Below are 115,063 nucleotides of genomic sequence, written 5' to 3' on the forward strand. Positions count from 1 at the left end.
CCGCTGGCGGGCATTTCGTATTCGGTGTGATGGGCGTTAACGCTCTGTTGGTCGCTGGCTTCGCTGGACACGACGCTGCCATAGTCCGCAGAGTCTGGATCAGCATTGATTACGACGATGAAGTCATTTCCCTCGTCGGCTGGATCGCCGGCCCAAACAAAGAGATATTTCCCGGTGTGATCGCTGGCTTGCGAATGCACTGGTATTGCCAGAGCCGGAAGGGCCAGCAAAAGAACAAGAATGCGGCGCAGCATCGCAATAACCCCCCAAAGAATTCCGACCCGTGCGGCGCAACCTATCAACTTAACGGCGTATTGACCAAGTCGGATTGATTGGTCGGCAGCATTGGTGATCAGAATGGTCGCGAATAGCCGATCACAATCCGTGTGTCGGGGGCTCGAGTCGCTCCTCCGCTACCATTCCCGGGATCTGATCGTTGAACCAGCCGCGAGTTCTGCTCCGTGGTGGCTAGGACCTGCGTCTGGTTTTGGGTGGAAAGCGGTTCGACTGTAGTTGGTTAGCAGACACGCAGCATCCCCGCCTTAACTCTCAAACGTCGCCGTGAAGCAGGCCAATCTGGAATCAACTTGGGACCTTCAACTTGTGATGCTAACTTCTCCGCTCTCAAAGGGGGAATTAATATGATGAAGAAGTTACTTGTGATCTCCAGCATTGTCGCACTCGCAGCTTGCGGTGAACAGGCAACCGAAGAGGACAGTGTAGTGGCTGCCGAGCCAGAAGCAGAAGCTCCTGCCGAAGTGATGTCGTTGACCGAGACGACTTGGACTTTCGTAATGGACGACATGGAAATTCTGGAGTCGATCGACGCGGACGGCAACTACATTGCAAATGCCGGGGATGAACATTTCGATCACGGCACCTACGAACTGGTTGATGGGATGCAGTGCTTCACGAGTGCCATGAACGATGAAGGACAGGAGTGCTGGACGGCGCCTGCCACGATGGAGATTGGCGAGAGCGCCGACATCACAAGCGATCAAGGCGCAGAGCTCACGGTCACGCGCGTCGAATATGAGCCTTTGACCATGTAGCAGGGCATGTTGGAGGAGTGGGCTTGGCTCCGCGTGACGGGGCTTCGAGTCCCTCCTCCGCTACCATACCCTGGCTATGTGACTATCAGTGCCGCTCGGTCTTTGAGGAGTTCTTGGCGCCCTTGAACGGCTTGCCGGGCTTGCCGTTCTTCTTGCCCTTGGCCTTGTCGAACTTCTTGAAGCGCGGCTTTGCCTTTACCGGAGGGCCACCAGCCTGGCCGTGTGGCGAGCGCTCCCGGCGATTGCCGCGAGCGACTTCGCGGGGGCCGGTCTCCGACATTTCGATGGTCACCGGATCTTCGTCGCCATCGCTCTGCGCCGAACGCGCGGCGGCTTCGGCGAACTTGTCGGCGATCGGGCGGGGGATCTGGAAGAATGTCTCGTCGGGGCCGATGCGGATCGCGCCAACTTCGTTGCGGGTGATGTGGCCGCGGCGGCACAGCAGCGGCAAGATCCAGCGCGGATCGGCGTTCTGGCGGCGGCCGAGTGCCATGCGGAACCAGACCGTGTCCTCGAAGCCCGGACGATGCCGATCCTTCTGCGCCTCGCGCCGTGCCTCCGGCGTGTTGGCGATCAGGTCTTCGGGTTCAGGCATGGACGCGCGGTGCGCCTGCACCAGCATGGCGGCGATTTCCGTCGGCGTCCGCTCGGCAAGCAGGCGTTCGGCCAGAACCTTGTCGCCTTCGTCGACCTCGACGGGGGCGAGCAGCTTCTCCAGCAGGCGTTCGCGGTCCTTGGCCTTGATCGCATCGCGGTCCGGCGCGTCGGTCCATTCCGCGCTCACCTTGGCATTGCGCAGCATCGATTCGACCCGCTTGCGGCGCGAGAAGGGCACGATCAGCACAGCGGTGCCCTTCTTGCCGGCACGTCCGGTGCGGCCCGAACGGTGCTGCAGGGTTTCCGCATCGCGCGGGATCTCGACATGGATCACGAGGCTGAGCGAAGGCAGGTCGATGCCGCGCGCGGCGACGTCGGTGGCCACGCAGACGCGTGCGCGGCGGTCGCGCAGGGCCTGCAAGGCCTGGTTGCGCTCCGACTGGGAATGCTCGCCCGACAGCGCGACAACGGTAAATCCGCGCTCCTGCAAGGTCGAGTGCAGGTGGCGCACTTTCTCTCGCGTCGCGCAGAAGAGCATCGCCGTTTCCGCCTCGTGATAGCGCAGCAGGTTGACGACGGCGTTCTCGATTTCCGGGGGTGACACGGTCACGGCCTGGTAGGAAATGTCGCCGTGGCCGCGTCCCTCGCTGATCGTGGCAATGCGCAAGGCATTGCGCTGGTAACGGCGCGCGAGGGCTTCGATCGGCCGGGGCATGGTGGCGGAGAACAGCAAGGTGCGACGCGTTTCCGGCGTTGCATCGAGGATTTCCTCCAGCTCCTCGCGAAAGCCCATGTCGAGCATCTCGTCCGCCTCGTCGAGCACGACGGCCTTCAGTGCGGACAGGTCCAGCGCGCCGCGCTCCAGGTGGTCGCGCAAGCGGCCCGGAGTGCCCACGACAATCGTTGCGCCAGAGCGCAGTGCCTTGCGTTCCTGCTGCGGGTTCATCCCGCCGACGCAGGTGGCAACGCGCGCTCCGGCCTTGCTGTAGAGCCAGGCCAGCTCTCGGCTGACCTGCAGGGCCAGTTCGCGGGTCGGGGCGATGATCAGGGCAAGCGGCTGCACCGAGAAGGGGATGGTGTCGCTCTCGTCAAGCAGTTCACCCGCCATGGCGATGCCGAACGCAATGGTCTTGCCCGAACCGGTCTGGGCGGACACGACAAGGTCGCGGCCCAGGGCTTCGGGCTGCATCACCTCGGCCTGAACGGGAGTGGCCGAGGCATAGCCTCGTTCGGCAAGGGCAGCTTCAAGGCTGGCGGGAAGGGGCGGGAAGTTCATGGTATTGGCCTAGGTTACAGAGGAGGCGCGTCTGATCGCGCACCGCGAAAGGTGCAGCAAATGGGGGCGCGGGCGCAAAGCAAATTGCGGGATTGCGGCCCCCATAGAGATGGATTGCCCGTTTGGCTTGCGAAAAAGGACGAATCAGCGATTGTGCGGAACCGGCCTGCGAATGCAGCGGCCACCCTCGACCATTCCCTTGTAATGTGCCGACTGGCCGTTAGAGCGGCGATCAATGTCGTCTCTGCCCTTACCGCCCGACCTCGATGCCCTGGATCGCGAAGGACCGCTGGCGCTGTTTCTCGACTTCGACGGAACCTTGGTGGATATCGCGCCGACGCCTGATGGCATTGCAGTTCCTGCGGAGCTTGCGCAAGCGCTGTGCCACTTGCGCGACCGTTTGGGCGGTCGACTGGCCCTGGTAAGCGGACGGGCGCTCGATGATCTGGAGCGACACCTCGGCCCGCTGGCCATTGCCCGGGCGGGTTCGCACGGCAGTGATTGTCGCGCGGCAGACGGCACTGTGCTGGGCGCTGCGCCTGCCGGACTTCCCGAAACCCTGCTCGCGGCGATCCATGATTTCGCGGCCAGTGAAGGCTTCGATACCGAAGACAAGCCGCATGGGGCTGCGCTTCACTTTCGCTCCAACCCTTCGCTGGAAGGCAAGGGGCTCGCCTTTGCCGAGCACTTTGCGAGCGAACACGGGTTGCAGGTCAAGCGCGGCAAGTGCGTGATCGAACTGGTCGCCAGCGGGGCGGACAAGGCCGCCGCGGTGCGCAACATCATGCAGGCAGCTCCCTTCCACGGTGCCCTGCCGGTGTTTGTCGGGGACGACGTAACGGACGAAGACGGCATGCGCGCCGCAGCCGAGTTGGGCGGCTTTGGCATTGCCGTGGGCGAGAGGCCTAGTGATAACGCTAGATATTCGCTTGAAAGTCCTGCTGCAGTGCAGCATTGGTTGGGGCTGTGAACGAGAACAACAGCGATCTAGAGCTTTGGCCGATCGGCAACTGCCAGGTTTCCGGCCTTATCGACCGCCGCGGTGGCATCGTCTGGGGCTGCGTCCCGCGCGTCGATGGTGACCCCGTCTTCTGTGCCCTCCTGAACGGTACTTCGCAGGATGTCGGTGCCTGGCGGTTCGAGCTCGCGGGGCAGGTCAGCGCCCACCAGGAATATATCCGCAATACTCCGATCCTGCTGACACGCCTGGAAGCCAAAGACGGCAGCGCGGTGGAAGTGCTCGACTTCTGCCCGCGCTACGAAGGCAATGGCCGCATGTACCGTCCGGTGGCCTATGCCCGGATCGTCCGGCCGATTGCCGGGAACCCGCGTCTCAAGGTCGTGTTGCGACCGATGAAGAATTACGGCGCCGAACTGGCTGATACGACCAGCGGCACCAACCACATCCGTTATCTGGCGCATGACCATGCACTGCGACTCTCGACTGATGCGCCGGTCGGCTACATCCTTGAGCAGCGCACCTTCCGCATCGAGAGAGATACCCATTTCTTCCTCGGACCGGACGAGCCGTTTACCGGCAACCTGCGCGAGGAAGTGCGGCGGATGGAGCAGGCCACCCGCAAGTATTGGCAGCTGTGGGTTCGCAGCCTGGCGACGCCGTTCGAGTGGCAGCAGGAAGTCATTCGCGCGGCGATCACGCTGAAGCTGTGCCAGCACGAGGAAACCGGCGCCATCGTGGCGGCACTGACCACCTCGATCCCCGAAGCCCCGCATTCGGAACGCAACTGGGACTATCGTTACTGCTGGATCCGCGATTCCTACTACACGGTGCAGGCGCTCAACCGGCTCGGCGCGCTCGACGTACTGGAGAAGTACCTGGGTTACCTGCGCAACATCGTCGACGATGCGGCGGGCGGGCAGATCCAGCCGCTTTATTCGGTGATGGGCGTGGCCGAACTCAACGAGACTACTGCCAGCTGGCTGCAGGGTTATCGCGGCATGGGGCCGGTACGCGTGGGCAATGCTGCCTACAAACAGGTGCAGCACGACTGTTATGGACAGATTGTCCTGCCGACCGTGCAAGGGTTCCTCGATCGCCGCCTGCTGCGCATGGCGGATGATCGCGATTTCGAAAGCCTCGAGCAGGTCGGCGAGATGGCGTGGAAGATGCACGACCAGCCCGACGCAGGCCTGTGGGAATTCCGCACGCGGCAGGAGGTGCACACCTATTCCGCCGTCATGAGCTGGGCCGCCTGTGACAGGCTGGCCAATGCCGCTGCCCACCTGGGCAAGGATGACCGCGCCGCCTTCTGGCGCGAGCGTGCGGATACCGTCGCCAAGACCATTGACGACAAGGCGTGGAAGGAAAACGGCGGGGAGGGCGGTCACTACGGCGCCAGCTTCGAAAGCGATTACCTCGATGCCAGCTTGCTGCAGCTGCTGGAATTGCGTTTCATCGAACCTGATGACGAGCGTTTCCTGAAGACATTTGCCATGGTCGAGCGGGACTTGCGGCGTGGGCAGCACATGTTGCGCTATGCTGCCGAAGACGATTTCGGCGCGCCCGAAACCGCCTTCAACATCTGCACCTTCTGGCTGATCGAGGCGCTGGCGCTGATGGGCCGCAACGACGAGGCGCGCGAGCTGTTCTGCACCATGCTTGGCCATCGCACCGGATCGGGCCTATTGTCCGAGGACATGGATTTCGAAACCGGCGAGCTGTGGGGCAACTTCCCGCAGACCTATTCGCTCGTCGGTATCATCAACTGCGCGGGACTGCTTTCCCGTAGCTGGAATACCGTCCGTTAGGAGGCTCACGTGGCCAGACTTGTCGTAATCTCCAATCGCGTTGCCGTACCCAAGGCGCGCGGGGTGGCTGGTGCGCAAGGCGGGCTGGCAGGCGCGCTCAACTCCGCGCTCAAGGCCAATGGCGGCATCTGGTTCGGCTGGTCCGGCGAGGAAACCGACGAATTCACGGGCTCGATTAACTACGTGAAGTCAGCCGACGGGGTGACGACGGCAACGATCGACCTCGAACACCAGGATCTGGAAGAATACTACAACGGCTACGCCAATTCGACGCTCTGGCCGCTGTTCCACTACCGCATCGACCTCGCCAAGTACGAACGCGAGTTCGGCAAGGGCTACGAACGGGTCAACGACCTGTTCGCCGACAGCGTGCTGCCGCTGATCGAGAACGGCGACAACGTCTGGGTGCACGATTACCACCTGATGCCGCTGGGGGATTGCTTGCGCAAACGCGGGGTGACGAACCGCATGGGCTTCTTCCTGCACACGCCCTGGCCGCCGACCAACCTGTTCGTCTCGCTGCCTTATCACGAGCGGCTTGTCAGATCGCTGCTGCAGTTCGACCTGCTCGGTTTCCAGTGCGACGCCTGGCTCGACAGTTTCCTGCACTATTGCTGGAAGGAACTGGGGGCAGTTGTCGATCACGATACCGGCAAGATTTCGCTCGACGGCGGAACCACCATTGCGCGCGCCTATCCGATCGGCATCGATTTTGAGCATTTCTCCAGCAAGGGAGACACCGGCGAAGCGCGGCAGGCACAGCAGCGTCTGCTGTCTTCCACGCGCCATCGCACCGCAATGATCGGTGTCGACCGACTCGACTATTCGAAGGGGCTGCCCGAACGGCTTGACGGCATTGCCAGGTTCTTCGACCGCTATCCGGAACGGGTGCGCGACCTCGTTTTCATCCAGATCGCGCCTCCCAGCCGGGAAGATATCGGCAGTTACCAGCATATCCGAGCCACGCTCGAGCAGAAGGCCGGCCAGATCAACGGTGCGCGCTCCGAAGTCGACCTCGTCCCGATCCGTTATGTCAACAAGGGGCACAGCCAGGAAGAGCTCTACGGCTTCTACCGCGCTGCCAAGATCGGGCTGGTGACGCCGCTGCGCGACGGCATGAACCTCGTGGCAAAGGAATACGTCGCCGCGCAAGACCCGGAAGACCCGGGCGTGCTGATCCTCTCGCGGTTTGCCGGTGCTGCGCCGCAGCTCGACTGCGACGGGGAGGGCGCGCTGCTGATCAACCCGCACAGCGCGGACGACATTGCGCACCATATCCGGCTGGCGCTCGACATGCCGCTCGAAGAGCGCAAGGCGCGCTACCAGAAGATGATCGTCACCGTGCGCGATGATAATGTGCAGCGGTGGACCGAGAACTTCATTGCTGACCTTGCCGAGGTGGCTGGCTGATCAAAACGCGGCAAGTGCTGCCATCACGATCAAGGCGACCAACACCGCCTGCGACAGGTTGAACACCAGGAAGCGTAGCACGATCTTGTTGATCGTAGCCTGCAACAGCGAATGCGCCACGCGGATGGCGACATAGGTCCAGGCCAGCCACAGCGCGAGGCCTTCCCCTGCCTCGAGCAGCGCCAGCACCAGCGCTACGGCGTAGAACACCGTCGGCGCTTCGTGCAGGTGATTGTAGTTCTTCGCCTTCCACTGCACCCGCACCGGCAGCAGCGTGTCGAGCGAGGCTCCCGGGGTATTGGCGAGGCTCTGTGGGTCGATCTTGGCTTGCTGCATGGCAGGAATGCGGGTGGCGTACATCCATACCCACATCACCATGGTCCACGCCAGGAGCGCGACGACCGGTTGCAGGATGGTCATGCGCCGAGGGCGGCCATCAAGGCGCGGACGGCCAAGACTGTCAGCACGATGCTGGAAACCGTGAACAGCGTGATGCGCACTGGGATCGTGTTGACCATGGCTTGCCACAGCGAGTGGACCACACGGATGCCGACATAGGTCCAGGCAAGGTAGACGTCGATCTGGCTTCCACCGATCAACGCAAGCATGATCACAACCGGATAGAACACGGTAGGTTGTTCCATCAGGTGGTTGTAATTGTGCGCTTTCCACTGGATCATGTCGGGAAGGACGCCGTCAAGGTCGGACCCGCGACCGCCGCGCGTTTTCTCGGCTGGCATCTTCAGCTTGGCGAGGGCAGGAAGGCGCGTGCTTGCCATCCAAACCAGCATGATCATCGACCACACCGCGAGTGCGGCTGCGGGTGCAAGCAGTTGCAGGTTTACCATCGTCTCGTCTCCCCAACGTTTGGCGGGAGACTGCGGGAGGCATTTTAGATTGTCAAATGAAACCTATTTCCGGCTCAGGCCTGCCAGATGGTCTGGGCGAACTGGCGCGGATCGACGTTGCCGCCGGACAGGATGATCGCCGTCGTGCCATCCAGCTTGGCCTTGCCTGAGAGCGCCGCCGCCAGCGCCACCGCGCCGCCGGGTTCCAGCACCAGCCGCATCTGCGCAAAGGCGTAACGCTGGGCATCGCGCACTTCGGCCTCGGTGACGCGCAGGCCGTATTCGCACCGGTCCTTGAGTACACTGAAATTGATAGGACTGGTCTGGAAAGTCTGCAGGGCGTCGCAGGCCGTTGTCGGCGGGCTTTCTCCGACCGACTCGATCTCGCCGGTTTCGATCGAACGGCACACGTCGTCCCAGCCTTCGGGCTCTACCGGCACCACAAGAGCATCGGGGCAGGCGAGGGCGAGGCCGGCCGAGAGGCCGCCACCGCCGCAACAGGCGAGGATGCGCGTCGGGGCTGGTTTGCCCATGGCTTCGAGCTGCGCGGCGATCTCGATCCCGGTGCTGCCTTGGCCTTCGATCACCCACGGGTCGGCGAAAGCGTGGACATAGGTCGCGCCCTTTTCCGCCGCGAGGCCCTGCGCGATCTCCTCGCGATTTTCGGTCATGCGGTCGTAGGTGACGATTTCCGCGCCAAGTTTCTTCGTCCGGTCCAGCTTTATCGGAGGTGCGTCCTGCGGCATGACGATCGTCGCCGCCATGCCCAGTCGCTTGGCCGCCCAGGCCACGCCCTGCGCATGGTTGCCGCTGGATACGGCGACTACACCGTGGGCGCGCTCTTCCTCGTTCAAGTCGCTGAGGCGGTGCCAGCCGCCGCGAATCTTGAAAGCACCGATGGGCTGCAGGCACTCTGCCTTGGCATAAACGGTGGCGCCGCCAATCTCGACCGGCAGCAGCGGCGTGGCGGGCAGGATCTCCGCAACCTTGCGTGCAGCTTCAAGCACGCCTTCGTGCGTCGGTTCGCGTGTCTGGACTGAATTCCCCATCGGCGCGATATACGACTTTACGAGAGGCTGACTAGCACCTAATGGCGCGCGCCTTTACATACGGAACGACAGGCCATGTCTGCCGTTATACCGGCCATACGGACAGGAGTATTCGATGACCGAATCCAAGATCAATGACACGCGCAAGGCAGAACTGCTGAGCACCCAGGTCGAGCATATCGACATCACCAGTTTCGACGCGCGCCCGATCATCGATTCGATGAAGAAGATGAGCTTCACCAGCCGGGATCTGGCCAATGCCACGGGCATCTACAACCAGATGCTGGCCGACAAGGACTGCACGATCTTCCTCGTCATCGCCGGTTCCACCAGCGCGGGCGGCTGCATGGACCTCTATGCCGAGCTGATCCGTTCCAACATGGTCGACTGCGTCGTGGCCACGGGTGCCACCATCGTCGACATGGATTTCTTCGAAGGGCTTGGCCACAAGCACTACCAGGCGCTGGAAGTGCCGGACGACGATACCCTGCGCTCGCTCTACATCGACCGTATCTACGATACCTACATCGACGAAGAGCAGCTGCAGGACTGCGACTTCACGATCAACAAGATCGCCAACGAACTGCCGCCCGGGCCCTATTCCAGTCGCGCGTTCATCCGCGAGATGGGCAAGTACCTGGCCGAACACGGCAAGAAGGAAAACAGCCTGGTCAAGCTCGCCTACGAGCATGACGTGCCGATCTTCTGCCCGGCCTTTGTCGACAGCTCGGCCGGTTTCGGGCTGGTGAAGCACCAGGTTGACCAGATGGCCAAGGGCGAGCCCTACCTGATGATCGACGCCGTGGCCGATTTCCGCGAGCTGACCGACATCAAGATCAAGGCTGGCGAGAGTGGCCTGCTGATGGTGGGCGGCGGCGTGCCCAAGAACTTCATCCAGGACACCGTCGTATGCGCCGAAATCCTCGGCCACGAAGACGTCGCGGTGCACAAGTACGCCGTGCAGATCACCGTGGCCGATGTGCGCGACGGCGCCTGCTCGTCCTCGACGCTGCAGGAAGCTGCCAGCTGGGGCAAGGTGTCGACCGCCATCGAACAGATGGTCTTCGCCGAGGCCGGTTCGGTCATGCCGCTGCTGGCCTCCGACGCCTACCACCGCGAACACTGGAAGACCCGCGACAAGCGTCGCTGGGCCAAGCTGTTCGACTAATAGGCTGTCCGAGACGGGTGTGCGGGGACTTCAGGCCGCGCGCTGGCCCGGGAAAATCGTCGCTCGCTCACCGTTTGTGCTCTCGAAGCACAGGCGGTCGCGGCCTGCCGCCTTGGCTTTGTAGAGCGCACTGTCGGCAGCGCGATAAGCCTGCCTCAGGTCGCCGCCCATCGGTGCCAGCCCGGCGCTGGCGGTGACGCGGCCGATTGCGGGCAGGGCGGCGGCAATGCCTGTGGAAATATTCTGCCGCACGGCGTTCAACGCGTGCGCCGCATGCTCGATGCTCGGTGCGTCGATGGCCAGCGCAAATTCCTCGCCGCCCAGTCGCCAGGCTTGCATCATCTGCCCGCCATGCACCGCGCGGCGCAATACGGAGCCGCTTTCCGCGAGCACCCGGTCGCCGACCGCATGCCCGTGCCGGTCGTTGACGCCCTTGAACTCGTCGAGGTCGAGGATTGCGATGAAATCTGACTGGCCCCAGGTGCGCCGATCGAAATCCCGGCGATTGGCCAGCCCGGTCAGGGGATCTGTGAGGGCTTCGTCGCGGGCGCGGGCTTCCGCCTGCTGCGCGGCTTCCAGGTCGCGTTGCGCACGCATCGATTGCAGGCCAATGGCGATCGTCATGGCCACCGCCTGGAATGCCAGGCCAAAAAAGAACAGGTAGTCGGTGAATAGCGGCAGGTAATAGAGATCGCTCCCGCGCAAGACGCGTTCGACGCCGAGCAGTGCGGGGGCGGCCCATGCGAGCATGAACCCGCGTATCTCGGGACTGCGCTTGCGCAACAGCATCGCCATCGTGCCCAGCACGACCACTGCGCAGGGCAGGAACAGCAGGTGAAATACCGGCCGGGCCGGGAAATCGAATATCGCACTGAGCGGCATCACGAAGGTATTGACCAGTGTCACGGCCACGGCGATCCGGATGGCGATGCGATAGGGGCGGGTAAGCTCCCGGTGGTCGAAATAGCGCAGCATGATCGGGCCGATCATGGATACACCCACCGCGAGCGAAGCGTAGTTGATTGCCGACCGGGTCCACAGACCCATCTCGGGGAAGATGAGGAAGATCAGCGAGCTTGACGACAGGATGTATAGGCCCCCCAGCACGCAGAAGAACGCGTGCCATCGTGCGACCCGGTTGCGCAGCACGACCGCCATCACGGCACTGAGGATGGCCACGATGAACAGCATCCCGAGGCAGATGGCGAACAGCACGCTGATCCAGACGCGGCGATTGACCGCGTCCGTCTGCGATATCAGCGCCAGTTCGGTGGTCAGCAGGTGCGATTGCTGGTTCTCTAGTCCGACATAGAGCTGCGCGGGACGCTCGCCATTGAGGTCCAGTGGCAGCGCATAGGTGTTGCCCGGCATCCAGTGATCGACCAGGTCGCGCTCGGAATAGCGATGCGCCTCGACCGTCCCATCCTTGCCAACTGTCGCGATGGTCAGTGCGCCGACGGGCGCTGCCATGCCCTGCAATGCCAATACGAATTCGGGCAGTTGCTCGCCCTCCAGCCGCAGCCATGCGTTGCGTGTGCCGGCCTCTCGAAATCCGGCGTCACAATCCCAGCGGTTGCTAGTCCGGGCTTCCTCCAGAGACAGCGGTGCATCGCTTGCCAGCAGGCAACCTGCCGCGAACAGGTTCATGCCTCCTTCGTGTTCCCGCGCCAATGCGCGTTCGGACGGGCCTGCCAGAAGGGCGAGGCAGAGCAGGAAGAACGTGGCTAGGCGCGACCAGGACATGCGTGGGCTATAATTGGGGGCGGTAAAAACGCGGTAAGCAAGCAGGCTATGATTTGCCGGCCGGCGGGCCGCTAGCGAGCCGTCTCGTTCAGCTCCGCGCAGAGGTCGGCCATGGCCATGAACTGGCTGACGCACATCTGTACCATGGCGCGGTCCATGTTGTGGTCGAGCGAGCCGCTCTCGAACATGTTCTCGGTCTTCAGCACGATGGTGAGCTCGCGGTCCTTGAACAGGGTGCGGATGCCTTGCCCACGGAAGGCCTGTTCCAGCGCGATCAGCTTTTCGATGTAGGTTGGGTGGACGAGATAGCGCGCTTCGGTCTGGTCGGTGGTGTAGATGGTGAAGGAATCCTCGAAGTCCGGATGGACCATGTCCGCCTTTTCCAGCACTGCGTCGCCCACCTTGAGTTCGTCCTTCTCGCCAAAGAACCCGAACCGTCGATGACGACCGGATCGCTCCAGCAGGGTTGTGGCATGGAAGCTGCGGGTAAAGCCGATGGTGATCACCGGTCCGCGGAACACGGTCACCCAGCGGCTGTTCTTGCCGCTGCCACGTCGCTCTTCCAGATGCGATTCGTGCAGGCTGAATGGCAGCCCCGCCATGTCGCCGGACCACAGGTCTTCGTGTTTGGCGCGGGTGTAGCTGGGAAACATCTTGTGCGCCTTGGCGCGCAGGAAGCCGTGGCCTTCGCCGCAATCGTGCAGGTAGGAGAGACCGAGCGCCTTCGCGATGGCTTCGTTGATGCCGGACTTGGTCTGCTTCTTGGCGGCCATGATGGGCTGGCGGCTCCACCACAAGGCTCCCATGCCGACAGCAACGCTGGCCCAGATCTTGAACTCTCCGATGGGCAGCAAGAACAGCACCAGTACCAGCGGGATCAGGCCGGCAGCACTGATCAGGTAACGCTGGTTGGTCTTGGCCTTGGCGTCCTGCCGCACCTGTACCTGCGCTTGCAGGAACTGGCCCAGCTCGCCTGCCATCAGCGCGTCAATGTCAGGACGCTCGATCATGATTCCCCCCGGATCAGTACCTTTCTCGCCCAATTCCCTTTGCGAGCGAAAGCTTTAATGGCACATAACTCGTCAACAGGAACAGGGGTAGGACGTTCGTTATGGGTTGGATAATTCCGCTTGTCGTAGTGGTAGTGGTCGGCATGGTGCTGGTGGGCATCTACAACCGGCTCGTCGGCCTGCGCCAGAACGTGAACCAGGGCGTCGCCGATATTGATGCGCAGCTGCGCCAGCGTCACGATCTCATCCCCAACCTCGTGAACACCGTGAAGGGCTATGCCACGCACGAGAAGGAAACGCTCGACCAGGTGGTCCAGGCGCGCAATTCGGCTGCGCAGGGATCGATCAATTCTAGTGACGAGGCGCAATTGCGCGTTGCACTGGACCGGATGCTCGCGCTTGCCGAGTCGTATCCTGACCTGAAAGCCAATACCAATTTCCAGGAACTGCAACGCGAATTGGCTGACGTGGAAGACAAGCTGGCGGCTGCACGGCGCGCCCTGAACGCCGCCGTTTCGCGCTACAACACCGGCCGCGAGACCTTCCCGGCCGTGCTGTTCGCCGGGATGCTGGGCTTCCAGCCTGCCGACTTCCACCGCCTCGATGACAGCGAGCAGGGCGTGGTCGACCAGGTGCCGCAGATCCAATTCTGACGGGCACCTGCCAAAAAAATGGGCGGGTTGGAACGACCCGTCCGTTTTCATTTGCGATTCAGCGAATCCCGCTTATATGCGCGCTTCCGCTGCCCCAAGGGGTCCCAACCGCAAGGCAGCCGTGTTGTGGTATGTTACCTTAGGGGGTCCCTTGAATTGCACGAATATCCTGACGCCAAGGCTGTAGTCCGCGCTCTCGAGCCGGACGATCCGGTAATCCTGACGCGCCCCCTCGCGGCGGCGCGCGCGGCCCGATTCTTCGTCGAGAAGTTCCCGGGCAAGGCGATGTACGCGGTGAAGGCCAACCCGACGCCAGACTTGATCCAGATCCTGTGGGACAACGGGGTAACGCATTACGACGTCGCCTCGATCGCCGAGGTTCGACTTGTGCGTGGCCTGCTGCCCGACGCCACGCTGTGCTTCATGCACCCGGTGAAAACCGCACGCGCCGTGCGCGAGGCCTATTTCGAGCATGGGGTGAAGACCTACAGCCTCGATACCCTCGAAGAGCTGAACAAGATCGTCGCGGCGACCACCGCAGAGGACGGCACGCCTGCCGCAGACCTGCAATTGCTGGTGCGCCTGCGCGTATCATCGGAGCATTCCGAGCTGTCGCTGGCAGCCAAGTTCGGCGTCGACCTGTTCGACGCCGCGCCGTTGCTGCAGGCGACCCGCCAGCATTGCGATGCGCTGGGTATCTGCTTCCACGTGGGTAGCCAGGCAATGACGCCGTTCGCCTATGTGCAGGCGCTTGACCGTGTTCGTGCCGCGATTGCCGAAGCGGCCGTCACCGTCGATATCATCGATGTGGGCGGGGGCTTCCCCAGCGCCTACCCGGGTCTCGAGCCGCCGCCGTTGGAAGATTATTTCGAACAGATCCACCGGCACTTCGAAGCCCTGCCGATTTCCTATTCGGCAGAGCTCTGGGGCGAGCCGGGTCGTGCCCTGTGTGCCGAGTATTCCTCGATCATCGTGAAGGTGGAAAAGCGCCGTGGGGACGAACTCTACATTAACGACGGTTCCTATGGTGCGCTGTTCGATGCCGCCCATGTTGACTGGCGTTTCCCGGTACGGGCACTGGAAGACGACCTGCGCGAGCCGGAAGCCGAATTCGCTTTCTACGGCCCCACCTGCGACGATGCGGATTACATGAAGGGGCCCTTCATGCTGCCGGCTGACATCCAGGCGGGCGACTATTTCGAGATCGGCATGCTGGGTGCCTATGGCGCGGCGATGAAGACCGCCTTCAACGGCTTCGGCGCCACCGAGGGCGCGATTGTCACGGACGAACCGATGTCGAGCCTCTATCGCGGCGACCGCAAGGATCCGCGTGAGAGCGACAACGTGGTGAACCTGCGTTAGGCGTAGGCTTGCTTTACCCTCTTGCTGTATTACATCACCAATACGGCAAGAGGGAGATCTTATGAGATTCGCATCGCTCGGCGCACTGGCGCTGGCTGTTACGCCGGTTGCGGTACTGGCAGACCATCACGCCGAAGCCCCCGCAGACGCACCTGTCGAAGTGATGGTGCTGGGGGTCTACCATTTCGACAACCCGGGTCTCGACATGGTCAATGTCGAGGTCGACGATGTGCTGACCCCGCAGCGGCAGTCGGACCTGCAGGCCATCACCGACTCCTTGGCGGGATGGGCACCTACGCGTGTCCTGCTCGAGGCACAGCCCGACACCGAAGACCTGCACCTTGAGAGTTATCGTACCGGCGCTGCGCAGCGCGTTGCCGAGGATCGTAACGAGCATTTCCAGTTGGGCTACCGGCTTGCCCTGCAAATGGGCCACGAAGACGTCTACGGCTTCGACGAACGCGGCGGGGAAGGGGAGCCGGACTATTTTCCCGTGCAGGCCGTGCAGGCGTGGGCGGAGGCCAACGGTGCCATGCCGAAGTTCGGCGCGCTGGTGGGCCGAGTGGAGTCCATCGTCGCGGAGATTTCAGCTGACGACGCGGAATGCTCGATCGCGCGCAATCTCGTCCAGCACAACGATCCCGGTCTCGCGCGCGAAACCCACGGTGCTTTCTACTACGGCATGATGCAGTTCGGCGACGCCGATGAGCAGCCGGGCGCTGAGCTCAATGCCTACTGGTACATGCGCAATGCCAAGATGTTCGCCAAGGTCGGCCTGATCGCCGAGCCGGGCGACCGGGTGCTGATCATCGTCGGTTCGGGCCACAAATACTGGCTCGATCACTTCGCCAGCGAAGCCGAAGGTTACACCAGTGTCGATCCGCGTCCGTGGCTGGAAGCGGCCGACGACGGGCGCTGCAATAGCTGACGCTCGCCGCCGACCGCGGATGCCTAGTCGAAAATGCTCACGTCGCGCGACTCGCGCTCGGTGGAGCGGTGGAGGATGCCACCGGAGGGGATCTCCGGCTTGAACGCCTGATGGCATCCTTCGCAGTTTTCGACCAGGCGATCGCCAATGGCGCGCCAGGCTTCGACATCGGTTGACTGGCTCTCCGCCAGCGGCAGGGCGTCCTGTCCGATCGCGGTGAGGTTATCGGACATTTCCTGCCAGCCGGCGTCTCCAGTCCAAATGGCGTCCATTTCACCGGTGCCCGGTACCTGAATGATCTGGCCGCCCAGGATCATGTCGTAGGTGGCGCTGCGGACGAGGTCCCAGTCCGCCTCGTCGCGGGGCATGTCGCCATTGCCCACGGCCCAGAGGTAGTCCGCCGAATTGTCGATCAGGCCGACCATGGCGGCGTTGATGCTGACGGGCAGTTCGGTCAGCCCGGCGTGAGCCGTGGCCTCAGCCGTTTCCTCACTGTCCTGCGCGGTGTCGCAGGCGCTCAGGGCGAGGCAGAATGTCCCGATGATAAGCGCAGTCTTGGGCCGCATGATGTTGTCTCCCAACTGCGGCGGACCTTTCGCCGCATTGGGAGTAGAGGCCTTCCCGGGTCAAAGCTCATTGATCCCGATCAATATGCACGGGATCAGCTGCGTTGGACCTGCACCTGCATGAATTGCGGCTGGCTCCTGGGCCCATCGCCCATCATGGCCGCCGGATAGTTGCCCGGCGGGAGCGATGTGAGCGGCATGCCCGCCGCAGCGAGGGCATAGGGCGAGACACGATGGCGGGTGCACAAGCCGCCCGCGCCGTCGCTGATCAGCGGGGTCTCGAACTCGACGCCGATCGTGGCATCCTCGCTGCGTACGACGGAGCAGACGACAAGCTGGCCGCCGCCCATGTCGAGTACCATCCCGGTCCCCACGGGAACGCCGACAAGGCCTTCGATCCGCGAGCCAGTTTTGGAAAGGTCGCGCATCACGGCGTCGTAGCGGTGATCTTCGTGGATGATGCCGATGCGGCGGAACACGCTGCGGCGTTCGGGGCGATACTGGTCCGGCCCGTTGGGCTTGATCCGGTATCCGCCGGTGGCGATTTCCGCGAGGATTTCGTCCTGCGGGCGGGCCTTGGAATAGATCCAGCCCTGGATGTACTTGGCACCCTTTTCGCAGACGAGGTTGAACTGGTCGAAGGCTTCCACGCCTTCGACCGTCACATCCATTCCCAGCGCGTTCGACAGGCCGATGATCGCAGAGATTATCTTGGCGCTGTTCTGGTCTTTCTGGGTACAGCTGTCGACGAAGCTCTTGTCGACCTTGAGCTTGTCGAACGGGGCGGAGCGCAGGTAGCTGAGCGAAGAATATCCGGTGCCGAAGTCATCGAGCGCCAGTCGCACGCCGAGATGTTTCAGGGCGTTGAAGGTCTTCTCGGTGGCTTCGCTGTCACCCATGAACACCGTTTCGGTGAGTTCCAGCTCCAGCCGGTCCGGGTTGAGTTGGGTGTCCGCCAGCACGTTGGTGACGATCGAGACGAAGCCCTTGTTGGAAAACTGCTTGGCCGACACGTTGACGGAAACGCGCACAGTTTCAGGCCACTGCAAGGCATCCTGGCAGGCGCGGCGAATAGCCCATTCGCCCAGGACATTGATCATGTCGCTGTCCTCGGCGATGGGAATGAAGTGCATCGGCGGGATATTACCCTTTTCCGGGTGCTCCCAGCGCATCAGCGCTTCGAAGCCGACAATCATGTGATCCTTGGTGCGCACCACCGGCTGGTAGTGCAGCTTCAACTGGTCGTTCGCGAGGGCTTCACGCAGGTCATCCAGCATGAGCTGGCGTTCCTGTTCGACGTCCTTCAGTTCGGCCGAATAGAAGCGGTACATGCCGCGACCGCCATTCTTGGCGGCGTAAAGCGCCAAGTCAGCGCTGCGCACCAGTTCGTCGCGTTCCAGCCCGTCATAGGGCGCGATGGAGACGCCGATCGAAGCGCCAATGATCGCCCGCTTGCCTTCCACCTGGTAGGGGCTGGAGAGCATCTGGATCACCTTGTCGGCCAGTTCGCCCAGCTCTCCGCGATCGTCCATATCCGGCAAGATGATCTGGAATTCATCACCGCCTATTCGCCCGATCTCGCCTTTTCCCCCACAGACCGCGCGGAGGCGTTCGGACACCTGCTTCAGCAGGTCGTCACCGGCGGGGTGGCCCATGGTGTCGTTGACGTATTTGAACTTGTCGAGGTCCAACAGCATCAGCGCGCAGGCGCGCTTGGCGGACTTGTAGGCGGCCAAGGTGGAATCGAGCTTGCGATCCATCCGGTGGCGGTTGGCGAGGCCGGTCAGGGAATCGAACTCCGCCATCCGCGAATCTTCCAGCTTGCGCTGGAATTCGACGGTGACGTTCTTCACGCTGCCACGATAGCCGAGGTTGTTGCCTTCCTCGTCGATCTTTGGGTGCCCGGTGATTGACCACCAGACCGGCTGTCCGCGCGCGTCGGTCAGCTTGACGACAAGGTCACTCAGTTTGGTGCGTGACGACAGCAGGAAATTGAGCGAGCGGTCGGACTTTTCGTCGGGGTTGTCACGGTCGATATCGACCAGTTCCACGAGCGGCTTGCCGATCAACTGGCTGCTTTCCGCGCCAAGGCTCTGGATGGCGCGATCGGACAGGTATGCGAGGCGGCCCTCGGCGTCTGTCGCCCATACCCAGCCGATCCCTGCCTGCTCGAAATCGTCGAGGATTCGCAGACGCAGGTCGTCGATCTGGCGCTCTGGGGCACCAGACATACCCTTGAAAAGGCTTTTGACCGCCATTCGCTCCAACATAATGCCAGCGCCGGGAAATTCCCGGCCACCTGACTGCCTTGGCGAAAAATGGTTTATTTGCTGCTAATGAAGCACGCGGAATGACGTGGTGTCCGGGCGTCCGGGCGGGTCAGGCAGCCTGGCGCAGCTCCAGCTCCAGCCGGTCCCAGATCTCCACCAGCGCGTCGCCCAACTCGTCCATCATGGCTTCGGTGTGGGCGGGGCCGGGGGTGAAACGCAGGCGTTCGGTACCGCGCGGCACGGTGGGGAAGTTGATCGGCTGCACGTAGACGCCGTATTCGGCGAGCAGGATGTCGCTGATCTTCTTGGCGCGCACCGGGTCGCCCACCATCAGCGGGACGATGTGCGTGGTGCTGTCCATCACCGGCAGGCCGCGGTCGCGCAGCTTTTCCTTCAGCATGGCCGCTGCCGCCTGCTGGCCGTCGCGTTCTACAGAGCTCTGCTTCAGGTGGCGGACCGCCGCCAGCACGCCTGCTGCCAGCACCGGGCTTAGCGAAGTGGTGAAGATGAAGCCGGGGGCATAGGAACGGATGCAGTCGATCACCTTGCGGCTGGAGGCGACATAGCCGCCCATCACGCCGAAAGCCTTGCCCAGTGTGCCTTCGATCAGGTCGATGCGGTGCGCGGCTTCGTCGCGCTCGGAAATGCCGCCACCATGGTCACCATACATGCCCACGGCGTGGACTTCGTCGATGTAGGTGAGGGCGTTGTACTTCTCGGCAAGGTCGCAGATCGCGTGGATCGGGGCGACGTCGCCGTCCATCGAATAGACGCTTTCGAAAGCGATCACCTTCGGCGTATCGGGATCTTCGGCGGCCAGCAGCTCTTCAAGGTGCTCGACATCATTATGCCGGAACACGCGCTTGTCGCAGCCGGAATTCCGGATGCCGGCGATCATGCTGGCGTGATTCAGCTCGTCGGAGAAGATCACGCAGCCCGGCAGCAGCTTGGCCAGGGTCGACAGCGTGGCGTCGTTGGAAACATAGCCCGAAGTGAACAACAGCGCGGCTTCCTTGCCGTGCAGGCTGGCCAGCTCACTCTCCAGCTCGATGTGGTAGTGCGTGTTGCCGCCGATATTGCGCGTACCGCCCGAACCGGCGCCGACGTCGTGCAGCGCCTCTTCCATGGCGGCGATCACCTTGGGGTGCTGGCCCATGGCGAGGTAGTCGTTGGAACACCAGACGGTGATCGGCTTGGGGCCGTTGTGCCCGGCAAAGCAGCGGGCATTGGGGAAGGCCCCCTTGTTCCGGAGGATGTCGATGAAGACGCGATAGCGCCCTTCCGAATGCAGACGGTCAATCGCCTGGTCGAAAATCTGGTCGTAGTTCACGCGCTCTTCCACACTACGCCGCAGACCCCTCGGCGGCTCCGATTCCGCTAGGGGACTTAGTCAATCGGGGCCGCGGTTTGAAGCACGAAGTTTGCGAGCGATTCGCAGCAAATCAAAAGCGAACGAGACTTTCTAGGCCATAATTGGCAAGGGCAGGGGCAAGCTTCTCGAAGTCTTCCAGCGGCCCGGTCGTCACGGCGAAGTCAGGCTGCTGCCGCTCCAGCCGCTGGCTTTCGAGCAATGATGCGATCCGCCGCGCAATGCCCTGTGCACCGTCGATCAGGGCTACCCCTTCACCGAATTCAGTTGCCAGTTCCTCGTGCAAGAGCGGGAAATGGGTGCAGGCGAGCACCACCGTGTCGATTTCGTCGCCGCGCGGCATGTTGCGCAGCGCCCGGACCGCAGCGCGGATGGTCGCAAGATCGATGGGTTGCCCGCGCAGCTTGGCCTCTGCCGGCCCCACGAGTTCGGGTGCGCCGTGTCGCAGCAGCGTCTTGCCGTCCGCAAACTTCGCTTCCAGCCGGTCGACATAGGGTTGGCGGATCGTGCCCTTGGTTCCCAGCAGGCCGATGACACCGCTCTTCGTCATGGCCGCAGCGGGTTTGATCGCCGGGACCGTGCCGACCACGGGGATTTCCAGCACGTCGCGCACCATGTCGAGCGCGATGGTGCTGGCCGTGTTGCAGGCGATGCAGGCAAGGCGCGGACGATAACGTTCGCTCATCCGCCCCAGCAACCCGGCGACGCGTGCAGCGACTTCGGCCTCCGTCTTCTCGCCGTATGGCAAACCGGCCTGGTCCGCCGCGAAGATTACCGGGGCATCGGGCAACAGCTTGCGCAGTTCCCCCAGCACCGTCAGCCCGCCGACGCCGGAATCGAAGATCAGGATGGGAGAGGAATCTGCGGGCTGGGCCATCGCCGCAGGGGATGGCCAAAGCTGCCTGTCCGGTCAACTGGCATCCTGTGCGGCGGTGCTGGATGACCATCGGCCATATTCCTGCGGGTTGATACGACCGTCGCCGTCGCGATCTGCCATGCGGTAGAAATTGCCGCGTTCTTCCTCCGACGAGAGGCGGATCGAATCGGCGGAGTAGCTGACCGTGCCGTCTCGGCTTCTCCGCAATTCCACATCGCCGCCCATGAATGCCACCATGGGCGCTTCTTCGCCGTCGATGAAGCCCGACCCGTCCGCGTCCACATCGGCAAAGGCACCCGGAACGTAGACCAGCACCTCTGCAGGACGCGCCTCGACCCGCACGGTTGCGGGTGCTTCACCAGCAGGCGGTTGCTGAGGTGCTTCGGGGTTGAGGATTACGGATGCAACCAGGGCGATGGCAATGATGGTCATGAGGGCAACTCCTGCGGCGATCTTGCGGAAGCTGCGGGACTGGAGCGGATCGGCATTGGCAGGAAGGTCTGCCGCTTGGGGTACAGCGCGATCGTACCCCTCGCTTTCGGACAGGATGCGCGCTGCCTCGATGGAGGACGACACATCCAGTTTGATGCGTGCCATCTTCAGCCGCTTCTCGACCGCGTAGTGCGACACGCCCAGGTCGAGCGCAATCTCCTTAGCCGTCTTGTGTTCCAGCCAGGCGCGCAGGCACTCTTTCTCGCGCTCGGTGAGTTTCGTGACGGACGCAGCGTTTGCCATGCGAAGGGACATAAGCGCGTGACTGGCCAATCCAAAGTACGGTCGATTGGTACCGCGTCCAATTCGGACACTTCCGGTTGTTTTCCCCTGCCAATCCGGGATTGAGTGGCTATGACGTAGCCGCAATGGACCAGATTCTCGGATTCCTGATCGGCTATGCATCGGGCTCGATTCCTTTCGGGCTGCTGCTGGCCATGGCGGCAGGCAAGGGCGACATTCGCCAGATCGGCAGCGGCAATATCGGCGCGACCAACGTGCTGCGCACGGGCAGCAAGTGGCTGGCGGCGGGCACCTTGTTGCTCGACCTGGCCAAGGGGCTGGTGCCGGTAATCCTCGCCAAGGCCCTGTTCGACCAGCCGGAAGCCATGCCTGAGGCCGCCTACGGGCCGGTTCCGCTGGCCGCACTGGGCGCCGTGCTGGGCCATTGCTTCCCGGTCTGGCTGAAGTTCAGGGGCGGCAAGGGCGTGGCCACCAATGCCGGCGTATCCTTCGGCCTCGCCTGGCAGGTGGGACTGGCCTACGCGCTGGTGTGGATCGTGGTGCTGGCCCTTGGCCGCATCAGCTCGGTCGCCGGTATGAGCGCGGTCGTGGCGGCAGCGCTGGCTGCGGTCGCCTTGGGCTATGCTGCCTATATCCCGGTGCTGGCCGTAATCGCCGTGCTGATCATCTGGCTGCACCGCGCCAATATCGGCCGCCTGTTGCACGGTGAGGAACCGAAAGTCGGCAGCAAGAAGTGAGCGAGGCAAGGCTCACGCAGGACGAGGCTTTTGCCCGCATCCGCCTGTTGCGCTCCGCCAATATCGGCCCGGTCAGCTACTTCCAGTTGCTGCGGCGGTTCGGGACTGCGCAGGCGGCGATCGAGGCCTTGCCCGATCTCGCCGCGCGCGGGGCCAAGCGCAATTACCAGCCGACAGCGCGCGAGCGGATCGAGCGCGAAGTCGAGGCCACGCGGGCAGCCAAGGCGCGTTACCTCTTCCACGACCAGCCAGATTACCCCGCGCTGCTCGCCGCCATGGAGGGCGCACCGCCTTTCGTCACCACGCGCGGCGACGTGTCACTGGCGAGCAAGCCCTGCGTCGCCATGGTCGGTGCGCGCAACGCCTCCGCCGCCGCGACCAAGCTGGCGCGCGACTTGGCACGGGACATTGCCGACGAAGGGTTCGTGGTGGTTTCGGGCCTCGCCAAGGGGATCGACGGGGCCTGTCACGAGGGCGCGCTTCCGGCGACCATCGGGGTGATCGCCAGCGGGATCGACATTGCCTACCCGCCGCAGCACGCCAAGCTGCAGGAGCAGATCGCAAGCGAGGGACTGCTGATCGCCGAGGAAGCCCCCGGCACCGAACCGCGCGGCCAGCAATTTCCCAAGCGCAACCGCATCATCGCCGGGCTCGCCATGGGCACGGTGGTGGTCGAGGCTGCGCCCAAGTCTGGCTCGCTGATCACCGCAAGGCTGGCGGGCGAGGCGGGGCGCGAGGTCATGGCCGTGCCCGGCCACCCGGCAGATGCCCGCTCGCAAGGCTGCAATCAATTGATCCGCGAAGGTGCCGTGCTGGTGCAGACGGCCGCCGACGTGATCGAACTGCTATCGGGCTTTGACGGGCAGCCGCGCTCCAGCGTACGCGAACCCGGCGAGGATTGGCAGGTGGGCGAAGTGCCGGACGACCTGCCCGCCGACGATATAGCCAGCCTGCTGTCCACCGCGCCGGTTGCCGTGGACGAACTCGTCCGGCAGACAGGTAACAGCACCGGCGCGGTCGCCATGGCCTTGCTGGAACTAGAGATTGCCGGACGGCTGGAACGTCACGCCGGGGGAAGGGTGAGCCTTGTCGGATAATGCAGCAACAATCACCTTCGCCCGCCGGGTCTATATCGGTGCTGCGCTGTATGGTTTTATCGGAGCCTCGACGCTTTACTTCACCGACGCGCCTGATCCGCACCGGTTGCTCTACTTCGCCTTCGCCGGGATTGCACTGGTGTTCCAGGGCGTGTTCCTGGTGATTGCCCGCGATCCGAAGAAGTATGCCGCCTTCATCCCGCTGACGATCTTCGAGAAACTCAGCTTCGGCGTTCCCGCGCTGGCCTTCTGGTCGCAGGGACAGGCGGCGGACGACATGGCGCTGGGCGGGGCGGTGGACCTGCTGCTGGGGGTGCTGTTCACGATCACCTGGCTGAAAATGCGCAAGGCCGCCTGACCCAGCCGATCATCCGGCGTTCATCTGCCGCCCCTTACCGATGATGTGATAAAGTATCATCGAGGGGGAATCCTGATGCGTTTGAAGAAGTTCGTGGCCCTGGCCTGTTCGGTTGCCGTGCTGGCACCGATCCCGACGGTGGCGGCTGGCCCGCAAGAGCAGGCGCATGATCGCCGACACGCCCCGCTGCCGGTGCGCGAGTATTGCCGCTTGCCCGAGCCACTGCCCCAGTTGGGCCCCGAACGCGCATGGCAGGGCCAGCAGCAGCAGCCCCGCGTCGCCAGTTCGCGCGCCATGGCCGAGCCGGAAATGGCTGCGCCCCCGCCGCCGGCTCCCCCTCCACCGCCACCACCGCCACCTTCGGCGCCGGTGCCCGGCAGTGCGTCGTCCGATGCCGTGGTGGTGACCGGCACCCGCGTTGCGCGGTCGGACTACGAATCGGCTTCGCCAGTCGCGACCGTGGGTTCCGAGAGCGCCCCGGTCCGCACCTCGCCTGCGATCATGCCGCCGCCGGGCCGCCGTCCACAGCCGCGCCCGCAGAGCGGCTTGCTGACGGCAGGCGAGCACGACGACCTGCTCAACCCCGAACTCTATGCCCGCTACGTCCACCGCTCGAACGTCGGGCAGGCGGCGCAAGGAGTGCCGGTGCTCGATACCTCGCGCCTGCTGACCGTGGAACTGCGCGACAACCGCGGACGGGCCATGCCGTTCGAGACGGTCGAACTGCGCTGCGCTGACGGCAACACCATCGAACTGCGCACCGTGGCAGACGGCACCGTGGTGTTCTTCCCCGAGCTCGACCGCCTGAGCGACCGCGTCTGGGTTCGCGCTGGCGGTGGCGACTGGCGCGAGGTCGTGCTGTCGCAGGAAGCGGGCGGACAGGACGTGCGGATCACCTCGCGTCGCTCGGCCCAGGCCGTGACCAAGCTCGACCTCAACCTGGTGATCGACGTGACCGGATCGATGAGTGACGAGCTGCGCTTCCTGCAGGCCGAACTGACCTCGATCATCGACCAGCTTTCCGCGCGCCACCGGGGGCTGGACATCCGGATCGGCTTCACCTTCTACCGCGACCAGACCGATGCCTTCGTCACCAATACCCACGGTTTTGACCGCGCACGGGGGCGGATGCTGGACGTGCTCAACCAGTACAGCGCGGGCGGTGGCGGAGACTACGAGGAAGCCATGCAGGAAGCGCTCATTCGCGCTGCCGGGCAGGACTGGCGCCCCGATGCAGTGAAAACGCTGCTGCTGGTGGCTGACGCGCCGCCACACGACCAGGACATTGCGCTCACCTGGCGCGCTGCCGAGCATTTGCGCGCCGAGCGGGTCCATATCGTACCCGTCGGGGCATCCGGCGTGGCGGACAAGGCGGAATACATCATGCGCGCCATGGCTGCGGCCACGCAATCCCGCTACACCTTCCTCACCGACGACAGCGGAATCGGCAATGCCCACGCCGAGCCTGACGTGGACTGCTACCTCGTCACGCGGCTGGACCAGTTGCTGCGGCGCGTGATCGACAGCCAGCTGTCGGGCCGCCGGATCGAGCCGGAGGATCGCGAGGTTATCCGCTCGGTCGGCAGTTACGACGCAGGACGCTGTGTCCTGCCCGCGAACTGGGACTGGCGGCAGCAGAAATAGGTCCGATCTGGCGGCTATCGCCTTGACAGCGCCTTGCAATTCTCTTCCCTAGGCATGGTCAATCCAGATGGGGGAATTGAAATGCAAGTGACGCCGCCGAAGGAACTGCAGGTCGGCCGGATCCTCGAAGTGACCTTCGACGTGGTCGAGCGCAACGCCGTTGCTGCGGTGATCTTCATCGTGGGGCTGGTGGTGGTGAACAGTGCCATCGGCTATTTCGGCGTGGACTACAGTTCCTTCGTCCAGATGATAGGAAAGCAGTTCATCGCCGCGCTGATCGGCATCGTGGCGGCCTTCCTCCTGCTCGTATCCATGCTGCGCGACGCCGGTTTCCTGCGCGGCGCAGCGGACGAGATGTTCCTGCCATACGTAGGTCTGTCCATCCTTGCCGGACTGGGCGTGATTGTGGGTTTCTTCCTGATCATCTTCCCCGGCCTCTACCTGATGGCGCGCTGGGCACCCGCACCTTCCATCCTGCTGTCGCAGCGCAAGGGCGTGATCGATTCGATGAAGGAAAGCTGGGAACGCACGGGCGGCAACGAGTTCTCGATCATCCTCGTCGTGCTGATCCTGGTGGTGCTGCAGTTCGGCGTGGGCTTTGCCGTCACCAGCACGTTCGATCCCTCGTCGATTGTCGGGATTGTCATCGCCCAGCTCGTGGCGACCGGTACCAGCGTGGTGTCCACCGCCATGGGCGTTGCCCTGTACAAGCTGCTGGTGGTTGATCGGGACGGCGGGGTTGGCAAAACCTTCGACTAGGCGCATTGGCGCTTGACGGCAGTCCCCAATCGTCACCACCTTCGCGCGTACGTACACGTGTAAGGAAATCCCGGAATACCCATGCAACTGGTAATCGTTGAGTCGCCCGCGAAGGCGAAGACCATCGAGAAGTATCTTGGCGCGGACTACAAGGTCCTCGCTTCCTACGGCCATGTCCGCGACTTGCCGGCCAAGGACGGCTCGGTGCGTCCGGACGAGGACTTCGCCATGGACTGGGAGGTCTACAACGACCAGCGCAACCGCAGCCAGGTGAAGGCCATTGCCGACGCAGCGAAAAAGGCCGACCGCCTGATCCTGGCCACTGACCCTGACCGAGAAGGCGAGGCGATCAGCTGGCACGTCATGGACCTGCTGAAGAAGCGCAAGGCTTTGCCCGAACAGGTGCAGCGTGTCACCTTCAACGCCATTACCAAGGCCGCCGTCACCGAGGCTATGAAGGCTCCGCGCGAGCTCGACCACGACCTGATCGACGCCTACCTCGGCCGCCGCGCGCTGGATTACCTGTTCGGCTTCACCCTGTCGCCGGTGCTGTGGCGCAAGCTGCCGGGTGCCAAGTCGGCTGGCCGGGTGCAGTCGGTCGCCCTGCGTTTGATCTGCGAGCGCGAGCGCGAGATCGAGGTCTTCCGGCCGGACGAATACTGGTCTGTCGTCGCCAAGATGGCGCATGACGGCACCGATTTCGATGCCCGCCTCGTTCGCTTTGACGGCGAGAAGCTCGACAAGCTGACGCTCGGTAACGAGGGTTCTGCCATGGCCGCCAAGGCAGCGGTCGAGAATGGCAAGTTCACGGTCGAGGACGTCGAGACCAAGCCGCTCAAGCGCAGCCCGGCCCCCCCGTTCACCACTTCGACGCTGCAGCAGGAAGCCGCGCGCAAGCTGGGCTTCTCCGCCAGCCACACCATGCGCTGCGCCCAGTCGCTCTACGAAGCAGGCGCGATCACCTACATGCGTACCGACGGTGTGCAGATGGACATGAGCGCGATCATGGCCTGCCGCGATGCCATCGAGGAGCGTTTCGCGACCGAATACCGGCCCGAAAAGCCCCGTTTCTACCAGACCAAGGCCAAGAACGCGCAGGAAGCGCACGAGGCAATCCGCCCGACCAATTTCGGGCGCGACCGCGCCGGTTCCGGCGACGAAGCCAAGCTCTACGACCTGATTTTCAAGCGTGCCATGGCCAGCCAGATGGCCACCGCGCAGCTGGAACGCACCACGGTCACCATGCGCGATCCCACCGCCAAGCACGAACTGCGCGCCACCGGCCAGGTGGTGAAGTTCCCCGGCTTCCTTGCCGTCTATTCGGAAAGCTTCGACGAGAAGTCGGACGATGACGATGACAACCTCCTGCCGGTCATGCGCAAGGGCGATGCCCCGGCCAAGAAAGCGGTCGAGGCAACCCAGCACTTTACCCAGCCGCCGCCGCGCTTTTCCGAAGCGAGCCTGGTCAAGCGGCTCGAGGAACTGGGGATCGGCCGTCCGTCCACCTATGCCTCCACCATCCAGACCCTGCGCGATCGCGACTATGTGCGGATGGAGAAGAACCGTTTCTTTGCAGAGGATTCGGGACGCCTGCTGACTGCCTTCCTCGAACGCTTTTTCCCCCGCTACGTCGCTTATGATTTTACTGCGAGCCTCGAAGACGAGCTGGACGAAGTCTCCGGCGGCCGGGCCGAGTACAAGACGCTGCTCGGTGACTTCTGGCGCGACTTCAAGCCCAAGAGCGACGAGGTCATGGAACGCCAGCCTTCGGAAGTGACGGAGGACCTCGACAAGTTCCTGGAGGACTTCCTCTTCCCTGAACGCGAGGACGGCAACCCGCCGCGCTTCTGCCCGCTGTGCGCAGAGCAGGGCCGCGAAGGCGGAGAATTGCACCTGCGTGGTGGCCGCTACGGTGCCTTCATCGGCTGCGTGAACTATCCCGAGTGCACCTTCCGCCGGAAGTTCGGCCAGCCGGGCAGTGACGATGGCAGCGACGACGGCGTGATGGGCGAAGACCCCGAAACCGGCCTGCCGGTCGAGCGCAAGTCCGGCCGTTTCGGGCCTTACGTCCAGTTGGGCGAGGGCAAGGAAGCCAAGCGCGCTTCCATCCCCAAGGATATCGACGACTTCGACCTGGAATGGGCCTTGAAGCTGCTCGCCCTGCCGCGCGTGATCGGCCAGCACCCCGATACCGGCAAGGATATCGAGGCAGGCCTGTGGCGCTATGGTCCGGCAGTGCGTCACGACGGCACCTACGGCAAGCTGCAGCATACCCGCGAGATTTTCGAGATCGGCATGAACCGCGCGGTCGATTTGCTGGCCCAATCCGCCAATCGCAAGAGCGGCGGACGCGGCAGCCGAGAGCCGCTGAAGGTGCTCGGCAAGACCGAGGCGGGTGACGATATCAAGCTGATGGACGGCCGCTATGGTGCCTACATCACCGACGGCAACGTCAACGCCACGATCCCCAAGGACAAGGACAAGGAGTCCCTGACGCTCGAAGAAGCGCTCGTCCTGATCGCCGAGAAGGCGGCCAAGGCGCCGGCGAAGAAGAAGCGCAAGGCACCTGCCAAGAAGAAGACTGCAGCGAAGAAGAAGGCCCCGGCCAAGAAGAAGGCGGCAAAAGCGGACTGATGGCGAAAGAGCACTTCGAGCGGCACAAACAGCCATGGAACGGTGAGGAGGCAGGCAAGCTGAAGCTGCTTGCCTCCAAGGGGCAGGGCTTGAAGCAGATCGCCAAGGCGCTGAACCGGAGCGAGGAATCCACCCGGGATTTCGCCAAGAAGAACAAGATCGCTGTCGCCAAGAAGCGATAACGGCGCAGAATTCACGCTGTCCGATCGTGCGGGATCGGCGGATATCCTTTCCGCGTTGGTAAATAATCAACCCTTGGCGGCTAATCAGGTGGTCTGATCAAAGGTTTGCCCAAAGGTCCGCAAGTGATTGAAGTCGAAATCCAGAACGAGACCCACCAGACGCAGCAGCGGCTGCGCTTTGCTTCCGTCCCGCGCATTGGCGAGGGCGTGAGGTTGCGCGAAGACGACGGCATCTGGGAAAACTACGATGTCCTCGACGTTTGGTACCAGAAGGCCGAGTTCGGCGATGTCTGGGTCCCCTATCTCCATGTCCGCGCAGCATCGGCAGCCATGCCGAAAGCCGTGTCGGCTGGCCGCTTCTAGCTAGGGGCAGGGAGACACACGATGCAGCATCTCATCAAGCGTTCCACCGGCCGGCATGCTCGCAACGACAATCGTTCGGCGGAATCCATGTCGCTGGCCCAGCGTCTCGCCGCCAATCGACAGGCGTCTGACGCCGCGATCAAGCGGGCCGATGATACGGAGGAAGTCGATCAGGTCGAGGCCGCACCTCCGCCGGTGCAGGCGCAGCCCGCACCGGCTCCGGCAGCCGAACCGGCCCCACCGCCCGCTGCGGCATCGGCTCCGGTGGCTGACACCGATGCCATCGTCCGCGCTGCCAAGGCCGCCCGTGACGGAGCCAAGCCGGTCAGCGCCAATGGCAAGACCTGCCTGATCGTCGATGACAGCCGCGTGATCCGCAAGGTGGCGCGGCAGATCATGGAAGGCTTCGGCTATGCCGTGATTGAAGCCGAGAACGGCGAGGAAGCCCTGACCCGGTGCAAGAAGGACATGCCGCACCTGATCCTGACCGACTGGAACATGCCGGTGATGAGCGGCCTCGATTTCGTCGCCCGCATGCGCGAGTTGCCGGAATCGAAGAAGGCCACCGTGGTCTTCTGCACCTCCAAGGGCGAAGTGGCAGACATCCATGCCGGCATTGCCGCCGGAGCCGACGACTACATCGTCAAGCCGTTCGAAGAGACCGCGCTGAAGGCCAAGCTGGAGTCGCTGGGCGCGCTGTGAGCGCCGGACCTTCCTACTTCACCCAGTCCAGCCCGATTTCCTCGTAGATCTCGCGGTTTTCCGCCCACTTCTCGTCCACCTTCACGTGGAGGAAGAGGTGCACCTTCTGGCCGAGGATCTCTGACAGCTCCTTGCGCGCGGCCTCGCCGATTTCCTTGATGCGGGCGCCGCGCTTGCCCAGCACGATCGGCTTCTGGCTGTCGCGCGAGATCACGATCTGCTGGCGGATTTCCACCGAGCCATCAGGGCGCTGGGTGTAGCTCTCGGGCCGCACGGCGGCATCGTAGGGCAATTCGTCGTGCAGCTGCGCGTAGAGCTGCTCGCGCGTCACTTCGGTCGCCAGCAGGCGCTCGGAGGCGTCGGAAACCTGGTCTTCCGGGTAATGCCACGGACCTTCGGGCATCATGGAAGCGAGCCGTTCCTTCAGCTCGGGCACACCGTCGCCGGTGAGGGCGGAAATGAAGAACACCTCGCCGAACTCGACCTCGCCGGTCAATTCCTGCGCCAGTTCCAGCAGCGGCTCTTTCTTCGACACGTCGACCTTGTTGAGGACCAGGATCTTGCGTTCCTTGCGGTCCTTCAACTGCTCCAGCAGCGGCATCAGTTCATGGCGACGCTGCTTTACCGGGTCGACCACCAGCAACACGGCATCGGCGGCAACGGCGCCTTCCCAGGCGGCGCTCACCATGGCGCGGTCCAGCCGGCGCTTGGGCGTGAAGATGCCGGGCGTATCGACCAGGATCATCTGCACCTCGTCATGCAGCGCAATGCCCATCAGGCGCGCACGCGTGGTCTGCGCCTTGGCGCTGGTGATGGCGACCTTCTGGCCGACCAGCTGGTTCACCAGCGTGGACTTGCCCGCGTTGGGCGCCCCGATAACGGCGACGACGCCGCAATGCTGCTGGCTCATCCGAACTTCTCCATGAACAGCCTTGCGGCTTCTGTTTCTGCGTCGCGCTTGCCGCTGGCCGTGGCCTCGACTTCGCCGACCTTGTGCACGCTCACCTTGACGGTGAAGCGGCGAGCGTGGTCCGGGCCGCTGATGCCGGTGACTTCGTAGTGGGGAGGGCGGCGCTGGTTGCCCGCCGCCCATTCCTGCAAGGCGCTCTTGGGATGCTTGTTGCGGCCGGTCGAGCCGGTGAAGGCGGGCTGCCAGATTGCGCGGATCAGGTCGCGCGAGGCATCGAAGCCGGCCTCGAGGAACTCCGCCCCCAGCAAGGCCTCCATGATGTCGCCCAGCACGTTGTCGCTGTCATGCGCGCCGTCTTCGCGCGCCTGCTTGCCGAGACGTACGTGCTCCGCAACATCGAGCGAGCGTGCGCACTGGGAGCAGACGCTCTTGCTGACGAGGGCATTCAGCCGCTGCGCCAGCTTGCCTTCCGCACCGTCGGAATGGTCGTAGAGCCAGTCCGCGATAGTCAGGCCCAGCACGCGGTCGCCGAGGAACTCCAGCCGGTCATAGTCGCGCGCTTCGCCGGTGCTGCCGTGGGTCAGCGCCTCGTACCACAGCGCCTCGTTGCGCACCGTGAAGCCCTTTGCCTCCAGCCACCGACGCGTTTCGGGTTCGAGCGCGGTCATATGCCTTGGAACATCCGGCTCCAGCGCGCGGCGGAGAACCAGGTCCACGGCTTGACCCATTCGGCGTGGCCGTCAGTCGACCAGTACATGAAGCTCGCCTCGGCCACGAGGTTATCCGTCGGCACCAGACCGACCCAGCCACCCGAGACGGAGGCACGGCGGCTGTCCTGCGAGTTGTCGCGGTTGTCGCCCATCATGAAGACATGGCCATCGGGCACGATCACCGGCGCGGTGTTGTCGACACCCACCACGCCCAGTTCCAGCACGTTGTACTCGACCCCGTTGGGCAGGGTCTCGTGGTACTGCGGATAGCGGCAGGCGGGCGTGCCATCGTCCAGCTGCATGGCGAAGCGGCCATCGTAGCAGCGGCCTTCGGGGCGCACGGGGATGATGAAATCTTCCACCTGCACGCGGTCCACGGCCTCGCCGTTCAGGTGCAGCACGCCGTCGATCATCTGCACGGTATCGCCCGGCAGACCGATCACGCGCTTGATGTAGTCGGTCTCGTCGATCGGGTGCTTGAAGATCACCACGTCGCCGGGATCGGGGAGGCTGGAGAACAGCCGGCCTTCGCCGATGTCGGGCGACAGCGGTAGCGAATAGCGCGAATAGCCGTAGGACCACTTCTGCGCGAACAGGTAGTCGCCCACCAGCAGACGCGGCATCATCGACTCGCTGGGGATGTTGAAACTGGTGAAGAAGAAGGTGCGGAAGATCAGCACCACGATCACCAGCTTGACCAGGAACCAGCCGAAGCTCTTCCAGTCTTCCTTTTCCTCCGGCTTGCCAGCCTTGGCGGGCTTGGAGGCTTGGGGTTCGTCGATCTCGCGGATGTCTGCTTCGCTCATGGTCCGGCGTCATGTTGCGGTGTGTTGCTGGCGTCAAGCGCCTAGGTGGGGTGGACCGTGAAATCCGGCAAGGTGTTACAGGTGTGACAGTGTCCTGGGGCAAATAGCCAAACCGCGCGAAATGGGTCGATTTGTGCGGCGCAGCAGGGCATGATCGTGTCCGATTCATCGTCGTGGCGGCTAGTCGCGAACGACATGTGTAGGAAAGGACATACCCTTGCCCCTCAGCCGTGACGAAGCCTGGAAAGCGCTGGCGCTGCATCCCGATCCGACGCTGGCCGAGCTGTTCGATGCCGACGAGAACCGCGTGGACAAGCTTTCGACGCGGCTGGAGCTGGGCGAGACGGGCGTGCGCTTCGACTGGTCGAAAACGCACCTGACCGACGGCCTGCTCAAGGATTTCGAGGCATTGGCAGAGGCATCGGGCTTCGCCGAGATGCGCGCCAAGATGTTCGCGGGCGCGGTGGTGAACCCGACCGAGGGGCGCGCTGCCGAGCACACCGCCCTGCGCGGCGTGGGCAAGGAAAGCTCGGTCGAGGAAGCCGAGGCCCTGCGCCACCGCATGAAACTGCTGGTGGAGGCGATCCACCAAGGCGTCCTCGGCGAAGTGAAGCACCTGATCCACGTCGGCATCGGCGGCTCTGCGCTCGGTCCGGCGCTGGCGGTGGACGCCCTGGCGCGCGACTTGCCGATGGTGGACGTGCACGTGGTCTCCAACATCGACGGCGTGGCGCTGGAAGAGGCCTTCGAGGCCTGTGACCCGGCGACGACCATGATCGCGGTGGCCTCCAAGACCTTCACCACCACCGAAACCATGACCAATGCCCAGTCGGCGCTCAAGTGGCTGGCAGACAACGGCGTGGATGACCCGACGGGCCGCGTGGTCGCGCTTACCGCCGCGCCCGAGAAGGCGGTCGAATGGGGGGTGGACGAAACGCGCATCCTGCCCTTCGCCGAAAGCGTGGGCGGGCGCTACTCGTTGTGGTCCTCCATCGGCTTTCCCGTGGCCATGGCGGTGGGCTGGGACGAGTTCGAGGACATGCTGGCCGGTGCTGCCGCCGTGGACGCGCACTTCCGCGATACCGACGGCCGGGCAAACCTGCCGCTGCGCGCGGCCTTTGCCGACCTGTTCTACTCGCGGCTGAAGGGCGCGCAGACCCGCGCCGTCTTCGCCTATGACGAGCGGCTGCGCCTGCTGCCCGACTACCTCCAGCAGCTGGAGATGGAATCGAACGGCAAGAGCGTGACCGTGGACGGCGAGCCCGCCGGTCCGACCGCGCCGATCACCTGGGGCGGGGTGGGCACCGACGCGCAGCATGCGGTGTTCCAGCTGCTGCACCAGGGCACGCACCTCGTGCCGATAGACTTCATCGCCAGCGTGGAGGCAGGCGACACGCTCGACGCGGCGCACCACCACATCCTGCTGATGAACTGCTTCGCCCAAGGTGCCGCGCTGATGGCGGGCAAGGCGAGCGACGACCCGCACCGCTCCTACGCCGGCAACCGCCCCAGTGCGACGATCCTGTGCGACGATATCGACGCGGCGACCTTCGGCGCGCTGGTGGCCTTCCACGAACACCGCACCTTTGCGGCAGCGGTGATGATGGACATCAACCCCTTCGACCAGTTCGGCGTCGAACTGGGCAAGGAAATCGCCAAGAAGATCGAGAAGGGCGGGGAGAAGTTTGACGCGAGCACCGAGGCGCTGCTGAAGGCGGCGGGGGTTGGGTGAGCGAGTACGAGAGGTACGGTTGTGATGCCGTTTTCTGAACGCGTAAAAGCGATGGAAACTATCGATCTGGTCCGCATTGCGCGCGCGCCGGAGTCCGAAGGTTTCGAACCAGCGATGGTTGAGGCGGCAACGGCGGAGCTAACCAGTCGCGACGTCTCAGAAAGTGAGTTGGTGGAAATCGACTATGAACTCGACGATCTCAATACTTTCGAAGAATACCAAGCCGAGAAGCAACTTGGGCCTGTTGGTTGGGTGCTATTTGTTGTGCTCGCACCGGTAATTCTACTTCCCCTGTTGGCTATCGCGGCGGTGAGAGGCGCCGTCGGTTATGAAACGTGGAGTAGGCAGGCTACCAAGGCGACTGGGATCGGGATCGGCGCTTATTTCCTGCTGATTGGAATCCTGATTGTCGCCGATCTCGCGACTAGCCGGTAATGACATCCCCCCTCTTCACCCCCTTCCACCTCAAGTCGCTCCACCTCGCGAACCGGTTCGTGATGCCTGCCATGCAGCGCGGCATGTGCGAGCAGGGCAGGCCCAAGCCCGAACTCGCGGCCTATTACGCGCGGCGGGCGGAGGGTGGCACTTCGCTCATCATCGGCGAGAGCGCGGCGGTGGATCATTCCTCGGCGACGGTGCAGCCGACCTCGGCGCATATCAACGCCAGCACCGCCGACGCGTGGAAGGCCTGCGTCGACGCGGTCGGCGAGGCGGGTGGTACCATGTTTCTGCAACTGTGGCACGAAGGGGCCATGCGCACCGACGGGCAGGCGCTCAGCGCGTCCGGATTAGCTTACCCGGGTAAGCAAAGCGGCCGCGCGGCGACTCTGGACGAGCTTTCCGAAATCCGCGACGCCTTCGTACGCTCGGCGCGGATCGCACAGCAGGTCGGCGCGGCAGGTGTGGAGGTCCACGCGGCACACGGTTATTTCCTCGACCAGTTCCTCTGGGCCGGCAGCAACCGCCGCGACGACGGCTACGGCGGCGACGACATTGCCCACCGCGCGCGTTTCCCCGCCGAGATCATCGGGGCCATTCGCGAGGCTTGCGGGGAAGACTTCGTCATCTCCATCCGCTTTTCGCAGTGGAAGGAGGCCGATTACGGTGCCCGCGTGGCCCAGTCACCTGCCGAACTCGAAACAATGACCCGCATGTTTGCCGATGCCGGTGCGGACCTTCTCCATGCCTCCAACCGCCGTTTCTGGGAGCCGGAGTGGGACGGCGACCCGCGCAACCTGGCGGGCTGGGTGCGCGAAGTCAGCGGCTTGCCGTCGATCACGGTCGGTTCGGTCGGGCTCGATACCGACGTGATGGACACCTTCACGCAGGACGCCGAACCCGGCGCGCGCGTGGCCGAGGCGATTGTCGACCTCGAACAGCGCCTGTCAGCGGGCGAGTTCGACCTCGTCGCCGTGGGCCGCGCGCTGATCGGCGACCCCGACTTCGTCCGCAAGATCGAGGCAGGCGACTACGACAAGGTCCGCACCTTCCAGCGCGCCGATCTCGGCCAGCTGGAATGGGACATGTCGATCGTCGAAGAGGCGCACGCAGTCGCTGGTTAGTTCCGTGCGGGGGCCTCGTGCGCGGGCATGGTCAGGAACAGCCCGAGCAGCGGCAGAACGACCATGACCCCGCCGGAAGCCAGCAGCGCCTCGGCCACGCCGAAATTCTCGGCATAGTGCCCCCATAGCCACGCGCCCGCTGCCAGCCCGCCGAATGTGACTGCGCTCGCCAGCGCGACTGTGCGTCCGACCACTTCTTGCGGTGCCCAAAGCTGGGCAGAGACGGAAAAGCCAGACAGAGCCTGCACCCATCCCGCGCCGCCTATCACAAGCAATGCCAAGGTCGGCACGAGGCCCGGTTGTCGTGACACGGCGATCACCGCGAGCCCGTAGACCAGGCCTGCTGCGCGGGTGATGGCCTCGGCGCTGAAACGCTGGCGGAACGCAGTGGCACTCGCGGCGCCGATCACCGCGCCGAGCCCGAGTGCGCCAAGCAACAGCCCGTAGGTCGTCGGGCCCTGCGCCAGCATCCGGTCTGCCACCAGCGGCATAAGCGCCCAGGCCGCCGCGCCAGACATGGTGAAGGCCAGGGCGCGCAGGAGGATGGTGCGAATTTCACGCGTGGCCACCGCATGGCGCAGCCCTTCGGCGACCATGACATGCAGCGGCCGTCGTTCGGGCAGCGGTGCGGCTTGCGGCCGCCAGCGCAGGAACAGCGCAATGGCCAGCACATAGCACCCTGCATTGACGAGGAAGGCTGCGCTCGCCCCGCCCATGGCGACGATGCCCCCGCCAATCGCCGGCCCGGCCGCCCGCGCGGTGTTGAAGACGAGGATGTTGAGCGCCACCGCTGCCGCCAGCTGCGCCGGGGCAACGGTCCCGCGGATGCTCGCGCCCGTCGCCGGGCTCATCGTGGCGATCCCGCAGGCGAGCAGGGCAGTCAGTGCGATAATTGCCCAGGCCGGGGCATTCCCTCCCCATGCCAAAGCGGCCAGCAGCAGTGACAGCAGCAGCATCACTACCTGTGCCGCCAGCACGATCCGCCGCCGGTCGTGCATGTCGGCCCATGCACCCGCCGGCAGGGCTAGCAGGAGGATCGGCAGGTTGAGTGCAGTCTGCACCAGTGCCACCACATCTGCGGGCTGGCCATCGGCAGTAAGTTGCCACGAAGCGCCGACCGCCTGCACGGCGTTGCCGAGGTTGGCCAGCAGTACGCCTGCCATGAGCAGGGCAAACATGCCGTTGGCCAGGGGTGCGAATGTCCGCGAGCCTTGCATGGGCCGGGTCCCTAGCTGACGGTCATGCCGAAATACATCACCGCCAGCGCGCCCATCACGGCGATGGCCGTCAGGCAGATCGCCTTCATCGCCATGCTCGGGCGGGCCTCGTCGGGCAGGTCGCAGCGGGTCACGACGAGGTAGTTGAGCAGGGCGATCAGCGGGGCGACCACGAAGGTGGCCGAGGTGACGAAGTCGAGGAAGACGGTGAACTCGCTCATCAGTGTGAACAGCGCCACCACGGACAGACCCACCAGCACAATGCACGACCACAGGTAGGCGCGCTTGCTGACCTCCTCGCCCTCGCGGCCCTGCCACACGGCAATGGCGACGGGCAGGGTGCGGCAATAACCGTCGACCGCGGCGATCACCGTGGTCAGCATCACCGACAGCGCGGCAATCGCGGCGAGCACGGCAGCGCCTTCGCCCAGCGCCTCGCGGTAGAGGTTCACCAGCTGCGCGGCGAAGCCCGGCGCGTCGCTGACCGGGGCAATATCCTGAGCGTGCATGACGCCTGCGCCCATGATGCAGAAGCACACGGCCATGAAAGCGGTCATGATGTAGGGCCAGCGGAAGCTGCTGCGCGCCTCGTTCATGGTCGGATGGGCCTCGGGCGGCAGGGTATGGTCCGCCTCCACCTTCCACACCGAGACGATCACCGAGACGTCCATCGGGTTGGGCATGAAGCCCGCCAGCGCGACGATGAACAGCAGCGCCATGCTTTCCTGCGTCCAGGTGAAGTCCACGACGGTGCCCCATTCGACGCGCGGGAGCACCATGGCGGTGGTGATCAGCGTGGAGACGACGAGGAAGGCCAGCATCACCGCGTTGACCCTGTCGAGCAGGCGGTAGCCGCCGAACAACAGCAAAACCGATGCCGCAAGCAACACTAGGCTGGCCAGCATGGGGACGGAGAGGAAGGGACCGAAAATCGCGCCGATGATCCCCGCCGTGGCTGCTGCCAGCGCCGCCCAGACGATCGGCACCAGCGGGATCACGGCGATGAGGAACAGCGCCAGCGCCCACAGGCCCAGTTCGCGATAGCCGGTCAGCAGCGATTGCCGCCGCGCGTGGCTGAAGTCGATCCCGAAGCGGAAGGCGGGGTACTTGAGCAGGTTGGCCAGCAAGATCACGGCGATCAGTGCCGCCCCGAACATGGCCCCCGCGCGGGTCGACTGCACCAGGTGCGAAGTGCCGATGGCCGCACCCGTAAACAACAGGCCCGGACCTGCCATGCGCCGAAATATGCTAGCTTTCACCGGCAATCCCCCAATCCCAGTTGGCGGAAGTGGTGCGCGCTCGCAGTCACACAGGCAAGTGAAATGATATTACGCCTGCGTGTAACGATTGACTTTTCCGCCGCTCTGCACCATATGCCCGCCATCGAAGCGCGCGCCAGCGTGAAGCGGTGGTGGCGAGACAGCCACCAACCCCGGCAGCCCTTCGGTCCTTTTTCCCAGACTTCCCTTTTCACGCGGGCGGTTTTCAAACCCCGCGATGGCGCGCGCCTGTCTGGCTGCGTGCTCACCGCATATATTGCGAGTTAGATACACATAATGACGACTACTTTTGACCAGCTCGGACTGTCGCAGCCCGTACTCCAGGCCCTCGACATGAAGGGCTATGCCGAGCCGACCCCGATCCAGGCGCAGGCCATTCCGGCCGTGCTCGAAGGCCGCGACCTGCTCGGTATCGCGCAGACCGGCACCGGCAAGACCGCTGCCTTCATGCTTCCCAGCATCGACAACCTGCGCAAGGCCGACAACCAGATCCCGTTCAAGTCGTGCCGCATGCTGGTGCTGGCCCCCACGCGCGAGCTGGCCGGCCAGATCGCCGAGAGCGCCAGGGATTACGGCGCGCTGGCTGGCCTGAAGGTCCACTCCATCGTCGGCGGCACCTCGGTGAACAAGGATCGCAACAAGCTGCACCGCGGCTGCGATATCCTGGTCGCCACGCCGGGCCGCCTGCTCGACCTGGTCGACCAGAAGGCCTTCAACCTCTCGGGCGTGGAAATCCTCGTCCTCGACGAGGCGGACCAGATGCTCGACCTCGGCTTCATCCATGCCCTGCGCCGCATCAGCGAGCTGGTGCCGCAGGACCGGCAGACGCTGTTCTTCAGCGCCACCATGCCGAAGCAGATCAAGGAACTGGTGGGCAAGTACTGCCACAACCCGGTCACCGTCAGCGTCACCCCGCAGGCCAGCACGGCAGAGCGGATCGACCAGTACCTGTTCATGGTGCAGGCCGACGAGAAGCAGACGCTGCTGGAACTGATCCTGCAGGAAAAGCACCCCGTTCCGGGCAAGTTCGAACGCGTACTGATTTTCACCCGTACCAAGCACGGTGCGGACCGCGTCGTGAAGCGGCTGTCGCAGTGCGGCATCCCGTCGAACGCCATCCACGGCAACAAGAGCCAGCCGCAGCGCGAACGCGCGCTGAGCGAGTTCAAGAGCGCCAAGACCCCGATCCTGGTCGCCACCGACGTCGCTGCGCGCGGGATTGACATTCCGGGCGTGTCGCACGTCATCAACTATGAACTGCCCAACGTGCCCGAACAGTACGTCCACCGTATCGGCCGTACCGCGCGTGCGGGTGCCGACGGGGTGGCGATTGCCTTCTGTGCCGAGGACGAACGCGCCTACCTGAAGGACATCAACCGCAACACCGACGCCGAGTTCGAGCGTCTGCCGCTGCCGGATAACTTCCGTGCCGTGGTCGAAGGTGTCGGTCCGACCAAGCCTGCCCCCAAGCAGCAGCGCCAGCGCGTGCAGCCCAAGCCGCGCGGTGCCTCTGCCGAGCGGGCCAAGCAGGGCAATCGCGGTGGCGGTCAGCGTGGCGGTGCAAACCGTGGCGGTCCCCAGCGCGAAGGCGAAGCCGCCCAACGCCACGGCGGCGGTCGCGGCAAGCCGGGCGGACAGCGCCAGGGCGGTGGCCAGCGTCGCGGAGGCGGCGCGCGTCGCGGTCGCGGCGGCAATGCCGGTAATGGCTAGGGTTCAAGGCTAGGGTTCAAGGCTAGTCGAATCTTAACTATGGCCCCCTTAGACCAAGCGCGAGTTTAGCACGCGCGAGGGCAGTTTTCGGGATGATCAGGAGCAAGACCACACTGGTTGTGGGTGCAGGCGCGGCGTCGGAGCTGGAATTGCCCGACGGCGCGGACCTGCTCGTGCGGATTACCCAGAATTTCGACTTCCAGCGCCTTGGCACGGACCTGCAAACCCCGGACATGGTGGCACTGGCCACCGTGTTCGAGAAGGTCGCGCCCAAGTTCGATACCAAGCCCGGCAAGCTGCAACAGGCCGCGCAGACCATTCGCATGGCTGCGCGCATCAGCAACGACATCGAAGCGATCCTGGAGCAGCACGGGCACGATCCGCTGGTGCAGGCCGTCGGTCGGCTGGCGATCGTCTATTTCACCCTGCAGGCAGAGGCCGTGTCTCCGCTGGAGGCAGAGCCGCGCGATCCGGGCGACATGCCGCTGCGCGGGACCGAGAACTGGCTGTACCACTTCGCTCGCGCGGTGGTGAACGGGGTGCCGCGCGCCAAGGTGGAAAGCTGCTTCGACAATCTCTCGGTCATCAACTTCGGTTACGACCGGTCGATCGAGCACTACTTGCCGTGGGTGCTGCAGATGTCCTTCGGCATGTCGCTAGGCGAGGCGCAGGCGCTGGTGGCCGAGAAGCTGAACGTGCTGCATCCCTTCGGTCAGGCGGGCCGCCTGCCGTGGCAGAAGGGCGTGGGTGCCGTAGCCGAATGGGGCGCGGAAAAGCCCGCGAAGTTCGACCAGCTGGCCGCCTGCCTGCACAATGCCTCGGAGCGGATGGAAGATCGCACCTTCAAGCAGACGCTGCGCGGAGAAATGGCCAAGGGACGGCGTCTGGCCTTCCTCGGTTACGACTTCCAGCCGCTGAACACCGCCATGATGTTCGAACAGGCCATGGGTCACAATCCGGACGTGCTGGTTGCCCTGCCGCAACAAGGCATGGCGACCCCTGAGGCCGTGGCTCCCGTTCTGAAACGGACCATGGGCATTTCCGAGGATTCGTTGCTCTGCCTGAACCAGGGGCACTCGTGGCGCATGCTGCGTGATTTCTCCCTCTTCCTCGAAAGCTGAAGTAGGCCAGGCCCAAAAAACGCTCTTGCTGAAACCCTTGCCGCGGTGCGGTCGAATGGGCATGTGCCATCCCCACGACCCCACAGCAGGAGCTTCCGCCCCCGATGTCCGAATACGAATACGACCTTTTCACCATTGGTGCCGGATCGGGCGGAGTCCGCGCCAGCCGCATTGCCGCGGCGCACGGGGCCAAGGTGGCCATAGCCGAGGAATACCGGCTGGGCGGCACCTGCGTCATCCGCGGCTGCGTGCCGAAGAAGATGCTGGTCTACGCCAGCATGTTCGCCGATGACCTGTCGCATCCCGAAAACTACGGCTGGACCATTGGCGAGAAGAGCTTCGACTGGCCGACCCTGCGCGACTTCGTGCAGAAGGACGTCACGCGGCTGGAGGGCCTCTACGGCAACACGCTGGAAAGCCACGAGGTGGATACCTTCAGCGAGCGCGCCGTGGTGACCGGCCCCAATTCGGTTAAGCTGGCCAGCGGGCGCGAAATCACCGCGCGCAACATCCTGATCGCCACCGGCGGCCGTCCCCACATGCCCGATTTCCCGGGCGCAGAGCATTGCCTCAGCTCGAACGAGATTTTCCACGTGGAAGACAAGCCCAAGTGCCTGATGGTGGCTGGTGGCGGCTATATCGCGATGGAATTCGCGGCGATTTTCAATGCGCTGGGCAGCGAGGTTACCGTGGTCAACCGTACCGACCGCATCCTGCGCGCCTACGATGAGCAGATCGTCGACCGAATGCTGCACATCGCCATGGGCCGCGGCATCGACTTCCGCATGCATTCGCTGATCGAGAGCGTCGAGAAGCTGGATGATGGCCGCCTGGAAGTGGACCTCGGCGATGCCAACAAGGTGACGGTGGACCAGGTGCTGATCGCGGCGGGCCGGACGCCCAACACCGAAGGGCTCGGTCTGGATAACGCCGGTATCGAACTGGGCAAGAAGGGTGAAATCCCGGTCGACGAATACAACCGCACCAGCTGCCCCAGCATCTATGCCGTGGGCGACGTGACCGATCGTGTGGCGCTGACGCCCGTGGCAATCCGCGAGGGCCATGCCTTTGCCGATACCGTGTTCGGCGACAACCCGCGCACCGTCAACTACGACGCCATCCCCAGCGCCGTGTTCAGCCAGCCACCGCTCGCCGGCGTGGGCCTGACCGAAACCGAAGCGCGCAAGCAGTATGGCAACGTGAAGGTCTATTCGTCCGACTTCCGGCCGATGAAGAACATCTTCAACCCCCACGCCGAGCGCGGGCTCTACAAGATGGTGGTGGAAGAAGTGTCGGAGAAGATCCTCGGCATCCACATGATCGGCCCGGAATCGCCGGAGATCATGCAGGTCGCCGCCGTGGCGGTGAAGGCCGGGCTGACCAAGCAGGCCTTCGACGACACCATCGCCTTGCATCCCTCGATGGCAGAGGAACTGGTGCTGCTGAAGTAGCGGCGAAACTCAAGTTTTTGTCCAAAGTGTGATGCACATCATCGAACGCCTGCCCTCAAAGTGCATTATGCGCCTTATGGACTGGTTTTCGATCGCCTTTGTCGGCCTTGCCGTGTTTGCTGCTGGCCTCTGTGTGCACAGGGTCTCGCGCGTGCGGAATGATCCGGACAATTGGGTCATCGATCCGTTTACGAAAAACCTGCATTTCCAGAACTGGGCAGAGGTCAGTTATGCCGGTTTCGTCTTGCTTCTGAGTTCGGGCGTGATCGGGATTGCCGTCTTCGTCTGACTGCGCGTCAGCCCTGCAATTCCTGTGTGAGGAAGTCGGCCACGTCGCTCATTTCGACGCTGCGATCAAGGAAGGCCTCGCCAATATCTCGCAGCAGGATGAAGGGCAGGGTGCCCGCATCCATCTTCTTGTCGTGTGCCATGTGGGCAGCGAGGTCTGCGCCGGTGCAGCGCAGCTGCAAGGAGGCGATCTCCGACGGTAGTCCGGCAGCAGCGATGGCCCTAGCAACGCGGCCTGCGTCAGCAGCCGACAAGTAGCCGCGCCGTGCCGAATAGCGGGCCGCCAGCACCATGCCGAGCGCCACGCCCTCGCCGTGCAGCAGGCGGTCAGAGAAGCCGGTTTCCGCCTCCAGCGCATGGCCGAAGGTGTGGCCGAGGTTGAGCAGGGCGCGCGTGCCACTGGTCTCGCGCTCGTCTTCGGCAACGATCCGGGCCTTGGCTTCCACGCTCTTGGTAACGGCATATTCCAGCGCAGCGGGATCGCGTCCGGTCACCTTTGCGCCATTGGCTTCGCACCAGTCGAAGAACGCGGCATCGCCAAGGATGCCGTACTTGATCACCTCGGCATAGCCGGCGCCCATTTCGCGCGGGGGCAGGGTGCCGAGCGTCGCCGTGTCGGCAATCACCAGTGCGGGCTGGTGGAAGGCACCGACGAGGTTCTTGCCCGCGCTGGTGTTGATCGCGGTCTTGCCGCCCACGCTCGAATCGACCTGCGCCAACAGGGTGGTGGGCACCTGCACGAACCCGCAGCCGCGCTTGAGCACGGCGGCGGCAAAGCCGGTGAGATCGCCGATCACTCCGCCGCCCAGCGCAAAAATGTGATCGCCGCGCTCCACGCCGCGTTCGAGCAGCCAGTCGGCCAGCTTGGCCAGTACGTCCCAGCTTTTGGCGCCTTCGCCCGGATCGGTGATGAACCATTCCACGCTGACCCCGATCTCGGCCAGTGCGGCTTGCAGTCGCGCGCCATGATGGCGGTGCGAATTGCGGTCTGCCACGGCGGCCACGCAGTCCTTGCGGATGAAGTCGCGGGCGAGGGTGCCGGCCTGCTCCAGCAGATCCGCACCCACCTGTACGTCATAGCCGCGGCCGGCCAGTTCGACGCGGATTACAGCCATTTGTCGAGTTCCTCGAGAATACGTCCCACCGCGCGGGCATGGGGTCCGGCGTCGCTGGCAACATGGATGGGGGCCTGCGAATAGCTCGGCTCACGCTCGTTTTTCATGCGCACGACGATCTCGCGCGTGTCGCTGCCTTGCAGCAGCGGGCGGCGATCATTGCGGCTGACGCGTTCGACCAGGGTCTCCACGTCGCTGTCGAGCCAGATGGCAATCGCCCGTTCCAGGATCAGCGCGCGGGTTTCGTCCTGGACGAATGCGCCGCCGCCCGTGGCTATCACGCAGTCACTTGCGTCGTCTTCCAGCAGCCGCGCGATCACGCGGCGTTCGCCATCGCGGAAATAGGCCTCGCCAAACTGCTCGAAGATTTCCGGGATCGTCATGTTCGCCGCTTCGGAAATCTCGTCATCGGCGTCGATGAAGTGCATGCCCAGCGTTGCTGCCAGCTTGCGGCCGACCGTACTCTTGCCCACGCCCATCATTCCCACCAGCACCAGCGGACGGTCGATCCGCTGGCGAATGGCGCGGATCGTCGCGTCATCGGGGAGGGGCGAGGCAATGGTCATTGCCGCAAGGCCTATAGTTGGGCTAACCGCGCTGGCAAGCTTGCGCTGGCAATGCGCGGCAAGAAGGATAGGCTGGCAAGGTGTCGAAACGCCTGATGACTTTTTTGATATTCCTCGTGATTGTGCTGGTCGTCGGTCTGGTCGTCGCCTGGTACGATGGCGGCCAGGAGGAACAGCGCCTGATTACCCAGCCGGTAGACATGTCGGAGATCCGCTCGTGAAGCGAACCCTGTTGCTGATGGGCGGCGCGGCCCTGGCGCTGTCGTCGTCGCTCGCGCTCGCCAGTGGTCCGGAAGACCTGCTGCCGCCGATGTTCCGCGATCCGCCACCGCCACAACAGCCGGTTCGGACGCCCACACCCGCGCCCACCGGGGAACGGCCTGTCGCCCCTCCGCGGGTGACGACTCCCAGTGCGCCCAGTGGTGGTGCCGTGGTCCAGCCGGTGCCCTCGGCTCCCGTCGCGCCCACGGCTTTCGTCCTGCCCGAAGGTTTCCCCACGCTGGAAGAGCTGGAGGGAATGGAAGGCGACGAGATCAACGAAGTCCTCGGCCTGCGTCCACGCTTCGATATTCCCGCCGCTGCCCGCCGCGCGGTAGAGCGCGTGGGTGTGGTCAACAGCGCCGAAGGTGGTTTCCCGGCGCGCTCGCTGGAGGGCCAGCCTGCCGCGCTGGTGCGCGCTGCCTTGCAGGCGAGCGACGGACCGATCGTATCGCGCTGGGGCCACATCCTGATGCGCCGCGTCCTGGCGAGCCGCCTCGACGCGCCGCAAGGCCTTGATCCGGTGGAATTCGCTGCCCTGCGCGCGCAGGCGTTGGTGAATATGGGCGAAGGCTCAGTGGCCCGATCGCTGGTGCAGGATGTCGACGGGTCGGAATACAATGCCGCCCTGACCGGCGCGGCTTTCGATGCCTACCTCGCCACGGCCGACATCCTGGGCATGTGCCCCGTTGCGAGGTTGCATTCCGATCATCGTTCCGACGGCGAGTGGGAACTGCTGCAGGCGATCTGCTCTGCCTATCTTGGCGAGGCACGCAGTGCTGAACGCGAGCTGCAGCGGGCGCTGGGTACAGGCGTCGCCGAAGAAATCGACGTGCGCCTGGCGCAGCGATATGCCGGTGCTGCCGGTAACGCCGGCCGCGCGGTGAACATCGAGTGGGAAGAGGTCGGGGAACTCACTCCCTGGCGTTTCGCGCTGTCGCGTGCGCTGAGCGCGGACATGCCGGCGGAGCTGCGCGCCAGCGCCAGCCCGGCGTCGCGCTATGCCATTTACGACGTGCTGATCCCGGCGACACCGCTGCTGGAGCGGGTGGAGGCGGCGAAAGTCGCTGGCGGACGCGGCGTGCTGTCGTCTGCCGCCATGGTCAGCCTCTATTCGCAGCTATGGGTCAGCGATGCCTATGCCGCCGGCGACAAGGGGCAGGCTGCATTGCTGCGCGAGGCCTATGTCGCCAATTCCGCTGCGGACCGCCTGACCGCCATACGACAGCTGTGGGACGGCGATGCGGGGTATGGCGGTATGGTGCTGACAGCCTATGCCGCTGCGCGCATGCCGGTGAGCGAAGACCTGGTCGACGATGCCGCGCCACTGATCGCTTCGATGCTCGCGGCGGGACTTGATCGCAATGCCCTGCGTTGGGAGAGCGTCGTGCCAGCGGGCAGCGAGGCCTGGGCCCTGCTGGCACTGGCGCAGCCGACCCTTAATGGCGCCGTCAGCGGCGGCGCGGTGGACGAATTCATCGACAACGACGAGAGTACGGACCAGCGCAAGTCGGCCTTCCTGGTGGCAGGCCTTGCCGGACTGGGCCGCCTTGAAAGTGGTGACGTCGGCGAGTTTTCGGGCCGCCTCGGCCTGAACCTCGAGCGCACCAGTGCATGGAGCGCGAAGATCGATCGGGCGGGCGAGTACGGCAATGCTGCGCTCGTCGCCTTGCTGGCCGGGCTGGGCATGCAGGGCACCAGCTGGGACCAGATGACCCCGCGCCACCTCTTCCACATCGTGCGCGCGCTGGATGCTGCGGGTCTTTCTGCCGAAGCCCGGATGATCGCCGCGGAGGCGGTCGCGCGCAGCTGACCCCATGGCGGCAGCAATCGACAGCTTCCTCGCCATGCTCGCTGCAGAGCGCGGTGCGGCTGCCAATACCCTGGCCGCCTATCGCCGCGACCTCGAAGGCAGCGAGGAAGTGGTTGGCGATCTCGAAACGGTATCGCGCGAGGAACTGGGCAAGCTGACCGGCGCTTGGGCGAGCCTTGCGCCATCCACCGTCGCGCGGAAGGTCTCGGCGCTGCGCCAGTTCTACGGTTTCTGCCTCGACGAGGGGCTGCGGCAGGATGACCCCTCCGCCGCCTTGCCACGGCCGCAGGCGCGTCGCCCCTTGCCGAAAGTCCTGTCGCACGGCGAAGTGGAAGCCCTGTTCGACCGGCTCGAGGCCGAAGCGGACGAGGGCAGGCCCGAAGCGCTGCGGATGCTGGCGCTGGTGGAGCTGCTTTACGGTTCGGGCCTGCGCGCGACCGAACTGGTGGGCCTGCCGGTAGCTGCCGTGCCGCGCGATGCGCCGTTCCTGACGATTACCGGCAAGGGCGGACAGCAGCGCATGGTGCCGGTGTCGCGCCGCGCGCAGGCGGCCATTGCGCGCTGGATGGAGGTGCGTCCAGACGGATCGCCTTTCCTGTTCCCCTCGCGCACCGGCCATCTGTCGCGGGTACGGCTGTTCCAGCTGGTGAAGGCGTTGGCGGGCAGGGCGGGAATCGATCCCACCAAGGTAAGCCCTCATGTCCTGCGCCATGCCTTCGCCACCCACCTGCTCGAGGGCGGGGCGGACCTGCGCGTGCTGCAGACCCTGCTCGGCCACGCCGATATCGCCACCACGCAGATCTACACCCACGTCGATTCCGCGCGCCTCGTCGCGCTGGTCAACGAACGGCATCCTCTTGCGGGCGGCGGCAAGGGCGGGTAGCGGCTTCAGCATGATCTCATACCTCGAATTCGAGAAACCGGTCGCCGAACTGGAAGCCAAGATTGCCGAACTGCGCTCTGCGGCAGGTGACGATGGCGACGTCGATATCTCCAAGGAACTGTCGCGGCTCGAAAAGAAGAGCGCGGCCCTGCTCGCCAAGACCTATTCCGACCTGAGCCCGTGGCAGAAGACGCAAGTGGCGCGGCACCCGTCCCGCCCGCATTTCTGTGACTACGTGGCCATGGGCTTTACGGACTTCATCCCGCTGGGCGGTGACCGTGCCTATGGCGACGACCAGGCCATCATGGGCGGCCTCGCCAAGCTGGGCGGGCGCAAGGTCATGCTGATCGGGCACGAGAAGGGCCACGACACCGAAAGCCGCATCAAGCACAATTTCGGCATGGGCAAGCCGGAGGGCTACCGCAAGGCGATCCGCCTGATGGAAATGGCCGACCGTTTCGGGCTGCCGGTGGTGACGCTGGTGGATACCTCGGGCGCATTCCCTGGCATCGAGGCCGAAGAGCGCGGGCAGGCCGAAGCCATTGCCCGCAGCACCGAAGCTTGCCTTGCCCTGGGCGTGCCGCTGATTGCGGCCGTGGTGGGCGAGGGCGGTTCGGGCGGCGCGGTGGCGCTTGCCTCTGCCGAGCGCGTGCTGATGTTCGAACACGCGGTCTACTCGGTAATCTCGCCCGAAGGCTGCGCCTCGATCCTCTGGCGCACGGCGGAAAAGGCTCCGCAGGCCGCCGAAGCCATGAAGATGACCGCACAGGACCTGGAGAAACTGGGCGTGATCGACCGGATCGTGCCCGAACCCGTGGGCGGTGCGCAGCGCGATCCCGAAGGTGCCGTGGCTGACCTGATGCAGGCGATTGGCGAAGAACTGGACGCGCTTTCCGATATCGATCCGGACAGCCTGCGCCGCCAGCGCGAGGAGCGATTCCTCGCCATTGGCCGCGACCTTTCGCAATAGCCAAGCGGGAACGTAGGCGGGGGCCGTCCGTTACCTGCAGCAGTGATCCGGCATCCGTGTGGGTGCCGACACCCGTCTGGAGGAGGCCCAATGCCGCACACTTTCGCTCACCGATTTTCCACCATCGCCCTCGCCGGGGTCGCTTCCATGGCCCTTGGAGCCTGCGCGACCATTCCGGGTGCCAATGTCGCTCCCGGATCGCCGATTACGGCGGAAGAGGCGCAGGTCGGGGCGCAATACCACGACCAGTTCGTGGCCGAATTCGGTGGCGAGATGACCGGTCCCTATGCCCAGTATGTGGAGCAAGTGGGGCAGAACATCGCGGTGCAGTCGGGCCTCGCCGACAGTCGCAGCGCCTTTGAAATTACCCTGTTGAATTCCAGCGTTAACAATGCCTTCGCCGTCCCCGGCGGATACGTCTACACCACGCGCCAGCTGGTGAACCTGATGAACAACGAAGCCGAACTGGCTGCCGTGCTGGGCCACGAAGTCGGCCACGTGGCCGCGCGGCATTCAGCCCGCAGGCAGCAGACCGCGCAGCGTAACCAGCTGCTGGGCCTGCTCGGCGCGGTGATCGGTGGCGGTCTGCTGGGCAGTTCGGAGCTGGCGCAGTTGTCGATGCAGGGCTCGCAGGCACTGACCCTGTCCTACTCGCGCAGCCAGGAGCTGGAAGCGGACCAGCTCGGCGTCGATTACCTCAACAGCGCCGGATACGATCCCCGCGCCATGGCAACGCTGCTCACCAGTCTGGCGACCCAGAACCAGCTTGATGCACAGCTGCAGGGCCGCGACAACGCGACAATCCCCGAATGGGCCTCGACCCACCCCGATCCGGCCAGCCGCGTGCAGAATGCCATGCAGCTCGCCGGTAACGCCACGGGCGTGCTCAACCGCGAGACCTTCCTCAGCCGGATCGACGGCATGATCTACGGCGACGATCCGCAGCAGGGCGTGATCGAAGGCAGCACGTTCATCCACCCGGTGCTGCGCTTCAGTTTCACTGCGCCGCAGGGCTTCTACATGATCAACGGCACGCGCGCCGTGTCGATCAACGGCGATGCCGGCCGCGCCCAGCTGACGCTGGGGCAGTACAACGGCGATCTCGATGCCTATGTGCGCAGCGTGTTCACGGCCATCGGCGGTGACCAGCAGCAGCTTTCGCCCTCCAGCGTCAGCCGCACGACGGTAAACGGGCTGCCCGCGGCCTATGCCACCGTGCGGGTGAACAACGGCCAGCAGCAGGTCGACGTGACCGTGTTCGCCTACCAGTTCGACAATTCCACCGCCTATCACTTCCAGGCGATCACCCCGGCGGGTCAGTCGGGCACCTTCAATTCGCTCTACAGTTCGATGCGTCGGATCAGCGCGAGCGAGGCGGGCAGTGTGGTGCCGCGGCGAATCGATATCGTGACGGCCGCGCGCAGCGATACGGTTGCCACGCTTTCACGACGGATGGCCTACGACGACGCACAGGAGGCGCGTTTCCGCGTGCTCAACGGCCTGTCGTCCACCGATAACGTGGTGCCCGGGCGCGAGTACAAGATCGTCGTTCGTTCCAACTAAAGAAAACAGGCGCCGGAGCGGTGTAAGCCGCACCGACGCCTGGACCTGGTTCAGGCAAAGAAAAAGGGCGGCAGGTTTCCCTGCCGCCCTCTTCTTAAGTCCGGTTGGACTTAGTTGTTGGCGTTGGCGTCGTCGAGCTCCGAGCTCACGTTGCCGAAGGTGTCGTCCAGTTCGTTGCCCAGCGACTGCATGGCAGTGATGGCAGCGACGGCGATCAGAGCAGCGATCAGGCCATATTCGATAGCGGTGGCGCCCTGTTCGTCACGGATCATGTTCTTGAAGAAGGTCATTTGTAGTCTCCTGGTTAGTTCTTCGGTACCCGGCCCAACCGGGAGAACCGATCGAGCATTTTCAGATTTACGGGCTATTGGTTGACAAACTCCTAAGCTGATCAGCTGTTGTTCGACTGTTCGTATTTGTCTTCGATGATGCCCCACATGTTGTCGCTCGAATTGGCAAAACTCTGCATCGCAGTGATGATGGCAATGACGATAAGCGAGACAATCAGCCCGTACTCGATCGCAGTTGCACCTCGGGTGTCGTGCAGCAGCTTTTTCATGAATGATTTCGCAAACACCGCTTGGTCCCCTAGGTAAAAGTGCGACAACCAGACGTTTCCCATTCAAATCCTAACAAATCCTTTCGGAGGTCGTCGCGAGTGCAAAAAATCCCGACATGGATTCTCGTTGTTGCCGTGGCGCTGTTCGACGAAAACGGGCGCGTTCTGTTGCAGCAGCGTCCTGCTGGCAAACACCATGGCGGGCTGTGGGAGTTCCCCGGCGGCAAGGTGGAAAGCGGTGAAATTCCGCAAGTTGCACTGGTCCGGGAGGTTGCCGAGGAGTTGGGAATCGGACTTGATCCGGCGGCGCTGGAGCCCTGTGCCTTTGCCGAGGAAATGGGCTGTCCGGCGATTGTCCTCAATCTTTACACTTGCCGCTCCCACGCAGGTGAACCCGCAGGTCTTGAAGGCCAGCAGTTTGGCTGGTTTGATCTGGCCGGGGCGGCGCAGCTGGCGCTTGCCCCGATGGATCGAAGACTATTGCAGCAACTGGTCCGATAGGGCCTTGCCAAGCTGGCGCCACCTGCCTATGTGCCGCCCTCCAATGCGCGCCAGTAGCTCAGCTGGATAGAGTACCTGACTACGAATCAGGCGGTCGGAGGTTCGAATCCTTCCTGGCGCGCCAAGAAAGCCCATCCCTCGCGGGGTGGGCTTTCTTGGTTCTGGCATGGGCAAAGATGTTCTCGCAAGACTACCTGCTTTGGTCCGCTCCTCGGAACAACCGCCTCGCTCTCCTGTTGATTGTGTAAATGTAGTTACAGGAGTCCAAATCCATGTCCGAAGACATCTTCGCCCGCCTCAGGGAAGACCATGAAAGCCACCGCGCGATCCTCGACAAGCTCGCCGAAACCAGCGGCGACAGCGACGAGCGGCACGAGCTGCTCGAGCGGTTCACGCTGGAAGTGAAAGGTCACGCCGCGGCCGAGGAGCAGGCGCTCTATTCCACCATGTTGCGCAAGCCCGAGGCCACCGATGAAACGCGGCACTCGGTTGCCGAACACCACGAGATCGAGGAAATGCTCAACGACCTGGCGGCTACCGACATGTCGTCGCCGGCGTGGATGGCCAAGTTCAAACAGCTCGATCACGACTATCGCCACCATATCGACGAGGAAGAGGATGACCACTTCCCCGATTTCGAGAAGCTGTTGACCGATGAGGATCGCGCGCACATGCGTTCGGTATTCGATCGCCGTAAACAGGCCGAGAAGGCTGACGCTGCGGTGACGCCTGAAAAGATGGAAGACGCCAAGGCCTGATCCTCGGCTCCGGAGTAGTCGCTTGGCGCCAGACACAAAGCAGCACGAAGCGATGAGCGCCGGTTCTATCGAGCCGGGCGTGTGGCGCTATGCCCGCGCCCGGCGCGTTCGTGTGGTGGTGGACGGCGAGGAATATTTCGACGCCATTCAACGCGCCATGCTGAAAGCGCGCCAGCGGATCCTGATGATCGGATGGGATTTCGACACCCGTATCCACCTGACGCGTGGCCGCCGCTGGTGGCAGAAGGGGTGGAAGAAGCACTATCCCTCGCGCCTCGGCAGTTTCGTCGTCTGGCTGAGCAAGCAGAATCCGCAGCTGGAAATCCGAATTCTCAAATGGTCGATGGGCTTCATCAAGTTCATCGGCCGCGGCGCCATGGTGCTCGACCTGCTGCGCTGGTGGCCGCATCGGCGGATCGATTTCAAGTTCGACCACGTATTGCCTGTTGGCTGCACCCAGCACCAGAAGCTGGTGATCATCGACTCCGACTTCGCGGTGTGCGGCGGCATCGACCTGACCAATGGCCGCTGGGATACCCGTGCGCACCTCGAAGAAGATCCCGGACGAAAGCGTCCCAGTGGCGAGCACTATGCCCCTTGGCACGATATGGTCATGCTGATGGAAGGCCCGGTTGCACGCGAGCTGGAAGAGCTTGGACTGATGCGTTGGCGGCGCGCGGGCGGCAAGGTCCTGCCATCCGTCACATCGCAGGAGGAAAGCGCCTGGCCAGACGACCTCGACGCCGAGTTCGAAGATGTCGACGTGGGAATTTCCCGCAGTTGGCCGGCGATGGAAGGCGAAGCCAAGATCGACGAGGTGGAGGAGCTGTTCCTGCGGCAGATCGCCGCGGCCAAGCACTTCATCTATGCCGAGAACCAATACTTCGCGTCCCGCTCGATTGGCGAGGCAATCGCGAAGCGCATGATCGAGGATGATCCGCCCGAGGTCGTCATCGTGCACCCCGAGAGTGCCGAGGGCTGGCTTGAAGCCAGGACCATGGACCCGGCCCGCAACGAACTGGTGCAGGCGATCCGCGAGATCGACGAGCACAACCGTTTCCACCTCTATGCCCCTTTTTCGGGTAACACGCAGATCTATGTCCACGCCAAGTTGCTGATCGTGGATGACCGCGTGTTGCGCATCGGCTCCTCGAATTTCAACAACCGCTCGATGGGTCTCGACAGCGAGTGTGACGTGTTCATCGACTGCGACCGGCCCGGCAACGAGCATGCGACGGCCGGCATCCGCAGCATCCGCGAAAGCCTGTTGGCAGAACACCTCGGACTGCCGGTGGAGGATATGCCGGGACTGCTCGAAAAGCACGGCAGCATGGCCGAACTGATCGCCGCCATCGGCGACACCAATGCGCGCCATTTGCGGCCGTTCCAGCCCGGGCTGAACCAGGAATGGGAAAGCGATCTCGCCATCAGCGAAACGCTCGATCCCGAAGAGCCGGAGCACCTGTTCGAGATCCTGCCGGCTCACCGTGGTCTTTTCCGTCCGGGCAGCCTATTGGCGAAAGCCAAGGACAGACTGACAAGAAAGCGTAGTGTGAATGAGTAGCCTGGTCGGCCCTGACGAAGACAATCCCCGTTATCCCGATGGAACGAGCAAGCCGCCAGTTCCCGAAGACGTGCAGGAAGCGATCCGCACCTTGCTGCGATGGGCGGGTGACGATCCCGCGCGCGAAGGCTTGCTGGACACGCCCCAGCGCGTGGCGCGGGCGTGGAAGGAATATTGCCAGGGCTACGAAGAAGACCCTGCCCATCACCTTTCCCGCGTGTTCGAGGAAGTGGGTGGTTACGACGAAATCGTGCTGCTGAAGGACATCCCTTTCCAGAGCCATTGCGAACACCATATGGCACCGATCATCGGCAAGGCGGCGATTGCCTACCTGCCCACAGATCACGTGGTGGGCATCTCCAAGCTCGCCCGCGTGCTGCACGGTTATGCCCGGCGCCTGCAGATCCAGGAGCGCCTGACGGCCGAGGTGGCGCAGTGCATCTGGGACAACCTCAACCCGCGCGGCGTGGCCGTGGTGATCGAGGCCAGCCACGCCTGCATGACGGCGCGCGGGGTGCGCACGCCGGGCGTGAACATGGTCACCAGCAAGGTGATGGGCACCTTCCGCAGCGACTCCAAGAGCCGTGAGGAAGTGCTGAAACTGATGGGTTACTAGGCGGGTCCGAAAGGGGCCTGAACCGATTGAAGGAAAACGAATGAAGTCTCTGCGCGTGAGGGGTGGCCAGCCGCTGGTCGGGAAAATCGAACCCTCGGCCAACAAGAATGCTGTCCTCCCGGTCCTGTGCGCGACGCTGCTCAGCGATGCGCCGATCATGCTGCGCAACGTTCCCGAGATTACCGACGTCACCCGCATCCACGCCTTCTTCTCGGAGCTGGGCAGCACGGTGCATTGGGACAAGGCCGCCAAGACCTTCGCCATCGACCACTCGACCATTCCTTCCAGCGCCAAGGCCAAGCTGCCGCAGGCCATGCGCGCCTCGATCATGATGATCCCGGGCCTGCTGATGCGGCTGGGCGAGGCGCGGCTGGAGCACGAGGTGAAGGGCTGTACCCTCGGTGCGCGCGAGATCGATCCGCACGTACAGGTGTTCAAGGCCTTTGGGGCGGAGACCAGTTACCAAGGCAAGGACATCGTCTTCCGCAACACGCACAAGGCCGATGGCACGCGCATGTGGCTGGAATATGCCTCTGTCACGACGACCGAGAACTTCATCATTTCCGCGCTGACGGCGAAGGGCACCAGCCAGATCGTCAACGCGGCCTGCGAACCGCACGTGCAGGAAATGTGCACCTTCCTCGAAAAGATGGGTGCGACCATCCGCGGGAAGGGCACCTCGATGGTCTCGGTCGACGGGTTCCGAGACTTCCAGCCGGTAGACTACACCTTCGTCGAGGACTTCCACGAAGTCGCCACCTTCATGGCGCTGGCTGCGGTAACCGGCGGCGACATCTCGGTTCGCAACACCCAGCCGGAAGACTTCATGCTCATCGACAGGACGTTCGAGAAGTTCGGCGCCCACGTCGAGCACAAGGACGGCTGGTCGCGCCTCGACGCGCCGGAAGAACTGGTGGTGCAGCAGAACTTCACCAGCCACCTGACGACCAAGGTGGAGGCCGCGCCGTGGCCCTATATCCCCGCTGACCTGCTGCCGATCTTCATCGCCCTGGGCGTGAAGGCGCGGGGACAGACCATGTTCTGGAACAAGGTCTACGAAGGCGGGCTGACCTGGCACACCGAGCTGTCGCTGTTCGGTGCGCACACCCTGCTTTGCGACCCGCACCGCCTGATCACCTTCGGCGGCAGCAAGCTGGTGCCGGCAACGGTGACCAGCCCCTACATCATCCGTGTGGCCATTGCCCTGCTGATGGTGGCGGCGAGCATCGACGGCGAATCGACCATCCTTGATGCTGATCCGATCCGCCGCGCGCACCCAAATTTCACCGACAACATCGACGCCCTTGGCGTCGACGTGTCCTGGGAAGACTGAGACTTACTCGCTGTCGGCTTCCGCTTCCTGGTCCCAGCCGTCGGCATAGCGTTCGAACCAGGCGAGGATGGCCGAGGCCTTGGCTGCGCTTTGCGAGGGGCGGGCGGCGATGCCGCCGTGGCTTGCGCCCGGTACGCGCACCAGCGTGGTGGGCACACCGGCCAGTTGCAGCGCGGAGTAGTACTGCACCGCTTCGCTGACGGGTGTGCGGTAATCCTCGGCTCCCACCACCACCAGCGTGGGCGTTTCGACATTGCCGACCAGCGACAGCGGGGAGTGCTCCCAGAAGGTCTCGGGTGCCTCCCACGGGCGCGCGCCAAGCCAGTAGAGGCCGAAGTAGCCCGTACCGTCCGCGGTCAACGCCTGCGTGGTCCAGTTGATCACCGGCTTCTGCGTTGCTGCCGCGGCGAAGCGGTTGGTCTGGCCGACGATCCACGAGGTCAGCACGCCGCCGCCCGAACCGCCGGTGACGAACAGGTGGTCCGGATCGGCAATGCCCAGTTCGATGGCGCGGTCCACGATCGACATCAGGTCATGGTAGTCGTTGCCGGGATAGTCCTTGTCGATTTCCTGCGCGAAGGCCTCGCCATAGCTGGTCGATCCGCGCGGATTGGCTGACAGGACGGCATAGCCGGCGGCGGCGTACAGCTGGTTGTCGGTGGAGAAATGCGGGCCATAGGCGGCGAAGGGGCCGCCGTGGATTTCCAGGATCAGCGGCACGCGGGTGCCGTCCTCGTAGCCGGGCGGCAGGGTCAGCCAGCCTTGCACTTCCATCCCGTCGTGGCTCGATGCCACGGTAATCTCGCGTACTTCGCCGAAGGTCTTGGTGGCGCGCAGTCCGGCATTGAGATCGGTGAGATAGCGGGTGTTGCCACTGCGGGTGACCTGCACATCCGCAGGACGTGTCGCCGTGCCGCCGGTGAAGGCGATGGTATCGTTATCCGACACCGAGAAGCTGCCGCCGGTATAGGGGCGATCGAACCCGGCACCCTGCAGGCCGCTGGCCACCGTGCGGATACTGCCGTCGAGGGCCACGCGTGCCACGAAGGTTTCCCCGCGCTCGTCGTACTGGACATAGATGCCGCGCGAATCCGCGTCCCATTGCAGGGCGTCGACGCTGTGGTCCCAGTCGCTGGCGAGACGGCGGCGGTTGGTGCCGTCGGCATTCATCAGGTAGAGTTCGGTATTCTCGTAAGCCGCGCCGACATCGTCCCAGCCGAGATAGGCGATCAGGCGCCCATCGGGCGAAACCTGTGCCCCCGTATCGGGGCCGTCACGATCGGTCAGCTTGGTGAGGGCGAGCGTGTTGACATCTAACGCCCAGACATCGCCTTCGACCGGATCGGTCTGCCAGTTGGCATTGCGGTTGGCGCTGAAATAGATCGTGCTGCCATCGGGAGACCAGCTGAGGGCGCCGCCATCGTCGTACTGGCCGAAGGTCAGCTGCCGCGGTGCACCGCCCGTCGCAGAAATGATGAATATCTTGGAGAAGCCCGGGGTAAGCTCACCCGCACCGTCTGCGCGGAAGTTGACAAGGTCGGTAATGTCGAGGCCTTCGGCCCACTGCGCGCCTTCGGGCCGGTTCGACGGCGCCGAACCCAGCGTGGGGGAGGGGTCGTCCACGATCATGGTATAGGCGAGCGAGCGACCATCGGGCGCCCAGGTGATGCTGGAAGGACTGCTGGGCAAGCCGGTGAGGCGCACGGCCTCCCCGTTTTCCACCCATTTGACCCACAGCTGCGCGCTGCCGCCCTCGGTGGAGACATAGGCGATGCGCGATCCGTCGGGCGACCAGCGCGGGGCAAAGGCCGCGCCATCGGCGCCGGCGAACGGGGTTTCCTCGCCGCTGGCCACGTCGATCATCCAGATCGAGCTGACGGCGCGGTCGGTCATGATGTCGTTCTGCCGCCGCACATAGGCAATCTGGCTGCCATCCGGGCTGATCTGCGGGTCGGAGGCTGCGGCCAGGTCGAACAGGTCTTCACCGGTGAAAGTGATCGTGGGGCCGGTGCGGGCGGAGCCCTGTGCCGCTGCCGTCATGGGAACGGGCTGGTCGCTTGCCGGCATCGTCCCTTGCGAATTCGCCACTGCGGGAAGGGTGAGAAGGGCAATGGCGCTGGCGGAAGCGAACAGTGTCTTGAGCATGAGGTTCCCTCTGAAACTAGTCCCAAACGCGGTTTGGACGCTTCGTCGGAAGCGGTCAATCGGCGATACCAATTTGGCCCAGATGGACGAACTGGCAACAAAATTGCGCGCGGACATCGCAGCCTGCGAACATCCGCAGAAGAAGGGTTTTCTGGTGGGGTCACTGCAAGTCTTGCAGGAAAAAAGGGCAGAGTTTGTAGCCACTAGCGAGGCGATGTTCGCCAAGCTGGAAGCGGCATGACGCGCAGTTGCAGGACACAAAAAAGGGCACCGAAAGCGGCGCCCTTTTCTTGTCTGTGGTTGGCTCCGCCTAGAGCTGGCCGAGCATGTGCTCCGCGCTCGAAACGGCGAACTCGCCGGGGCCTTCGACGTTGATCTCGGTGACCACGCCGTCATCGACGATCATCGAATAGCGGTTGGAGCGGGTGCCCATGCCATAGGCGGAGAAGTCCGCGTCGAGGCCAAGTGCCTTGGCGAAGTCGCCGCTGCCGTCGGCCAGCATGGTGACGTCTCCAGAGCCGTCGGCCTTGTTCCATGCGCCCATGACGAAGGCGTCGTTCACGGCGGTGCAGGCGATCTCGTCGACACCCTTGGCCTTCAGTTCCTCGGCCTTTTCGACATAGCCGGGCAGGTGCTTGGCCGAGCAGGTGGGGGTGAAGGCACCCGGCACCGCGAACAGCGCCATCTTCTTGCCTGCGAAATAGTCAGCCGACTGGACGGCCTCGGGGCCTTCGGCAGTGGCCTTCACCAGCTTCACGTCGGGCAGCTTGTCGCCTTTGGAAATCGCCATGATCTGTAATCCTCCTCTTGGGGTTCGGTGTTGGAGATAGTCCACCTTGCAACGCACGCAAGGACATATAGCTCCGAAAGCAGGGGTTGAGGTTCGTCAGGTGGCCCCCTAAAGCCCGCGACAGACAAATTCGCGTTGCACGGAGCCCCGGCAACGCTTCACCCGCAAATGGACAGGAGCAGTGCCCGTGGCTGACGCCGCTTTCACCGACTATATCGTCAAGGATATCGCACTCGCCGACTACGGCCGTGCCGAAATCAATATCGCCGAAACCGAAATGCCGGGCCTGATGGCCACGCGCGAGGAATTCGGTGCTTCGCAGCCGCTGAAGGGTGCCCGCATCACCGGCTCGCTACACATGACCATCCAGACCGCCGTGTTGATCGAAACGCTGGTGGCACTGGGCGCGGAAGTGCGCTGGGCAACCTGCAACATCTACTCGACGCAGGACCACGCCGCTGCCGCGATCGCCGCACAGGACATTCCCGTCTTCGCCGTGAAGGGTGAAAGCCTGGCGGAATACTGGGACTATGTCGGCAACATCTTCGATTGGGAAAACGGTAACGACGGAACGACCGCCAACCTGATCCTCGACGACGGCGGCGACGCGACCATGTTCGCCCTGTGGGGCGCGCGGATCGAGGCCGGTGAGGAAATGCCTGAGCCGACCAATGCCGAAGAAGTCGAGATGCAGCGTGCGCTCAAGGCCTTCCTGAAGAAGAAGCCCGGCTATCTCACCGCTTCGGTGAAGAACATCCTGGGCGTATCGGAAGAGACGACCACCGGCGTGCACCGTCTCTACAGCCTGGCCAAGAATGGCAAGCTGCCGTTCCCGGCGATCAACGTGAATGACTCCGTCACCAAGTCGAAGTTCGACAACCTCTACGGCTGCCGCGAATCGCTGGTCGACGCCATCCGCCGCGCCACCGACGTCATGCTGTCGGGCAAGGTCGCCTGCGTCGCCGGTTTCGGTGACGTCGGCAAGGGCAGTGCCCAGTCGCTCCGCAACGGCGGTGCCCGCGTGCTGGTGACCGAGATTGACCCCATCTGCGCGCTTCAGGCCGCCATGGACGGCTTTGAAGTGACCACGATGGAAGACGCGGTGAAGCGTGCTGACATCTTCGTTACCACCACCGGCAACGAAGACGTGATCACGGCCGAGCACATGAAGGCGATGAAGCCGATGAGCATTGTGTGCAATATCGGTCACTTCGACAGCGAGATCCAGATTTCGGCGCTCGACAACTACGAGTGGAACGAACTGAAGCCGGGCACCGACCTGGTGAAGTTCCCCGACGGCAAGGAAATCATCGTGCTGGCCAAGGGCCGCCTGGTGAACCTCGCTTGCGCCACCGGCCACCCCAGCTTCGTGATGAGCTGTTCCTTCACCAACCAGGTGATGGCGCAGATGGAACTGTGGGAACGCCACGAGCAGTACGAGAACGACGTCTACGTCTTGCCCAAGCACCTCGACGAGAAGGTCGCCGCACTGCACCTCGACAAGCTGGGCGTGAAGCTGACCAAGCTTTCGCAGCAGCAGGCTGACTACATCGGCGTGCCGGTCGAAGGGCCGTTCAAGCCGGAACACTACCGCTACTGATATAAATGCACCCCTCCTGGTTTCGCAGGAGGGGTGTATCCTTGCGCAGGCCATTGCACTTGCGCCCCCTCTCACATAGCTGACTAGGCGATGGAACTGCCTCCTACCGCCCTGGTCCTGATGGGCCTGTTGCTGGCCGCCTGGACCTTCGGCGCGGTCTGGATGGTCGTGGGCTCGCTCCAGCGTCGCAGGGCGGCGCGCGCAGCTCGCAAGACGGTCCGTCGGCTGACGCGGCTGATCGACGATGCGCCGGCCGTTCCGCTGCTGGTAAAGCCCGATGGCAAGATCGAAGGGCCGGACCGGCTCGCCGCTTGGTTGGGCCTGCCAAAACTGCCCGGTTTCATCAGCGAGCTCGATAGCACCGATGGCGGGATTACCACCGAGGACCTTGCCGAACTGCGCGAGGCCGTGCGGCGTACGCAGAAGACCGCCGCGCCGTTTTCCATGGTGGTAACGGCGAAGAGGTCTACCCGCAGCCTGGCTGTACGCGGACAGCTCGCCGACCCTGCCATCGCGACTGGCGGCGCTGCGCTGGTCTGGTGGTTCGACTTCTCCGAAAGCCAGGGCGAGCTTTCGCGCCTGCGTGAGGAAACCGCGCGGGCCCGCAATGACTTTGCTGCGCTGGTCGGCCTGATCGAGGCTGCTCCCATGCCCATGTGGTTCCGCGGACCCGAGATGGACCTGCGGCTGGTCAACAGCGCCTATGTCGCGGCGGTCGGCGCAGAGGATGCCACCAAGGTGGTCGAACAGCAGATCGAACTGGTCGAAACGGTCGACGGTCTCACTGCCGCGCAGGTCGCCGGGCAAGCGCACAGCCGCGACATGCCGGTGGAACGGATCGTGCAGGCGACCTTGGGCAGCCAGCGCCGCACCCTGCGCGTGGCCGACTTGCCGCTGGGTGAAGAAGGCGTCGCCGGTTACGCTTTCGATATCGAGGAAATGGAAGAACAAGGCCGCGCCTTCCGTGCTTTCCGCGCGGCGCAGCGTTCGATGCTGGACCAGCTGTCGGTCGGCGTGGCGCAGTTCGACGAGACCCGCCGCCTCGCTTTCGCCAACCAGCCTTTCCAGCGCATTTTCGGCTTGCCCGGCACGGTGCTGGTCGATCCGCCGGACTTCGACCGTTTCCTCGACAAGGCGCGCGACAATGGGCGCCTGCCCGAGGTCCGCGACTTCCCGGCATGGCGTGCCGAATTGTCCGGCTGGTTCACCGAAGATGCGCCGGTGGAAGATGCCTGGACGCTCTCCGACGGCACCCACTTGCGCGTTGTTGGCCAGCCCATGCCCGACGGCGGCCTTGTGCTGGTGGCAGAAGACCGCTCCGAACAGCTGGCGCTCTCGGCTACGCGCGACACGCTGCTGCGCACCCGCACCGCGACCTTCGATTCGCTGTTCGAATCGCTCGCGGTCTTCGCGCCCGATGGCCGGATGCAGTTGTGGAACCGCAGTTTTCCGGCGGTCTGGGGCATATCCGACGACGCGCTCGACGAGCATCCGCACGTCGACAAGCTGCTCGACCGGATAGCCAACCGTCTCGCGCGTCCCGCGCAGCGCAAGGCCATCGGTGAGGTCGTCCGTGCGGCAACGCTGGACCGGCAGGAGCGCGGTGGGCGTGTGGTCCTGTCGGACGGGCGGACGCTGGAGTTTGCCGGGGTACCATTGCCCGACGGCAATGGCCTGTTGACCGTCATGGACGTTACCGACTCGACCAAGGCCGAAGAGGCGCTGCGCGAACGCGCCACCGCGCTCGAAGAGGCTGACGCGGTGAAAACGCGTTTCCTTGCCAACATGTCCTACGAATTCCGCACGCCGCTCACCTCGATCGGCGGCTTTGCCGAGCTGTTGCAGTCGGGGGTTGCCGGCGAGCTCTCACCCCAGGGCAAGGAATATATCGCGGCAATCATCGCGTCGGTCGAACGACTGAGCCAGCAGATCGAGTCCGTGCTCGATCTGACGCAGAGCGAAGCAGGCCTGCTACCGATTGCGACCGAGGATGTCGACCTGCTCAGCTTCACCACCGGCGTCGTCCGGGCGCGCGAGGAAGCTATCGAGGCGAAGAATATCACCCTCGACCTGCACGGTGACAAGAGCGCGGGGCAGGTGAGCGCGGACCGCCGCCAGCTGGGCCGCGCCATCGGCAACCTGCTCGACAATGCCATTGCCGCGACGCCTGAAGGCGGGCGCATCCTGGTGGCGCTGACACGGCGCAAGTCCGGCGCGCGGATCGTCGTTTCGGACAATGGCGAGGGCATGAAGCCGAGCGAACTGGCGCGCGCGCTTGATGGCTACCGCCTGCCGGGCGCGGACGGTAGCGAGGGCAAGCGGGGGCTCGGCCTGCCGCTGGCGCGCCAACTGATCGAGGCCCACGGCGGACGGCTGGAGATCCAGTCCGAAAAGGGGCAGGGCACGACGGCCACGGTGCTGCTGCCTTGATCGTCGACCTGCCGGATCTTGCCGCGATGACTCATTTCGGCCAGCGGATCGCCGCGCGCCTGCGGGCCGGGGATGTCGTGGCGCTCTCCGGCGGCCTTGGCACCGGAAAGACGACCTTGTCTCGCGCAATTCTCGAAGCCCTTGGTCACGAAGGCGAAGTTCCCTCGCCGACCTTCACCATCATCGAAACCTACGATCACCTCGACCTGCCGGTTGTCCATGCCGATTTCTACCGCCTCGAAGACCCGTCCGAAGTCGAACAGCTGGGTCTCGACGACTACCGCGAGGGCGCTGTCCTGCTCGCCGAATGGCCGGACAACGCCGGCGGCTTCGCAAACGAGCCACAATGCCTGCAAATCGCGCTGGAAATTGCGGGCAACGGGCGCAAGGCGATTGCCCGGGGCGGGGCGGATTGGCTAGGGCGCATGCCATGAGCGACCTGCCCGAAGGCCTTCACCAATTCATCGCTGCAGCCGGTTGGGGTGATGCCGCGATCGAGCCGATCCCCGGCGATGCCAGCTTCCGCCGCTATTTCCGCCTGCGCCGCGATGATATGACGGCAATGCTGATGTATGCGCCGCCGCCCGAGGAGGACACGAAGCCGTTCCTCAACGTGGCTGCTTGGCTCACCGCCAACGGCATGCGTGGTCCGTCGATCTTCGCCCACGACGCCGAGGCCGGTTGGGTGCTGACCGAGGACTTCGGTAACGAGCGCATGAAGGAATGGATCGAGGCCAATCCCGCCGGCGAACACGGCGCCTATTCCTCTGCCATCGCCGCCATCGGCAGGCTGCACCGCCTCTCGCCCGGACCTTTCCCGGCCTATGACATGGCGGTTTGCCAGCGCGAGGCAGGCCTGTTCACCGAGTGGTTCTGCCGCGTGGCCGGTATCGAGGTCGATGAAGCAGGCTTCGTGGCCGCCTGGGACGAGGCGATGGCCCCTGTCATCGCCGAGCAGCAACCCGGCGTTACCGTGCTGCGTGACTATCACGCGGAGAACATCATGATGCTCGGCCCCTCGGCAGACGGCACGGGCGAACAGGGCCTGATCGACTTCCAGGACGCGCTGGTGGGCCACCCTGCCTATGACCTCGTCTCGCTGCTGCAGGACGCGCGGCGCGACGTCTCGCCGGAGCTGGAACAGGCCATGCTCGAGCAATATGTGGCGGAGATGCAGCCCGATTGGGATGTTGCCGCAAGCTATGCCGTGCTCGGCGCGCAGCGGAACGCCAAGATTGTCGGCATCTTCACCCGCCTGTCCGAACGCGATGGCAAGCCGCGCTACCTCTCCATGATCCCGAGGGTGTGGGAAGCCATGGAGCGCGACCTTGCCCATCCGGCGCTCGCCCCGGTCGCCCGCTGGTTCGACGCCAATGTGCCTGCCGCTGTGCGTGCAGCGAAAGGCGACGTCTTCGGATGACCAAGCTGGCTTCGGATACGGCCATGGTGCTGGCAGCGGGCATGGGCAAGCGCATGCGACCGCTGACGGCCACGCAGCCCAAACCGATGGTGCGCGTCGCGGGCAAGCCGCTCATCGACCATACGCTCGACCGCTTGCAGGAGGCGGGCCTGGCCCGCGCGGTGGTGAACGTCCACTACCTCGCCGACAATCTCGAAGCGCACCTGAAAGAACGCCAGGCACCGGCAATCGTGCTCTCCGACGAGCGCGAGTTGCTGCTGGAAACCGGCGGCGGCATGCTGAAGGCGGCGGACCAGCTGCCCGATCCGTTCTTCTGCCTCAACTCCGACAACATCTGGCTCGACGGCCCGCGCAACTGCTTTGCCGACCTGTCGGACATGTGGGACCCGGCGAAGATGGACGCGCTGCTGCTGCTGGTGCCGCACCGCGCTGCGCACAACTTCCGCGGCAAGGGTGATTTCCACATGGACCCGCAGGGCCGCCTGCGCCGCCGACAGTCGGGCCGGATCGCGCCCTACATCTTCTCCGGCATCCAGCTGGTGTCAAAGCAACTGCTGCGCGACGCCCCGGAAGGGCCGTTCTCGACCAACGTCCTGTGGACCCGCGCCATCGAGGAAGGGCGGCTCTACGGCATGGCCTTTACCGGGCAGTGGTTCGAAGTGGGCACGCCCGAAGCGATCAAGCCCACCGAAGCGGCGCTCAGGGGTGACTGAGCGGGCCGGTCCCAAGGTCTATTCCATCGCCGCCCACCGCGGCTTTGCCGACGCGCTGGTTGCCGGGCTGGTGCCGCGATATTCCGAGCCCGACGTCGGTCTCGCGTGGCTGACCCTGCTGCTGCCCAGCGCCCGTGCGGCACGCACCATGTCAGAGGCTTTCGTCCGTCATGCGGGCGAGCATGAGACCAAGGGCCTGCTGATGCCGCGCATGGTGCTGGTGGGCGATCTCGACCTCGACGAGGCACTGGGGCCGCTGTTCGATTCTCTGGGTGCGGGCGCGGCAATCCCGCCCGCGGCCGACCCCACGCGCCGCTGGCTGCGCATCGCGGCTTTGATCCGCGAAGTTCAGGGCGACAAGGCGCCCAAGGGCTCGGCGTTGCTGCGGCTCGCGCTCGAAACCGGGCAGGTGATGGATCGCCTGCTGGTGGAGGAGATCGCGCCGGACGACCTGCTGTCCGACGCGGTGATCGACCTTGTCGGTGACCTGTCAGAGCATTGGCGGCGCAACCTGCACCTCTTCGCGACGATCCAGCGATACTGGCTGGCCGAACTCGAAGAGCGCGGCGAACGCGATGCCGCCGCGCGGCGCAACATGCTGTTCCGCGAGGCGGCCAGGCGGATGCGCGACAACCCGCCCGTGACGCCCTTTGTCGCAGCAGGCGTCACCAGTGCCGCGCCCGCGCTTGCGCGGCTGCTGCGCACGGTGGCGGATTTGCCGAATGGGTCGGTCATCCTGCCTGACCTCGACCTGTCGATGGGCGAGGAGGTGTGGGACGAACTGGGCCATGCGGGGGATACCGCCGCCGAAACGCCCTTTGCGCCCGGCGATGCCGTTACCCATCCGCAATATCACCTGAAGCTGCTGCTCAACCGCATGGGTGTGGCGCGCGAGGAGGTGCAGCCTTGGCACCGCGCCGGCCTCGCCAAGGGGCCTCCCGAGCGCAGTCACGCCATCTCCAGCCTGTTCCTGCCGCCCGAGGCCAGCAAGGTCTGGGCTGACTTGCCCGCTGCCAAGCGGCGCATGGCGGGCGTGCGCCTGGTTGAAACGGCCAATCCCGAAGAGGAAGCGCAGGCCATCGCCCTGCTGGTACGGCAAGCGCTCGACGAGCCGGAAAAGCGCATTGCCGTCGTCACGCCCGATCGCGGGCTGGCGGGGCGGGTGGTGCAGCACCTCAGGCGCTGGAACGTCGCGGCTGACGATTCTGCCGGTCGTCCGCTCAGCCAGACGCCTGCGGGGCGTGTACTCCTGCTGCTGGCCGAAGTGGCTGCCGAGCCTGCCGCTCCGGTGCCGCTGATTGCCTTGCTCGAACATCCGCTGGTGGCGGCGGGCGCGGAACGTGCGGCCTGGCTGCGCGCGGCGCGGCGCTTCGAGCTGCAACTGCGCGGTCCGCGCAAGGCTCCGGGTCTCGCGCCGCTGCGCCCGCTCGCTGCCAAGGCCAAGGTCGGGGAATGGTGGGCCGGTGTCGAAGAGACGCTGGCACCCTTGCTGGACGCTGGCGAGGAAGCCGAACTGTCCCGCTGGCTCGACCTGCTGGCCGCAACCGGCGAGGCACTGTGCAGCGAGGGCCTGTGGGCGCGCGAGGATGGACGGGCGCTGTCCGCCTTCGTCGAAGACTTGCGCCTGCAGGCGCGCGAGGTGGCCATGCCGCTCGCGGCAGACGACCTGCCCTCGGCCTTGCGCGATGCGATGGACCGTGTGGCCGTGCGGCCGCCCTATGGCGGACATCCGCGCGTGGCGATCTACGGCCTGCTCGAAGCGCGGATGACGCGGGCGGACATGGTGATCTGTGCGGGCCTCAACGAAGGCACCTGGCCGCCGCGTCCTGCCACCGATCCGCTGCTGGCACCGGGCGTGCTTCGCGCACTCGGCGTGCCGGGCGCAGACTTCCGCATCGGCCTAGCCGCGCATGACCTCGCCGGAATGCTCGGCGCGCCGGAAGTGGTGCTGACCCGCTCGCGGCGCGACACCTCCGGCCCGGCTATCGCCAGCCGCTTCCTGCTGCGGGTGCGTGCCCTGCTGGGTGCGGACCTGGTCGAGAAGCACGAGGATACCGAGGTCGTCGAACTGGCGCAGGCGCTGGACGATCCGCCGGAGGTGCCTCACGCACCGCAGCCTAAGCCATGTCCGCCTACGGAACTGCGCCGGCAAGACGTGAGCGTCACCGGGCTCGATCGGCTGCGCTCCGATCCGTACCAGTATTACGCCTCCAAGCTGCTGCGCCTTTCTGATCTCGACGGTGTGGACGCCGATCCGACGCCTGCATGGCAAGGCGAGCTCGCCCACGCGATCCTGGAGGACTTCCACGACGGCAAGGGCACCATGGTGGAGCTGGCCGATAAGCACCTGCGCGCCATGTCCGCCCACCCGCTGATGCGCGCGCTGTGGCGACCGCGCCTGCTCAAGGCGCTGGAGTTCATCGGACAGCAGCTTGCCGACCATCCCGACCGCGTGCCGGTGAAGTGGGAAGAATGGGGCGAGATGACGGTGCGCGGCATTCGTGTCTTCGGCAAGGCTGACCGGATCGACCGTTTGCCCGACGGGACGCTAGCCGTGGTCGATTACAAGACGGGCCGGGTGCCTTCCAAGAAGGAGGTGCAGGAAGGCTATGCCCTGCAACTCGGCACCACGGGGCTGATCCTGCGGGACGGTGCTGTCGACGGGCTGTCCGGCGAGGCGACGCGGTTCGAGTACTGGAAATTCGGCAAGAGCAAGGAATCGGACACCGGCTTTGGTGAAGTCCTCTCCCCGCTGAAGCTGACCACGCGCCAGCAGGGCGTTCTGCCAGAGGACTTCCTGCCCGAATCCGAACGCTACCTGCACGAAGCCCTCGACAAGTGGATCCTTGGCGTTGATCCCTTCACCGCGCGGCTCAATCCCGATGCGCCGGGTTACGACACCTACGACCAGCTGATGCGGCTCGCCGAATGGCAGGGGAGGGACGGATCGTGAGCGGGAAGGTCTATCCGCTGCAAGACAATCAGGCGAAAGCCGTGGAGCCGCGTGATTCGGTGTGGCTGTCGGCCTCTGCCGGTACGGGCAAGACGCAGGTTCTTTCGGCCCGCGTACTGCGCCTGCTGCTGGAGCCGGGCGTGCGGCCCGAACAGATCCTCTGCCTCACCTTCACCAAGGCGGGCGCGGCGGAAATGGCCACCCGCGTCAGCGAGGTGCTGGCCAACTGGGTGCGGATGGAGGACACGCGCCTCGCGGCTGACCTGATCGCCATTGGCGCGGCGGGCGATCCCGGCACAATCGCCCGCGCGCGTACGCTGTTCGCCGCCGTACTCGATTGCCCCGGCGGCGGCCTGCGAATCGACACGATCCACGCTTTCTCGCAGTGGCTGTTGGCCGCCTTTCCCGAAGAGGCAGGCCTGATCCCCGGCACCCGCCCGATGGAAGACCGCGACCGCGACCTGCTGGCCGCCCGCGTCTTGCGCGAACTGCTGGTGCACTGGGAGGAGAGCGATCCGGCGGCGGTTACGGCGCTGGAAGACCTCTCGCTGCGCATGGGCGCTGACGGTGCGCAAGGCTGGCTGATGCGCTGCGCCAACGCCCGCGAAGCGTGGTTTGGCGATGGCGCATGGCAACCGCCAATGGCAGGCCGTGTGAAGCGGCTGCTCGGCCTGCCTGCCGATGCAGATGCCAGCACATTTGCCGGAAGCTGCGCGGACGGGTCGATCGGCGCGGAGCTGATGCGCAAGGTCATGTGGGCCTATGACGAATGGGGCGCCGATAGCGGACAGAAATTCGCCGCGATTATCGGCGACTGGTTGCTGGAGGAGCCGGAGGCGCGCTTCCTGGCAACAGGCGAGCTGCTGGGCGACCTATTCAACGACAAGGGCCTGCTCAAGCACCAGAACAACCTCGCGAAGAAGGTGGAAGGCGTTGAGGCGCTGGCCGCCGATGCACTGGCCTGGCTGCAGGACCTCTCGGCGCAGGCAACCCTGCTGCAACTGGTCGATATCATCACTCCCGCGCTGGAAGTGGGCCGCAAGTTCGCCCTGGCCTGGGACGATGCCAAGAAGCGTGAAGGGCTGGTCGATTTCGACGACCTGATCCGCCGCGCCGCCAAGCTGCTGGGCCGGTCCGACATGTCCGCCTGGATCCGCTACAAGCTGGACCGGCGTTTCGATCACATCCTTGTCGACGAGGCGCAGGATACCAACGAGGCGCAGTGGGCGATCATCGATGCGCTGACTGACGACTTCTTCAGCGGCATGGGCCAGGCGGAAGACCGGCTGCGCACCATCTTCGTCGTCGGTGACTACAAGCAGGCGATCTTCCGATTCCAGGGCACCAGTCCGGAGAACTTCGCCAAGGCGCGCGAAAGCTACCGCCAGCGGCTGGACGACTGGGTGGCCAATGTCGCGCAGCTGCGCCAGCGGATCGAGGCGCGTCCCTTGCAGCCGTTGGGGCTGGGACGCTCCTATCGTACGTCGCAGCACGTCCTGAGCTTCGTGGACGAGGCGATTGCGGCCATTGGCCCCGAGAACATCGGCCTCGACCGCCAGCCGGAACCGCATGTTGGCGACAACCGGCCCGGCCTCGTCACCCTGTGGAAGCCAGTCCCCGGCAAGCTCGAGGACTTTGATGACGACGAGGAAGGCGACGGCCCCGAACTGCGCATTTCCGAGCCCGAACGGCGCATGGCGGAAAAGATCGCGCAGCAGATCAGGCGCATGTGGGACGGCGGTTTCCCGCTGGTGAAGGGCGGGCATCGCAATGCCACGCCCGGCGATTTCATGGTGCTGGTGCGCAAGCGGCGGGAACTGGCCGGCCTGATCGTCGCCAAATTGCACGCGGCAGGCGTGCCGGTGGCGGGTGTCGACCGGCTGCGCCTTGGCGCGCCGCTGGCGGTGAAGGACCTGATGGCCGCGCTGCGCTTTGCCGCGCAGCCGAACGACGACCTGAGCCTGGCCTGCCTGCTGGTCTCGCCGATCATGGGCTGGTCGCAGGACGACCTGCTTGCCCACGCACCGCGTCCGAAAGACAAGCCGCTGTGGGACCATCTGCGCGATACCGGCGAGGCCAAGCCTGCCGAGGCTGTCGCCATGCTGTCCGACCTGTTGGCGCTGGCCGACTACGAGCCACCGCAAGCCCTGCTGCACTGGATCCTGCTCGGTCCGTGGAAGGCGCGCGGCAAGCTGGTGGCGCGGCTGGGGCGCGAGGCCAATGATCCGATCGACGAGCTGCTGGGCGCCGCCTTGCAATTCTCCGCCACCAACACCCCCAGCCTGCAGGGCTTTATCCGCTGGTTCGATTCGGGTGACGGCGAGTTGAAGCGCGAGTCCGAAGGGCCGGGCGACATGGTGCGGGTGATGACCGTTCACGGTTCCAAGGGCTTGCAGGCCCCCATCGTAATCCTTGCCGACGCCACGGGCGATCCCGACAAGTCGCGCGCCTCCGGGCTGGAGCTGGAAGAAGCAGGCGGGAACGGCCGCAAGGTGCCGCTGCCTTCCCTCAGCAGCGCCGAGCGCGTCGGGCGCATCGAGGAGGCTGCCGAGGCCACCAAGGCTGCCGAGCGGCAGGAGCACTGGCGCCTGCTCTACGTCGCCATGACCCGAGCGGAAGAGGCGCTGTTTATCGGCGGTGCGCTCGGCAAGAGCGAGAAGGAACCCGCAGAAGACAGCTGGTACGCGCGTCTCGCCCCGCTGTTTCCCGGCGACGAATTGCACGACGACGACTGGGGCTGGCGCAAGGAATTGGGCGAACGCGCCGAAAAGGTGCCGCATCGCACCCAGCAGCCCTTGCCGATCCCGCCCGTCCTGCCGGACTGGGCTACGCGCCCCGTCGGTCCCGAACCGCGTCCGCCGCGACCGCTCGCACCGTCAGCCAGTGCGGAAGAGGTGGGGGCAGACCCGCCGCTGCCGCCCGAACAGGCTGCCGTCGCCGCGCGGCGCGGGGTGCTGATCCACGCGCTGCTCGAACGCCTGCCCGACGTGCCGAACGACATGCGCGAATCTGCGGGCAGGGCATGGCTCGAGCGGCGCGGACCGGACCTGTCCGATGCCGAACGCGGCGAAATGCTCGCCCGCGCGATTGCGGTGATGGACGAACCCGAATGGAGCGAGTTGTTCGGCCCAGATGCGCTGGCCGAAGTGCCGCTGGCGGCGGTCATCGGCGGGCAGGTGATCGCCGGCACGGCAGACCGCCTGCTGGTGACGCCCGAAAGGATCATGGTTGCCGACTTCAAGACCGCGCGGCGTCCGCCTTCAGGCTTGCAAGACATGCCGGAAAGCACGCTGCGGCAGATGGCGGCCTATGCCGCCGCGCTGGCGGTGATCTATCCGGACCGCAAGGTGGAGGCCGCCGTGCTCTACACCCAGACGCCGCAGCTGATCGTGGTGCCAGCCGAAAAACTGGCGGCACACAAGCCGGACTTGTCCCCGGCTTAAGGAAAGGTTTTGCGTCTCGGCCATTGTCTCAGGCAGAGGCGCGCCTAATTACTGCGCAGACAGATTTTGGAGATGTGACATGGCCACCGTGAACGTAACCGATGCCAGCTTCCAGGCTGACGTGCTTGAAGCCGACAAGCCGGTACTGGTCGATTTCTGGGCCGACTGGTGCGGCCCGTGCAAGATGATCGCCCCCGCGCTGGAAGAGATTTCGGACGAACTGGCCGACAAGGTCACCATCGCCAAGATGGACATCATGGAGAACCCCGACGTGCCGGGTTCCATGGGCGTGCAGTCGATCCCGTTCCTGGTGCTGTTCAAGGACGGCAAGCCGGTGGCCCAGCAGATGGGTGCAGCGCCGAAGAATGCCCTCAAGGGTTGGCTGGAAGGCCAGCTTTAAGCCCGCTCGTCGGCCCGGACCTGATCCGCGGACGATATCGGGTTGGCGAAAGTTCCGGATCAAGTCCGGGAGGACGTCAATCCGGCAGGCTTGCCAATTGCTCCGCCATGTCCTGCCACAGCGCAGGCGTGGCGGCGCCAATCAACCCTCCGTGCACATCGCCGTCCACCCGGTAGGGTGAGCCATCGGGCCGCGCGGCCTTGCCGCCAGCCTCGTTGAGCCAGAGCACGCCTGCGGCATGGTCCCAGGCGAGGGTGCGCTCAAAGATCGACAGGTCGTTCACGCCCAGCGCCAGCCGCGGATATTGCTCCGCCGCGCAATAGGGGATGTCGGTCAGCCGATAATTAGGACAGATGTGGTCCTTCACCGCCTCGCGCTTGGCCTCGTCCATGAAGATCAGCGAAATCGCCGCGACGGGCGGGTCTTCGCCCGTGGTGATGGCCGTGACTTTCTCGCCGTTGATGAAGGCCCCCTTGCCCTTGTGCGCGACGCAGAAGCGGCCGGTCAGGCAATCGTAGATCCACCCGGTATGGGCTTCGCCGCCCGATGCCATGGCCAGCAGGACGCCGAAGGGCGGCTTGCCGTGCGCGAAATTGCGCGTGCCGTCGAGTGGATCGACGATCCAGCAATCGCCGGACAGGTGCTGCATGACGTCGGGATCGGCATGGGCGGCCTCTTCACCCACGAAATCGAGGCCGGGCATGATCTTTTCCAGCCCCTCTCGCAGGATGGCCTCGGATTCGCGGTCGGCCACGGTGACCGGGTCGTTACCGCCCTTGTCCTCGATCTCGCCCGCCTGGAGGTTGCGATAGCGCGGCAGGATGGCCTTCTCGGTTACCTCGCGCATCAGGTCCTCGATCGCGCGGTGGAAGGCCATGATGTCGGTCACGAGCGGTAATCTGCGTTGATCGAGATGTATCCGTGCGTCAGGTCGCAGGTCCATACGGTGGCGCGGCCTTCGCCAAGGCCGATATCGACGGTAATATCTATTTCTCGCCCCTCGAGGTGCTTGGCCACCGGCGCTTCGTCATAGTCCGCCAGTGGCAGGCCGTCCTTCGCAGCCCAGATACCGCCGAAAGCGATGCCCAGCTTGTCGCGGTCCGCCGGTTCACCCGCCTTGCCAACCGCCATGACCACGCGGCCCCAATTGGCGTCGCCGCCCGCGATGGCGGTCTTTACCAGCGGCGAATTGGCGATGGCGAAGCCGATGCGGTGGGCGCTTTCGTCGTTTTCCGCACCGGTTACGGTCACGGCGATGAACTTCTGCGCGCCTTCACCGTCGCGCACCACCAGGTGGGCAAGCTGGCGGCAGATATCGTCGAGAGCGGCCATGAAGGCGTCAGCGCCCGCATCGTCGAACGAGGTGAGGGGAGCATTGCCCGCCTTGCCCGTGGCGAAGGCGAGTACGGTGTCGCTGGTAGAGGTGTCGCTGTCGACGGTGATGCAGTTGAAACTGCGCTTGTTCGCGGAACTGAGGCAGTGCTGCAGGAAGCCGTGATCGACTGCGGCATCGGTAAAAATGTAGCCGAGCATGGTGGCCATGTCGGGCGCGATCATGCCGCTGCCCTTGATGATGCCGTTGAGCGTCACCTTGGTGTCGCTGATCATGGCTGTCACCGTCGCGCCCTTGGCAAAAGTATCGGTTGTTCCGATGGTTACGGCGGCCTGTTCCCACGAACATTCATCGGCTTCGAGCACGGCAGCCACGCCCGCCTCGGCCTTGTCCTTGGGCAGGGGCACGCCGATCACGCCGGTGGAGGAGACCAGCACGTCCGACGGTTCGCAGTCGAGGTGGTGCGCCACCTGCGCCATGATCTGTTCCACCGCCTCGCGTCCGCGATAGCCGGTGAAGGCGTTGGAATTGCCCGCATTGACCACCAGCGCCCGCGCGCGTCCCAGCTTCACCTGTTCGCGGCCCATCTCGACTTCCGTCGAACAGCAGACGTTCTTCGTGAACACGCCGGCCAGCGCCGTGCCTTCGGCCAGCTCGGCATAGGTCAGGTCCGCGCGGTCCCACTTCTTGTAGCCCGCACGGGCCACGCGCAGCGTCACACCCGCGATTGGCGGCATGTCGGGAAAGGGCAGGGCGAGCGGAGAGCGTTCTAGGTCCATGGAGGCCGCCATAATTGCCCAAGGGCCGCTCGCCAACATGACAATTCACGGCTGCAAGCCTCTGGTCAGTGGACTTTGAGGAAAAGGGCGCTATCTGACAGGCGCACATGCTACGCCAATTGCTCACCCTTCTGGCCGTGATTTCCGGCCTCGGGCTTTCTGCCCAGCCTGCGCTTGCCGCAGAAGCGAGCGTCGTCAGCGTAGCCGCATCCGGTGATGTCGAGGATTGCCAGACGGTCGTAACCCGTTCGCTGGAGTTCTCGCGGGCCGCATCGGTCAACGTGCGTGACCAGCGTCCTTGCCGTCCGGCCGTGGTGGTCGTGATCGCCCCTACCGTGCAATTGCAGGCTGATCGCGCGCGCGAATAGCGCCCGCCATTCATCCATTTCGCTGATTTGCAACGGCTGCGCCCCGAACATGCGGGTCGCGCGGCCTCTTTCCCATATTACAGACAGGATTCTCCCACCATGTGGCAGACCATCGCCAAGTCCATTTTCGGTTCGTCCAACGATCGTTACGTAAAGTCGCTCGACAAGATCGTCGCGCACATCAATGCCCTCGAGGAGCAGCTGGCTGATTTCTCCGACGCCGAACTCGGCGCGCAGACGCTGAAGTTCCGCAAGAAGATCGAGGAAGAGGGCCAGACGCTGGACGACCTGCTGCCCGAGGCCTTCGCCACCGTGCGCGAGGCCTCCAAGCGCGTTTTCGGCATGCGTCATTTCGATGTCCAGATGGTGGGCGGCATCGTGTTGCACAGAGGCGAAATCGCCGAGATGAAGACCGGCGAAGGCAAGACGCTGATGGCGACGCTGGCGGTCTACCTCAACGCCATCGAGGGCAAGGGTGTACACGTCGTCACCGTAAACGATTACCTCGCCGCCCGTGACGCCGAATGGATGGGACAGGTCTACAACTTCCTGGGCCTGACCGTCGGCGTGGTCGTGCCGAACATGCCCGAAGCTGCCCGCCGCGAGGCCTATGCCTGCGACGTAACCTACGCGACCAACAACGAACTGGGCTTCGACTACCTGCGCGACAACATGAAGAGCGAGCGCCGCCAGATGGTGCAGCGTCCCTTCAACTTCGCCATCGTCGACGAGGTCGATTCGATCCTGATCGACGAGGCGCGTACCCCGCTGATCATCTCCGGCCCTACCGAGGACAAGTCCGAGCTCTACATCACGCTGGACGAGCAGGTGAAGCAGCTGGTGAAGGACCAGGAAGCCCTGGAGCGCGAACATGGCGATGCGCTGAGTGACGAGGATCGCTACTTCACCAAGGACGAGAAGTCCCGGAACATCCAGATGACCGAGATTGGTGTCGAGGAGATGGAACAGCGCCTGATCGCTGCCGGACTGCTGGAAACGGACAACCTCTACGACGTCGAGAACACCCTGGTGGTGCACCACCTCGACCAGGCCCTGCGCGCGGTGGTGATGTTCAAGAAGGACACTGACTACATCGTCAATGACGAAAAGGTCATCATCATCGACGAGTTCACCGGGCGTATGATGGACGGTCGCCGCTGGTCGAACGGCCTGCACCAGGCGGTGGAGGCCAAGGAAGGTGTCGAGATCAAGCCCGAGAACCAGACGATGGCTTCGATCACCTTCCAGAACTATTTCCGCATGTACCCCAAGCTGGCCGGCATGACCGGTACCGCCGCCACCGAGGCGGCCGAGTTCTGGGATATCTACAAGCTGAACGTGGTGGAGATCCCCACCAACGTGCCCGTCGCGCGCGTCGACGAGGAAGACGAGTTCTACAAGAACACGATGGACAAGTTCGCGGCCATCGCGAAGGCCATCAAGGAGAAGAACGAGATCGGCCAGCCGGTGCTGGTGGGTACGGTCTCGATCGAGAAGAGCGAGCTGTTGAGCTCGTTCCTTGACAAGGAAGGCGTGAAGCACGCCGTGCTCAACGCTCGCATGCACGAGCAGGAAGCCCGCATCGTGGCACAGGCCGGCCGTATCGGAGCGGTGACCATCGCCACCAACATGGCTGGCCGCGGTACCGACATCCAGCTGGGTGGCAACATCGACTTCCGCATCGAGGATGAGCTGAGCGAGCTCGCCGAGGACGATCCCAAGCGCCAGCTGGAGATCGACCGCATCACCGCCGAGGTCGAGGCCGAACGCCAGAAGGTGAAGGAAGCCGGCGGCCTGTTCGTGCTGGGTACCGAGCGCCACGAAAGCCGCCGCATCGACAACCAGTTGCGCGGCCGTTCGGGCCGTCAGGGCGACCCCGGCCTGTCGCGCTTTTACCTCTGCCTGGAAGACGACCTGCTGCGCATCTTCGGCCCGGACACACTGTTCGCCAAGATGATGAACTCCAACCTCGAAGACGGTGAGGCTATCGGCTCCAAGTGGCTGTCCAAGGCCATCGAGACGGCGCAGAAGAAGGTCGAGGCGCGCAACTACGAAATGCGCAAGCAGGTCGTGCAGTACGATGACGTGATGAACGACCAGCGCAAGGTCATCTATGAACAGCGCGCCGAAATCATGGATTCCGAGCGCGTCGACGACGTCGTGGAAGACATGCGCCGCGATGCCATCAATGCCATCGTGCACGAGACCTGCCCGCCGGGTTCCTATCCGGAACAGTGGAATGTCGCTGGCCTGAAGGAAAAGGTCGACGAAGTGCTCGGCCTCAACCCGCCGATCGACGACTGGCTGCAAGAGGACGCTGTCGAACCCGAGATCATCGAGGAACGCCTGCAGGAACTGGCCGAGGAAAAGCTGGCCGCGCGCGTCACCGAAATCCCCGAGGAATCGTGGCGCCGGGTGGAAAAGTCGATCCTGCTGGAGCGGCTCGACTACCACTGGAAGGAACACCTCGCGACGCTCGACGCGCTGCGGCAGGTGGTCTTCCTGCGCGCCTATGCGCAGAAGCAACCGATCAACGAGTACAAGCAGGAAGCCTTCGGCCTGTTCCAGACCATGTTGGATACGCTGCGTGAAGACGTCACCAAGGTCCTGCTGACTGCCGAACTGCGCGCGGCCCCGCCGCCGCCTTCCGGTGCCTTGCCGGACCTGCCGAGCTTCCTGACCGGCCATGTCGACCCGTTCACGGGTGAAGACGATTCCAACGATGGCGACGGTTCGCAATTCATGCAGCCACTGTTCGGTACGCTGGCGGGATCGCCCGTGGCTTCCACCGGCACGCGTGGATCGGCCCAGCGGGAAGATCCGTACAAGGACAAGAACGTGAGCCGTAATGCTCCGTGTCCTTGCGGCTCGGGCAACAAGTACAAGCACTGCCACGGGGCAGTCGCCTGACCTGACCTGAGATTGTCTGCTTTGCGCGGGCGGTTCCCGCTCTTGCTCCCATCGTAACGCTCGTTACAGTGGGAGCGGGAGAGAGGGACCGTTCAATGCAGATCAGCCGACTGGACTTGCCCAAGTGCCAAGTGGGGGAAGGCCCCGTCTGGGACGTGGCGGAGCAGGCGCTCTATTACATCGACATCCTGGCCCAGAAGGTGTTCCGCTGGGACCCGGAGAGCGGCGACCACAAGGCGTGGGACGTGCCCGACATGATCGGCTCCATGGCGCTTCGCGAGCAGGGCGGTGCGATCGTCGCGCTCGTCACCGGTGTCCATTCGCTCGACTTCGAAAGCGGAGCGGTTGAGCCGCTCGCGCTGCTCGACCCGGCTGATCCCGAAGTGCAACTGGCCGATGGCAAGGTCGACCGGCGCGGGCGCTTCGTCTTCGGCACCAGCCATCGCAAGGCCGCCGAACCGCGCGGCGGGCTTTACGTGCTCGACCAAGGTGAACTGCGCCAGATCGACCGCGAGCTGACCCTCGGCAACGGCCCCTGCTGGTCGCCCGATGACAGGGTGCTCTACCACGCGGATTCGATGGCGCACGTGATCTACGCCTACGACTATGACATCGAGACGGGCAGGGCTTCGAACCGCCGCGAGTTCTTCAATACCAGCGACTACGGGCCGATCCCCGACGGCGCGACCGTGGATGTGGACGGCAACCTGTGGACTGCGATCTGCGAGGGCGGGGTGGTCCTGTGCCTCTCGCCAGAAGGCAAGGTGCTGCGCGCAATCGAAATGCCGACCAAGCTGCCGGCCAGCTGCATGTTCTTCGGCCCCAAGCTGGACCGGCTGTTCGTCCCCAGCATCGATCCCAGTTTCCTCGGCCGCGAACCCGCGCCCGACGACGGGGCCTGCTTCGTGATCGACGGCCTCGGCGTCACCGGCCTGCCGGAACCGCGCTACAATGGATAGACGGCTCCCACCCTTGCTGGTGGCGGTGTTCATCAACATCGCCGGGTTCAGCCTGATCCTGCCGCTGCTGCCGTTCTACGGGCAGGTGTTCGACGCGAATCCCTTCGAGATCGCGCTGCTCTTTGCCGCCTATTCGTTCGGCAACGTGTTTGGCGAGATCCACTGGGGCCGCCAGTCGGACAAGTGGGGTCGGCGCAAGGTGCTGGCGCTGACCACCTTCATTGCCGGCCTCTCCTATGTCGCCTTCGCCTTTGCCCCCTCGCTGTGGGCAGCGGTGCTGATCCGCGTGTTCAGCGGGTTCTTCTCGGGCACCCTGAGCGTGTGCCAGGGCTTTATCGCCGACGTCAGCCCGCCAGAGCGCCGCGCCAAGACCATGGGCTATTTCGGCGCGGCCTTCAGCCTCGGTTTTGCCTTCGGGCCGGTGCTGGGCGGCCTGTTTGCGGGCGAGGAAGTGGTCGCGGCCAGCTTCCGCTTGCCGATCTTCATCGCGGGCGGCTTGTCCGTACTCGCCAGCATCTGGTGCCTGCTGGCGCTGAAGGACGCTGTGGAGCCAACGGGAAAGGGGCGTCCGCTGCCCAAGTATTCCGAGGCCTTCCATTTCGTGTCGCAGGAACCGCTACTGGCGCGGCTGTTCGTCATTTCCTTCTTCGGTATCGCCGCCTTCGCCTCGATGGAGGCAATTTACGGCCTGTGGAGCGAGCACAATTTCGGCTGGAGCGCGCATGACCTCGGCTTTGCCTTCCTGGCCATTGGCGGCGGCGGTCTGTTCGCCCAGTTGGTGCTTATCGGCCCGCTGGTCGCCCGCTTCGGTGAGGCGCGGGTGATCCTGATCGGCCTGGCCCTGCTGGCGCTGTCGATGCTGTTGCAACCGATCATCCGCATGCCGGTGGCAGGCGTGCTGCTGATGGGCCTGCTGATGACCGGCCACAGCCTCGCCTTTCCCAGTGCCGGGGCCTTGCTCAGCCGCGAGACGCCGCCGGAGCGGCAGGGCAGCACCATGGGCCTGCTGATGGCCTCCAACGCCATCGGCCGCATCGTCGCGCCGCCACTGTTCGGACTGCTTTACGGGCAGGTGGCCTTCGACGCACCTTGGTATGCCGGGGCAGCGATGATCGCGCTGGTGGCAATTGTCGGTGTGCAGACCGTGCGCTTGCTCGATTCACGCAGGGCTTCTGCGACAATGTGAGGCTTGCCCCGCTTCCGATAATGGATAGCATCGCGGGCAAGGGAGATTTCACATGCGTATCGCCACCATCCTTCTCGCCGGGTCTGCCATGCTGACAGCGGCCTGCACGTCGCTCACCTCGCCGGAGCCGGTGGTCCTGCCCAATGCCATGGAAGACTACGTCCTCGCCGCCGTGGTCAGCCCTGCGCGGCCGGAAGCGGACACGGCGCGCGACGAAGCACGCAAGCCGGAAGAGATCGTACTGTTCTCCGGCGTGCAGCGCGGAGACGTGATCGCCGAGATTGCGCCGGGCGGCGGCTATTACACGCGCATCCTCGCGCAGACTGTAGGACCCGAAGGCAAGATCTACGCGCTGATGCCGTCCTTCTTCGCCAGTCGCCCCGGCGGGCTCGACGGGATCAACGCCATCGCGGAGCAATACGGCAATATCGAAGTCGTGGTGGTCGAGGGCTATGACACTCTCACCCTGCCGCAGCAGGTGGACCTGTTCTGGACCACCGAGAACTATCATGACCTTGCCAATGGCGACATTGCGGCCGTCAACGCCGGCGTGTTCCGCAACCTGCGCCCGGGCGGCATCTTCTTCGTGGAAGATCACTCTGCGCCCGGCACGGGCACCAGCGCCACCTCGACACTGCACCGCATCGACCCCGCTGCCGTGGTCGACCAGGTGACTGCTGCCGGGTTCGTGCTGGAGGCGGAAAGCGACGTGCTGCACAATCCGGCAGACCCGCACGACGCCAGCCCGCGCGACTTCGACGGGGTCAGCGACAAGTTCGCCCTGCGCTTCCGCCGCCCTGAATAGGCAAACTATTCGCCCGCGATTTGCACGGTAACGGTCAGGCCGGTGCCACCTGAAGCGATGTCCAATGTCGCCCCGGCGTCAGTGCAGATGTCGCGCGCGATGGCGAGGCCGAGGCCGGAACCCGGCACAGACGGATCGAAGCGCGTGCCGATCTCGCAGGCCTTGGCGATCTGCTCGGCGGTCATGCCCGGGCCATCGTCGCTGACCTTGACGGTCACCAAGCCGCCCACCGGACCGCTGATCGCCAGCGTCACCGAACTGGTGGCCCATTTCCCGGCATTGTCGAGCAGGATGGAGAGCAATTCGGACAGGTTCACCGGGTCGATCGCCAGCGCGACCGGGTGATCCGGCGCGGCCAGTTCGAACTGCTTGTCCGGATGCAGGCGGCGCATGGCCTTCAGGATCGGTTCCGCCAGTTCTGGCAGCATGGCGCGGCTTCCCGGTACGGGGGCGCCCGCTGACAGGCTGGTGCGTGCCAGCTGGTAGTCGATCTGCTGCTGCATGGCCTCTGCCTGCTCCAGCAGCACCTTGCCGCTCGTGGAGCAGCTATCGCCGTCGCGCAGGCGCTCGGCCTCGTCCGTCACCACGGCCAACGGTGTGCGCAGCGAATGGGCGAGGTTCCCGGCATGGACACGGGCGCGCGAGACGATCTCGTTGTTCTGCCGGATATAGGCGTTGAGGTCTCCCACGAGCGGGGCGATTTCCGACGGGTAGCTACCTTCCAGCCTGTCCGCCCGGCCTTCGCGCACGCGGGCAATGGCATCGCCTAGCCGTCCGAAGGGGCGCAGGCCGAAAGAGATGATCGCCACGCCGGTCGCCAACAGCAGCAGTGCGAGTGTTGCCAGCCACACTACCAGGTCGCGGTTGAAGGCGGCGATGTCGTCGTCCAGCTCGCTCTTGTCGGTGGCGATGACGATGTGCACCTGCGCACCGTTTTCCGCCTCCTCCAGCAAGCCATAGGTAATCGTGGGGCCGGTCGGGCCGTCCTCGATCTCATGTGCGACATCGGGCGAATGGGCCACGCTCTGGTCCAGCGAACCGCGCGTCATGCTGGCCGACTTGAGCACCGGTTGGCCCTCGATGGAAACCTGCCAGTAGAAGCCCGACAGCGGCACTTCGTAGCGCGGGTCCGACAGGGGGCGCGACAGGCGGGGTGCGCCGCTTTCGTCGAGCCGGGTGAGCCGGGCCAGCTCGCGCACATGGACCTCCAGCTCCTCGTGGTACATGTCCTCGATGTGCGTGGCGAAGACACGGGTGGCGGTAAACCAGATTCCGCCAATCCCCAGCGCCACCCAGACGGTGATGGCGAGCAGGAAGCGCAGGCGCAGGCTGCCCGAAGTGCCGGTTCCAACATTCATTCGAAACGGTATCCCATGCCGCGCAGTGTCACGATGCGGTCCTTACCGATCTTGCGGCGCAGGCGACCGACCAGCACCTCCACGGTGTTGAGCTCGCGCTCGGCCTCCAGGTCGTAGAGGTCTTCGAGGATCTCCGCTTGCGACATGACCTGTCCCTTGCGGCGCATGAACAGGTGCAGCAAGCCGAATTCGCGGCGGCTGAGCGAAACGGGTTCGCCGTCGTTCTCCACCGTGCGGCTGATCGGGTCGAGCGCCAGCGTGCCCGCGCGCAGGGTGCTGTCGCGCTTGCCCATCTGGCGGCGGAACAGGGCGTTGAGGCGGGCCTGCAATTCCTCGAACCTGACCGGCTTCACCACGAAATCGTCCGCCCCGCAGTTGAGGCCTTCAACCTTGTCCTGCCAGCTCCCGCGCGCGGTCAGGATCAGGATCGGGCAGTCGACCCCGCGAGCGCGCCAGTGGCGCAACAGGTCCAGCCCGTCCCCGTCAGGCAGGCCGAGGTCGAGGATGACGGCGGCCATGGTGTCGAGATCGGGCCAGTCCTCGCCTTCCTCGCGGCTCGTGGCGAGGTCGACGGCATAGCCCGCGCTGCGCAGCCGGTCGCCCAGCCGCTCCCCCAGCAGCGGATCGTCTTCTACCAGCAGCAAGCGCATGGGCAGCCTTTCGTGGTCACAGGGTCCATGATCCCCGTATCAGCCATGAAACTGACAACAAGCTGGCAAACTGACAAGTTGTTGTCAGCTTCACCCCGCATTTCTGCGGGCATGACCCGCCACCGCTCCATCGCTTTGCACTCCGGGCTGCTCCTGTCCGGACTGCTCCTCGCCAGCCTCGCCGCCTGTTCGGAAGCCCCCTCATCCGAGGAACCCCAGGCAGGCGAGGCTGGATCAGCCGAGAACGCCCTTTCTATCGAGACAGCCGTTGCCGAAGCTGCAACCGGCGTACCGCTGGGCTCTGTTCCGGGCCGGATCACCTTGCCGCCCGAAGCTCGCGTTGCGGTTACCCCGTCGTTCGCCGGGGCTGCCGTGCGGGTCTACGTGATCGAGGGACAGATCGTGGCGCGCGGTGCTCCGCTGGCGCTGGTGCGCGCGGCCGAGCCCATTTCGATCAGCGGCGACCTGTCCCGCGCTCGCAGCGAAATTGCGCTGGCCGAGGCACAGGCCGCGCGCATGGCGCAGCTTTCCGAAGAAGGCATTGTCGCCCAGGCCCGTGCCCAAGAAGCCGAAGCGCGACTGCAACAGGCTCGCGCCACCCTGGCCGAGGCACAGCGCCTTGCTGCAATGGCGGGGACGGGGCCGGACGGCACCATGACCCTGCGGGCGCCCATCGCAGGTCGCGTGGCCCATGTCGGGATCGAGACCGGCAGCGGTGTCGACGGCATGGAAGCGCCTTTCGTCATCGAAGCCTCCGGACCGTTGCGGATCGAACTGCAATTGCCGGAAAGACTCGCGCGGCAAGTCCGTCCGGGCATGTCGGTAGAGGTACAGGTGCCGGGCGAGGGCACGGATGCTGCCCCGGTCAGTGGGCAGATCCTGACCGTCGCCCCCTCCATCGATGCGAACACCCGCTCGGTCATGGCAACGGCCACCATCGGCTCCGCGCCCGGACTGGTGCCGGGCCAGAACGTCATGGTCGTGGTCAGTGGCGGGCAGGGTGGTGAAGGCGTCTCCGTCCCCTCGGCCGCCGTCACCCGTATCGGCGGCGAGGAGCATGTCTTCGTGCGCGAGGGTGACAGTTACACGCCGCGCGCGGTTACGGTGGTCGCCAATGCTGCCGGCCACGCGGTGATTTCGGACGGGCTGGCAGCGGGCGAGGTGGTCGCCACCAGCTCCATCGCCGAGCTCAAGGCTGCTTCGGCGGAGTAGCGCGGCAATGCTGAGCAAACTTATCGAGAAAGCGCTGACGCTGCGCCTGGCGGTCATCGCCATCGCCCTGATCCTCGCCGGTATCGGGGCATGGTCATTCAACCGCCTGCCGATCGACGCCTTTCCGGACATCAGCTCCACGCAGGTAAAGATCATCCTGCGCGCGCCGGGCATGACCCCGGAAGAGGTCGAAAGCCGCGTCATCACGCCTATCGAGATGGAAATGCTCGGCATTCCGGACCAGTCCGTGCTGCGCTCGGTCGCCAAGTACGCGATTGCCGACATCACCATCGACTTCCAGGACGGCACCGACATCTACTGGGCGCGCCAGCAGGTATCGGAGCGGCTGAATGCCGTCATGGCGGACCTGCCAGCCACCGTGGAGGGCGGCATGGCGCCGATCTCCACGCCCCTGTCCGACATGTACATGTTCACGCTGGACGGTCCGCAGGACCTGGCCGAGAAACGCCGCGTGCTCGACTGGATCATCCGTCCGGCCTTGCGCACCGTTCCCGGCGTCGCCGATGTCAATGCGCTGGGCGGCTATGTCGAAACCTTCGAGGTCGCGCCGGACAATTCCGCGCTGGCGGCTGCGGGCCTGTCCACGGCCGACATTGCCGCTGCCATCGACAGCGGCAACCGCAACGACGGGGCAGGACGCCTCACCAGCGGCGAGGAAGCCCTGATCGTTCGCGCGACGGGCGCCATCGAGACGCTGGACGACCTGGCCAATACCGTGGTGCGCTCGGACGGCGGTGCGGTGATCCGGCTTGGCGACGTGGCGGATATCCGCACCGGCAGCCTGACACGCTACGGCGCGGTCACCATGAACGGCGAGGGCGAGGCGGTGCAGGGGCTGGTGATCGGCCTGCGCGGCGCCGACGCCTCCCAAGTCGTTTCGGGCGTGGAAACCCGGCTCGAGGAGATCGCGCCGAGCCTGCCCGAAGGCATGACCGTCAACGTCTTCTACGACCGTTCCGACCTGATCGGGCGCGCCGTGGGCACGGTAGAGAGCGCCTTGCTGGAAGCCACCGTGCTGGTGGTGCTCCTGCTGCTGCTGTTCCTCGGCGACTTCCGCGCTTCGGTGATCGTGGCGCTCGCCTTGCCCATGGCCGCGCTGCTCACCTTCATCTTCATGCGCGCCATCGGCCTGACGGCCAACCTGATGAGCCTTGGCGGGCTGGCCATTGCGGTCGGCATCCTTGTCGACGGCGCGGTCGTTGTGGTGGAGAACGTGGTCGAGCGCCTGTCCGACCCCAGGCATGCCAAGGGCAGCAAGCTTCACAACATCTTCATTGCCAGCACCGAAGTGGCCAAACCGGTTGCCTCCGGCCTCGCCATCATTGCCGTGGTCTTCCTGCCGCTGCTCACGCTGGAAGGGCTGGAGGGGAAGCTGTTTTCGCCGGTTGCGCTGACCATCGTGCTGGCGCTGCTGTCCGCCCTGCTGCTGTCGCTGACGCTGATCCCGGTGATCGCCTTCTACCTGCTCAAGGTGAAGGAGGGACATCACGAGCCCTGGCTGATGCGGAAGATTTCGCCGCGCTATCACGGCCTGCTGACTGGAGCCTTTGCGCGCAAGAAGCTGGTCTACGTGATTGCCGGTGCCTCGCTGCTGGTGACCGGAGTTGCCTACAGCGTGACGGGCAAGACCTTCCTGCCGGTGATGGATGAAGGTTCCGTGGTCATGCAGCTCGCCAAGCTGCCGTCGGTGTCGCTTGACCATTCGCTGCAAGGCGATCTCGCGGTCGAGCGGGCGATCATGGAAGAAGTGCCCGAAGTGGAGGCGATCATCGCTCGTGTCGGGTCGGACGAGATCGGCCTCGATCCCATGGGCCTCAACGAGAGCGATGCCTTCCTTCAGCTCGCGCCGCGCGATGAATGGCGGGTTCAGGACAAGGACTGGCTGGTCGACCAGATTCGCGCCGTGACCGCGCGTTTCCCCGGGATCGAGTCGAGCTTCACCCAGCCGATCGACATGCGGACCTCCGAAATGCTCACCGGCGCGCGCGGTGACCTGGCGATCAAGCTGTTCGGGCCGGACCTCGACGAACTGTCGCGCCTCTCCGGCGAAATCCAGTCGCGCCTGGAAACGCTCGAAGGCACCAGCGAGGCCATGACCGTGGCCAACGACACGGTCGACTACCTCGAGCTCGATATCGACCGCGTCTCCGCAGGCCGCCTCGGCATGCCGGTGACCGACCTGCAGGACCAGATGCGGGCGCAGGTGGAAGGCATGCACGCGGGCGTCGTGGCGGACGGCAACCGCCGCGTGCCCATTGTTGTGCGCGGAGAGGGCCGTATGGCCGACACGCCGCAAGCCTTTGCCGACCAGGTCTACCAGTCACCTTCGGGCCAGTTGCTGCGCGCCAGCGACGTTGCCAGCGTCAGCCTAGTCGAAGGGCCGGTGAAGCTGGAGCACGAGAACGGCTCGCGCTTCGCCCTGGTGCAGGCCTTCGTCACCGGTCGCGACCTTGTCGGCTATGTCGAGGAAGCGCGCGCGGACATCGCCGCGAACGTCGAACTGCCGGCAGGCTACCGCCTCGAATGGGGCGGTCAGTTCGAGAACCAGCAGCGCGCCAGCGCGCGCCTCGGGATCGTGCTGCCCGTTTCGGTGCTGATGATCTTCGCGATCCTCTATTTCACCCTGCAGTCGCTGCGCGCATCGGTGCTGATCCTGCTCAACATTCCCTTCGCCATGGTTGGCGGCATGGTGGCGCTGGCACTGTCGGGCGAATACCTTTCGGTTCCGGCCTCGGTAGGCTTCATCGCCCTGTTCGGCATCGCCGTGCTCAACGGGCTGGTGATGGTGTCCTACTTCCGCCAGTTGCGCGCTGACGGGGTGCCACTGCCTGAGGCTGTGCGCATCGGCGCCGAGCGCCGCCTGCGCCCCGTGCTGATGACCGCCAGCATCGCCGCCTTCGGCCTGGTCCCGCTGCTGTTCGCCACGGGGCCGGGTTCGGAAATCCAGAAGCCGCTCGCCATCGTCGTGGTCGGCGGGCTGGTCTCGGCCACCCTGCTGACGCTGGTGCTGCTGCCGATCCTCTACGAACGCTTTGGCGAAAGCGCGGCGGACCACGCTGACGAACCTGATCCCGAAGGAGAATCGGCATGAGGCTTGCCATTGCCACCCGGTTGGCCATCCTCCCGCTCGCTGCTCTCGCCACGCCTGTGCTCGCCGATCCGGGTCTGCCGGATGAAGCGCAGGTCAGCGCCGCGCTCGATGCCTATCCGGCGGTCGAGGCAGCTCAGCAGCGCGTCAGCGCGGCCCGGTCCGGCGCCCGGGCGCGTGCCGCCAGCCCACACGATTTCGTGATCACCGGCAGCTACACCCGCCGCACGATCGACCTCGAAGGCGACTTCGACGAGTTCAATGCCGACCTGATGCGCGGCATCCGCTTGCCCGGAAAGGCGCGGCTGGACCGCGAGATTGGCGTGCACCTTGTCGATGCGGCGGAGAACATGGCGGAAGATACCCGGCACCAGGCCGCGCTGGTCTTGGCCCAGCACTGGTGGGACTGGCTTTCAGCTTCGGGCGCTGCGCGGGTGGACCAGCAGGCGGTGATGAACCTCGAAACCGCACTGGCAGCCGTTGAGCGCCGCGTGGAACTTGGCGATGCCGCGCCACTGGAGGCGGACCAGGCAGAGGCTGCCCTCGGTGCGGCCCGGGTACGCGCGGCGCAATCGGCAGGCGAAGCGAACCTCGCCCGCACGCGGCTTGCCACGCATTTCCCCGCGCTCGCCTTGCCGGAAGAGGCCCCGGACATTCCCATGCCGGCAGTCGAACCGGGTGAACTTGAACGCTATTCCGGGCTGGTGGTGAGCAACAGCCACGAGATTGCCGCTGCCGAAGCCCAGTCGCGCGCCTACGAAGCATCGGCCGCGCGCGTGCGCTTGGACCGGGTGGCCGATCCCTCGGTCGGCATTCGCGTCTTCTCCGAACGGGGCGGTGCAGAGACCGGCGCCGGTCTCGTCTTCTCCATGCCTTTTGGCGGCAGCCGTCGCGGGGCGCAGGCAGACCAGGCCGCGGCCGAAGCCAGCGCCGCCATGGCCGAGGCGCAGATGGCACGCTTTGCCGTGCAGGAAACGGCCTCGGCGGACCTTGCCAGCGCGCAGTTCCGCATCGCCGCATGGGAGCGTGCCCGCGAGAGCCTGCGCGCGCAGATGGCCGTGCTCACCCGTATGCGGCGTGGTCACCAGCTGGGCGAAATCGACCTCGCCGACCTGCTACTGGCCGAACGCATGACGCACGATGCCTTCAGTATGGAGGTGGATGCCCGGGCCGAAGCCCAGCGCGCGATCACGCAGATCCGCATCGACAGCCACGAGCTGTGGCTGCGCGACTGATGTATTGATCTATTTTGTGAATCACGACCAATTCAAAGAATTTGGACGAATTGGCAAATGCATGGCATCTTCCCCCTCAACGGAGGAGTTGGATGCGAAAGACTTATGCGCTGCTTGCCGCACTTGCGGCCGCGGGTCTGCAGCCTGCAGCCGCGCAGGATACGGTCTCGCCGACCGGGATAGCCAGCCAGTGGATTACGCTTGGCACTCACGGCGGCCCCGTGCCCCACGCCGATCGGGCAGAGCCGTCCAACCTGCTGTTGACGGGCAGCGAAGTCTATCTCGTCGACGTTGGTGACGGCGCCGCAAACCAGATGGCGCGGGTCGGAGTCCCGCTCGCGCGGCTCAGCGGGGTATTCATCAGCCACCTGCATTTCGATCATACTGGCGGGCTCGGAGCTGTGTTGGGCCTCCGCTTCCAGACCGAGGCGCAGAACACGCTAACCATCTATGGCCCGCCGGGAACGCGGCAACTGGTCGATGGGTTGATCGCTTCCATGCGGCCTGGCGGTGAGGCGGGCTACGGCGTTCCGGGAGAGGAGGTTCATGACCCCTCTATCGGAATTGAAGTGATCGAGTGGCGCGGTGGCGAGACCGCCGTGGTGGGCGGGATGACCGTTCGCAATGTGGAGAACACCCACTACAGCTTCACACCCGACAGCCCGCAGTACGGGCGCTACGCCTCGCTTTCCTTCCGTTTCGACCTGCCGGATCGCTCGATCCTCTACACCGGCGACACCGCCCCCAGCGAGGCGGTTGACCGCCTGGGGCAGGGCGTTGACCTGCTGGTGGCCGAAATGATCGACCTCGAGGGCCTTCTCGGTGCCATGGGGCCGGCCCGCGGCGACCAGGCCGGTGGCCCGCCGCCGCTGCTGATCGAACACCTGCGTACCCACCACATAACTCCCTCGCAGATCGGAGAAATGGCTGCAGCCATGGACGCAGGCGAAGTGGTTGTGACCCATCTGGTTATCGGCAACGCGGGACGCGAGGACTGGCGTCGCTACGAAGCCGAGATCGGCGCACATTTCGACGGCACGATCACTATCGCCCAAGACCTCGACGGGTTCTGAGCGAGGCAAGACATTTCGAACCGGGTCGGCATCGGCGCGGAGAGAGAAAACCCCACAACCAAGGCAGTTGGAAAAGTAAATTGAAGAAGATTATCTACGCGGCAGCACTTGCAGCCGGCCTGTCCGGCATGGCTGTCACGCCGGCATTTGCGCAGGAAGAGGCCGCGAGCGAGGCGCAGGAACATTACTCGGTGGAAACTACCACCATCGCCACCCTGCTTGACGATCCGGAATCCGCGGCGATCCTCGAACGACTCATTCCCACGGTCTATGACAATGACATGTTCCAGACCATGGGCCGTCCGAACACCTTGCGCGTGGCTGCGCAGTACGAAGCGGCAGTGCTGACCGAAGCCAAGATGGCAGAGATCCAGGCCGCGTTGGACGAACTTGCCGAACGCCGGGCCGCGGAGGACTGACCAGCTCTCCCGGCAGGACAGGGGCGCTTTGCGGATCATCCGTCTGTCGCCGCAACCGGACAAGCGCGAAGGCCCGTGGCGAGAGCCGCGGGCCTTTCGCTTTGCAGGAAATCTCGACGCGCTTCGGCTCCCCTGGAGAAATTCTCCAGGAGGCGTCAAATATCCATCAATGTGTGGAAAATGGCTCCCCGAGTAGGATTCGAACCTACGGCCAAGTGATTAACAGTCACCTACTCTACCGCTGAGCTATCGGGGAGCAGCCCGAAGGCGAGAGGCGCCTATATGGGCGCCGAATCCGATTTGCAACCCTCGAATTTAGCCTCTGCGGCTAAGTGACGAATTGCTCCGCCAACATTCGCTCGTCCAGCGTCTGGTGCGGGTCGAACAGCAGGCACATTTCCTTGTCGCGAGCGATCTCGATATGCACCTCGGCCACGTCGCGCACTTCCTTCGAATCGGCCACGGCCGCGACGGGGCGCTTGGCCGGCTCGTTGACGCGGAAGCTGACGCGGCTCTTTTCGGGCAGGATGGCCCCGCGCCAGCGCCGCGGGCGAAATGGGCTGATCGGGGTCAGCGCCAGCATGCGCGAATCGAGCGGCAGGATCGGGCCGTTGGCAGACAGGTTGTAGGCGGTGGAGCCCACAGGTGTGGACAGCAGGATGCCGTCGCCTGCCAGTTCGGCGATGCGCACCCTTCCGTTGACCGAAACTTCCAGCTTGGCCGTCTGGAAGGTTTCACGCAGCAGGCTCACCTCGTTCACGGCATAGGCATAGTGCCGGTCACCCTTCTGAGTAATGACTTCCATCTTAAGCGGCGCGACGGGCATTTTCTTGGCCTCCGTCAGCCGTTCGATGAGGCCGTTCGATCCATGGTAACGGTTCATCAGGAAGCCCACGGTGCCGAGGTTGATACCGAAGACCGGCAGGATGCGGTCGACATCGAGCATGTCGTGGAGGGCATCGAGCATGGTGCCGTCGCCGCCCAGCGCGATAATCACGTCGGCCTGTTCGACCGGTACGAAATCATAGCGTTCGCACAGTTCTTTCGCGGCTTTGCGCGCGCGGTCGCTCTGCGAATAGGTCAACGCCAGCTTTTCGAAATTCAGAACGTCACAAACCAAGAACCTGTCCCCCCATGGATCAGAGCGGACACTATGGAGCGGCGTCCCGATTTGCAACGAAGCTGTTGGCCTTGCTGACGCGATATGTCGATTGCGCCAAAGGCGTGACCATGTCCGTACCCGCACCTGTCCACGAACGTCGCCAGCGAATCGACCGTCGCCGCAGCGAACCGCATCCGATCACCGAAGACCTTGTCGAGGCCTTGGCGGACGATGCCATCACCCTGCTGTTCCAGCCGCAGTTCCATTCCGGCAGCGATGTGCTGGCCGGCGGCGAGGCGCTGGTGCGCTGGGTGCACCCTGTGCACGGACCCATGGCAGGCGATGCGCTGGTAGCGATTGCGCAGAGCGGCGGCGTATCGCGGCGCCTGTCCCGGCATATCGCCCGCAGTGCCTTGGCCGAGGCGGCAAGCTGGCCGGACCATTTACGCCTGTCGCTCAACGTGACGGCCATGGATCTGTTCGATCGCAGCTTTGGCGAGGACCTGCTGGCCATGGTGGAGGCTAGCGACTTCCCGCCCGAACGCCTGACGCTGGAGATCACCGAGCAGGCGCTGGTGGCTGACCTCGACCGGTCAGCCAAGGCACTGCGCGAACTGGCAGACCGGGGCATGTCCATTGCCCTCGACGACTTCGGCGCAGGTTTCTGCAACTTCCGCTACCTCAAAGTCCTGCCGCTTGATGCGCTCAAGCTCGACCGTTCGATGATCGAAGGCATTGCCAGCGACGAGCGCGACCTTGCCGTGCTGCGCGGTATCCTCGCCATGGCCAGGGCGCTGGACCTGAAGGTGATCGCCGAAGGTATCGAAAACGCCGAAGTTCGCGACATTGCCGTGCGCGAAGGCTGCCATCTGTGGCAGGGTTTCCTCGGCGGCAAGCCGATGGCGGTGGATCGCTTTGCCTTGCTCGCTGCGACCTAATCCGCCTTCTTCGCGCGCTTGACGATATTGCTGAGGCCCTTGGTCAGCTGGAGCAGCCCGTTGAGGCGGCTCTGCGGATCGCCCCATGCACGGTTGACCACCAGCTTCATGTCCGGACGCAGCTTGGCGGTGTCCGGTTTCCCGCTATTGAGGCGCTCGACATAGGCGATCAGGCCTACGGGATCGGGGAAGCTGTCCTTGTGGAAGGTCACCAGCGTGCCGCGCGCGCCGACTTCGATCTTGGCCACGTTCGCGGCAAAGGCCTGCGCCTTGATCTCGATCAGGCGGATCAGGTTCTGCGTGGGTTGTGGCAGGGGGCCGAAGCGGTCGATCATCTCGGCGGCCATGCTCTCGATCTCTTCCTTGCCCTCGGCCTGGTTCAGGCGGCGGTAGAGCGCCATGCGCACGGCAAGGTCGGGCACGTAGTCCTCGGGGATCATGATCGGCGCATCGACCGTAATCTGCGGCGACAGGCCGGTATTGTCCGACTCCAGTCCCATGTCGCCTGCCTTGGCCGCCATGATCGCGTCTTCCAGCATCGACTGGTAGAGTTCGAAGCCTACCTCGCGGATATGGCCCGATTGCTCGTCGCCCAGCAGGTTGCCCGCGCCGCGAATGTCGAGGTCGTGGCTGGCAAGCTGGAAGCCTGCCCCGAGCGAATCCAGATCGCCCAGAACCTTGAGGCGCTTCTCCGCCACTTCATTCAACTGCGTATCGACAGGCGTGGTCAGGTAGGCATAGGCGCGGATCTTGGCCCGGCCCACGCGACCGCGCAGCTGGTAGAGCTGGGCGAGACCAAAGCGGTCCGCGCGGTGGATGATGATGGTGTTGGCGCTCGGCAGGTCGAGCCCACTCTCGACGATGGTGGTGGAGAGCAGCACCTCGTACTTGCCCTCGTAGAAGGCGCTCATCCGCTCTTCGATTTCGCCCGCGCTCATCTGGCCGTGGGCTGAGACATATTTCACTTCGGGCACGACTTCGTGCAGCCAGTCCTCCAGCGGTCCCATGTCGGAAATGCGCGGTACGACGATGAAGCTCTGTCCGCCGCGGTGATGTTCGCGCAGCAGGGCCTCGCGCACCACCATGTCGTCCCATTCCATCACGTAGGTCCGCACTGCGAGGCGGTCTACTGGCGGGGTCTTGATGGTGGAAAGCTCACGCAAGCCGGTCATGGCCATCTGCAGGGTACGCGGGATGGGCGTGGCGGTCAGTGTCAGCACGTGGACGTCGGCGCGCAGCTGCTTCAGCTTTTCCTTGTGGGTGACGCCAAAGCGCTGTTCCTCGTCCACGATCACCTGTCCGAGGTTCTTGAACTTGGTGCTCTTGGAGAGGATCGCGTGGGTGCCGATGACGATATCGACCGTGCCATCTGCAAGACCTTCGCGGGTGGCCTTGACCTCGGCCTGCGGGACAAGTCGGCTGAGGCGACCGACCTTGAGCGGGAAGCCGGCGAAGCGATCGCGGAAGTTCTCGAAATGCTGGCGGGCGAGCAGGGTGGTGGGGGCGATCACGGCCACCTGATGCCCGGCCATGGCCGCGACGAAGGCGGCGCGCAGGGCGACTTCGGTCTTGCCGAAACCGACGTCGCCGCACACAAGCCGGTCCATCGGCTTGCCGCTTTCGAGGTCGCGCAGCACGTCGGTGATGGCGGCGTCCTGGTCTTCGGTCTCCTCGTAGCGGAAACGGTCGACGAACTGGTTGTAGCTGGCTTCCTCGGCCTCGATTACCGTGGCCTTGCGCAGGGCGCGGCGGGCGGCGACTTCCATCAGCTCGCCCGCGATGGCGCGGATGCGTTCCTTCAGGCGGCTGCGGCGGCGCTGCCATGCCTCGCCGCCGAGGCGATCGAGTGGCGCGCCCTCTTCGGAAGAGCCGTAGCGCGACAGGACGTCGATGTTCTCGACGGGGATGTAGAGTTTGTCGCCGCCGGCATATTCCAGCATCACGCAGTCGTGCTGGCTCTTGCCCACGGCAATGGGTTCGAGACCCAGGTACTTGCCGATGCCGTGGTCGATGTGGACCACCAGGTCGCCGCGCGAGAGTGCCTGCAATTCGGCGAGGAAGGCGTCGGCATCCTTCTTCTTCTTGCGGCGGCGGACAAGGCGGTCACCCAGCAGGTCCTGCTCGGTGATGACTTCCAGCTCGTCATTGGCGAAGCCGGTGTCGAGCGGCAGCTCCATGGCCACCGTCTTGCCCTTGGCTGCCAGGCCCAGCGCCTGCTGCCACGACTGCGCCTGCGCAACCTCTGTGCCGTGCGCCGTAATGTTGGTGCTGATGCGGCTGAGCGAGCCTGCGGTGTATGTCGCCAACAGCGGCTTGCGCCCACTCTTGGCCACCGATGCGAAATGGTGGGCAGCGGCTGTGTAGACGTCTTCCCCCCGCGAGCGTTCGGGCGTGAAATCGCGGGCGGAGCGGAAGCCGAAGTCGATGACCTTGTCGCTTTCCGGCTCGGCGAAGATCGAGGCCCTGTGGATCGGCCAGGCGGTTGCATCGCGAGCGTATTCGTCGCCGGTCAGGTATAGCTGTTCCGGCGCCAGCGGACGGTAGCTGCCCTTGCTCTGCCCGGCGATGTCGCCGCGCTGGCGGTGGTAGTCGGAAATGTCCTTGAGGCGTTCTTCGACCGCCGACTGCGCGCCCGAGTCGATCACCATCACGTCATCGGCAGTCAGGTGATCGAACAGGGTCGACAGGCGCTCCTCGAACAGCGGCAGCCAGTGCTCCATGCCGGCAAGGCGGCGGCCTTCGCTGACGGCCTCGTAGAGCGGATCCTGCGTGGCATCGGCGCCGAACATCTCGCGGTAACGGCTGCGGAAGCGCTTGATACTATCCTCGTCGAGCAGCGCCTCGCTGGCGGGTAGCAACAGGTGGCTTTCGACGACGTCGACGGTGCGCTGGGTGCTGGGATCGAAGCGGCGCAGGCTTTCCAACTCGTCGCCGAAGAAATCGAGCCGCAGGCCGCCGTCGAAACCGCTGGGATAGATGTCGACGATGGAGCCGCGCATGGCGAACTCGCCGGTGTCGACCACGGTGTCAGCGCGGGAATAGCCCTGCCGCCGCAGCAGGGCGGCGAGGCTTTCGTGCCCGATGGTGGTGCCCGGCTTGAACTCGCGCACCGCCTCGCGCACGCGGAACGGGGTGAGCACGCGCTGGAGCAGGGCATTGGCCGTGGTGACCAGCAGCTGGTTGCCCTGATTGCCATTCTGGCCTGACTGCAACTGGTGCAGCGCCGACAAGCGCGCGGCGCTGATCGACAGGGCGGGGCTGGCGCGATCGTAGGGCAGGCAGTCCCAAGCGGGGAACTCGATCACCTGCAATTCGGGTGCGAAGAACCGGGCGGCATCGGCCACCGTACGCAAGGCAGCATCATCAGGCGCGATGAAGACGGCGCGCTTCTTCGCCGCGCGGGCAAGGTCGGCCAGCACCAGCGGCTGCGCACCGCGCGCCACCTGCGACAGGGTAAGCGGCTGTTTCGCAGCAAGAATTCGGTTCAGGTCAGGCATCGCACTCGTCAGTCAGGCAAACGCAAAAGCCCCCTTCCCGAATCGGGGAGGGGGTACAGCGTGGATTTCAGCGACTAGATGCTCACGTAGTCGAGCTTGCGCAAGGCGTCCATTTGGGCACCCTTGAAGCTTTCGGGACATTCCTGAGTGCCCAGTGCCCAGGCCATGACGTCGACGTCGTCTTCTTCCAGCAGTGCCTCGAACCAGGCGAGCTGCGCCTCGTCCCACTGCGCGTGGAAGGTGTCGTAGAAGCCGCCGAACATGTAATCGGCCTCGCGCGTGCCGCGGTGCCAGGCGCGGAACTTGGCGCGATCTAGGCGGGTCTGGAACGGATCTGACATGAAAAAGGGGCGCCTCGTCTTGCGAAGCGCCCCTCCTGTACCTTCAACCGGATGCGATCAAGGGTGCGTATGCGTGTAGATCGTGTGGCGTTCCTCGATCATCGCATCAGCTTCCTCGCGCATGGCTTCCAGGCCGTCCTCGCCGCCCGCCAACTCGGTGAGTGCTTCGATGAAGGCTGCGCGCGAAGGCGAGCCGTGGGTGTCGAACGCGGCCATGCCCTCGGGCATCTCGGACACGATCAAGATGTCCCAGTCCTCGTTGAGCATCACCCAGTGAACCGTATCTGCCGGCAAGCCTGCCTGCGCGCGGGCCGCATCGACCATGCCGCGCAGCTCGAGCCAGCGGTTCTGGTCGGCGTCATCGGTGAATTCGAGCGCCGTCACCGAGTAGGTCGTCCGCGGCTCCTCGGCATCCTGCGCAACTGCAGGCAAAGCAACCGCCGACAGTGCCAGAGCGGCGGCGGTGATCTTGATTGTATTGAACATTGGAGTCCCCCCTTTTGCCGGGAAAACCCGGCGAGATGCGACCCTCATTCGGAGCGATAACAGGTTACAGTTGTAATGGGAAGCAAGCCGCGCTGGTGACTGTGGGCGGCAGTGACTTCGCAAGTATTCGCTGACCGGCTAGAGCCTGCCCATGCGCCCCGATGAACTCAATCCGCTGTTTGCCGAGACCGACGGCCTCGATGGCGTGGGGCCAAAGCTGAAGAAGCCGCTGGAAAAGCTCGGCCTGACGCGGGTTCGCGACTTGCTGTACCACCTGCCCGAACGGTTCGTCGTCCGTCGCGCGGTCCACGATCTCGACGAAGCGCAGGTGGGCGAGCAGGTGGTGGTGGCGCTGACCGTCACCGAACACCGCGCCAGTCGCAGCCAGCGCGGACCCTACCGGGTGCTGGCGAGCGATGCGAAGGGCAACGTGTGTGCGCTGACCTATTTCGGGCGCGCCAGCTACACCGCGAAGAAGCAGCTGCCGGTGGGCGAGAAGCGCTGGGTGGCAGGCCGCCTCGACCAGTACGACCAGATGCTGCAGATCGTGCACCCCGATCACGTGTCGGAGACCAGCGATGGCGCGATGGGCAAGATGGTAGAGCCGATCTATCGCCTCTCCGAAGGGCTGACGCAGCCGCGTGTCGCCTCGCTGGTTGAGCAGTCGCTGGCCCGCGCGCCCGAGCTGCCAGAATGGATCGAGCCGACCACCTTCGACCGCGAGGGCTGGCCGGCGTGGCGTGATGCCCTTGTGCTGGCCCATCGGGGCGAGAACGCCAAGGCGCGCGACCGGCTCGCCTATGACGAGCTGTTCGCCAATGCGCTCGCGCTGATGCTGGTGCGCCAGTCGAACAAGGCGCGGAAAGGGCAGGCACTGCAAGGCGACGGCCACTTGCGGGACAAGCTGCAACTGCCGTTCCCGCTCACCGGAGCGCAGGTCCGTTCCAATGCCGAGATTGCCGGCGACATGGCGCAGGCCAGCCCCATGCTGCGGCTGCTCCAAGGCGATGTCGGCGCGGGCAAGACTGTGGTGGCGCTGGAAGCCATGCTGGTGGCGGTCGAGGCCGGGGCGCAGGCTGCCCTTCTTGCTCCTACCGAACTGCTCGCCCGCCAGCATTTCGAGACGCTGCGCAAGCTGGCCGCACCCACAGGTGTCGAGACCGCCCTGCTGACGGGCCGAGACAAGGGAAAGGCACGCGAATCCATCCTGATGGGGCTGCTCGACGGCAGCATCGACATCGTGGTCGGCACCCATGCGATCTTCCAGCAGTCGGTCAGCTACAAGAACCTCGGCCTGGTGGTGATCGACGAGCAGCACCGGTTCGGCGTCTCGCAGCGGCTGATGCTGACGCAGAAGGGCAAGGTCACGCCGCATACGCTGGCCATGACCGCCACGCCGATCCCGCGCTCGCTGGTGCTGGCGCAATATGGCGAGATGGAGGTGAGCCGCCTCGACGAATTGCCGCCGGGTCGCCAGGCGATCGACACCCGTGTGCTGCCGCTCGACCGGTTGGACGATATCGTCGCCGCCGTTGGTCGCCATCTCGAAACCGGACAGCAGGCCTACTGGGTCTGCCCCATGGTGCGCGACAGCGAGAACATGGACGACGACCTCGCCGCTGCGGAAGCGCGCTATGCGGCCTTGCGCGAACGCTTCGGCGATGACGTGGTGCTGGTCCACGGCCAGCTTGCGCCTGAACTGAAGGATTCGGGCATGGCCCGCTTTGCCGCTGGCGAGGCCAAGGTGCTGGTGGCGACAACGGTGATCGAAGTGGGCGTCGACGTTCCCAATGCTACGCTGATGGTGATCGAACAGGCCGAGCGCTTTGGCCTTGCCCAGCTGCACCAGTTGCGCGGCCGCGTAGGGCGGGGCAGCGAAAAATCGACCTGCCTGCTGCTGCGCGGCAACGAGCTTTCGGAAACCGGCAAGCAGCGCCTCGCCCTGATGCGCGAGACGCAGGACGGCTTCCGCCTCGCCGAAGAAGACCTCGCCCTGCGCGGTGGTGGCGAACTGTTGGGCACGCGCCAGTCCGGCGACGAGGCCTTCAACATCGCCAGCCTCGAACAGATCACCCGCCTGCTGCCGGTGGCCAATGCCGACGCCAAGCTGCTGGTGGAACAGGAAGGCGGGCTGGAGAGCGAGCGCGGCAAGGCGGCTCGCCTGGTGCTCTACCTGCTCGAACGCGACTGGGGCGTGCAGACCTTGCGCGGTGGCTAGACATTGCGGTTGGAGAGCCTAGTCTCGCGAGCAACCAATTTCCCCGGAGACTCCCCACATGAACCGCTCGCTTTTCGCCGTCTCGACCCTCGCCATTGCGCTGGCCATGCCGACGGTGGCCCATGCCGATGCGGCCGAGGACTTCACCGAGCTGCGCGAGGACGTGTGGCAGTGGGCGCTCGACAATTCACCTGCCCTTGCCACGTCCATCGGGGATCGTCGCGGGGACGGGCAGCTGGGGGACAACTCGCTCGAAGGCTACGATGCGTGGGTGGCCGAAACGCAGGCTTTCCTCGACCGGCTCGAAGCCATCGACGCGGATGAACTGCCGGAGAACCTGCAGATCGACTACGCGCTGCTGGAGCGGGACTTCACCGACACCATCGAGGGCGCGCAGTTCGACCAGAGTCGGTATGTCGTCTTCACCAACCGTGGCGGACCGCAGGACGCCATTGCCGGGCTGCCTTACGGCTCCCCGCTGTTCAACCTGGCGGACTACGAGAGCTATATCGGACGGCTCGAGGCCTTTCCCGCCTTTGTCGCCAACACCATCTCGCGCAGCGAAAGCGCCATCGAGCTGGGCCTGACGCAGGCCTGCGAGCCGATGGAAGGCTATGAGCAGTCGATCACCGGCCTGCTCGCCGGATCGGCAGAGGAATCGATCTGGTGGGCTGCCTTTGCCGAGAAACCCGCTACCATCTCCGACACGGACTGGGCTGACCTGCAGGAACGCGGACGCGCCGCGATTACCGAAAGTACCTTCACGGGACTCCGGAATTTCGCCGACTTCTACACCCAGGAATATGCGCCCAATTGCCGCGCGGACGAGGCTCCGGGCGTGGGCGGCACGCCGAACGGGCAGGAATACTACGCCTACCGCGTACGCAGCTTCACCACGACCGACATGACCCCGCAGGAAGTGCACGAACTCGGCCTGTCCGAAGTCGCGCGTATCCGGGCCGAGATGGAGGAGGTGGCCGCCGAGGCCGGGTTCGACAGCCGCGAGGCGTTCATCGAGCACCTGCGCACCGATCCGCAGTACTATCCGACCGACGAGCAGCTCTACCTCGAGCACACGGCGGCGCTCGCCAAGGAAATCGACGGGTGGATGCCGCGCCTGTTCGGCAACCTGCCGCGCCTGCCGTACACCGTGCTGCCGATCCCGGCGGCATCGGCTCCCGGCAACACCACTGCCTATTACGAGTCGGGCTCGCTGGCGACTGGCCAGCCGGGCATCTATCGCCTCAACCTGACCGAGCTGGACCAGCGGCCGCTGTGGGAATTGCCCGCGCTGACAGTGCACGAGGCCGTGCCGGGCCATCACCACCAGATTTCGCTGCAGCAGGAGCTGGACATGCACCCGCTGCGCCAGAATGCGGCCTTTTTCACCGCGTTTGTCGAAGGCTGGGGACTTTATTCGGAGCGCCTGGGCATCGAGATGGGGCTCTACGACACGCCCGCAAAGGAAATGGGCCGCCTGAGCTATGAAATGTGGCGCGCGAACCGCCTCGTCGTGGACACCGGCATCCACGCCATGGGTTGGACCCGCCAGCAGGCGGTCGACTACATGCTCGACAACACCGCGCTGTCCGAAGGCAATATCAACGCCGAGGTGAACCGCTATATCACCTGGCCCGGGCAGGCGCTGGCCTACAAGCTGGGCGAACTGAAGATCCGCGAACTTCGCACCCGCGCGGAGGAAGCACTGGGCGAGCAATTCGACCTGCGCGCCTTCCACGACACCGTGCTGGAGAACGGCGCGGTGCCGCTCGACGTGCTTGAAGCCCATGTCGACGGGTGGATTGCCGATCAGCTGGCCAGCGGAGCGGAAAGCGAATGAGGCGGGCATAGCGCGGCTATTTTCATTGCAGCGCAAGGTAGCGGTTCCTAAAGCGCTGGCCTGTACGAATTATCGCAGGGCTTCCTGACGTGATCCTTTCCCCTTTTGAGTGGTCGATAGCCAAGCGCTACATGCTGCCCGGTCGCAGCGAGGCGGTGATCGCGCTGGTGGCGGGCATTTCCATCACCGTGGTCATGCTCTCGGTCGCCATGCTGGTGATCGTGATGAGCGTGATGAACGGCTTCCGCTACGAGCTGCTCGACCGCATCACCGGCCTCAACGGCCATGCTGTCGTGGTCGCCTATGGCGGGCGGCTGGAGAACTGGGAAGAGGTGCTGGAAGAGGTGCGCAATACCCCCGGGGTGACGCGCGCCAGCCCGCTGATCGAAAAGCCGCTGCTGGCCACCTACAATGGCCGCGCCGAGGGCATTTTCATTCGTGGCAATACGCCGGAAGACATCCAGCGCATGGCCCCCAATGTGATTGCCGGTGACCTGTCAACACTGAGCCCGGACGAGCGTAACGTCGCCATCGGGTCGCGCCTACAGCAGAACCTCGGCATCCGGATGGGCGATACGATCACCATCGTCAATCCGCAGGGCCGCCCGACACCCTTCGGCACCATGCCGCGCCAGATCGGCTACACGGTGACTGCCGTGTTCGAGGTGGGGCTGTACGACTTCGACGAACGCTTCATCGTCATGCCCATTCCAAATGCGCAGACCCTGCTGATGACAGGCGACACGATCGAGATGATCGAGATCCAGACAGAGGATGCGCAACGGGCGAACGAGATCTTGCAGCCGGTGGCGGAAAGCCTCTCCGGCCGTGCGCAGGTGACCAGTTGGGAGCAGATGAACGCCTCGCTGTTCGAAGCCTTGCAGGTCGAGCGCGTAGCCATGGCCTTTGCGCTCGGCATCATCGTGCTCGTGGCGGCCTTCAATATCCTCTCTTCACTGGTGATGCTGGTGCGGTCCAAGACGCGCGACATTGCCATCATGCGGACCATGGGGGCGACGCGGCGCAGCTTGCTCAAGATCTTCGTGACGACCGGGTCGATCGTCGGCGTGCTGGGGACGGGTGCCGGCTTGGCCCTGGGTTTCCTGATCCTCTACTTCCGCAACGGAATCGTGACCGGGCTGAGCACGGCATTCGGTATCGAGGTGTGGGACCCCTCGGTCCGTTTCCTGACCGAATTGCCGAGCAAGACCGATCCGTTCGAAGTGCTCTTCATCGCCGGCATGGCCATGGGACTGAGCTTCCTGGCGACGCTCTATCCGGCCTACCGTGCGTCCAACACCGATCCGGTGGAGGTGCTGCGCTATGAATAGTCCCGGACCCGTCATAGCCTTGCGCAACTTGGCTCGCAGCTTCGAGCAGGGCGGAGTGAGAATCGACGTGCTGCGAGGTGTGAACCTCGAGATCGCTCCGGGCGAGATTGTCGCTCTGGTTGGTCCGTCGGGTTCCGGCAAGTCGACGTTGTTGCAGGCCGTGGGTTTGCTCGAAGGTGGCTTCTCCGGCCAGATCGAACTTGCTGGCAAGGACGCCAGCAATCTCAGTTCCGCCGAGCGCACGACGATGCGGCGCGAGCATCTGGGCTTCGTCTACCAGTTCCACCACCTGCTGCCCGACTTCACGGCCAAGGAAAATGTGGTGTTGCCGCAGCTGCTGGTCGGTACCAAGCGCGCGGCAGCCAACGAGCGAGCGCTGGAGCTGCTCGGAGCGCTCGGCCTCGAACATCGCGTCGAACACCGGCCCAGCCAACTCTCGGGCGGTGAACAGCAGCGCGTGGCAGTTGCCCGCGCGCTGGCCAACCGTCCGCAGCTGGTGCTGGCGGACGAGCCGACCGGCAACCTTGACGAGAAAACCTCCGAACGCGTGCTTGGGGAGTTCCTCGAATTGGTGCGCGGACAGGGCAGCTCGGCACTGGTGGCCACCCACAACGAGCGGCTTGCCGCACGCATGGACAGGGTGGTACGCCTGCATGAGGGACGGATCGAATAGGGCGAGCCAGAGCCTCCTTCGCGATCCGGCAGCGACAGAGGAGCGACGCGCATGACCGACCATCCCAGCACCTACAAGGGCGACGATACTGACCGTCCCGGTATCCAATGGGACGATCGTGCTTTCCTGCATCTTGTTGGCGATGGTGACGGCGTGCTGGATAGCGCGAAGTCGATCCGCAGCGGCACCTTCGCCGAACTGATCGCACAAGTCGTCGCCTTGCCCGAGCCAGAACGCCAGAAGTATTACATTGAGAAAGCCGGCGACCGCGAGTTCCATGCCGCGGAAATTGTCTTGCTGTCCCGTCGGGCAGATTTTCCCGAATCAGGCTGACTTGTGCTTTCCGGTGTCTCCCGCCATGCTTTGAGCGGGACGACATAGGGAGACCGCCATGGGCATTCTCGCCGCCTCGCTGCTCGCCATCATGCAACAGGCAATGTTGCTACAGGGGAGCGCGGCGCCGCCTGCTCCCACTCCGCCCAATCCTTGCGCTGCCGAAGAATTCGCCGCCTTCGATTTCTGGGTGGGCGAATGGGAGGTCTACCAGACCGGCACCGAAACCCAGGTCGCCACCAGCCGCATCGAGAAGGTGAGCAACGGCTGCGCCGTGCGCGAAACGTGGATGCCGCTACGAGGCGGAGGCGGTTCAAGCCTCACCACGCTCGATCCGCAGACCGGCACCTGGCACCAGCTGTGGGTTGGCGGCCAGCCGGGCAGGGTGTTCTTCGAAGGGGGCCCGGTCGATGGCGCCATGGTGCTGACCGGCTACTGGGGACAGGATGCCGAGGGCCGTGCCAACCTAGTCCGCATGATTTATACGCTGGGTGAGGATGGCTCGGTCCGCCAGCATGGCGAGGCCAGCGTCGATCATGGGCAGACCTGGGGTCCAAGCTTCGATCTCACCTATCGACCAAAGGAGGGGTAACCCTTTTGCGCCTCGCCGCGTAGTAGCTGGCATGAAAGCGAGTGAGTAATGCTGGAAGCAATCAACGACTGGATCCTGGGGCTGGGCGCCGACTACGGCGTGAACCCCTACATTTTCGCCGCGATCTACGTCGGTGCGGTTCCGTTCTTCTTGGCTTCCATAGGGTGGCTTGTAAAACGCGCGCGGGCGCATCGTTCCACCGTCGTGCCGACCCTTTGCGCAGGCTTCTGCTTCGTTTCCGCCTATCTTTACCTCGCCATAGCCGGCGAGAATATCCCGCTGTGGGTGTGGTTATTCCTCGGCGCGCTGGTGATCTACGGCGCATGGTCGACCGTGCGGGACACGCGCCGAAAGATCGCGGCGGCAAAAGCGCAAGACTGACGGGGATTATCCCTCCGCTTTTCCCCAGCACGACTTTGCGAATCCCGTTGCCATCCGCATATTGCGGAAATGGCCTTTGCTCCCTTCGTCCCGCTGCGCGTGCTGTCGAGCTACTCGATGCTCGAGGGGGCGATTGATCCCAAGGCGATTGCCAAGCTGGCGAAGGAACGCGGATTTCCCGCCATCGCCATTTGTGACCGCAATGGCCTCTATGGTTCGACCATGTTCGCCTCGGCCTGCATCGGCGAAGGCGTGCAGCCGATTGTCGGCAGCCTGCTCGGCGTGATTGCGGACGATGGGGAAACGGTCGACCACCTGCCGCTGTTCGCGCAGGACGAGGACGGGTGGAACAACCTCTGCCACCTTGTCAGCCGGGCGCACCTCGATCGTCCGCTGGAGAAAGTGCCGCATGTGCAGATGGCGGACCTTGTCGGGCATACCGACGGCCTGATCGCGCTGAGCGGAGCGAGCGAGGGCGCGCTGACGCGGCTGCTTGCGGACGGCAAGGAAAGGCGCGCGGACGACCTGGCGAAACGCTTCATGGAATTGTTCCCCGGCCGGTTTTACGTCGAACTGGCACGGCGCGGGAACCCGGTAGAGGAAGCGGCAGAACAGGGGTTGGTCGATCTGGCTTACCGGCTCGAACTGCCGCTGGTCGCCACCAATCCTGCCAACTTCGCCGAACCGCACATGCATAGCGCGCACGATGCCATGCTGTGCATCGCCAATAGCTCGCAAATCGACAGTGACGACCGTCCGGTTTCCAACCCGGAGGCCTACGTCAAATCGGCGCCGATGATGCGCGACCTGTTCGAGGACCTGCCCGAAGCCATCGAGAACACGCTGGTGATCGCCCAGCGCTGCGCCTTCTCGCCGCCACGGCGCAAGCCGATCCTGCCGAGCCTTGCCGGCGACCTGGAAGGCGAGAGCCGGATGCTGGAGGAGGATGCCCGCAGGGGCCTCGCAGCGCGGCTTGAGCAGTACGACGACCTCTCCGATGAGGAGTTGAAAGTCTACGTCGACCGGCTCGATTATGAAGTCGGCGTGATCAAGAACATGGGCTTCCCCGGCTACTTCCTGATCGTGGCCGACTTCATCAAGTGGGCCAAGGCGCAGGGCATTCCGGTAGGGCCGGGTCGTGGTTCGGGTGCAGGCTCGCTGGTCGCCTGGGCGCTGACGATTACTGACCTTGATCCAATACGTTTGGGGCTGCTGTTCGAACGTTTTCTCAACCCCGAACGCGTCTCCATGCCCGACTTCGACATCGACTTCTGCGAAACGCGGCGCGGCGAGGTAATCCGCTACGTGCAGGAGCGCTACGGCAAGGACAAGGTCGCCCAGATCATCACCTTCGGCAAGATGAAGGCGCGCGCCGTACTGCGCGATACGGGCCGCATCCTGCAGATGCCCTATGGCCAGGTGGACCGGCTCACCAAGATGGTGCCCAACCATCCGACGGACCCCTGGACCTTGCCGCGCACGCTGAATGGCGAGGCCAGCTTCAAGCGCGAATACGAGAACGACACCGAGGTGAAGCGCCTCGTCGACCTCGCCATGCAGCTGGAAGGATTCCCGCGCAATTCCTCCACCCACGCGGCTGGCGTGGTGATCGGCGACCGGCCGCTCAGCCAGCTGGTGCCGCTATACCGCGATCCGCGTTCGGACATGCCGGTGACCCAGTTCGACATGAAGCATGTCGAGGATTCGGGGCTGGTGAAGTTCGACTTCCTCGGCCTCAAGACGCTGTCGGTGCTGCGCAAGGCGGTGGACCTGCTGGCGCGGCGCGAGATCGAAATCAACCTCGATACCCTACCGTGGGACGACGATGCGGTCTACGAACTGATGAAGCGCGGCGATACGGTGGGTGTGTTCCAGCTGGAATCCGAAGGCATGCGCCGCACGCTGACCGCGGTGAAGCCGACCAAGTTCGAGGACATCATCGCGCTCGTCTCGCTCTATCGCCCGGGCCCGATGGACAACATCCCCAGCTTCGGCAAGCGCAAGGCGGGCGAGGAAGAGATCGTCTACCCGCACGAGAAGCTGAAAGGCATCCTCGAAGAGACCTACGGTATCTTCGTCTACCAGGAACAGGTGATGCAGGCCGCGCAGATTCTCGCCGGTTACTCGCTTGGCGACGCCGACCTGCTGCGCCGCGCGATGGGCAAGAAGAACCAGGCGGAAATGGACAAGCAGCGCCAGCGGTTCATCGACGGCTGCAAGGAAGTGTCGGACATCGAGGCGAAGGAAGCTTCCACGCTGTTCGACTTGATCGACAAGTTCGCCGGTTACGGCTTCAACAAGTCGCACGCTGCGGCCTACGCGCTGCTGTCCTACCAGACGGCCTGGCTCAAGACGCATTACCCGGAGGAATTCTACGCTGCCTCCATGTGCTTCGACATGCACCAGTCGGAGAAGCTCGCTGTCTTCGTGGACGACCTGCGGCGCAACGGCGTGGAGCTATTGGGCCCGGATATCGGCAAGTCGGAAGCGGAATTCTCGGTCGAGCAGACCGACAATGGCTGGGCGGTGCGCTACGGCATGGCGGGCATCCGCAACGTCGGCGAAAAGGCCATGGAGCAGGTCGTGGCCGAGCGCGAGGCGCATGGGCCGTTCGAGAGCCTTGAGGACGTATTCCGCCGCCTGCCCACCGGTTCGATGAACCGCAAGCAGCTGGAAGGGCTGGCAGCTGCCGGGGCTTTCGACCGCTTCGAATCCAATCGCGCCAAGGTGCTGGCCAATGCTGACATGCTGCTGGCGGTGACCGATGCGGCGAACCGCGAGAAGTCGAGCGGGCAGGCGGGCCTGTTCGGCGGAGAGGACCACGAAGAACCCTCGCTGCGCCTGGCCGAATGCGAGCCGTGGTCACGATCCGAACAGATGGCGCAGGAGCGCGAGGTCTTCGGCTTCTACTTCGCTGCCCACCCCGTGCAGGAATTCCGCGAGATCGCCTCCGCCAACGGCGCGCGCAACTATGCCTCACTGATGGAAGGCGGGTTCGGCGGCGGACGCCAGCCTGCAGTGATGGCGGCCATGGTGGAAAGCGTGACCAAGGGGCGCACCAAGCGCGGCGCCGAATTCGTGCGGGCCGACTTCTCGGACGCCACCGGACAGTTCAGCGCCGCCTGCTTCGAGGAATCGCTGGTCGACAGCTTCCAGCAGTGGGCGGAGGACGGCACCTGCGTGCTGCTCAATGTCGAGCTCGATTCGCCCAACCCCGAAGATCCGCCGCGCGTGACCGTGCGCGGGGCGCGACCGCTTGCCGAGGTAAAGAGTCTGGCGAAGATGCAACTCACTGCCGACGTGACCGACGTGGCGGCGATCAAGGCATTGGCGGAGCTGCTGCAAGTTGGGCGCGCCGGACATGGTGAGGTCGTCTTGCACCTGCGGCTGGGATCGGAGCATGAGCCGAGCATGCTGTTGGGTAGCGATTTTGCGCTCGGCGGCGATCTTGTGGACAAGCTTTCCGGCATTCCCGGGCTCGCCAATGTCGCGCTCGCTCCCATCCGCGGGGTAGGACACCTGCGCATGGTCGCGTGATGCCGGACGCGACTACATATCTTACCGAGAAGGAGAGGGAAGCTCTGCGGCTGCTGCTTGCCGGGCACGATGCCAAGTCGAGCGCGGCCGAGCTCGATATCTCGGTCCATACGGTCAACGATCGCCTGCGCCATGCCCGCCGCAAACTGGGAGTGTCGAGCAGCCGCGAAGCCGCAAGAATTTTGGGGGACGCCGAAGGCGCGATACCCCAAACCGACGTGCACAAGACTTTCGGAATGGCGGTGGGCGACACCGGAACAGACAATGCAGACCTCAACAGAACGCGCCACGTCGTTGCTTCCCGCACGGTGTGGCTAGCAGGAGGAATGCTGATCATGTCTATCGCTATTGCCGTCGCCGCTGTCGCTCTCGTCTCTTTGGGTAGCGACCCTGCTCCAAATGTGGCTGCCGCTTCTGACCCCGCTGCAGAGGAAGCGGTCGTGGATGCGGAATCGCTGCCGCGCGCCGAGCGCTTTCTTGCCAGGGTCGATCAAGGGGACTGGCAGGGCAGCTGGGACGTGGCCGGTCCCTATTTCCAGTCGGAAACGAGCGCGGCCGAGTGGGCCCAGGCTGTCGAACCTGTCCGCGAACCGTTGGGTGAAGTGCAATCCCGCGTTCTGCGGACCGTAAGCACGCCGCCCGGAATGCCGGAAGGTGAGTACGAGGTACTTCAGTTCGAGACCTATTTCGCAGGCCGCGAAGCTGTTGTGGCCGAGATTGTTATCATGCTGGATAGCGAGGAAGGTTGGGAGGTTGTCGGCTACTTCGTTCGCTGACGGCGACAACCGATAGCCTGCACAAACAGAAAAAGGGCCGGAGGATTTCTCCTCCGGCCCTTTTCTGTGCCGTTCGGCGGGTGGGCTTAGTTGCCCGAGCCCGGACCGTACATCACTTCCACGCGGCGGTTCTGCAGTTCGCGGACACCGTCAGCGGTGGGGACGCGCGGCATGGATTCGCCGAAGGCTTCGCTGGAGATGCGAGCCGCCGGGATGCCGCGAGCGGTCAGGTAGTCCTGGACCGAAGCGTTACGACGTTCGGACAGGCCGACGTTGTAGGTGGCCGAACCCGAGCGGTCAGCGTGACCGGCGAGCATGACGCGGGCCATGCCGCAGTTGCCGTAAGCCGTGATCGCGCTGTTGAGCACGGTCGCTGCCTCGGGCGTGATGTCCGACTGATCCCAGTCGAAGAACACGATGTACGGACCCTGCTCACACGGCGGCGGCGGAGGCGGCGGCGGCGGAGGCGGGGGAGGAGGCGGCGGCGGCGGAGGCGGCGGGGGCGGCGGAGGCGGCGGAGGCGGGGGAGGCGGAGCTTCCTCGCCACCGAAGTTGAAGATGAACGTGCCGAGCAGTGTGTGCGTGCTCACGTCCGTCTCGAATGCGCGGCCGACGTTATCGACATAGTCGAGGCCGGTCACCTGGTGGAACTTGTACTTCAGCGAAGCGTCGATGCTGTCCGTTACCGGAGCACGCAGCTGGGCAATTGCCTGCCAGGCGAAGTGCGTGTCGCTGTCGTCGAGGAAGCCCGGGCCGGTCGAATAGGCGGTGATACCGTCCATATCGACATCGCTGAAGCCGACGCCACCGCCGATCGAGGCGCCGAAGCCATCTTCGCCGCCGAAGTCGAGCAGTGCGTTGAACATCGCGCTCCAAGTGGTGATCTCACCCGAAACCGGATCTTGCAGACCGTTGTTGAGCAGGAACGGCACCGAACCTTCGGAGTAGGGAACGCCAACGGTACCGGCGTCGAGCGTGTCGACGTTGAAGTTGCGGTAGGCAGCTTCCGCTTCGATGCGGACGGGGCCAGCGTCGTAGCCAATCAGCGCTTCGCCTTCCCAACCCCAATCAGTGTCAACCACGATATCGTCCTGGCTGGTCACTTCGGTGAGGTCGGTATCTTCGGCAACGCCGACGCCCGAACCAAGGCCGATGTACCACTGGCCATCTCCGGCCATGGCCGGCGTGGCGACAAAGGCCGTGGCCGTCATCAAACCGACTGTGAACTTCTTCATCTGTATTCCCCTATTTAAAGGACAGGTCTCTCTCGCAGCCGAAGCACTAGGCTACGAAGGCGATTTTTCCAACCCGTCTGTTATCGCAAACCACCCGCAATGCGAAGCTTTTCATAACAATCTGCGCTGCAAGCCGCTCTCGGGTTGCCGAAATGCATCGGTTTTTAGTGGAAAACTCGCCTTTCCGAGCCCGGCACGGCGGCAAGCGATGCGGAATCGCGAACGGAACAGTTCGGCCCAGACCCCGCTGGGGCGCATGCGGCTGAAGAATTGCGGGTCATTGTCGCGGCCCTTTCGCACCGATCGCACGATCGCCATCACCTTGTCTGCGCGATCGGGGAAATGGGTGTCCAGCCATTCGCGAAACAGGGGCGCGACTTCGTGCGGCAGGCGCAGCATGATCCAGCCGCAGCTTTGCACGCCAGCCTCGGCAGCCTGGGCTACGATCTGTTCCATGAACTGGTCTGTGATGGCGGGGATTACCGGTGCGACCGAAAAATGTGTCGGGACACCTGCTTCCGCCAATTTCTGCAGTGCAACCAGTCGTTTCTGCGGCGAAGTTGCGCGTGGTTCGAGTTTTGAAGACAGGGCAGGGTCGAGGCTGGTGACCGACAATGCCACGGCTACCAGCTCGTGCTGCGCGAGTTCCGACAGCAGGTCGAGGTCGCGCAAGACGCGATCGGACTTGGTGGTGATCGTTACCGGGTGACGCGTGTCCAGGCACACTTCCAGCACCTGACGGGTGATCTCGTAGCGCCCCTCGATCGGTTGGTAGGGATCGGTGTTGGTGCCCATGGCGATGGGTTTGGGGACGTATTTGGGGCGGGACAGTGTTTCGCGCAGCAAGCGTGCAGCATAAGGCTTCGCGAACAGCTTCGTTTCGAAGTCCAGTCCCGGCGAGAGATCGTGGTAGGCATGGGTCGGGCGCGCGAAGCAGTAGACGCAACCGTGTTCGCATCCACGATAGGCGTTTATCGAGCGATCGAAGGCTAGGTCGGGTGACTGGTTGAATGTGACAATGGACTTGGGAAACTCCTCCGTCACCGTGGTGCGCATTGGCGGGGCAGGGCCATCAACCCGCTCGGCATCGTCGCGCCAGTCGCCGTCAATCTCGCGTGCGGACAGGCCGAAGCGCTGCGGTACTGCCGCTGATTGCGCGCCTCTTCCGCGGACGATATTCCCGCTCTTGCTCATGGAACATAAATAGAACATATTGTCCCGCAGGACAAGCAGGAGAATGGCCGTGGCCAAGTTGGACTATGTGGAACTGCCCGCACCGGACGTGGCGGGCGAGAGGGCCTTTTATGAACGCGCCTTTGGGTGGAAATTCACCGACTACGGCCCGCAATACTCCGCACACGAGGAACATGAAACGCAGCTGGGCCTCAACGGCACGGACACTCCGACGAGGACGGTCCTGCCGCTGATCCGGGTGGAGGATATTGAAGCCGCCTATGCCGCCGTGGTGGCTGCGGGTGGGTCGATTACCGTGGAAACGATCGAATATCCCGGCGGGAAACGTTTCCTGTTTGCCGATCCGGCGGGGCTGGAGATGGGCTGCTACCAGCCCGACCAGACCTAGCGTTTCGACAGGCCTACTTTTCTCGCAAACGCGGCATCAGCTCGACGAAGTTGCAGGGGCGATTGCGGCTGTCGAGCTGCTCGGAAAGGATCTTGTCCCAACCATCCTTCACTGCGCCGTTGGAGCCGGGCAGGGCGAAAATGTAGGTCGCGTCGGCCAGCACGGCCAGCGCGCGGGACTGCACGGTAGAGGTGCCGATGGTCTGGTAGCTGACCCACCGAAAGAGCTCTCCGAAACCGGGGATTTCCTTGTCCTTGATCCGGTCGAGCGCCTCGGGCGTCACGTCGCGGCCGGTCAGTCCCGTGCCGCCGGTGGACACGACCGCGTCGATCTCCGGATCGGCGATCCAATGCTGTAGCTGGGCCACGATGTCATTGGCATCGTCCTTCAGGATGGTGCGCGCGGCCAGCGTATGACCTGCGCCCGTGATCCGTTCGGCAAGAATGTCGCCCGAGGTATCCTCGTCCGGACCGCGCGTGTCCGAAACGGTGAGCAGGGCGATGTTGATCGGCCGGAAAGTCCGGCTCTCGTCGATGGCCACTATTGGCCTCCTGTAGACATGTAGACGCGGCCGCTGGTGGGGGCACTGCCGTCGGGGAACAAGGGCCAGCCATTCTGCGCCAGCGCCATGCGCGATGGCGAGGCGACACTCGCCTGCCGCTCGTACAGCCAGTAGTGTCGCATGACGATGGCGACATATTCGCGCGTCTCCCAGTAGGGGATGGCTTCCATGTAGAGCAGCGGATCGTTGCGGTCGTCGACCTCGGTCACCCAGCGGGTGATCGGGGTCATGCCGGCGTTGTAGGCTGCCATGATTACCGGCAGGCGGCCGCGCGTCACCGGGTGGTCGCGCAGCATGATCAGGTTCTGCTGGCCGAAGGCGAGGTTGGTTTCCGGATCATAGATATCGACGCTGGCCGCGTTCAGGCCGAGCGAGGGAGCGTGCTGGCGGACGGTTATCGGGGTGATCTGCATCAGGCCCTGGGCATTGGCCGGGCTGGTGGCGTTGGGACGAAAGGCGCTTTCCTGCAGGATGTGGGCGAAAGCCAGCGCGGGATCGACCTGCCAGCCGTTGTAGGGCGCCACCTTGGGGGCTGGCTGGCGTGCTGACGGGTCAGCTTCCGCACCCGCCGGTGCATTGAGCGCCATGTAGATCTGTGTCTGCGGGAAGCCCAGTTCGCGGGCGAGCCGCGAGTAGGCTGCATATTCGCGCGGGTCGCTGATGCGGGCCTGGTGCAGCAGCACCTGGCTGGCGAGCACGTCGCGGCCGATTTCGTCGAGCGCGACGGCGACCTGCACGTTGCGGTAATTGCCAACCTGCCGCCAGTCGGCCGCGGTGAATTCGGAGCCGCCATCGCGGTCCGGCATCGTGCGGCCCAGCTGTTCGCTCGCCAGCATGCCGTATAGCGTCTGGTCGAGCCGGGCGGCATCGTTCAGCAGCTGCGTGCTGAGGCCGGGCTGGCGGCAGCGCAGCGCCGCGCGCGAGGCCCAGAACAGGGCGGCAGCGCGCAGCGTCGGGTTTATTGCTCCTTGGGCGGCGCGCTGGAAAGCCGCGCCCGATGTCTCGCAATCTTCCAGCCGCCAGGCGGCGAGGCCGGCAACCCAGTCACCTTCGGCCACCCAATGGCCGCTGCCTTCCGCCACGGTCTGCGCCATGGCCAGGGCCTGGGCGTCCATGTTCTCGATGAAATAGCTCCACGCCACGCGCTGGCGCCACTCGGCGCGCGCTTCGGGGCTGAGCGAGGCGTCGACACCGTCGAGCAGCAGGCGGGCGCCGGTCGGATCGTCGTTGGAAATGTGGTCGAGGATCGCAGCGCGCACATCGGAGGGCATGGTGCCGTCGTCAACCGGGCGGGGCCGGGTTCGGCGCGGGATGGAGCCTTGCGGCACCATGTCGCGGGCATAGGGCAGGCGCTGCTCGCCGCTCAGGCCGCGGGTCTGGCCGAGACGCGCCAGCTGCGGGGCTTGCGGCAGTTCGTAGCCGGTCTGCAGCCAGCGGGCGATCTGCTCCGCCTCGACCCGCGGGGAGTTCGGAGCGATGTAGAGCTCTGCTCGCGCGACATCGTGCAGCAGTCCGGGTTGACGCTCGTCCAGCAGGCGCTCCGCATCGGCCCATTGGGAGCGGCCGATGGCGGTGAAGACCTGATCGTAATACTCGCGATCCTCGCGCGACAACTGTTGGGGCGTCGTCCGTTCGGAAATGCGCGCGGTGAAATAGGTGCGGGAATCGCTGTGCTGTTCCTGTGCCATGAGGGGCATTGGCAGGGCGAGGGTCGCAGCGGCGATTGCCAGGGGGGCAAGCAATCTCATGGCAGTCAGGTCCATTCGAGCAACCGCTTCCAGAGCCGTGCCCGTTGGCGGGCGTGGTCTAGCAATCGGTCGGGGGCAAAGGTGGCAAGAACGCTGGCTTCGGCCAGCCGGTCAAACATTTCCGGAGGGGCCGCCGGATCATGGCCGAACAGCGCGGGCAGCTTGCTGCCGAACATGATGACCCTTTGGGGCTTAACCAGTCCGACATGATGCGCCAGGGCAATTCCGAGGCCTTCGCTGCCATGCCGGGCCCAGTCGGGTAGCGGCATATGGCCGGGCAGGGCACTGGCGAAATAGGCCGCTGCGGCATCGATACCTGCCGAACGCAGCACATTGGCGATGAAGCGGCCCTGCGGCCCTGCCAGCAATGCTTCCCCATCGCCAGCTTCGGGCATTGGCACCAACACCATGACGGACGATCCCGCCGCACCGCGCGGAGCAACCCTGTTGCGCAGCCCCTCGGCAAAGGGGTTCGCTTCACCGGTCCACCAGTCGTGGAAGGCATCGAGGCTATCCGGAAGGTCCGTGGCGGAAAGTTTCGGCGGCTCGGGTTCGGCAGGCTTGGCAGCGGGAGCGGCGGCGACCGGCGCAGGCGCTACCTCTTCCTCTTCCGCCAGCATCACCTGGACCTCGTCGGTGAAGTGCTGATCCACGCCCGCATCGCGCCACCAATCCTGGGCAGCGGCAAATTGTTCGGCCAGGTTCAAGTCGGGGGTCAAGTCGGCGGTCAAGTCGGGGCGATTTTCCATAGGTGGACTTGCGGCGGTCTTGACCTGCTGCAAGCCAGCGATCAAGTCCCCTCCGATGGAACATCCGCAATTCGGGATAAAGTGATGATTGAACGGGAATCGATGCCCGTGGACGTGGTGATCGTCGGTGGCGGCCCTGCCGGCCTTTCAGCGGCGATCCGCCTGAAGCAGATTAACGAGGAACTTGAAGTCGTTGTCCTTGAAAAGGGCAGCGAGATCGGCGCGCACATCCTTTCGGGTGCGGTGGTCGATCCCAAGGCGCTCGACGAGCTGCTGCCCGACTGGCGCACGATGGACTGCCCGATGGCGCAGACCCCGGTGACGGACAACTGGCACTGGCTGCTGACCAAGTCGGGCAGCTGGAACATGCCCCACGCCATGATGCCGCCGCTGATGAGCAACCACGGCTGCTACACCGGCTCGCTGGGAAACCTGTGCCGCTGGCTGGCCGAACAGGCCGAGGCGCTGGGCGTCATGGTCTTCCCCGGCTTCCCTGCTGCGGAAGTCATGTTCAACGACGCGGGCGCTGTCACCGGCGTGATAACGCAGGACATGGGCGTGGCTGCCGACGGCAGCCACAAGCCCGATTTCCAGCCGGGCATGGAAATCCACGCCAAGTACACCCTCTTCGCCGAGGGCGCGCGCGGCAACCTGACCAAGCAGCTGAAGGCCAGGTTCGACCTCGAGGCCGATTGCGAGCCGCAGGTCTACGGTCTCGGCATCAAGGAACTGTGGGAGATCGACCCGGCCAAGCATGTGCCGGGACGGGTGATCCACACGCAGGGCTGGCCTTTGTCGGAAAGCGATACCTGGGGCGGTGGTTTCCTCTACCACCAGGCTGACGGCCAGGTGGCGCTCGGTTTCGTGACCGCGCTCGACTACAAGAACCCCTACGTCTCGCCGTTCCACGAATTCCAGCGCTGGAAACAGCACCCGGCGATCCGCGAAGTGCTCGAAGGCGGCAAGCGCATTGCCTACGGCGCGCGCGCGATCAACGAGGGCGGGTGGCAGTCGGTGCCCAAGCTGGCCTTCCCCGGCGGCGCGCTGGTCGGCTGCGCGGCAGGCTTCGTCAACGTGCCGCGCATCAAGGGCAGCCACACCGCGATGAAGAGCGGGATGCTGGCGGCCGAGAGCATTGCCGCCGCCATCGCAGCGGGCAGCGAGCATACCGAACTGGCCGATTACGACGCGAACCTGCGTGAAAGCTGGATCGCAACCGAGCTTAAGAAGGTGAAGAACGCGCAGCCGCTGGTCGCCAAGTTCGGCGGCGACGTGGGCACCGTGCTGGCAGGCGCCGACATGTGGATGCGCACGCTGAAGATCGGCCTGCCGCTCTCCATGAAGCATCACCGCGACTACGAGGAACTGCAACGCGCCGACCTGCACAAGCCGATCGACTATCCCAAGCCTGATGGCGAGATCAGCTTCGACCGGCTCACCAGCGTGTCATTTTCGTTCACCAACCATGCGGAGGACCAGCCCAACCACCTCAAGGTGGCGGACATGGAACTCCAGCGGACGAGCGAGCTGGGCGTCTACGCCGGTCCTTCGGCGCGCTATTGCCCGGCGGGTGTCTACGAATGGCTGATCGAGGAAGGGCAGGAGCCGAAGTTCCAGATCAACTCGCAGAACTGCGTCCACTGCAAGACCTGCGACATCAAGGACCCCAACCAGAACATCACCTGGACGACGCCCGAAGGCGGCGGCGGGCCGAACTATCCGAATATGTGAGGGATCAGCGTCTGCGCTGCATTGCCTTTACGAACCTTCGCTTGGTTCGGTAGGTGCCTCGCAGGAAGTGACGCCTTGAGCCGACCAAAGAGCGATAGGTCTCGAAGTCCTTGATGCTACCAAAATATCCTCTGCGGTGCAGCGATCGGTGTGATTCCCCCTTTTCCAGTAGGCGCAGGAAGCGTTTGCTCGAGCGCACCTCGACGAAACGGCTCCGACGAGCGCGAGGGTACCAGCGAAAGTCGAGCAAGGACGGGTTCTTCCCGGAAAGCGCACGGCGCCGCATTATCCTGAGCTTTGAAATGTATCGTTGGGCGGCAAAATGGGCACGGGGCCCAAGCCGTTTACGGCGCAGTGCGAATTCGACCTGGTAAAGAAGGTCGTACTGGTAGCAGAGTGGATCGCTCCAGGGATCGCGTCGCTCGCCTCGTGCCATGTTTCCTCCCGAACGAATTTCGCTAGCGGACAAATTTGTAACAACCCGTTATTGCGCAACAATGCTAACCGAAACCGCCTACGCCAAGATCAACCTTGCGCTGCATGTCCGACAGCGGCGAGAGGATGGCTATCACGAGCTCGAAACGCTGTTTGCCTTCGTAGATGCGGGGGACGAGCTGGTAGCAACCCGCGCCGACGCCGACAGTCTGCACACCACAGGAGAATTCGGCTCCGCGCTG

102 protein-coding genes and 2 tRNA genes (2 of these 104 cut by a window edge) are annotated in these 115,063 nt (G+C 64.5%); 67 read left to right on the forward strand and 37 right to left on the reverse strand.

The genetic code is table 11. The features are described 5' to 3' along the window. Positions 1-254: the beginning of a hypothetical protein gene (locus AAEO60_RS04990; protein ID WP_341672536.1), read on the reverse strand. The gene continues 961 nt to the left of window position 1, outside the view; the window shows 254 of its 1,215 coding nt (coding positions 1-254); it begins with the start codon at positions 252-254; the stop codon falls past the left edge of the window. Positions 255-641: 387 nt separating this feature from the next. Between AAEO60_RS04990 and AAEO60_RS04995 the strand changes: the two genes are divergently transcribed. Next, positions 642-1,052, forward strand: a complete 411-nt coding sequence (locus AAEO60_RS04995; protein WP_341672537.1) for a hypothetical protein — start codon at positions 642-644, stop codon at positions 1,050-1,052. Between the two features lie 85 nt (positions 1,053-1,137). Here the strand turns inward: AAEO60_RS04995 and AAEO60_RS05000 are convergent, their stop codons facing one another. Further along, positions 1,138-2,925 carry a DEAD/DEAH box helicase gene (locus tag AAEO60_RS05000; RefSeq protein ID WP_341672538.1) on the reverse strand — a complete coding sequence of 596 codons (1,788 nt, stop codon included), beginning with the start codon at positions 2,923-2,925 and terminating at the stop codon, positions 1,138-1,140. A 235-nt stretch (positions 2,926-3,160) separates the two neighbouring features. Here AAEO60_RS05000 and otsB point away from each other — a divergent pair, with 235 nt between their 5' ends. Genes otsB through AAEO60_RS05015 form a run of 3 tightly spaced genes read left to right on the forward strand, consistent with a single transcriptional unit; the run spans position 3,161 to position 7,104 of the window. After that, positions 3,161-3,895 carry a trehalose-phosphatase gene (gene otsB / locus AAEO60_RS05005; protein ID WP_341672540.1) on the forward strand — a complete coding sequence of 245 codons (735 nt, stop codon included), beginning with the start codon at positions 3,161-3,163 and terminating at the stop codon, positions 3,893-3,895. Further along, a complete protein-coding gene (locus tag AAEO60_RS05010; RefSeq protein WP_341672541.1) occupies positions 3,892-5,694 on the forward strand; it encodes a glycoside hydrolase family 15 protein in 1,803 nt (600 codons plus the stop codon). Before otsB ends, AAEO60_RS05010 begins: the two co-directional genes overlap by 4 nt. 9 nt (positions 5,695-5,703) lie before the next feature. Next, on the forward strand, positions 5,704-7,104 hold the full coding sequence (locus AAEO60_RS05015) for an alpha,alpha-trehalose-phosphate synthase (UDP-forming) (RefSeq protein WP_341672542.1): 1,401 nt from the start codon (positions 5,704-5,706) through the stop codon (positions 7,102-7,104). Here AAEO60_RS05015 and AAEO60_RS05020 read toward each other — a convergent pair whose 3' ends face one another. The 3 genes from AAEO60_RS05020 to AAEO60_RS05030 all read right to left on the reverse strand — a co-directional run bounded on the left by AAEO60_RS05020 (position 7,105) and on the right by AAEO60_RS05030 (position 9,001). After that, a complete protein-coding gene (locus AAEO60_RS05020) occupies positions 7,105-7,524 on the reverse strand; it encodes an MAPEG family protein (protein ID WP_341672543.1) in 420 nt (139 codons plus the stop codon). It lies immediately after the preceding gene. Beyond that, the gene (locus AAEO60_RS05025; RefSeq protein WP_341672544.1) at positions 7,521-7,952 is read right to left on the reverse strand and encodes an MAPEG family protein; all 432 of its coding nucleotides are present in this window, start codon (positions 7,950-7,952) and stop codon (positions 7,521-7,523) included. The genes AAEO60_RS05020 and AAEO60_RS05025 overlap by 4 nt, the downstream gene beginning before the upstream one ends. Before the next feature lie 74 nt (positions 7,953-8,026). Then, positions 8,027-9,001 carry a threonine ammonia-lyase gene (locus AAEO60_RS05030; RefSeq protein ID WP_341672545.1) on the reverse strand — a complete coding sequence of 325 codons (975 nt, stop codon included), beginning with the start codon at positions 8,999-9,001 and terminating at the stop codon, positions 8,027-8,029. Positions 9,002-9,116: 115 nt separating this feature from the next. Between AAEO60_RS05030 and AAEO60_RS05035 the strand changes: the two genes are divergently transcribed. Further along, the gene (locus AAEO60_RS05035; protein WP_341672546.1) at positions 9,117-10,169 is read left to right on the forward strand and encodes a 1,9-bis(guanidino)-5-aza-nonane synthase; all 1,053 of its coding nucleotides are present in this window, start codon (positions 9,117-9,119) and stop codon (positions 10,167-10,169) included. 30 nt (positions 10,170-10,199) lie between these two features. On the opposite strand, the gene AAEO60_RS05040 is transcribed toward AAEO60_RS05035, so the two are convergent. Both AAEO60_RS05040 and AAEO60_RS05045 read right to left on the reverse strand, forming a co-directional pair. Beyond that, entirely contained in the window at positions 10,200-11,816 is a 1,617-nt protein-coding gene (locus AAEO60_RS05040) for a GGDEF domain-containing protein (RefSeq protein ID WP_341672547.1), read from the reverse strand. Positions 11,817-11,983: 167 nt separating this feature from the next. After that, positions 11,984-12,922 (reverse strand): DUF3137 domain-containing protein, encoded by a 939-nt coding sequence (locus AAEO60_RS05045; protein WP_341672548.1) that lies wholly within the window; start codon positions 12,920-12,922, stop codon positions 11,984-11,986. A 101-nt stretch (positions 12,923-13,023) separates the two neighbouring features. Between AAEO60_RS05045 and AAEO60_RS05050 the strand changes: the two genes are divergently transcribed. From AAEO60_RS05050 to AAEO60_RS05060, 3 genes are all read left to right on the forward strand, one after another. Continuing rightward, positions 13,024-13,575 (forward strand): LemA family protein, encoded by a 552-nt coding sequence (locus tag AAEO60_RS05050; RefSeq protein WP_341672549.1) that lies wholly within the window; start codon positions 13,024-13,026, stop codon positions 13,573-13,575. A 156-nt stretch (positions 13,576-13,731) separates the two neighbouring features. After that, on the forward strand, positions 13,732-14,937 hold the full coding sequence (locus AAEO60_RS05055) for a type III PLP-dependent enzyme (protein WP_341672550.1): 1,206 nt from the start codon (positions 13,732-13,734) through the stop codon (positions 14,935-14,937). 61 nt (positions 14,938-14,998) lie between these two features. Next, positions 14,999-15,865: a DUF5694 domain-containing protein gene (locus AAEO60_RS05060; protein WP_341672551.1), complete on the forward strand. Its 867-nt coding sequence runs from the start codon at positions 14,999-15,001 to the stop codon at positions 15,863-15,865. A gap of 23 nt (positions 15,866-15,888) precedes the next feature. Here AAEO60_RS05060 and AAEO60_RS05065 read toward each other — a convergent pair whose 3' ends face one another. The 5 genes from AAEO60_RS05065 to AAEO60_RS05085 form a co-directional block, all read right to left on the reverse strand. Continuing rightward, positions 15,889-16,431: a hypothetical protein gene (locus AAEO60_RS05065; RefSeq protein WP_341672552.1), complete on the reverse strand. Its 543-nt coding sequence runs from the start codon at positions 16,429-16,431 to the stop codon at positions 15,889-15,891. Between the two features lie 95 nt (positions 16,432-16,526). Next, positions 16,527-18,662: a putative bifunctional diguanylate cyclase/phosphodiesterase gene (locus tag AAEO60_RS05070; protein ID WP_341672553.1), complete on the reverse strand. Its 2,136-nt coding sequence runs from the start codon at positions 18,660-18,662 to the stop codon at positions 16,527-16,529. 148 nt (positions 18,663-18,810) lie between these two features. Continuing rightward, complete coding sequence (gene hemA, locus AAEO60_RS05075) at positions 18,811-20,031, reverse strand: 5-aminolevulinate synthase (RefSeq protein ID WP_341672554.1); 1,221 nt, start codon at positions 20,029-20,031, stop codon at positions 18,811-18,813. Positions 20,032-20,143: 112 nt separating this feature from the next. After that, on the reverse strand, positions 20,144-20,947 hold the full coding sequence (gene murI / locus AAEO60_RS05080) for a glutamate racemase (RefSeq protein WP_341672555.1): 804 nt from the start codon (positions 20,945-20,947) through the stop codon (positions 20,144-20,146). Between the two features lie 33 nt (positions 20,948-20,980). Then, positions 20,981-21,682 carry a LuxR C-terminal-related transcriptional regulator gene (locus tag AAEO60_RS05085; protein ID WP_341672556.1) on the reverse strand — a complete coding sequence of 234 codons (702 nt, stop codon included), beginning with the start codon at positions 21,680-21,682 and terminating at the stop codon, positions 20,981-20,983. Positions 21,683-21,807: 125 nt separating this feature from the next. Between AAEO60_RS05085 and plsY the strand changes: the two genes are divergently transcribed. From plsY to AAEO60_RS05130, 9 genes are all read left to right on the forward strand, one after another. Next, positions 21,808-22,419 (forward strand): glycerol-3-phosphate 1-O-acyltransferase PlsY, encoded by a 612-nt coding sequence (gene plsY, locus AAEO60_RS05090; RefSeq protein ID WP_341672557.1) that lies wholly within the window; start codon positions 21,808-21,810, stop codon positions 22,417-22,419. Continuing rightward, a complete protein-coding gene (dprA, locus tag AAEO60_RS05095) occupies positions 22,416-23,516 on the forward strand; it encodes a DNA-processing protein DprA (protein WP_341672558.1) in 1,101 nt (366 codons plus the stop codon). The genes plsY and dprA overlap by 4 nt, the downstream gene beginning before the upstream one ends. Next, positions 23,506-23,874 (forward strand): hypothetical protein, encoded by a 369-nt coding sequence (locus AAEO60_RS05100; protein ID WP_341672559.1) that lies wholly within the window; start codon positions 23,506-23,508, stop codon positions 23,872-23,874. The genes dprA and AAEO60_RS05100 overlap by 11 nt, the downstream gene beginning before the upstream one ends. Positions 23,875-23,949: 75 nt before the next feature. After that, complete coding sequence (locus tag AAEO60_RS05105) at positions 23,950-25,518, forward strand: vWA domain-containing protein (protein WP_341672560.1); 1,569 nt, start codon at positions 23,950-23,952, stop codon at positions 25,516-25,518. Positions 25,519-25,572: 54 nt separating this feature from the next. Beyond that, positions 25,573-26,277, forward strand: coding sequence for a hypothetical protein (locus AAEO60_RS05110; protein WP_341672562.1), 705 nt, complete (start codon positions 25,573-25,575; stop codon positions 26,275-26,277). An 81-nt stretch (positions 26,278-26,358) separates the two neighbouring features. Further along, entirely contained in the window at positions 26,359-28,911 is a 2,553-nt protein-coding gene (gene topA / locus AAEO60_RS05115) for a type I DNA topoisomerase (RefSeq protein ID WP_341672563.1), read from the forward strand. Then, complete coding sequence (locus tag AAEO60_RS05120) at positions 28,911-29,093, forward strand: hypothetical protein (protein WP_341672564.1); 183 nt, start codon at positions 28,911-28,913, stop codon at positions 29,091-29,093. Before topA ends, AAEO60_RS05120 begins: the two co-directional genes overlap by 1 nt. 123 nt (positions 29,094-29,216) lie before the next feature. Then, a complete protein-coding gene (locus AAEO60_RS05125; RefSeq protein ID WP_341672565.1) occupies positions 29,217-29,456 on the forward strand; it encodes a hypothetical protein in 240 nt (79 codons plus the stop codon). 21 nt (positions 29,457-29,477) lie between these two features. Next, a complete protein-coding gene (locus AAEO60_RS05130) occupies positions 29,478-30,158 on the forward strand; it encodes a response regulator (RefSeq protein ID WP_341672566.1) in 681 nt (226 codons plus the stop codon). A gap of 13 nt (positions 30,159-30,171) precedes the next feature. Here AAEO60_RS05130 and era read toward each other — a convergent pair whose 3' ends face one another. The 3 genes from era to lepB are packed head-to-tail and all read right to left on the reverse strand — an operon-like array spanning position 30,172 to position 32,584. Continuing rightward, positions 30,172-31,068 carry a GTPase Era gene (gene era / locus AAEO60_RS05135; protein WP_341672567.1) on the reverse strand — a complete coding sequence of 299 codons (897 nt, stop codon included), beginning with the start codon at positions 31,066-31,068 and terminating at the stop codon, positions 30,172-30,174. Continuing rightward, positions 31,065-31,736: a ribonuclease III gene (gene rnc / locus AAEO60_RS05140; protein WP_341672569.1), complete on the reverse strand. Its 672-nt coding sequence runs from the start codon at positions 31,734-31,736 to the stop codon at positions 31,065-31,067. The genes era and rnc overlap by 4 nt, the downstream gene beginning before the upstream one ends. Then, entirely contained in the window at positions 31,733-32,584 is an 852-nt protein-coding gene (lepB, locus tag AAEO60_RS05145) for a signal peptidase I (protein WP_341672570.1), read from the reverse strand. The genes rnc and lepB overlap by 4 nt, the downstream gene beginning before the upstream one ends. A gap of 217 nt (positions 32,585-32,801) precedes the next feature. Here lepB and pgi point away from each other — a divergent pair, with 217 nt between their 5' ends. Genes pgi through AAEO60_RS05160 form a run of 3 tightly spaced genes read left to right on the forward strand, consistent with a single transcriptional unit; the run spans position 32,802 to position 35,878 of the window. Continuing rightward, entirely contained in the window at positions 32,802-34,316 is a 1,515-nt protein-coding gene (pgi, locus tag AAEO60_RS05150) for a glucose-6-phosphate isomerase (RefSeq protein WP_341672571.1), read from the forward strand. 24 nt (positions 34,317-34,340) lie between these two features. Further along, the gene (locus AAEO60_RS05155; RefSeq protein ID WP_341672572.1) at positions 34,341-34,751 is read left to right on the forward strand and encodes a hypothetical protein; all 411 of its coding nucleotides are present in this window, start codon (positions 34,341-34,343) and stop codon (positions 34,749-34,751) included. Next, complete coding sequence (locus AAEO60_RS05160; RefSeq protein WP_341672573.1) at positions 34,751-35,878, forward strand: oxidoreductase; 1,128 nt, start codon at positions 34,751-34,753, stop codon at positions 35,876-35,878. The genes AAEO60_RS05155 and AAEO60_RS05160 overlap by 1 nt, the downstream gene beginning before the upstream one ends. On the opposite strand, the gene AAEO60_RS05165 is transcribed toward AAEO60_RS05160, so the two are convergent. Both AAEO60_RS05165 and AAEO60_RS05170 read right to left on the reverse strand, forming a co-directional pair. Then, positions 35,875-37,095 carry an MFS transporter gene (locus AAEO60_RS05165; RefSeq protein WP_341672574.1) on the reverse strand — a complete coding sequence of 407 codons (1,221 nt, stop codon included), beginning with the start codon at positions 37,093-37,095 and terminating at the stop codon, positions 35,875-35,877. The two genes, AAEO60_RS05160 and AAEO60_RS05165, sit on opposite strands and share 4 nt — an antisense overlap. 11 nt (positions 37,096-37,106) lie before the next feature. Then, positions 37,107-38,330 (reverse strand): hypothetical protein, encoded by a 1,224-nt coding sequence (locus tag AAEO60_RS05170; RefSeq protein ID WP_341672575.1) that lies wholly within the window; start codon positions 38,328-38,330, stop codon positions 37,107-37,109. A gap of 321 nt (positions 38,331-38,651) precedes the next feature. Here AAEO60_RS05170 and AAEO60_RS05175 point away from each other — a divergent pair, with 321 nt between their 5' ends. The 4 genes from AAEO60_RS05175 (at position 38,652) to AAEO60_RS05190 (ending at position 42,946) form a co-directional block, all read left to right on the forward strand. Then, the gene (locus AAEO60_RS05175; RefSeq protein ID WP_341672576.1) at positions 38,652-40,085 is read left to right on the forward strand and encodes a DEAD/DEAH box helicase; all 1,434 of its coding nucleotides are present in this window, start codon (positions 38,652-38,654) and stop codon (positions 40,083-40,085) included. Between the two features lie 92 nt (positions 40,086-40,177). After that, a complete protein-coding gene (locus tag AAEO60_RS05180; protein WP_341672577.1) occupies positions 40,178-41,206 on the forward strand; it encodes a M14 family metallopeptidase in 1,029 nt (342 codons plus the stop codon). A gap of 104 nt (positions 41,207-41,310) precedes the next feature. After that, the gene (gene gorA, locus AAEO60_RS05185; protein WP_341672578.1) at positions 41,311-42,657 is read left to right on the forward strand and encodes a glutathione-disulfide reductase; all 1,347 of its coding nucleotides are present in this window, start codon (positions 41,311-41,313) and stop codon (positions 42,655-42,657) included. 31 nt (positions 42,658-42,688) lie between these two features. Then, positions 42,689-42,946, forward strand: a complete 258-nt coding sequence (locus AAEO60_RS05190; RefSeq protein ID WP_341672579.1) for a hypothetical protein — start codon at positions 42,689-42,691, stop codon at positions 42,944-42,946. Between the two features lie 7 nt (positions 42,947-42,953). On the opposite strand, the gene aroB is transcribed toward AAEO60_RS05190, so the two are convergent. Continuing rightward, positions 42,954-44,060 carry a 3-dehydroquinate synthase gene (gene aroB, locus AAEO60_RS05195; protein WP_341672580.1) on the reverse strand — a complete coding sequence of 369 codons (1,107 nt, stop codon included), beginning with the start codon at positions 44,058-44,060 and terminating at the stop codon, positions 42,954-42,956. Then, positions 44,051-44,626: a shikimate kinase gene (locus tag AAEO60_RS05200; RefSeq protein ID WP_341672581.1), complete on the reverse strand. Its 576-nt coding sequence runs from the start codon at positions 44,624-44,626 to the stop codon at positions 44,051-44,053. The genes aroB and AAEO60_RS05200 overlap by 10 nt, the downstream gene beginning before the upstream one ends. Positions 44,627-44,721: 95 nt before the next feature. Here AAEO60_RS05200 and AAEO60_RS05205 point away from each other — a divergent pair, with 95 nt between their 5' ends. The 5 genes from AAEO60_RS05205 (at position 44,722) to AAEO60_RS05225 (ending at position 50,113) form a co-directional block, all read left to right on the forward strand. Then, positions 44,722-44,847, forward strand: coding sequence for a hypothetical protein (locus AAEO60_RS05205; protein ID WP_341672582.1), 126 nt, complete (start codon positions 44,722-44,724; stop codon positions 44,845-44,847). Further along, positions 44,844-46,697 (forward strand): hypothetical protein, encoded by a 1,854-nt coding sequence (locus tag AAEO60_RS05210; RefSeq protein ID WP_341672583.1) that lies wholly within the window; start codon positions 44,844-44,846, stop codon positions 46,695-46,697. The genes AAEO60_RS05205 and AAEO60_RS05210 overlap by 4 nt, the downstream gene beginning before the upstream one ends. Positions 46,698-46,701: 4 nt before the next feature. After that, a complete protein-coding gene (locus AAEO60_RS05215) occupies positions 46,702-47,580 on the forward strand; it encodes a tyrosine recombinase (RefSeq protein WP_341672584.1) in 879 nt (292 codons plus the stop codon). 10 nt (positions 47,581-47,590) lie between these two features. Further along, positions 47,591-48,550 carry an acetyl-CoA carboxylase carboxyltransferase subunit alpha gene (locus AAEO60_RS05220; protein WP_341672585.1) on the forward strand — a complete coding sequence of 320 codons (960 nt, stop codon included), beginning with the start codon at positions 47,591-47,593 and terminating at the stop codon, positions 48,548-48,550. A gap of 90 nt (positions 48,551-48,640) precedes the next feature. Further along, positions 48,641-50,113 (forward strand): M48 family metalloprotease, encoded by a 1,473-nt coding sequence (locus AAEO60_RS05225; RefSeq protein ID WP_341672586.1) that lies wholly within the window; start codon positions 48,641-48,643, stop codon positions 50,111-50,113. Positions 50,114-50,223: 110 nt separating this feature from the next. On the opposite strand, the gene AAEO60_RS05230 is transcribed toward AAEO60_RS05225, so the two are convergent. Both AAEO60_RS05230 and AAEO60_RS05235 read right to left on the reverse strand, forming a co-directional pair. Next, complete coding sequence (locus AAEO60_RS05230; RefSeq protein ID WP_341672587.1) at positions 50,224-50,403, reverse strand: Flp family type IVb pilin; 180 nt, start codon at positions 50,401-50,403, stop codon at positions 50,224-50,226. A 101-nt stretch (positions 50,404-50,504) separates the two neighbouring features. Then, positions 50,505-50,672: a Flp family type IVb pilin gene (locus AAEO60_RS05235; protein WP_341672588.1), complete on the reverse strand. Its 168-nt coding sequence runs from the start codon at positions 50,670-50,672 to the stop codon at positions 50,505-50,507. Positions 50,673-50,771: 99 nt separating this feature from the next. Between AAEO60_RS05235 and AAEO60_RS05240 the strand changes: the two genes are divergently transcribed. From AAEO60_RS05240 to AAEO60_RS05265, 6 genes are all read left to right on the forward strand, one after another. Beyond that, positions 50,772-51,173 (forward strand): NUDIX domain-containing protein, encoded by a 402-nt coding sequence (locus tag AAEO60_RS05240; protein ID WP_341672589.1) that lies wholly within the window; start codon positions 50,772-50,774, stop codon positions 51,171-51,173. A gap of 47 nt (positions 51,174-51,220) precedes the next feature. After that, positions 51,221-51,297: transfer RNA gene (locus AAEO60_RS05245), tRNA-Arg, on the forward strand. Between the two features lie 148 nt (positions 51,298-51,445). Next, positions 51,446-51,931, forward strand: a complete 486-nt coding sequence (locus AAEO60_RS05250) for a hemerythrin domain-containing protein (RefSeq protein WP_341672590.1) — start codon at positions 51,446-51,448, stop codon at positions 51,929-51,931. 22 nt (positions 51,932-51,953) lie between these two features. Then, positions 51,954-53,495, forward strand: coding sequence for a phospholipase D-like domain-containing protein (locus AAEO60_RS05255; protein ID WP_341672591.1), 1,542 nt, complete (start codon positions 51,954-51,956; stop codon positions 53,493-53,495). Continuing rightward, positions 53,488-54,111 (forward strand): GTP cyclohydrolase I FolE, encoded by a 624-nt coding sequence (folE, locus tag AAEO60_RS05260; protein ID WP_341672592.1) that lies wholly within the window; start codon positions 53,488-53,490, stop codon positions 54,109-54,111. The genes AAEO60_RS05255 and folE overlap by 8 nt, the downstream gene beginning before the upstream one ends. A 40-nt stretch (positions 54,112-54,151) precedes the next feature. Further along, entirely contained in the window at positions 54,152-55,444 is a 1,293-nt protein-coding gene (locus AAEO60_RS05265) for a UDP-N-acetylglucosamine 1-carboxyvinyltransferase (RefSeq protein WP_341672593.1), read from the forward strand. A gap of 3 nt (positions 55,445-55,447) precedes the next feature. Here AAEO60_RS05265 and AAEO60_RS05270 read toward each other — a convergent pair whose 3' ends face one another. Further along, positions 55,448-57,589 (reverse strand): S9 family peptidase, encoded by a 2,142-nt coding sequence (locus AAEO60_RS05270; RefSeq protein ID WP_341672594.1) that lies wholly within the window; start codon positions 57,587-57,589, stop codon positions 55,448-55,450. Between the two features lie 82 nt (positions 57,590-57,671). Here AAEO60_RS05270 and AAEO60_RS05275 point away from each other — a divergent pair, with 82 nt between their 5' ends. After that, complete coding sequence (locus AAEO60_RS05275; RefSeq protein ID WP_341672595.1) at positions 57,672-57,830, forward strand: hypothetical protein; 159 nt, start codon at positions 57,672-57,674, stop codon at positions 57,828-57,830. Positions 57,831-57,899: 69 nt separating this feature from the next. On the opposite strand, the gene AAEO60_RS05280 is transcribed toward AAEO60_RS05275, so the two are convergent. Further along, positions 57,900-58,379 (reverse strand): peroxiredoxin, encoded by a 480-nt coding sequence (locus tag AAEO60_RS05280; RefSeq protein WP_341672596.1) that lies wholly within the window; start codon positions 58,377-58,379, stop codon positions 57,900-57,902. A gap of 181 nt (positions 58,380-58,560) precedes the next feature. On the opposite strand from AAEO60_RS05280, the gene ahcY reads away from it, so the two are divergent. The 8 genes from ahcY to trxA all read left to right on the forward strand — a co-directional run bounded on the left by ahcY (position 58,561) and on the right by trxA (position 71,338). Continuing rightward, complete coding sequence (gene ahcY, locus AAEO60_RS05285) at positions 58,561-59,979, forward strand: adenosylhomocysteinase (protein ID WP_341672597.1); 1,419 nt, start codon at positions 58,561-58,563, stop codon at positions 59,977-59,979. Positions 59,980-60,069: 90 nt separating this feature from the next. Further along, the gene (locus AAEO60_RS05290; protein ID WP_341672598.1) at positions 60,070-62,409 is read left to right on the forward strand and encodes a PAS domain-containing sensor histidine kinase; all 2,340 of its coding nucleotides are present in this window, start codon (positions 60,070-60,072) and stop codon (positions 62,407-62,409) included. Beyond that, entirely contained in the window at positions 62,406-62,843 is a 438-nt protein-coding gene (tsaE, locus tag AAEO60_RS05295; protein WP_341672599.1) for a tRNA (adenosine(37)-N6)-threonylcarbamoyltransferase complex ATPase subunit type 1 TsaE, read from the forward strand. The genes AAEO60_RS05290 and tsaE overlap by 4 nt, the downstream gene beginning before the upstream one ends. Further along, positions 62,840-63,829 carry an aminoglycoside phosphotransferase family protein gene (locus tag AAEO60_RS05300; RefSeq protein ID WP_341672600.1) on the forward strand — a complete coding sequence of 330 codons (990 nt, stop codon included), beginning with the start codon at positions 62,840-62,842 and terminating at the stop codon, positions 63,827-63,829. Before tsaE ends, AAEO60_RS05300 begins: the two co-directional genes overlap by 4 nt. Continuing rightward, positions 63,826-64,542, forward strand: coding sequence for a nucleotidyltransferase family protein (locus tag AAEO60_RS05305; RefSeq protein WP_341672601.1), 717 nt, complete (start codon positions 63,826-63,828; stop codon positions 64,540-64,542). Before AAEO60_RS05300 ends, AAEO60_RS05305 begins: the two co-directional genes overlap by 4 nt. Beyond that, a complete protein-coding gene (gene addB / locus AAEO60_RS05310; protein ID WP_341672602.1) occupies positions 64,535-67,495 on the forward strand; it encodes a double-strand break repair protein AddB in 2,961 nt (986 codons plus the stop codon). Before AAEO60_RS05305 ends, addB begins: the two co-directional genes overlap by 8 nt. Next, positions 67,471-70,938, forward strand: a complete 3,468-nt coding sequence (gene addA, locus AAEO60_RS05315) for a double-strand break repair helicase AddA (RefSeq protein WP_423970085.1) — start codon at positions 67,471-67,473, stop codon at positions 70,936-70,938. The genes addB and addA overlap by 25 nt, the downstream gene beginning before the upstream one ends. 79 nt (positions 70,939-71,017) lie before the next feature. After that, complete coding sequence (gene trxA, locus AAEO60_RS05320) at positions 71,018-71,338, forward strand: thioredoxin (RefSeq protein ID WP_341672604.1); 321 nt, start codon at positions 71,018-71,020, stop codon at positions 71,336-71,338. A gap of 76 nt (positions 71,339-71,414) precedes the next feature. Here trxA and AAEO60_RS05325 read toward each other — a convergent pair whose 3' ends face one another. Next, complete coding sequence (locus tag AAEO60_RS05325; protein ID WP_341673547.1) at positions 71,415-72,215, reverse strand: inositol monophosphatase family protein; 801 nt, start codon at positions 72,213-72,215, stop codon at positions 71,415-71,417. Positions 72,216-72,223: 8 nt separating this feature from the next. Then, positions 72,224-73,450 carry a bifunctional glutamate N-acetyltransferase/amino-acid acetyltransferase ArgJ gene (gene argJ, locus AAEO60_RS05330; RefSeq protein ID WP_341672605.1) on the reverse strand — a complete coding sequence of 409 codons (1,227 nt, stop codon included), beginning with the start codon at positions 73,448-73,450 and terminating at the stop codon, positions 72,224-72,226. 107 nt (positions 73,451-73,557) lie between these two features. Between argJ and AAEO60_RS05335 the strand changes: the two genes are divergently transcribed. From AAEO60_RS05335 to AAEO60_RS05355, 5 genes are all read left to right on the forward strand, one after another. Continuing rightward, positions 73,558-73,818: a hypothetical protein gene (locus AAEO60_RS05335; protein WP_341672606.1), complete on the forward strand. Its 261-nt coding sequence runs from the start codon at positions 73,558-73,560 to the stop codon at positions 73,816-73,818. Positions 73,819-73,917: 99 nt separating this feature from the next. Further along, positions 73,918-76,728 (forward strand): preprotein translocase subunit SecA, encoded by a 2,811-nt coding sequence (gene secA, locus AAEO60_RS05340; RefSeq protein WP_341672607.1) that lies wholly within the window; start codon positions 73,918-73,920, stop codon positions 76,726-76,728. A 95-nt stretch (positions 76,729-76,823) separates the two neighbouring features. Continuing rightward, positions 76,824-77,687: an SMP-30/gluconolactonase/LRE family protein gene (locus AAEO60_RS05345; protein ID WP_341672608.1), complete on the forward strand. Its 864-nt coding sequence runs from the start codon at positions 76,824-76,826 to the stop codon at positions 77,685-77,687. After that, positions 77,680-78,873, forward strand: a complete 1,194-nt coding sequence (locus tag AAEO60_RS05350; RefSeq protein WP_341672609.1) for an MFS transporter — start codon at positions 77,680-77,682, stop codon at positions 78,871-78,873. Before AAEO60_RS05345 ends, AAEO60_RS05350 begins: the two co-directional genes overlap by 8 nt. A 52-nt stretch (positions 78,874-78,925) precedes the next feature. Beyond that, entirely contained in the window at positions 78,926-79,678 is a 753-nt protein-coding gene (locus AAEO60_RS05355; protein ID WP_341672610.1) for a class I SAM-dependent methyltransferase, read from the forward strand. 5 nt (positions 79,679-79,683) lie between these two features. Here AAEO60_RS05355 and AAEO60_RS05360 read toward each other — a convergent pair whose 3' ends face one another. Then, a complete protein-coding gene (locus AAEO60_RS05360; RefSeq protein WP_341672611.1) occupies positions 79,684-81,036 on the reverse strand; it encodes a sensor histidine kinase in 1,353 nt (450 codons plus the stop codon). Beyond that, positions 81,033-81,686, reverse strand: a complete 654-nt coding sequence (locus AAEO60_RS05365) for a response regulator (protein WP_341672612.1) — start codon at positions 81,684-81,686, stop codon at positions 81,033-81,035. Before AAEO60_RS05365 ends, AAEO60_RS05360 begins: the two co-directional genes overlap by 4 nt. 81 nt (positions 81,687-81,767) lie before the next feature. Between AAEO60_RS05365 and AAEO60_RS05370 the strand changes: the two genes are divergently transcribed. The 5 genes from AAEO60_RS05370 (at position 81,768) to AAEO60_RS05390 (ending at position 88,734) form a co-directional block, all read left to right on the forward strand. Beyond that, complete coding sequence (locus AAEO60_RS05370) at positions 81,768-82,898, forward strand: efflux RND transporter periplasmic adaptor subunit (RefSeq protein WP_341672613.1); 1,131 nt, start codon at positions 81,768-81,770, stop codon at positions 82,896-82,898. Between the two features lie 7 nt (positions 82,899-82,905). Beyond that, positions 82,906-86,010, forward strand: a complete 3,105-nt coding sequence (locus tag AAEO60_RS05375; RefSeq protein ID WP_341672614.1) for an efflux RND transporter permease subunit — start codon at positions 82,906-82,908, stop codon at positions 86,008-86,010. Further along, positions 86,007-87,242, forward strand: a complete 1,236-nt coding sequence (locus AAEO60_RS05380; RefSeq protein WP_341672615.1) for a TolC family protein — start codon at positions 86,007-86,009, stop codon at positions 87,240-87,242. Before AAEO60_RS05375 ends, AAEO60_RS05380 begins: the two co-directional genes overlap by 4 nt. 92 nt (positions 87,243-87,334) lie before the next feature. Next, positions 87,335-88,315: an MBL fold metallo-hydrolase gene (locus AAEO60_RS05385; protein WP_341672616.1), complete on the forward strand. Its 981-nt coding sequence runs from the start codon at positions 87,335-87,337 to the stop codon at positions 88,313-88,315. An 80-nt stretch (positions 88,316-88,395) separates the two neighbouring features. After that, positions 88,396-88,734 carry a hypothetical protein gene (locus tag AAEO60_RS05390; protein ID WP_341672617.1) on the forward strand — a complete coding sequence of 113 codons (339 nt, stop codon included), beginning with the start codon at positions 88,396-88,398 and terminating at the stop codon, positions 88,732-88,734. 181 nt (positions 88,735-88,915) lie between these two features. Here AAEO60_RS05390 and AAEO60_RS05395 read toward each other — a convergent pair. Together AAEO60_RS05395 and AAEO60_RS05400 are read right to left on the reverse strand one after the other, a co-directional pair. Continuing rightward, a tRNA-Asn gene (locus tag AAEO60_RS05395) sits at positions 88,916-88,990 on the reverse strand. Between the two features lie 72 nt (positions 88,991-89,062). Continuing rightward, positions 89,063-89,854 (reverse strand): NAD kinase, encoded by a 792-nt coding sequence (locus tag AAEO60_RS05400; protein WP_341672618.1) that lies wholly within the window; start codon positions 89,852-89,854, stop codon positions 89,063-89,065. A 110-nt stretch (positions 89,855-89,964) separates the two neighbouring features. Between AAEO60_RS05400 and AAEO60_RS05405 the strand changes: the two genes are divergently transcribed. Further along, positions 89,965-90,774 (forward strand): EAL domain-containing protein, encoded by an 810-nt coding sequence (locus tag AAEO60_RS05405; protein ID WP_341672619.1) that lies wholly within the window; start codon positions 89,965-89,967, stop codon positions 90,772-90,774. On the opposite strand, the gene mfd is transcribed toward AAEO60_RS05405, so the two are convergent. The 3 genes from mfd to AAEO60_RS05420 form a co-directional block, all read right to left on the reverse strand. After that, complete coding sequence (mfd, locus tag AAEO60_RS05410; protein ID WP_341672620.1) at positions 90,771-94,271, reverse strand: transcription-repair coupling factor; 3,501 nt, start codon at positions 94,269-94,271, stop codon at positions 90,771-90,773. The genes AAEO60_RS05405 and mfd overlap by 4 nt on opposite strands. A 74-nt stretch (positions 94,272-94,345) precedes the next feature. Next, positions 94,346-94,612, reverse strand: coding sequence for an FAD assembly factor SdhE (locus AAEO60_RS05415; RefSeq protein WP_341672621.1), 267 nt, complete (start codon positions 94,610-94,612; stop codon positions 94,346-94,348). Between the two features lie 57 nt (positions 94,613-94,669). Further along, positions 94,670-95,098, reverse strand: a complete 429-nt coding sequence (locus AAEO60_RS05420; protein WP_341672622.1) for a hypothetical protein — start codon at positions 95,096-95,098, stop codon at positions 94,670-94,672. Positions 95,099-95,249: 151 nt separating this feature from the next. Between AAEO60_RS05420 and recG the strand changes: the two genes are divergently transcribed. The 9 genes from recG (at position 95,250) to AAEO60_RS05465 (ending at position 106,779) form a co-directional block, all read left to right on the forward strand. After that, positions 95,250-97,316, forward strand: a complete 2,067-nt coding sequence (gene recG, locus AAEO60_RS05425; protein ID WP_341672623.1) for an ATP-dependent DNA helicase RecG — start codon at positions 95,250-95,252, stop codon at positions 97,314-97,316. 58 nt (positions 97,317-97,374) lie between these two features. Next, positions 97,375-99,156, forward strand: coding sequence for a DUF885 domain-containing protein (locus AAEO60_RS05430; RefSeq protein ID WP_341672624.1), 1,782 nt, complete (start codon positions 97,375-97,377; stop codon positions 99,154-99,156). A gap of 89 nt (positions 99,157-99,245) precedes the next feature. Next, complete coding sequence (locus AAEO60_RS05435; RefSeq protein ID WP_341672625.1) at positions 99,246-100,487, forward strand: lipoprotein-releasing ABC transporter permease subunit; 1,242 nt, start codon at positions 99,246-99,248, stop codon at positions 100,485-100,487. Beyond that, complete coding sequence (locus AAEO60_RS05440; RefSeq protein ID WP_341672626.1) at positions 100,480-101,160, forward strand: ABC transporter ATP-binding protein; 681 nt, start codon at positions 100,480-100,482, stop codon at positions 101,158-101,160. The genes AAEO60_RS05435 and AAEO60_RS05440 overlap by 8 nt, the downstream gene beginning before the upstream one ends. 51 nt (positions 101,161-101,211) lie before the next feature. Continuing rightward, positions 101,212-101,493, forward strand: a complete 282-nt coding sequence (locus tag AAEO60_RS05445) for a hypothetical protein (protein WP_341672627.1) — start codon at positions 101,212-101,214, stop codon at positions 101,491-101,493. 58 nt (positions 101,494-101,551) lie between these two features. After that, on the forward strand, positions 101,552-102,085 hold the full coding sequence (locus AAEO60_RS05450; RefSeq protein WP_341672628.1) for a hypothetical protein: 534 nt from the start codon (positions 101,552-101,554) through the stop codon (positions 102,083-102,085). Positions 102,086-102,133: 48 nt separating this feature from the next. Beyond that, the gene (locus tag AAEO60_RS05455) at positions 102,134-102,466 is read left to right on the forward strand and encodes a hypothetical protein (protein WP_341672629.1); all 333 of its coding nucleotides are present in this window, start codon (positions 102,134-102,136) and stop codon (positions 102,464-102,466) included. Between the two features lie 69 nt (positions 102,467-102,535). After that, positions 102,536-106,003, forward strand: coding sequence for a DNA polymerase III subunit alpha (dnaE, locus tag AAEO60_RS05460; protein ID WP_341672630.1), 3,468 nt, complete (start codon positions 102,536-102,538; stop codon positions 106,001-106,003). Beyond that, positions 106,003-106,779 (forward strand): helix-turn-helix domain-containing protein, encoded by a 777-nt coding sequence (locus tag AAEO60_RS05465; RefSeq protein WP_341672631.1) that lies wholly within the window; start codon positions 106,003-106,005, stop codon positions 106,777-106,779. Before dnaE ends, AAEO60_RS05465 begins: the two co-directional genes overlap by 1 nt. 86 nt (positions 106,780-106,865) lie before the next feature. On the opposite strand, the gene AAEO60_RS05470 is transcribed toward AAEO60_RS05465, so the two are convergent. Both AAEO60_RS05470 and AAEO60_RS05475 read right to left on the reverse strand, forming a co-directional pair. Next, on the reverse strand, positions 106,866-108,014 hold the full coding sequence (locus AAEO60_RS05470) for an OmpA family protein (protein WP_341672632.1): 1,149 nt from the start codon (positions 108,012-108,014) through the stop codon (positions 106,866-106,868). Between the two features lie 111 nt (positions 108,015-108,125). Continuing rightward, on the reverse strand, positions 108,126-109,208 hold the full coding sequence (locus tag AAEO60_RS05475; RefSeq protein WP_341672633.1) for a PA0069 family radical SAM protein: 1,083 nt from the start codon (positions 109,206-109,208) through the stop codon (positions 108,126-108,128). Positions 109,209-109,257: 49 nt separating this feature from the next. Here AAEO60_RS05475 and AAEO60_RS05480 point away from each other — a divergent pair, with 49 nt between their 5' ends. Next, positions 109,258-109,596, forward strand: a complete 339-nt coding sequence (locus tag AAEO60_RS05480; protein WP_341672634.1) for a VOC family protein — start codon at positions 109,258-109,260, stop codon at positions 109,594-109,596. Positions 109,597-109,609: 13 nt separating this feature from the next. Here AAEO60_RS05480 and moaB read toward each other — a convergent pair whose 3' ends face one another. From moaB to AAEO60_RS05495, 3 genes are all read right to left on the reverse strand, one after another. Beyond that, on the reverse strand, positions 109,610-110,137 hold the full coding sequence (gene moaB / locus AAEO60_RS05485; RefSeq protein WP_341672635.1) for a molybdenum cofactor biosynthesis protein B: 528 nt from the start codon (positions 110,135-110,137) through the stop codon (positions 109,610-109,612). Further along, positions 110,137-111,846: a transglycosylase SLT domain-containing protein gene (locus AAEO60_RS05490; protein ID WP_341672636.1), complete on the reverse strand. Its 1,710-nt coding sequence runs from the start codon at positions 111,844-111,846 to the stop codon at positions 110,137-110,139. Before AAEO60_RS05490 ends, moaB begins: the two co-directional genes overlap by 1 nt. Positions 111,847-111,911: 65 nt before the next feature. Next, positions 111,912-112,655 carry a hypothetical protein gene (locus AAEO60_RS05495; protein ID WP_341672637.1) on the reverse strand — a complete coding sequence of 248 codons (744 nt, stop codon included), beginning with the start codon at positions 112,653-112,655 and terminating at the stop codon, positions 111,912-111,914. Between the two features lie 84 nt (positions 112,656-112,739). Between AAEO60_RS05495 and AAEO60_RS05500 the strand changes: the two genes are divergently transcribed. Together AAEO60_RS05500 and AAEO60_RS05505 are read left to right on the forward strand one after the other, a co-directional pair. Beyond that, positions 112,740-114,386 (forward strand): electron transfer flavoprotein-ubiquinone oxidoreductase, encoded by a 1,647-nt coding sequence (locus AAEO60_RS05500; protein ID WP_341672638.1) that lies wholly within the window; start codon positions 112,740-112,742, stop codon positions 114,384-114,386. A gap of 497 nt (positions 114,387-114,883) precedes the next feature. After that, positions 114,884-115,063 carry the 5' end (the start) of a 4-(cytidine 5'-diphospho)-2-C-methyl-D-erythritol kinase gene (locus AAEO60_RS05505; protein WP_341672639.1) on the forward strand. 633 nt of this gene lie beyond the right edge of the window, so only the first 180 of its 813 coding nucleotides appear in the window; the start codon lies at positions 114,884-114,886; its stop codon lies off the right edge, out of view.

This window comes from Aurantiacibacter gilvus (genome assembly GCF_038289935.1).
Taxonomy (GTDB): Bacteria; Pseudomonadota; Alphaproteobacteria; order Sphingomonadales; family Sphingomonadaceae; genus Alteraurantiacibacter; species Alteraurantiacibacter gilvus.

Coding starts and splice junctions, on each gene's coding strand:
- AAEO60_RS04995 (WP_341672537.1), top strand. CDS start 642: ATGATGAAGAAGTTACTTGTGATCTCCAGCATTGTCGCACTCGCAGCT.
- AAEO60_RS05000 (WP_341672538.1), bottom strand. CDS start 2,925: ATGAACTTCCCGCCCCTTCCCGCCAGCCTTGAAGCTGCCCTTGCCGAA.
- otsB (WP_341672540.1), top strand. CDS start 3,161: ATGTCGTCTCTGCCCTTACCGCCCGACCTCGATGCCCTGGATCGCGAA.
- AAEO60_RS05020 (WP_341672543.1), bottom strand. CDS start 7,524: ATGACCATCCTGCAACCGGTCGTCGCGCTCCTGGCGTGGACCATGGTG.
- AAEO60_RS05025 (WP_341672544.1), bottom strand. CDS start 7,952: ATGGTAAACCTGCAACTGCTTGCACCCGCAGCCGCACTCGCGGTGTGG.
- AAEO60_RS05030 (WP_341672545.1), bottom strand. CDS start 9,001: ATGGGGAATTCAGTCCAGACACGCGAACCGACGCACGAAGGCGTGCTT.
- AAEO60_RS05035 (WP_341672546.1), top strand. CDS start 9,117: ATGACCGAATCCAAGATCAATGACACGCGCAAGGCAGAACTGCTGAGC.
- AAEO60_RS05040 (WP_341672547.1), bottom strand. CDS start 11,816: ATGAACCTGTTCGCGGCAGGTTGCCTGCTGGCAAGCGATGCACCGCTG.
- AAEO60_RS05045 (WP_341672548.1), bottom strand. CDS start 12,922: ATGATCGAGCGTCCTGACATTGACGCGCTGATGGCAGGCGAGCTGGGC.
- AAEO60_RS05050 (WP_341672549.1), top strand. CDS start 13,024: ATGGGTTGGATAATTCCGCTTGTCGTAGTGGTAGTGGTCGGCATGGTG.
- AAEO60_RS05060 (WP_341672551.1), top strand. CDS start 14,999: ATGAGATTCGCATCGCTCGGCGCACTGGCGCTGGCTGTTACGCCGGTT.
- AAEO60_RS05065 (WP_341672552.1), bottom strand. CDS start 16,431: ATGCGGCCCAAGACTGCGCTTATCATCGGGACATTCTGCCTCGCCCTG.
- AAEO60_RS05070 (WP_341672553.1), bottom strand. CDS start 18,662: ATGTCTGGTGCCCCAGAGCGCCAGATCGACGACCTGCGTCTGCGAATC.
- murI (WP_341672555.1), bottom strand. CDS start 20,947: ATGGCCCAGCCCGCAGATTCCTCTCCCATCCTGATCTTCGATTCCGGC.
- AAEO60_RS05085 (WP_341672556.1), bottom strand. CDS start 21,682: ATGGCAAACGCTGCGTCCGTCACGAAACTCACCGAGCGCGAGAAAGAG.
- plsY (WP_341672557.1), top strand. CDS start 21,808: ATGGACCAGATTCTCGGATTCCTGATCGGCTATGCATCGGGCTCGATT.
- AAEO60_RS05105 (WP_341672560.1), top strand. CDS start 23,950: ATGCGTTTGAAGAAGTTCGTGGCCCTGGCCTGTTCGGTTGCCGTGCTG.
- AAEO60_RS05110 (WP_341672562.1), top strand. CDS start 25,573: ATGGTCAATCCAGATGGGGGAATTGAAATGCAAGTGACGCCGCCGAAG.
- topA (WP_341672563.1), top strand. CDS start 26,359: ATGCAACTGGTAATCGTTGAGTCGCCCGCGAAGGCGAAGACCATCGAG.
- AAEO60_RS05120 (WP_341672564.1), top strand. CDS start 28,911: ATGGCGAAAGAGCACTTCGAGCGGCACAAACAGCCATGGAACGGTGAG.
- AAEO60_RS05130 (WP_341672566.1), top strand. CDS start 29,478: ATGCAGCATCTCATCAAGCGTTCCACCGGCCGGCATGCTCGCAACGAC.
- era (WP_341672567.1), bottom strand. CDS start 31,068: ATGAGCCAGCAGCATTGCGGCGTCGTCGCCGTTATCGGGGCGCCCAAC.
- rnc (WP_341672569.1), bottom strand. CDS start 31,736: ATGACCGCGCTCGAACCCGAAACGCGTCGGTGGCTGGAGGCAAAGGGC.
- lepB (WP_341672570.1), bottom strand. CDS start 32,584: ATGAGCGAAGCAGACATCCGCGAGATCGACGAACCCCAAGCCTCCAAG.
- AAEO60_RS05155 (WP_341672572.1), top strand. CDS start 34,341: ATGCCGTTTTCTGAACGCGTAAAAGCGATGGAAACTATCGATCTGGTC.
- AAEO60_RS05160 (WP_341672573.1), top strand. CDS start 34,751: ATGACATCCCCCCTCTTCACCCCCTTCCACCTCAAGTCGCTCCACCTC.
- AAEO60_RS05165 (WP_341672574.1), bottom strand. CDS start 37,095: ATGCAAGGCTCGCGGACATTCGCACCCCTGGCCAACGGCATGTTTGCC.
- AAEO60_RS05170 (WP_341672575.1), bottom strand. CDS start 38,330: ATGGCAGGTCCGGGCCTGTTGTTTACGGGTGCGGCCATCGGCACTTCG.
- AAEO60_RS05175 (WP_341672576.1), top strand. CDS start 38,652: ATGACGACTACTTTTGACCAGCTCGGACTGTCGCAGCCCGTACTCCAG.
- AAEO60_RS05180 (WP_341672577.1), top strand. CDS start 40,178: ATGATCAGGAGCAAGACCACACTGGTTGTGGGTGCAGGCGCGGCGTCG.
- gorA (WP_341672578.1), top strand. CDS start 41,311: ATGTCCGAATACGAATACGACCTTTTCACCATTGGTGCCGGATCGGGC.
- AAEO60_RS05190 (WP_341672579.1), top strand. CDS start 42,689: ATGCACATCATCGAACGCCTGCCCTCAAAGTGCATTATGCGCCTTATG.
- aroB (WP_341672580.1), bottom strand. CDS start 44,060: ATGGCTGTAATCCGCGTCGAACTGGCCGGCCGCGGCTATGACGTACAG.
- AAEO60_RS05200 (WP_341672581.1), bottom strand. CDS start 44,626: ATGACCATTGCCTCGCCCCTCCCCGATGACGCGACGATCCGCGCCATT.
- AAEO60_RS05205 (WP_341672582.1), top strand. CDS start 44,722: ATGACTTTTTTGATATTCCTCGTGATTGTGCTGGTCGTCGGTCTGGTC.
- AAEO60_RS05215 (WP_341672584.1), top strand. CDS start 46,702: ATGGCGGCAGCAATCGACAGCTTCCTCGCCATGCTCGCTGCAGAGCGC.
- AAEO60_RS05220 (WP_341672585.1), top strand. CDS start 47,591: ATGATCTCATACCTCGAATTCGAGAAACCGGTCGCCGAACTGGAAGCC.
- AAEO60_RS05225 (WP_341672586.1), top strand. CDS start 48,641: ATGCCGCACACTTTCGCTCACCGATTTTCCACCATCGCCCTCGCCGGG.
- AAEO60_RS05230 (WP_341672587.1), bottom strand. CDS start 50,403: ATGACCTTCTTCAAGAACATGATCCGTGACGAACAGGGCGCCACCGCT.
- AAEO60_RS05235 (WP_341672588.1), bottom strand. CDS start 50,672: ATGAAAAAGCTGCTGCACGACACCCGAGGTGCAACTGCGATCGAGTAC.
- AAEO60_RS05250 (WP_341672590.1), top strand. CDS start 51,446: ATGTCCGAAGACATCTTCGCCCGCCTCAGGGAAGACCATGAAAGCCAC.
- folE (WP_341672592.1), top strand. CDS start 53,488: ATGAGTAGCCTGGTCGGCCCTGACGAAGACAATCCCCGTTATCCCGAT.
- AAEO60_RS05265 (WP_341672593.1), top strand. CDS start 54,152: ATGAAGTCTCTGCGCGTGAGGGGTGGCCAGCCGCTGGTCGGGAAAATC.
- AAEO60_RS05270 (WP_341672594.1), bottom strand. CDS start 57,589: ATGCTCAAGACACTGTTCGCTTCCGCCAGCGCCATTGCCCTTCTCACC.
- AAEO60_RS05275 (WP_341672595.1), top strand. CDS start 57,672: ATGGACGAACTGGCAACAAAATTGCGCGCGGACATCGCAGCCTGCGAA.
- AAEO60_RS05280 (WP_341672596.1), bottom strand. CDS start 58,379: ATGGCGATTTCCAAAGGCGACAAGCTGCCCGACGTGAAGCTGGTGAAG.
- AAEO60_RS05290 (WP_341672598.1), top strand. CDS start 60,070: ATGGAACTGCCTCCTACCGCCCTGGTCCTGATGGGCCTGTTGCTGGCC.
- AAEO60_RS05300 (WP_341672600.1), top strand. CDS start 62,840: ATGAGCGACCTGCCCGAAGGCCTTCACCAATTCATCGCTGCAGCCGGT.
- AAEO60_RS05305 (WP_341672601.1), top strand. CDS start 63,826: ATGACCAAGCTGGCTTCGGATACGGCCATGGTGCTGGCAGCGGGCATG.
- addA (WP_423970085.1), top strand. CDS start 67,471: ATGGCAGGGGAGGGACGGATCGTGAGCGGGAAGGTCTATCCGCTGCAA.
- trxA (WP_341672604.1), top strand. CDS start 71,018: ATGGCCACCGTGAACGTAACCGATGCCAGCTTCCAGGCTGACGTGCTT.
- AAEO60_RS05325 (WP_341673547.1), bottom strand. CDS start 72,215: ATGGCCTTCCACCGCGCGATCGAGGACCTGATGCGCGAGGTAACCGAG.
- argJ (WP_341672605.1), bottom strand. CDS start 73,450: ATGGACCTAGAACGCTCTCCGCTCGCCCTGCCCTTTCCCGACATGCCG.
- AAEO60_RS05335 (WP_341672606.1), top strand. CDS start 73,558: ATGCTACGCCAATTGCTCACCCTTCTGGCCGTGATTTCCGGCCTCGGG.
- secA (WP_341672607.1), top strand. CDS start 73,918: ATGTGGCAGACCATCGCCAAGTCCATTTTCGGTTCGTCCAACGATCGT.
- AAEO60_RS05345 (WP_341672608.1), top strand. CDS start 76,824: ATGCAGATCAGCCGACTGGACTTGCCCAAGTGCCAAGTGGGGGAAGGC.
- AAEO60_RS05350 (WP_341672609.1), top strand. CDS start 77,680: ATGGATAGACGGCTCCCACCCTTGCTGGTGGCGGTGTTCATCAACATC.
- AAEO60_RS05355 (WP_341672610.1), top strand. CDS start 78,926: ATGCGTATCGCCACCATCCTTCTCGCCGGGTCTGCCATGCTGACAGCG.
- AAEO60_RS05360 (WP_341672611.1), bottom strand. CDS start 81,036: ATGAATGTTGGAACCGGCACTTCGGGCAGCCTGCGCCTGCGCTTCCTG.
- AAEO60_RS05365 (WP_341672612.1), bottom strand. CDS start 81,686: ATGCGCTTGCTGCTGGTAGAAGACGATCCGCTGCTGGGGGAGCGGCTG.
- AAEO60_RS05375 (WP_341672614.1), top strand. CDS start 82,906: ATGCTGAGCAAACTTATCGAGAAAGCGCTGACGCTGCGCCTGGCGGTC.
- AAEO60_RS05380 (WP_341672615.1), top strand. CDS start 86,007: ATGAGGCTTGCCATTGCCACCCGGTTGGCCATCCTCCCGCTCGCTGCT.
- AAEO60_RS05385 (WP_341672616.1), top strand. CDS start 87,335: ATGCGAAAGACTTATGCGCTGCTTGCCGCACTTGCGGCCGCGGGTCTG.
- AAEO60_RS05405 (WP_341672619.1), top strand. CDS start 89,965: ATGTCCGTACCCGCACCTGTCCACGAACGTCGCCAGCGAATCGACCGT.
- mfd (WP_341672620.1), bottom strand. CDS start 94,271: ATGCCTGACCTGAACCGAATTCTTGCTGCGAAACAGCCGCTTACCCTG.
- AAEO60_RS05415 (WP_341672621.1), bottom strand. CDS start 94,612: ATGTCAGATCCGTTCCAGACCCGCCTAGATCGCGCCAAGTTCCGCGCC.
- AAEO60_RS05420 (WP_341672622.1), bottom strand. CDS start 95,098: ATGTTCAATACAATCAAGATCACCGCCGCCGCTCTGGCACTGTCGGCG.
- recG (WP_341672623.1), top strand. CDS start 95,250: ATGCGCCCCGATGAACTCAATCCGCTGTTTGCCGAGACCGACGGCCTC.
- AAEO60_RS05430 (WP_341672624.1), top strand. CDS start 97,375: ATGAACCGCTCGCTTTTCGCCGTCTCGACCCTCGCCATTGCGCTGGCC.
- AAEO60_RS05440 (WP_341672626.1), top strand. CDS start 100,480: ATGAATAGTCCCGGACCCGTCATAGCCTTGCGCAACTTGGCTCGCAGC.
- AAEO60_RS05445 (WP_341672627.1), top strand. CDS start 101,212: ATGACCGACCATCCCAGCACCTACAAGGGCGACGATACTGACCGTCCC.
- AAEO60_RS05450 (WP_341672628.1), top strand. CDS start 101,552: ATGGGCATTCTCGCCGCCTCGCTGCTCGCCATCATGCAACAGGCAATG.
- AAEO60_RS05455 (WP_341672629.1), top strand. CDS start 102,134: ATGCTGGAAGCAATCAACGACTGGATCCTGGGGCTGGGCGCCGACTAC.
- dnaE (WP_341672630.1), top strand. CDS start 102,536: ATGGCCTTTGCTCCCTTCGTCCCGCTGCGCGTGCTGTCGAGCTACTCG.
- AAEO60_RS05465 (WP_341672631.1), top strand. CDS start 106,003: ATGCCGGACGCGACTACATATCTTACCGAGAAGGAGAGGGAAGCTCTG.
- AAEO60_RS05470 (WP_341672632.1), bottom strand. CDS start 108,014: ATGAAGAAGTTCACAGTCGGTTTGATGACGGCCACGGCCTTTGTCGCC.
- AAEO60_RS05475 (WP_341672633.1), bottom strand. CDS start 109,208: ATGAGCAAGAGCGGGAATATCGTCCGCGGAAGAGGCGCGCAATCAGCG.
- AAEO60_RS05490 (WP_341672636.1), bottom strand. CDS start 111,846: ATGGCACAGGAACAGCACAGCGATTCCCGCACCTATTTCACCGCGCGC.
- AAEO60_RS05495 (WP_341672637.1), bottom strand. CDS start 112,655: ATGGAAAATCGCCCCGACTTGACCGCCGACTTGACCCCCGACTTGAAC.
- AAEO60_RS05500 (WP_341672638.1), top strand. CDS start 112,740: ATGATTGAACGGGAATCGATGCCCGTGGACGTGGTGATCGTCGGTGGC.